The organism is Vibrio pectenicida (genome assembly GCA_024347015.1).
In the GTDB taxonomy this organism is placed as follows: Bacteria; Pseudomonadota; Gammaproteobacteria; order Enterobacterales; family Vibrionaceae; genus Vibrio; species Vibrio pectenicida.
This window is the reverse complement of record AP024889.1, coordinates 1-115,343: the sequence shown is the minus strand read 5'-3', so window position 1 is coordinate 115,343 and position 115,343 is coordinate 1. Positions and strand designations below refer to the sequence as shown.

The window sequence follows — 115,343 nt, the reverse complement described above, 5'->3', positions numbered from 1 at the left end:
GTATAGTCAAGCGCATGTAGGCCACGTAAAAATTGTGTATCCCCAACTAAAGCATCAACCTTCTTACCGTTTTTCTCTGCTATGGTTTTGACGACAGGATACGCTTCTGGGTGAACCGAAGAGGCATCAAGTGGATTCTTACCACCCATGATGCGTAAGAAACCAGCACATTGCTCAAACGCTTTCGGCCCTAGGCGAGCAACTTTCTTCAACGCTGTACGAGCTTCAAACCGGCCATTATCATCACGATAATTCACAATATTCTGTGCGATAGTGCTAGATAGCCCAGCAACTCGTGTCAATAAAGCCGGGGATGCCGTATTTACATCCACACCGACTGCATTCACACAATCCTCTACGACAGCATCTAAGCGTTTCGCTAGCAATGATTGGCTTACGTCATGCTGGTATTGACCAACACCAATAGATTGTGGATCAATTTTAACCAACTCCGCAAGAGGATCTTGCAGGCGGCGAGCAATTGATACAGCGCCTCGCAATGACACATCTAGATTAGGAAACTCTTTCGCTGCAAGCTCAGAGGCAGAGTAAACCGAAGCCCCAGCTTCACTGACTATTATCTTTTGCACTTTAAGGTTGTAGCGTTTAACTAACTCTGCAACGAAACTATCTGTTTCACGCGAGGCAGTGCCGTTGCCAATCGCGATTAAATCAACCTTATATTTTTCGACTAAACTCGCCACTATTTGGGCCGATTTATCGTACTGATTTTGAGGCTGATGTGGGTAGATAGTATCTGTCGCCAATACTTTACCGGTCGAATCTACCACAGCAATTTTAGACCCAGTCCTAAGCCCAGGGTCCAACCCTAACGTCGCACGAGGACCTGCGGGTGCAGCCATCAAAAGATCTTTGAGGTTGGTGGCAAAAACTTCTATAGCCTCAAACTCTGCGCGCTCTTTCATTGTACCCATTAGCTCGGTTTCCATATGCATTGACACCTTTACGCGCCAAGCCCAGCTAATCACCTGTTTACGCCACCCATCACTAGCTGCCTGACTGAGTGAGATTCCATAATGGTCTGAAATAATATTTTCACAATAAGACTGACGAGCGTTTTGTTCCTGCTGCGGATCCGCATTCATGTTTAAAGTTAGGAAACCTTCGTTTCGACCACGCAGCATAGCCAGCGCACGGTGAGAAGGTACTTTGTTAATTGCTTCGGAGTGGGAGAAATAGTCTTTAAACTTTTCTCCCTCTTGTTCTTTACCTTCAACCACTCGAGCTTCAAGTTCAGCGTGGCGAGCTAGATATGCACGTACCTTCTTAAGCAAATCAGCATCTTCTGCAATTCGTTCCATTATAATCGCACGCGCACCATCAAGCGCGGCTTTAATATCTGCAACACCTTTCCCCAAGTCGACATAGCCAGAAGCTTGCTGCTCAGGGTCATAGTCTGGTTCGCTCCATAACTTTTCTGCCAAAGGCTCAAGTCCAGCCTCAATCGCAATCTGCCCTTTGGTTCGGCGCTTAGGTTTATAAGGCAAATACAAGTCTTCCAAACGTGTTTTGCTATCTGCTTGGCAAATATCTGTTTCCAGCTCACCGGTTAGCTTGCCTTGCTCTTGAATCGATTTGAGAATAGTCTGACGACGATCATCCAACTCTCGTAGATAGACTAGTCGGCTATCAAGGTTACGTAATTGGGTATCATCTAGCCCCCCTGTCACCTCTTTCCGATATCGTGCAATAAACGGCACAGTATTTCCATCATCGATCAGATTAACAGTCGCAGTAACTTGCTCTAGGCGGACATTAAGTTCCTGAGCAATCATTTGGCAGATAGCTTGGCTCATCCGGTGATTCTCTTCATTCTTAGTGAGGTCATTTGTGTATAGAACATTGGGGTCCTTGATAGAATTTGCAATGTTTTTAATTAAGCTTGATAAAATTTACCAATTGCTGATAGACATCCATCAGATTTATGTCAAAACTGGACTTAATTAAAACTTATACCCTGAATATCAGATTCACTTCTGTACTTTCACTCACACGGGACACTATGATGAAGAAAGCCTCTTCTGCCCTAGCCCTAATAGGGACTCTACTCACAATGCCACTTGCTTGGCAGCAATCTATAGCTGCAACCACACAAGACCCTATTTACCAACTCGATGGAAAACCTGTTCTGGGTAGAATAGAAAATGTCTACTACAGCGATATACCAGAACTCGCTCAAGTACCTTTTGCTGGCAAGATTGATACTGGAGCTGATAGTACCTCTATTCACGCCGAAAATATTCGTGTCTACAGTACACACCCCGACTACAAAAACCTAAAGGGAGATAAATTACTATGGGCTGTTATAAAGGATATTGGGGGGATAGACATTGTATGGACAGAAGATGATTTTAAACCCTACAAAGTGAAAGTCAGCTTCACTCTTCGCCATCCATACTCCGGTGAAGAGATATCGATAACCAAAGACTTGAGACGAGTCAGCGCTATCCGAAGTCGAACTAGTCAGAAGCCCATTCTACGCCCTGCGATAAGACTCTCTTTAACGATTGCCGGCAAAAAAGTAGAAACTTTGGTTAATTTAACCGATCGCTCTCACTTCTCAGCTCCCATATTGATTGGTAAAACCTATCTTAATCACAATGCCTGGGTTTTAGCGGGGTACGATTACCTTCAAGAGCAACCTAACGCAAGAATGATTGGCAAAAAAGACTTAGTCAGCATCTCTGATACACCTTATAAAACTAGTATATCAACCACAGCTCGCTATACCAGTGCCCACGCGCTAAACATTCAAATAGACAAAAAGAATAAACAGGTCTCTTTTTCTCTAGAAGGTGAAAATAAAAAGCGTCAAGCCATGACTCTCCCCCTAGTTCGTATGCTCAAAACTAGCAGTGCTGAACGTCCTCTGGTTTACCTCCCTGTTAAGATAGATAAAACTCACACTCAGTACTGGCTAGTTTATTTGCGCGATCGAAGTAAGTTCAGTTCTCAAATAAGAATTGGTAAAGAATTAGCCAGTCAATACTTTGTGATTGATACTGACAATGAAAACTTGCTCGATGATGGACAATTATTCAGCTCAGCACTAAAAGCAGGTCCTCTTGTTATTTCACCGCAAGAATCCATAATATTAGATAACATTACCCTCCCAGCACATCCGACTTTTGCCGTTAAAACGCCACTACTTCGCGTCGATAGTTTCGAACTCACTAAAAAAGACCAACAAGAAGTCGTCACTTTCTATCTGCCTAAAGCCACAGGTAAAGCGGAAAAGTTAACCAAAACTGTTATTAAAAAACTCAAAGTAGGTGATTCTGTTCGCCCCGTTGTGGAAGGCGACTTTTTAGTTGGCAATCAAGAACAATCAATACGTTTTGCTCTCGATATACTCGACAAAGAAAAGCATCAGCAACCTTTTTTTGTCTTGGGCCATAATATAGCCAAAGGCGGTGTGCTGCTCAATACACGTTCAGACCACCTGTTAGATAACGAACCGTTATTTAAAGCAGGTCATATTGAAGTCGCGCAAGTCGAAGGCATGTCTTTTCCTGTCAAACTCGATACTGGCGCCGATGTGAGCTCAATCAATGCTAAAAACATCAAGCAATTTAAAAAAAATGGTCAGGAAATGGTTAGCTTCATCTATGAAAACGATGCAGAAATGAGCCAAAAGTTCACCAAACCAGTAGTTGATGTTATGCGTATCAAGGCAAAAAAGGGAGAGAAAGCTAACGTTCGTCCTGTGATTGAAATGCGGGTTAAGCTTGGCGAGCTAGAGAAGAAAATTCGAGTAAACCTCCAGGACCGTAGTCGCTTTCACTACAGTATGATCTTAGGTAAAAATTTCCTAAAACATGGCATTATGGTCTCCAGTGAAGCCAACTATATCATTACTGACAAACCCGATTACGAGAAATAACGTGTCTTTTGCAGTCGTGCATAAGCACGGCTGCTAGTTCATTGCTCATTAGTATCATCCATTTGATAAACAATGTCGTTTACAAACCACTCTCTCTCGCCCTCAGGTGTTCTTACCATCACTTCATCGTCCACTTCTTTCTTAAGTAAAGCCCTAGCCATAGGTGAATCAATCGAAATATAACCTTTGGCATCACCATAAATTTCATCAGGACCAACAATTCGAAATTTTTTCACCTCTCCAACTTGGTTCTCCACTTCAACCCAAGCGCCAAAAAAAATCTTACCTTCTTGCTGAGATGAGCAATCTATCACTTTAACTTGTTCTAAACGCTTGCGAAGATAACGCACTCTACGGTCAATCTCACGCAAACGCTTTTTGTTATAGTGATATTAGTGCTACTCAATTACTCATACTATTAAAGCACATTGATTAGCGAATAGGTCAGTTTGTTAGTGAATATCTACTTTATATCTGCTTACTGGAAAAAGTTATGTCTATGTACTAAATACTAATTAGTACATTTAATGACTATAGGTAAATGGGAGAGTTTCACATGTCCAAAGACAAAAACATTGGCGAAGGTTGGAATGAATTCTATAAGAGCTATCGAGAAGCAAGTCAGGAAGCGAGACGCTTAGAAATTCTTTCAGAAGATGAATATCAAAGTCTTGAAAAAAGAAGGCCTCATTTGCCTATGTGTATGACCAGTTATTATTCAGATAATTGGCCAGGGGGGCATCAATTTCTATCAAATAATAAGACACAAAAATGAGCTATGTCTTAAAGAGATTCGTTCAATATAAACCACACTCAACCGGTATAACCTTCACATTTCCGGCTCTGTTTAGTGATTCAGGTCTTTTGATCTCTCATTTACGCTTCCTGTACTCAAAGAGAAGTAAATCACCCTCTTGGCTGGAAAGAAACACATTTGCTGTTGAGTTACTTCTACAATTTATAGATCGTCAGCAGTTCAATTTTTCTTCAGCAACAGAAATGCTAAGAGCATTTGTTGAAGCTTTACAATTTGGAACCATACACGATGGAAGAGATGATTCCGAACTGTTTTGGTCTCCCAGAAGAAATGAAGATGTGAATGTTCTATTGCACCATATAACGAGTTATTGCGATTACATCGATATAATTCATGGTGTTGATTTACCTCAACTCAATCCAATGAGAAAAGCCACTTATGCGGAAGAACGCCTGCGTTGGTGTGCTTACTATCGGCGAAGTAGTAACTGCTTTCTAAATCACTTAGATAATTCATCCAACAATGATTTCTCGATATCCAGACAAGTTTACGGCCCACAACGACACTTTGTTGATGTTGAAGAGGTATATCGTTTCCCTGAGGAAGATATTGAACGATTAATTAATGATGGTTTTACTTCTAGATCGGGAAAGGTTGACTATGGCAGTCAACTAATTGTTATGTTGATGCATTATGGAGGTCTGCGCTTATCGGAATGTTTTCAGATATATACTGAAGATATATCTATTGATACTAAAACCTTTGAAGCTTTAATCTCTGTATTCCATCCAAGTGATGGGAAGGCTCCTATCGCCGGATTCACAACTAGACGTGAGTTTCTTGCTACTAAACATAGGTTAAAACCTCGTAATGAATACCCCAGAAATCACCGCTTATATTCAGGGTGGAAAAACCCGGCATTAACAAATCAGAATTTATCTTTCAACGTAATGTTTTGTCCCGAAGACAAAGCAATTGAGTTTACTAGTATTTTACAAAAATATCTCAGTAGTGAATCTAGGCGAAAATCATCCTCCCCCTTTCTTTTTGTTAACTTATCTGGAAACCCAGAAAGCAAGAAAAGCTTAATTCAAAAACACAAACGAGCAGTGAATCGCATAGGACTACAATCATCAAAATTCTTAGGGACGACACCACATGGGCATCGACATTCGTACGGTTACCGATTAGGTCAAAAAGGGTTCTCTCAGCTAGAGATTCAGAAAGCAATGCATCATAAAAGTCCAGATAGTTGCCTTGTTTATCTTCGACCGACTAATGATGAAGTTCGGCAAGTTATGAGGGAGAAACTGTAGTGAAAGAGCGAAAATTTTACCCAAATTTAATTGGAGCCCATGAAGCTGCCAGATGTCTGCATATTAGATCAATCAAAGACTATCAGAGACGTTATAAGCTTGACCCTCTTTTACCTTGCCACCCAAATGAAGTATACGCTGCAGAGTGGACTAACTGGTTTGATTTTTTGGGTAAAGCCAAGCCAGAGTTTTATCCAAGTTTAGCTGAAGCTAGTATGGCAGCACAGAAGCAAGGTATTGTATCTAAATGGAGATATCAACGTCTTCAGGGTTATAAGCTTGATCCTCGTCTTCCATTTGCCCCCGATAAAGTTTATAAGGCCGAGTGGTCCAGCTGGATGGATTTTTTAGGGCAAACAAATTCAGAATATTACCCAGATTTAGCAACAGCAAGCGAGGCAGCAAAGCGCCTTGGCATAGCGTCTGGTAAAGAATATCTAAAACGTTATAAGTCTGACCCGTTTTTACCATGTCAACCTCATGAATTTTATGCTTCAGAATGGAAGAACTGGTTCGATTTTCTGGGCAAGGTCAAACCAGAGCATTATCCTAACTTAGCCTCGGCCAAGGAAGCAGCACTACGTCAGGGAATCACATCTAGTGCTAGCTATCAAAAACATTATAAGTTAGACCCTCTTTTACCATGTCAACCTAACCTCGCCTATGCGGAGGAGTGGCGCGGCTGGGCTAATTTTTTGGGTAAACCTAAATCTCAGCATTATTCAAGTTTAGCTGCGGCCAGAAATGCAGCCCAAAATATGGGTATAGTTTCTCAACCAGACTATAAGAAGCGTTACAAACTTGATCCTCTTTTACCAGCACGACCTAATGAATTTTACATATCTGAGTGGACCAATTGGTTTGATTTTCTTGGCAAGATCAAACCCAACTATTACTCAAGCTTAATGGATGCAAGTAAGGCAGCACAGCTTCTTGGGATTAAATCAGGTAAAGATTACCTAAAATACTATAAACTAGATCCTCGCCTACCATCCACTCCATATAAAACTTATTCGACAGAATGGAAGAACTGGCCAGATTTTTTAGGCAAAACGAAACCTAAGTATTATCCAAACCTAGCTCAGGCTAGAAAAGCAACTAATCAATTAGAGATCCAGTCTAGTCATGATTATCAGAAACTTTACAAACTTGATCCCCTTTTGCCACCTCACCCTCATAACGAATATGCGACAGAATGGATCAATTGGTTTGACTTTTTAGGTAAGAATAAACCCGAGTATTATCCAAGTTTAGAGGAGGCCAGAGCGGCATTACAGCGACTGGATATCGTTTCTCAACGAGATTACCAGAAACGTTATAAACTTGACCCTCTTTTACCATCTGCTCCCCACCAGGTCTATGCAGAAGAATGGTCAGGATTTTCAGATTTTTTAGGTATAAGTGAATCAAGCTATTATCTGAATTTAGCGGAAGCGAGAAAGGCGACACAGAGTTTAAATATTGTGTCTCAATTGGACTATCAACAGCGTTATAAGCTTGACCCGCTATTACCATTTGCACCCAACAAGATTTATGCGGAAGAATGGATTAGCTGGATCAATTTTTTATTACCTACAAACATATCAACCTTAGAAGCATTTAGAGTTGCTTGTACTGTACTAGGAATAAAAAACTCACAACAGTACAGAAATGCTAGAAAAAAACATAAACAAATCCCAGCAAAGCCGGAAAAAAACATTCCAGAGTGGACCAATTGGTATGATGCTCTGGATATACCGAGGCCATACCAATATGAAGAGCTAGCTTCATTGGTTAGAAAAAATAGCATTACCAGTTTAAAGCAATATAGAAAATTTCGTATTGCATCGAATGATCCTCGGATTCCGGTGAAACCTGAAGAGCACTATCAAGGCAAAGGCTGGACAAATACATTTGATCTTTGGGGAATTCCTCGTCCCTATCAAGTTAAATACTTTAAAGAAGAATGGCACCTTTGGGCTGAGCATATAGATGAATTTTTGAAATCGGCTAAAGGTGGTGATACCAAAGCAAAAGATTTGTGCGAGTTTATTCGTGAATATGTCGAACCTCAGAATTTTGAAAAAAGTCCTTTAGAGTTTCTCACGAGACGTTCTACTAATATTCAACCGATGCTTGATTTATTTTCCGACGTTTCTGTAAACAGGAAGAAAAAATGGCTGTATTCGATAAATGAGTTTTTGAACTGGATTCTCAAAAAATATTTGCTTATAGAAGATACAGACACAGGGGAAATAACACCAATTAAAGGAGCAAATAATCCATTTTCGCACGTTAACTTTGATGGAGAAATATCCCCCCAGGTTGCTAACGAAACCAATAAGCTAGCATTACCTTATCAATTTGTTAAATCGGGACGAGAATGGATATTCCCTGCTAATTCGATTGATAAAAATATTAATTACAAGGATTTAGCTCATTTACATTGCTTTCCCTCTGATTGGATTCAAATTGATGATGTGTCGTTACTTGATGAAAATGATCCAGACTGCGTATTTAAAGTAGAAGATGGCAAAACACTGCTCTGGCTTCCAATGTATTGGACATTTACTTATTCTCTCATGCAGTTACCTGCTCGAGGTCGGCAAATTATCTATAGTGACTCTGGTGAGGCTGATCTTGAGATTGCTGATTTTAAGAAAAAAAAGGTTATTTGGAAGAGAAATAAAGAAAAGCTAGCAGGTTTAACCACTAAGCAAGGCATGGTAAGTAAAGCAAAAAATGATGACTTTGGTGTACATTATACTTCCAATAAAACCAAATTCGATGGTTCTGGTTATACTATTCCGTTTATGCCGATCGATCTCGCTTATTGGCTAATTAAACTAAGAAAATGGCAAAGCAAGTACAACCCTATCAACGAACCAACAAAATGGCTTGATTGTAAACGAACTAACCTAAACGAAGTACAACGAAAACAAAAAGGAATAAATTGCTTTTTATTTCGAGATTACCACGATAAAGAGCCTGGTACATTTGGTGGAAGACTTGCAACTAGGCTTGCTGCAGCACTATTTTTTTCCGCAAAAGACGATATAACTCTCGCAACATATAAAGGTCTTAAATATTCCGAAGTGATAGAAGAGCTAAATGATAACAATGATATCCCTCTTTCACATTTTAAATCTGAATATACTCCTCATTCGATGCGTGTGAGCTTAATCAATGCCTATGCTTATGAATTCGGCCTCCCATTGGAAGTCATAATGAAGCTTGTTGGTCATTCAAGCATAATTATGACCATATACTACACCAAAAGTGATAAAACAGGCGCGAGTATTCGTGAACGAATGACACTGGGGGATAAAGAAGCAGCTAAGCATGCAGTAAAAACGCTAAAAACCTTTGTTGAGCAACAACGAATCGAAGAATGTAAATCCCAATTGGTTGGTTCTTCAGTAGATTTTTTAAACTCTCTAGACAATTCTCGTCCCGCATCAAGCTATCTATTTAAGGACTTTGGGATTTGCCCCGTAGGATGCGCTTTTTGTAGCGAAGGGGGGAGCCCTGTGGCAACAAAAGCCAATATATTCCATCCCGTGCCAGCTGGTTACTTGGGTGAACAAAACTGTCCTCAGTGTCGATTTTTTGTTACTGGTCCTGCTTTTATGATGGGACTCGCCGCTTTGCTCAATGAGATTAGCCTGAGTGTGCACACTCAATCCTTCCGCTCTGCGCAATTAGAACAGAATCTCGATTCAGTGGTTGAAAAAATAGAAGTAATAAGTCATGAAATTTATAAATTAAAAGTAAACGATACGACTAAGAGCTTTTTGGAATCAGAACGAAAAAAGCTGGTTGATGAACGTTTCCACCTAAATACTGAAATAGAAACTCGAGCAAAGAAATTAGACCTTTATATGTCAGATATGAATGCTATTCATCGCCATTTATACAACTGCCAACAAATACTAAATGAACCTGAAAGTAACGGTGAAAAAAAACTTCAACTTGTTGTTCCACACCAAGCTCAACTTGGATTTGAATTGGATGACGTAAGCAATTTTCACCAACTTTCCGAAGTGTGTGAAAATGCTGAATTGTACCACTGTTGTAGTGATGAAATTGCTGTCACAAGACGCTCTCAAGCGCTAGACAAGATGATGCTAACCAATGGTATGCAACCTCAATTTTTCCTACTGAATGAACAAGAACAATTAGCTGTAGGTAACCAACTAACCCAGCTTATGCTTACAAGATTAAAAGGCTGGGAGAATGTCGATAAACTCATAGATGGTAGAGTGACCTTAAAAGATCTATCAATCAATGAGCTTTTGGGCGAGAAGAGCATACTGGATTTGTTTAAGCAATCTAAACCAATAAAAAGGATCGTTTAGTATGAGTATGACAACAGCCCTCAGCCCAGAAAAGGTTTTAAAACAACTAAAAAACAATGCTTCCTCACGAACTCAAAGCTCTCTCGATGCAGTTTTTACTATCTGTAAAGAACAACAGGAACGTGGATTAAATGACTTTAGTTATTCAACCATTGCTCGTTTAGGCAAAGGACGGGGGGTCCCAGCGGCTCAAAGTATAAGAAACAAAACTGGAGAATCCTATCGTACCTTGATAGCAAGTTTTATATCAGCAGCTCCTGTGCCATCGACCACACAAGCAAAGGCTCCTTTAAAAGGAAAAAACTATTCATGGATTGATGAGCTTGAGGATCCTGTTGTCAGACTGCAAGCAAATATCCTGTATTCACAGAAGAAAGAAGCAGAAAAATTACTACAAGAAGTCGTACCAATTAATCAGGTCATAGAAGTATTTGATGGAGTAGGTTCAAGTCCATCATCTTGTAAGCTTACAGAGCTAGAGAGAAGTGCATTAGAGTATATTTTGTCACCAGAGTTTTTACGCCGCAACCAATTGGAGCTTGGGGAAAATGGCAGTATAGTCTCGTCCGATAAGAAGAAATCTTTTTTACCTGTCGCAACAATCGATGCCATAAAAAAGGCTCTACAGTACATTTAATTAATCTGGATTATTGAAGTGAAAACCAAATTGATAACCCGAGAGGGCTACAACAAACTGAAAGCTGAACATGATCACTTATGGAACGAAAAACGTCCTGAAATTACTAAAATTGTAACTTGGGCAGCAAGCTTAGGAGACCGCTCCGAAAATGCTGACTACACCTTCAATAAGCGTTTACTTCGCCAGATAGATAGGCGAGTCCGGTTTCTCAGAAAATTCTTACCTGAGGTAACAGTGGTTGATTACTCCCCACAACAAGAAGGTAAAGTTTTTTTTGGAGCCTGGGTTGAGATTGAAAATGACTCCGGTGATGTGAGGAGTTTTCGCATCGTAGGTCCAGAAGAAATCTACGGGGGTACCAAAAATTATATATCTATCGATTCTCCAATGGCACGAGCGCTACTAAAGAAAGAGGTGAATGATGAGTTTACTGTTCATACACCTGAAGGGGATAAAGAATGGTTTATCAATTCAATTGAATATGAGAAATAACTATAAGGAACCTTAAATAGATAAGGCTATTTTGTTAAATCCTATTTTGGTTCAACGACTTGGGACAGTATTGGATTGTTTTTATGGCAGCAAATCACGCACATCGCAACCAAGAATGCTTGCCAACTGGTACGCTTTTTCTAGAGTGATGTTGACCTCCCCTCTTTCTATGCGACCGACATAGCTTCGGTCGATGTCTGCTGAAATAGCCAATTTATCCTGAGATATACCTTTGAGCTTACGCTCTCTACGTAAGTTATCCCCAAACCGTTTCGCTAAGTCTTTCATTTTTAATGGTACTCAAAATGAAAGAATATCCTTCATTGCGGATTTTATAGCCACGGACTATAATCCGCATTTTTAATTCGTAGTTGAGCTCTTATGACGAAGAAAACAGCGATTAATGAATACATTTTTACCCTATTCATCGAGAAAGGACTTGATGGATTAACTGTTCCTGCCTTGAGGGACGAACTACTAACGATTACAGGAGAATTTAAGGACATAACGGAAGCGCGTAAATTTCTTTATCGTCAGTTATTGCCTTTAGAAAAGAAAGGACTACTTTGGACTAAGGGCCAAGGGCGGACAAGAACATACCACAAATCAGATCAGTTCAAAGAAACTGTATTTAAACCGAAAAAGCGTAAGCAACAGAAGCTAAAAACAGTCGTAAAAAATTCGGATGAAGTACTTACTCTTGATGAGCTGACTTTGGAACGACGAAAGTATGAAGCTGAACTTGCGATAGCTTTAGCTGAGATAGAAGAATTTCAACTATTGTCTGAAAGGTTACCTTCGCAGAAATCATCATTGTTAAAACTATCCGAAGAGACTAGAGAACGTTCTGTTAGATATCTAGCCAAAATAAATGTCCTTAATCACGTCCTAAACTTTAGTAATTGTGGGGAAGTAAAATGTTAAGGCTATGGCAAGAGGAGTGTGTTGGATCGGCTTTAGAAAAGTATCTTGCTGGACATTCGCATTTTCAGGTTCAGGCTACTCCAGGGGCTGGAAAAACGGTGGCCGCTGCCGAAATCGCCAAAAGGCTGTATGACTTAGACAAAATTGACCTGGTCCTCTGTTTTTCGCCATCATTAACGATTTCTGATGGTATCAAAAATACCTTTTCATGGCGCTTGGGATGCTCTTTTACCGGTGGACTTGGCTCAATAGGCGCATCGTTTACATACCAGAGTATGAAATACCTTAGAGACAGCTTTTGGGAAACAATTAAAAAGCACCGCGTATTGGTTGTATTTGATGAGATTCACCATTGTTCAGGTGATGAAATTGAAAATGCCAATGTATGGGGTGAGCAAATTTTGAGACAAATTCAAGGAATTGCTGCGTTTACATTATCCCTATCTGGCACTCCTTGGCGCTCAGATTTATTGCCAATTACGTTAGCACAGTATTCTGACACAGAAGGACGTATCCACTGCGATTATCAATACGGTTTAAAGCAAGCGATTATCGACAAGGTCTGTCGTTCACCTAAAATTGTACTAATTGATAATGATCGCTTATCTATCTCAGAAAGTGGACAATCGAAGTCATTTTCGTCAATTCCTGATCTTTTAAAACAATCCGCAACTCCGTATCAAAGCATTTTACAAAATATTGATGCAATGACCTATGTACTTGGTCTTGGTTGCAAAAAGCTAGCAGAAATTCGTATGGATAACCCTAATGCCGGTGGTTTGGTTGTTGCTTCATCGGTAGGACATGCAATCGAAATTCAGAAAATTTTGGCTGAGACATATGAGCAAAGCACAGAGGTAGTCACTTACTGTCATGAAAGTCCATTAGAGAAAATCAACGGGTATCGGAACAGTACAACTCAATGGATTATCAGCGTTGGAATGATTAGTGAGGGTACCGATATTCCACGTCTACAAGTTTGCTGCCATTTAAGTTTTGTGAAAACCGAACTTTATTTCAGACAAGTTTTAGGGCGGATTTTACGGACGAATGCATCCCCGAACCAACAAGCATGGTTATACACTTTTGCTGAAGAAAGTCTGGTGAGCTTTGCAGAGCAGATCGAGCAAGATATTCCGGACTCATGTCTGTTTATCAAACCAGATAGTTTGCTGCATAGGCCTCCAGTATCTATTCCATCAGAGCAAACCTATTTCTCCGAACAACAGAAGAGAAAAACTAATATTGGAAACAATCAACTTAGTTGGAATAAAGAGTATGCGGGAAAGCAGTCAGCCATATCTGCGTGCTCAACCTCTCCTAGGCAGTTGGACTTGGGAAATTTCAAAGAGCGTGTCATCGCTGCATTTTTATAACTAATTCAAATTACTCTTATTCTACAACCAGCATTAAGGAGTTGATATGTTCTATATAGGTGTTAGTCATTACTATGCGACAGGTGAAGGCCTCACAATGTATGTTGCTAGCGGTAGCGAAGAATCAATACGAGCAGCCATTCCAGAGTATTTTCATCTTGGGCTCATTATTTTAACCCCTTCCGAGTGGCTAAAGGCCGCTGCAGGGGACTGTGAGGATGAATATCATCAATCGGAAGCGGAAGATCTGAAAACCTATTTACCACTCTTATGGAAGCAAATTGAGGAAAGAGCGTTAGAGAGAGGATGTCATCTGGACTTTTTCATGAAGCACCATTTTAACTATGCCTAATACGGACTAGGTGGTTTCAGTGAAGATTTTATATTTTGATACACTTAGTTTGCTGGCTCTTCTCCTGCTAGGTTGTATGCGATGAGCAAGAAAAAGTTGACCAAAACAAAGCCAGATTGGATATCTTTCGCCGACGAAGTTGAACGGGTTACCGATGATTTCATGTCTGACCGAAATGAGGCTGGTTCAAATTTGGTGAATCGACATACCTTTGTTTCAGACCTCATGTCAGCTCTAGATAGTCTTCCTGACGGGGATATTGAGCTTTGCGATTTAGCAAATGAAATTGGTCGAGTCATTGCTAATTTGAACTCACCAAATAAGGCACTCTTACGTGAAGTAATTTATGGTGTTGACATGATTAGAAAAGAAAGGGGAACTTCGAATGAGTAAGCTTGATGAATGGGTCGACAACAATATGACATTAACCAGTATCATCATAATGGTTATGGGCCTAACACTCGGATACATCCTTTTCTAGTATCAATTACTAAGGTTTCGAGGAAAAACTCAGTCGTTGCAAATTCTGCAATAACTCCGATCTTCTAATTGTGCAACAGCCTGTTACACAAATCAGTCAGAATCAAAGATGCCCAATTGCTTGTTACGAACTGAACTGTATATGAACATGGTAAGAGGGCGTTCAAAAATCTGTGTCAGCTAATTTTGGCTAGATATCTAAGACGTCATCCAAGCGCCCATCAAAATGAATCGCTAACTGAGACAATGTCATATTCCAGTTTTGGATTGGCATTGTCCACTTCTTAGAAGCGTTCAATATCCCAGCGTACAGCAGTTTTAGCAAGCTATTTTCGTTCGGGAACCCACCCTTAGTTTTAGTCAGCTTACGGAACTGGCGATGTACTGCCTCGATAGCATTCGTGGTGTATATGGCCTTTCGAACGTACTCCGGGTACTTAAAGTAAACCGACAAATTGGCCCACTTGTTACGCCAAGAACGAAGCACGATTGGATAGTGTTGCCCCCACTTGGACTCTAAGCGATCCAACTCCACCTCAGCCGCTTCTTTACTGACAGCTCGATAGACGGGTTTTAGGTCAGCCATGAACTCTTTTTGGTGCTTGGACGCCACGTACTTTAAGGAGTTGCGGATTTGATGAATCACACACTGCTGAACCTCAGTATCAGGGTAAATGCTCGCAATGGCTTCAGGAAAACCGGTTAGACCATCGACACAGGCAATCAAGATATCTTCAACACCACGGTTATGGAGATCCGTTAACACAGACAGCCAGTAGTTCGCTCCCTCTGACTCGGATAAGTACAACCCAAGGAGTTCTTTCTTACCCTCAACCGTGAGGCCTAGGATAGTGTAGATAGCTTTGCTGACGTAGCGGCCATCTTCTCGAACTTTATAGTGGATAGCATCCAGCCAGACAAAGGGATAAAGCGCATCCAGCGGTCGTTGCTGCCACTCCTTAAGCTCAGGTATCAAACGATCGGTAACGCTCGTGATGGTCGCTTCAGAGACATCAATACCGTACATGTCTTCGACATGACCACGAATGTCACGATAGCTCATACCGAGCGAGAACATGGATAAGATCTTACGGTCGATCTCGTCAGTCAGTTTAGTCTGGTTCTTCTTGACTAGCTTCGGCTCAAACGAGCCTTGGCGATCGCGTGGTGTATCGAGTTCAAATTCACCGACAGAAGATTTCACCGTCTTCTTACTAGAGCCATTTTTACGGTTCGGTTGTTCATCCGTTTCAAGATGTTGCTCTAGCTCTGCCTTTAAAGCAGCTTCTGTGATTTGTTTGATGAGAGGTGTTAAAAAGCCATCTTTCCCCGTCAGATCTTGTCCTGATTGGAGAGCTTTAATGGCTTGTTCTAAATCGAAGTCTTTGGTCATATGTCATTCCTGTTTTGTATATTCTACTGAAATGACACAGATTTCTAAACACTACCGATTTTAATCATACACTCACGCTATAATCTAGGCTAGAAATGTAATACTTCATTAATTTCAAGTCCAGCTTTCCATTTTTAGTGGGGAGAACGATTTTAGTTTCTTTCATTCTATCCATATGCCACTTTCTACCATAACTAAACTTGAATTTATTTAGTCTTATTATAGGTATGATAAACAGTGCTATATATTGATTGAAGTCTTCAAAATATTTTTTTCTTGGATATAGGACATTTACGTCATCTGACGCCCAAAAATCTTTAGGTTGATAGAATGCTTCGCCTACCGAACCATTGTAATTAATTGTAATAACATTGCCTTTATGTATGGCTTCTTGTCCTACACTGTTTGTTAGACCATTATTACTATCTGTTGAGCCAATAAAGGGAGTCTTACCACTCAGCATTTTTGCTTTAGTTAAACGTTTCCCCTTTTTTATCTCGAACAGTTCTTCTAGTGTAAACTCTTTCCAAGAGCTTACAGAGTCCAGAACTTTCTTTTCAGTCTTAACTAAGGCAGCATCCGCATTCGCATATTCAGATAAATTAGTGTCATTCACCCAAGAAGGAAAGTCGTCGAAGTGAGGAACTTCTAAATCCTTTAGAGTCCTGTTTGCTTCACGTCCAAAAGCACTATACCTAAATCTATTTTTCGTAATACACACACAATAAAACAGTTTTTGTTCTCGGCTAAGATCAAACTTGGGAGTCAAGACAGCCACGTTTTGTCCTGTATAAAAAGGACGCTCCTGAAGAAACGCTGACAAGACATAAGTTCCACCAAGAGTGACAGTAATAGAGCCTGGTTTTAGTGCAGCTACGCCCTCAACTGGATCAACATAGCCAACGATACCATTATTTTTCGAACTTCTTGATACGAATGCAATTGTAGAGTCTTCGCTACTACTCATCTTATTCATATCAAATTTGGTACCGTAGGTTACATTAAATATGTCTTTTAGTTTAGTTTTCATCTTTGATATTATTCATTAATTTGAAAAGTGCATAGTTCTTAACAACTTCTTCGAAATCTTGTTTAGTTAATGTCGAGTAGTCTGTTTCAAGATATGCTTCTGCTACCCATTCGTCATTTGCGTCTACATAAGCAGTGACTGACTTACCTTTATGAACTTCATTATTTCGATATGCTTCTAACCATTCGTCTTTGATATCTTGCCATTGGTGATTGTAATCAATTCGTCCCATATGTTTAGTTTTCACATATCCGTCATCACGCCAATAACCGAACCATGTTTTTTTATTCGTTTCACTGTGCGGCTTATGTGCTTCAAAAACAACGATACATGTTATCGTCCCTACTGGGTAAAAAAGTTCACTAGGCATAGACATAACAGCTTTTAACGTATGTTTTTCTAATATCTCTTGTTTAGCTTTGTTTGGACTTATCACACAGCTTACTGGAATTATTGCTACACCAAGACCACCCTTTTCGAGAAGGTCTAGCATTTCTTTCACAAAGTAGAGTTCGTGTAGCTCTGCATCACTTTTTGACTGAGCATAAGGAGGGTTCAACAAACCAATGTTCGGTCTTTTTACACCTAATGCGGAATCAGGATTTATAATTGCTTTCTTTAACGTTGGTTCGAAACAACTACTTTGGTGTAAGTTTGCTTTGCCGTCACCTCGTAAAATCATATTGCTTGCAGCTAATGCAAACATTTTAGGGCTGTTCTCGATACCGATCAGACGGTTCTTTTTAATGTCTAAACGTTCTTCTTCCGTCATCGCTGTTTTCAGCATTCGGTGCATTGCTGAAATCAAGAAGCCACCAGTGCCAGCACAGATATCTATAACCGTGTCTTTTTTAGTAATGTTGGCGATATCACAAAATAGTTCTGTTACGTGTCTTGGAGTCAAGACAATGCCAAGAGCTTTCTTATCTCCAGCTGTGTATTTTAAGAACTCACCGTAAAAATGACCAACAACATCAAAGTTGTGATAAACGCTTATAAATGGCCAGACATTATCGTTGATTTCTTTGATCACTTCGTAAAGAACGCCTTTTGGATACTTTTTAGCGATTTTTGCATCAGGCTTGCCTAAATTCGGCTGTCCAGCAACAGCCGCATAAGGTTGAAGCATTGTGTCTTTTTTAGCCTTAGGAATGTCAGCTTTATCAAGTTCGTCTTTGATAGCTTCTAGCCATTTTCTAGGCATATCCTCTGGACTGTAATATTGGAATGAGTTTAAAAATGGTTGGTTCATTAGTGCAATCAACGTTCCACTAACTAGCAAAGGCTTATCTTCTTCTGATATTTTCGCTGCTGTCCAGATTAACTCGTGGAGATCCCTTGCAAAAGCTAATAGATCACTGTGACGTTTTCTTTCAACTAATGGGTCAAAAGAAGCCAAACGATAATAATCTTCGAATGAAAGAATATCTTTAACTTCGATACTATCTTCATTAGTCAGGATTTTATGATCTTTACTTCCACAAGGTATCAAGTAATTAGATACTTTTGTATAGTCCTCTGACGTGCCGCTAACAGCCAAGGCTAGAACAGTGAAGTCTTTTGATAGATACCTTGCGTAGTGCAATACACCGTCAACGGCATAGTCTTTTGGCTTGTCTAAATCTGGGCTTTCGTGATACTTCGTGTCAGCTTTACACTCAACCACTATTAAGAAGTTAGGATCTGACTCCCAAGTGATAATAAACTCTGGATAGCCGCCTTTACCTGTTTTTGCTTTACTTGCGGATTTTAAGAGGGTTTGAACTCGCTTGATTTGCGATTTTTGTTCTTCAATGACTACGCCATTGTCGGCTTCATAGTAGCCGTTTTCTCTCAACTTCTCTCTTACATAGTTTTCGGTAATTCTTTCATTTGCCACAAGTAATCCAACCACGTTTAACTTTAAAATTTGGTCAGGATTATACCTAATCGAGTCGAATACTCTATGCATTATCTTATTAATGATGTTGGTTTAGTGATGAACCAATGTCATAACCTGCTGCAAATAATAAGTGTTGTAGGATAAGAGATACATACACAACGGAGATTAGTGGTTTTCCATACCTCTAGTTATTCATGATTTGCTAATATTCGCTTTTCCGAAACTCATTTTTGTCCAAAACCTTGTTGGGCGGGCTCTAGTACCTATTGTGATCACCAAGCGATTCTGCCGTGCCTAAATATTGCTGCAAGAGGGTCTAGCAACATTGTGATGGAAGTCGTTCCGTACAACCTCTTTGACACAGAAGTGTGTTTAGCCGTAGTAAAATACTATTAATAAAAAGTCAGATGAACATGTGCTTGGGAATACCAAAACGCCTAGATAGTGCTTGTATATGACTTGTGGTCAATTTTCGTTCACCTTTTAAAATTAACGATACTAATGATTTACCACCAACCTCCGGCAAATCGCCAAGCTTTAGACCATATTGGTCAATGATTACTGACAACATCGCTTGGCCTTTATCTAGCGAGTCTATGTGCTCATTGAATTTTTGAAATAACTCTGAATTGTCTTCGTAGCGCTCAATAACGGGAAACAATAAATCAATCAGAGGTTTGTTGGCATCGTAATCCGTTACCAAATTACCCATTAGCTTAATCAACTCCTGATATTGTTGGTTAGATTGAATCCCAGCCAACCACGGCATTTGTGCGTTAATCTCAAACGATAATTCTTTAAGTGATTTAATATCCACAATCCATTAACCCAAAAACGAGCACATAAAGAACATCCTATATAGATTTGTGGTTATTTACAATTTGTAAACATAATCGGATAGAACTCTTTCCTCCTAAAGAAGTCAAGATACTGCAATATTGTACAATGTGACTTCACACTAGGCAGGTATCAATATCGCGCCAATTTTTAAAACCTTAGCCATCAATTTGTCCCTCTAAATCAATCTAGTAAGGCTTGGCGCATGCTATCAAGATGTTTGCGATACCCAGAAATAAGAGGTTTCATTGTCATCTTGTATCGGCCCAGGCATTGTCTCTCCTTCTTTGAGAGAGGTAACGTCGGAAGTCAGGTTAGATTGCCATAATCCAGTGACTGGGCAAGGTGTTTCAGGAAAAGCAATGTGAATGGGCGGTAGTTTATCTTTCGATAGACTTTTATCAAAGCCCTGTTTGCGTGCCTCTTCTACCCAATCTTTAGGGTAATAAGGTAAGTGGTTATAACTGCTATCATCCAAGTTAAACAACAAAGTCACCATGGCGGCTTCCAGTGACCAGTAACCAAAGAAATTAGCGACAGGTCTTTTGTGTCTACCGTACCAATAGCAATCTTTCATGCCTTTATACCAACCACGAAGATAAGCTTTTACACTCTCTTCGCGCTCTTTTTTGTTTGGTTCGAGCGGCCCTGTTTTTATCGCATTGTACAAATGCTGATAGCTTTTAGGGAAAACCAATGCCTCTTCACTGCTGTCAGGAATATCGTGAACATTAAACAAGCGGAACAACTGCGCCATACAGGCTTCACCACTGACTTCTGGAGACGTACCATACATGCGCGTGATGGTTGATAGATACTCTGTTTTTCCCGTTAGCGCGACAAAACTTAGACACCATAGCAAGAACTGGAAAGAATCGGGTTCCCAGAAAAAATAGGTTTTATGTGGGAAATCAGCTTTATGCCTGTCTAGATCTTTTAAAGCTAACTCCGCAATCTCGAGAACTTTGTCCATCGATTGATCACCCGAATATGAAAGTAAAGTGAATTGAAAACGTTCAATCACAAATCTCCAACTAATTCTGGAACGGTGTAGGGTAGTTTTCGTTTTATCTTGAACCTCTTCATATGGCGGTTCTTCTATATAAAACTCTTCCTGCTCTATAAACTCATCGAACTCAAGTAACGGTTCACGTCTAAGCTGATTAAATTTTATTTCTCTTGGATTCATAGTTCTACCTTACCAATAGCCTTTGCGTTTTCATCTAAAGTTGTAATATTGACAACTTTACCTGATTTATCAACAATCATTAGCCAACGTTCATATCCCTCACTGGATAGTGCCCTTATTTGCTTTAAAGCTAATTCCTCATCAAAGCGAGGCCCAAGCCAATCATCACTCATCTGCTTAGCGGGAGGAAAACTAATACCATTTGCTTTGCTTCCCTTGGTCTTGCTCAACATAGTGTCTTTTGCAAGACCATCACCATCAATGTACTTTCCTGCTTCTGTTCGATATTTGGTTTCGGTGACAACATAAGGCGGTGGCGGATTGGAATTTTTGTAAATTCCATCAATACCACGTCCACGAGGTTTGTCGGTCATTTTCCGAACTTGTCTATCTTCGGGCAATAAGTTAATAAAGCCGCGCTCTTTCATATAGTGATCACTAATGATTTCACCGTAAATGCCTTTTTGTGAGGTTTTCATCGTGCGTATTATATGTGGGTCTATCTCAGCAACACTATCATCAAGTCTATGGATGGACTTAGTATCCGCCAAGGCTTTGTGAGGCTGTTCCAGCGCCTTAATTTGTTTTTTTAACGCCAGTTCAAGATCTTCTAATTTATAGATCGCTTCCTTGAGTGCGTTAGGCACCATGATATCTGCTTGCACGCGAACATATTGCATGCTTTTAAGCGCAGCTTCCATCCATTCAATGACGTCGTTGGGGGCGATAACCTTTAGTTTTGTCATCAACCCTTTAAATGTCCCTATAACTTCATCGAATAGAGTCATCAGCATTGGGGCTGATAAGCTACTTTTTATGTTGCCGATGCTATCAACGACATCTTTTAACACGGATGAAACACTTAGATTACCCAACAGCTTTTGCACCTTGGGATCGAGTAAAAACGTATTAATGGGTTTTAAAGCCTTACCTAACGCTTTTGTCATATCCCCTGCCGATTTACGGGCGAAAAGAAATATGATTTTAACCACTCCTTTTACCGCAGAGCCGAGTGTCGGTATACATCCTATCAGTGTGAGAACCAGAGCAATCCAAGCCCAGCTATCTTCTGGGTCATCGTGTATTTTGTTACAGTTCGCAACCAAGTCTCGACAGTCTAACACTTGGTCAACAATGGGGATAAGTCCCAGCAAGGCATTGGCTGCAATTTGCCCCGCAGACATGTCTTCATTGAAGTCACCTTGCAATGCTTCCCAAATCCATTCAAGACTTGCTGAGGCGGCATCAGAAATTTGTTGAGCTTTTTCTTTAATGAAGTACTCAGCATTGCCTACTGCTTGTTCCAAGTTGTCGTAGAGCGCTTGGAAAATATCATTACCTAACATTGAGTCGCTTCCTTACAGCTTATCGATATTATTTAGAAGATTGGAAATCGGCTCTCTCGCAAGATCTTGATAGGTGTCTTCTGGTTCATAATAAATTTCAACATAGCCGTCGGCAGGCTTGTCTAACCGCGCATATCCATCAGAGTCGAGAGTGCCAGTCACCTTTGAGCCATCTGAAAAGACAGCACGGTAGGGCACGTTAGGGATTGGACTAAGTTCGCTATTTTGATAGAAAAACTCTAAGAACCGCTCCTCATTAGGTTTTTGCTTTCCGATAAAAGAAGGCCTAGCCGTATTTTGAGAGCCTGCTGCGCTAGGGTTGACTTTCACCTTAGCGCCTTTGACCGCGATATCAGCAATACCTGATACTGCTATATCTGTCCCGTATAAATGAATTCTTCCATCGTTTTTCAATAATAAGCCTGACGCCCCCACTTGCAGCCGAATTTCGTCGGAGCTTATCACCGCAGTTTGTCCATCAGATTTGACAGAAGTATTGCTTCCTACTCTGACAGTTAAGTGTTGGCCTATGGTTTGGTTATCATTTTCAGACACATCCACCGACCGAGACTGCCATATCTCTTGAGACTGCTCGCCACCGACCGACAATTCGTCATTTTTTCCTATCAGGGTCTTTTGGTTATATTGAATTTTCTTGTGTTGGTCGCTGGCGACTGTCTTAGTCATATTCTCGTTGTACGACACAGAAACGTCACTAATGACCTCTTCAGTGAAGGTTTGCTTAGTGATAGAGGTTTTATGACCGTGGATGTCTTCTTTGCGATCACCAAAGATCTCGTTTTCTTGGTTGCGGCCCACTTTCAACTCTTCATCGTTACCTATATCTCGGTAGCGATTGTTGAGAACCTTGGTTTTCATGTCCTTCTGCGCACGGAAATACACCTCTTCTTGGTCATTTTCATCTTCAAAGTGCATTTCGTTGTAACCGTCTGCCTTATGACTTTGGGTGCGAAAAACAGTGCGGGTTTTATGCTCTGGCAGCTCGTAAGGTGGGGTGTGCAAACCATTATATACCGCGCCTGTGACAAGTGGCCTATCAGGATCACCTTCTAAAAAGGTCACCACCACTTCATGACCGATACGTGGCAGATACACTGCGCCCCAATTCGGCGCGGCCATAGATTGGCTGACTCGCAGCCAGCATGAGCTGTGCTCATCATTTTGCCCGTAACGGTCCCAGTGAAAATGAACCTTAATTCGCCCAAACTCGTCGGTGTAGATTTCTTCTCCCGCAGGCCCAACCACCACAGCCGTTTGCGGCCCATCTACTACAGGAGCAGCCATTTTCGGCGCTCGATAGGTCACATCTCGCGGCAGGCAGACAAACTGATTTTGGTAGGTTGTGGGGGCATCAGCCCCTTCTTCTTCGTGCACGCGAGGGTTGTCACCAGAATGCATCACAGAGAACATGAGATAATCACGATTAACCGAGGAGCGCGGATGCTCGCTTATCTCAAAACTCACCCCAGATGCTAAGCGCATAATGTTGCTTGAGGCATGAACCTGATCACTATCAACCCTGTATTCTGACATCCATTCCTTGCTGCGCTGGCCGCCAAAATCTGGAGAAGTGTAACGTCCAGGGTAATCAAAGCGTTTTAAATCTGAATTCACACCATCTTGGGCGGCGGTGTTTTGCGGAATTTTTGGGGTGAGGTAATTGTAATCGCTATAGCTGACATCACTGGTAAGGGCGCGATGAATTTGTTCAAGGTCGAAAATATGCTCTTTATCGGCCACCCCGCCTCCGTGAGATTGAAACAGCATAGGCCCAAGATAAGAAGCGTTGAGCGGCGTGCTGACAAGCTCAGAAATCGCATCATTACTATCAACAATCACCATAGTATGTGCGGTATCACTGTGCTCAAAGTAAAACCACATGCCATGCTCGGCCAAAAGGCGCTGGACAAAATGGTGGTCACTTTCACGGTATTGCAACAGGTACTCTTTTTCTTGGTATTGCCCTACCAGCTCAAAGCGGTAATCGCTCATTCCCGCATCATCAAAAACATGGCGAATAATATCTGGCGCAGTTTTATTTTGAAAAATCCGACAATCTTGGCGCTGGGTTAAAAACCAAAGTTGAGGCACTAAGGTGATAAGATAGCGAGAATAGCGGCGTCCAGAGCCTAAATAGCTCAGCTCTGAAACACTGCCGTTAAACTGGCGAGCCGCCGCTAAGCCTTGACCATAGATATTCAGCACGCCTGTTTTTCGGCTCAGCGCTTCAAAGGTAATGCTATGGTTTTCTGACAAAACGGTCAGAGTCATTTCAAACGGGGTAGACAGGGCTTCCGTTACCCGAAAACTTTCGACTTTGAATGCCCCTAAAAACCCAGAGACTTCAAAGCCAAACTCAATATCATTCGCCATACAGCTTCACTCTTGTGACCCAACCACTGCGGGTAATCAATCTACATGCATATTAAATAGCTGAACTGTAACAAGTTATATGGAAATCATCACTGCGCTAAACCACTCGGTGAATGATAAAAGAGGCTGATAAAGTGACTGATTCAATAGTGTATTTGCTTAGAAGATTATTTAAGGAGACCGCAAGGATAGTGAAAGTGACGGTTTCTACCTTCAGCAAATAATTGTGGTTTTGTGATGGGGTTTGCAGTGTGGGTTGGGTTCGTTTTGTATCTTGGTCGTGGTTTCGCCCCTTTTCGATTTAGAGTTAATGGCTATCACAGTCCTGAAGATGTACATTTGACTAAATTTTTGTAATAAATCAATATGCTCCTGATTGAGTATTGTAAGATTGTTTTGGGCTTACTGGTTGCTCAGCAACCGTTGATATTACACATTATTTATAACAGTGCGCATCAATTGCCCTCGTACAAACCTAAGTATTGTTGAGAATCGTACCTCGTAGAGATGAAAAACTCACACATTATAGATTTAGCCATTAACTACATCTTATTGATTTATAAATGTGTAACAAGTGGAGTTGCTCAACAAGTATCCTCTCGATTCGATAGTAACTGATATGCGGAGTAATCTTATCAAATAATGGCTTAGAGTGACTGGACTTTGTCAATTAACTATAAACAACTCAAATTAGTACGAGAAGCCCTTTTGGGGATATTCATTGCTGTATTCTCTATAGTTTCAAACGCTAGCGAATCAACGACAGAGATAGATTCTCATCAAAATAGTTCAGTATCTATCGCAGTAAGTGAATTAGCCGAGATCAAAGCAACTTTAAGTAAACAGGAAAAAACAATTAAGCTGCTAATCGAGAAGCAGCAAAGCAATGAAGAAAAATATGCCCAGAAAGTTAGTGTAGAGTTACTAGAAAAGTCATTGGGATCAGTCATCTTAGAGAAAGCGCAACCCAAGCAAGAAACTCGATTAGAACTCCGATTGGAGTCTATTGAGTCATCTCTGAATTCGATGTCAGACAAAGACGACTACTTTACTTACGCCGATATGGCTGCTGTTGCTATTACGTGCGTAGCAGTATTACTAACAATTGTTGGTTTGGTGATTGCAGGTCTTGCTTTCTGGGGGTATGGAGAGATTAGAGAGCTGACAAAAACTAGCGCATCTAAAGAAGCCAAATCTGTGGCAAAACAAACAATGGAAGAGATGATTAATAGCGTAGCAAAGAGTGAACTTGAAAAGCTGATAAAAGACGGGGAGTTGCAAAATACCTTGCAGGATGCTGTGGATATGATTCTGCGAAATGACCCAAACAACAGCGAGAAAAAGCGTACAGAAGAACTACTTAGTGAGTTAGATTTTGACGAGTCAGAGTTTGATGGTACTGAAAGTGATGAAAACTTCGATGGTGACAAAAGATAGAAGGTAAAACACATGACAAAGTCATTAGAGTGGAAGAAAATTACAGAAAACCAAAGAAAAGTAATTTTGGACTCCCATGGTAGTTACCCCATTGCAGTTGGTAAGTTAGCGAAAAGCTTTGGCATTGTATTAAAGAAAGCAACACTAGAAGGAAACCTAGCTGGCGAAATTAAAGAAGTAGATGGAATTGTAACGGTCCGTGTAAACAGCCATGATGTAAAGGCAAGACAACGTTATACAATAGCCCATGAAATAGCTCACTTCCTTCTCCATCGTCAGTATCTAAGTGATGGCATTCAAGATACACCCTTATACCGCTCACATTTATCAAACCGGATTGAACGCGAAGCAGATGCACTAGCTGCTGATATTCTAATGCCCATGGAAATTGTACAGCCTCTCATGGACGAGAATTCCAAAGAGTATAAAGGTGAACGACTTTATGAAGTTGTTGCTGACAGTTTGGAAGTATCGAAGACTGCATTAAAGATCAGGCTAGGTGTTGAGTAAGAATCTAATGATAGACAAAGCGTATAATTACCTTCCTATACTAGCTATTAGCACAGCAGAAATGAGCGCACTTGAGAAGTTATCAGATAAAGATAAGAATCTCTTGTTGCCGATATTTCCACTAAAGGGCTGGGTAGGTTCTAAAACTCTTGATAAAACAATTTCTAGAATTGGAGTGTCTATAGGGTCACGCCCATGGATTGCTGATATTGACAGCGATTTTGTCTTTAATAATAAAAAATACTTAGCTGATCCTGATGGTCAAAGAGCAGTATTCAAAGAAGTGCATGAACTACTTGATCCAACAAATGGTTATGAAAAATGGGTTCATTACATTAAAGAGTTAGATGATGTTGTCATCCCCACTTTGCAGACCCATGATGTTGAACAAATAGGCAAACAAATTAAATCACTATCGGATTTAGCTCGTGGGTTGGTTGTACGTCTAAAAATTAAAAAAGATCCCACAGATAGAATTAACACCATTCTCAGATCCCTTATCGAACATACAGATAAGGATTTACTAATTTTGCTGGATTTTGAAGATATCATGCGCAGTGATGTTCTTCAGAGCGAACAATATGGAATGTTGGTTTCGAGACTCAGCAAGTTGCTTCCACATGCGGTATTCGCAACCTCTGCATCCTCGTTTCCCTCAAGCTTTAGTGGCTCATATAGAGGTGAGTTACCGATCTATGAAAGGCAGTTACACACGGCAGTTTGTAAATTGTGTGAAGGAGTTAGGGTTATTTACTCTGACCGAGGGAGTGCTAGAGCAAACAAGACAAATGGCGGTGGAGGTATTCCGCCTGCAAGAATAGATTACCCTCTTAGAAACGATTGGCGATATGTACGGAAAGAGTTTCAAGACTCCAGTAATGTAACAGAACTAGAAAAACACACCCTTTACAAAGACGCTGCTACAGAAATTGTAGAAAGTGATTACTGGAATCCGAGTCTACGATTGTGGGGAGTACAAATGATTGAAAAAACTGTAGAGTTTCGCAATGAGTACTGTATAACTTCTGCAAATAGAGCTACTGCAGTTAGGATTAATATTCACCTGTACCAACAACTGCATTACTTGTCTGACTTTGACGCACTTGATACTGAGGAAGATTGGGAAGACTAGTTTTAACTATGGAATTAGGCAGGACTAGCTTAGAGGCAATTCAAATAGATTCTTGTTTAAGTCTTCAAGAATGTCAGATAAATCTCGACTAGAGGGCTCTTTTGGGTTGAGAGATAAGGTTGATAAATCACTATTTTTAACTTTTCTGTGTTTCACATTGTTGAAAAACAGACTTACCCCATCAGAGTAACGACGGAAAAGTGCTTTAAATGCAGCGTCTCTCAATTTAGTTGTAGGTAGATCAGAAACAACCTTTGACAGTTCGTGCCTGCTTTTTGTCTCATAGTTCAAACCAAAGCCATTAGAAACTTTAATTAAATCAGCAACTCTCATAAGGTCTATAAAGATCGATTTATCTTTTATTTTTACCTTTTTACCTCGGCGTACAACCTTCAACCTTCTCCCATTGAACTCCCATAGAGCAACAGACTCAGGTAGAAGCTCCAAGGCGTGAGCCAAGTGTTTTGTAGCTACGACCACAATGACTTTATCGAACACTTTTAGATATTCTTTTACTTGACCATCAAGGCGATTCAATGTGTCAAATTCACTCTTAATTTCAATACCATAAATCTCATTATTCTTAATGAAAGCTAAATCAACACGTCTTGAAAAAGTGCCGTATGTAAACTCGTTAATGACCAAGCTGTCTGATTTAACCATTTGTTTTTCAAGTAAATAGTTTAAAACAAATGATTTAATATCAATCTCTAGTCCCATTGCACCTTCAGCAGCTTTATTGGTTAACTCATGCATAAATGATATCACAAAGCTACTTTTTGTCTGTAGCCTTGCGCTCAAGTATTTATTATGCTCCTCAAGGTGTGCCATATGCCAGCTTATACGATTTATGCGAAATAACTAAAATCACTAACGCGTTTCTGTCCACGTTTGAGTTGGTCACGATGGCTCAAAAAGTGTGAAGCGTTGTTCTGTGATCACCAAGCGACTCTGTCGTATCTTGGCAGTTGCTAATTGTGTTTTTGTTGAAGTATGAATAGTACATACCAATAGTACTCATACTATTTATAAGTAACATTTTATCAGTACCTTAGTGATATTTAGTATAATTTTTATACTTCTATCTCAGAATCCGCATTTTCTGAGCGATCGCCTAAGCTTGCCGCCCAAGTTACTTTCTTAGTCACCTCAGGACGCTCCTCTCTCCATAAATAGTCGAGTTCTTTTTTTAATCGTTGGAAGCCTTCACGCGTGATCAAGTTTGTTTTCATAAGTTAGGTACTACTAAATTGAGCATGGCGTATACATTAGCTAAAAAGGGATAAAAAGGTAATAATCGTTAACAATTCTTTTGACTACTTTTTACAGAAGAGTGTTACATTTTATTCAGGATAGAGCCTAATAGCATCTTATCCTGAGCACTGGTTACAAATAGGTGGAATTATTTTATGCAAGAAAAGCACAAAATTTTAGTCGTTGATGACGATGCACGCTTGCGAGCACTACTAGAGCGTTACTTGTCTGAGCAAGGGTTCCAAGTTCGTAGTGTCGCCAATAGTGAACAGATGGACCGGCTATTAACCCGTGAAAATTTTCATTTAATGGTACTGGATTTAATGTTACCTGGGGAAGACGGGTTATCAATATGTCGCCGGCTTCGTAACGCTAACAATATCCTTCCCATTTTAATGTTAACTGCCAAAGGTGATGAAGTAGACCGTATTGTCGGCTTAGAGGTCGGCGCAGATGACTATTTACCAAAGCCATTTAACCCACGCGAATTACTCGCTCGCATTAAAGCAGTATTACGCCGTCAGACGATTGAACTTCCCGGCGCCCCTAGTGCTGAAGAATCCATCGTGGAGTTTGGGGAGTTTAGCCTCAACCTGGGTACACGTGAAATGTTCAGAGGTGATGAAACCATGCCCCTGACTTCCGGCGAATTCGCAGTACTCAAGGCACTGGTGACAAACGCCAGAGAGCCTATGTCCCGTGACAAGCTGATGAATATGGCAAGAGGTCGTGAATACTCTGCGATGGAGCGCTCAATTGATGTGCAAATATCACGCCTACGTCGTATGCTTGAAATCGATCCGAGCAAGCCGCGCTATATACAAACTGTCTGGGGATTAGGCTATGTTTTTGTTCCCGATGGTAAAGAGGCATAATGGTTAATCCGGTAAGAATGCGAGCCTAAATCTCACATTCCTTTGATTGATTGCGACTAAGGCTACTGGCATGCGTATTACGAGTTCATTTACCCAATCGATATTTATTTTTTTTACCTTACTTATCGCCAGCCAGATTTACTCCTATTACGCTGTATTCAATTACGCTTTAATGCCTAGCCTACAACAGTTTAATAAGATACTCAGTCATGAAATAAGTCTTATGCTGAATGACTCAGAAAATGCAGAGCACGAACTTCAAATGGATGCCCCATTGCGCAGAAGGGTGCTTGAACAGCTCGGTGTCACTATTCACAGTGAAGATAGTCCAATCGCAAGCGAATACTATCAAGGTATGAATATTGACCTGATGAGCGAAGAAATGAGCAAAGAGTTAGGCTCTCAAACTGATGTACGTATGACGCTCGGCCCCGATAGCTACGTACTGTGGTTAAAAATTGATTCCTTACCTGGTTCTTTACTGCGTATTCCACTATCTGAGTTACAAGAAAAAGACTTTGCGCCACTATTTCGTAATAGCTTAATCATGGTGGTGCTAATTGTAGCCGGTGGCTGGGTGGTTGTCCGCTTACAGAACAGACCACTAATAACCTTGGAAAAGGCCGCTAAAGGCGTGGGGCAAGGAAATATACCACCGCCTTTACCTATAAAAGGAGCTTCAGAAATTCGCGCGGTTACCATAGCATTCAATCGAATGGCTAAAGGGATTCAAGCTCTTGAAGAAGATCGCACACTTCTAATGGCGGGCATCAGTCACGACTTGAGAACCCCGTTAACACGCATCCGCCTTGCGACCGAAATGATGTCCCCACAAGACAATTATCTTGCAGAGAGTATCATTAGCGACACAGAAGAATGCAACCAAATAATCAGCCAATTTATGGACTACCTAAAACCCGCCGACAGGGGTACCTTCGTCTCGGTAAACCTCAATGAAATAGCCAATGAAGTCGCATCGGCTGAAGGTGGGTATGAAGTGAAAATTGAAACCGACTACCATGAACCTCTCAAGCAAACTCGTGGCAATCCCATAGCTATAAAGCGAGCACTTACTAACTTGGTGATTAATGCAATCCGTTATGGTGACGACTGGATTAAAATCAGCACAGGCGTCACTGCCGACCGCAAACTAGTGTGGATTTGTGTTGAGGATAATGGCCCAGGTATTGAAGATGACCAGATAGGAAAACTGTTCGAGCCTTTCACTCGAGGCGACACTGCACGTGGTAGTGAAGGTACGGGGCTAGGTCTGGCAATAGTTAAACGTATTGCCAATCAACATCAAGGATGCGTAACTATCAATAACCGTAGTGTTGGTGGGCTTAGAGCTCAAATCAGCTTTCCGACCACTAAAGCTGATTTGAACATTTCTACATACTAGTATGGATATTTACCACAGAGGTCATTCAGCATTTGTGGTAAATAATCAAGCAAAACTATGAGTGTCTTTAATTCAAGCGACCTTGATAAGTAAACTGGTAACGACCTTGTCCATCAGGTTCAGGTAGCCATCTTAGTTGTTCAGAAAAAGCTTGAGGAAAATTACTCCCTGGCTTAAACCATGCCGATGCTTGGTATGTACGATTAGGACTCAACACGACATCAGCCGCACTACTTACATGCTGACTTCTCTGTTCCGCGTTTAGCGTGATTTCACTATTTTGACATGCAAAATTGGCAACCACTGGACCTAAAGCCAATTCATCTAGAGGCGTTATGATTTTATCCGTATTCCAAACTAATGACCCCGTGCCTGATTGACAATAAGGTGCATCATAGATCATAGACTTAATACTCAGCTCCACCTGACCAGTGAATTCGACCGGAATTGGTAATGGTGGAGCAGCCTCCAGAACCTTTGCAACAGGAAGGGAAACAATTAAATTATATGCATACGGACCTAAAGTGCTCATACCAACAGTACCTCTACCGGTAATCTGCATATCGCTACCGCGGCCAAAGCGTACCTGAGCCTCAACTTTTCCGGTCAAAAATTTGAGTGGTGCTAACTGCCAATTGATCGCACCAAAGTTATTCTCTTGCCACTTAACACCAGCGGCGCGACCGTCCCACAAGCTGCCAGATACCCCACTTAACCCAAGTTGTGAAGGTAAGGGTAAATAATTCAGTACAACCTGAGCTGGCACGTGTACTACAGCACTAATCAAAAACACCATAAATAGAGCTAAACTCAGCGGAATCACTTTTTTCACTTCACTCTATCCTTTTACAAACTGGAGGCGCTTGATTTCAACAGTTCCTTCTTGATCGCCTTTATCTATATCCATAAATGTCGCTGACACACCATGCTGCTCTTTTAGAAAAGTCATCCAATCAACTAGGCTATTAAACGGCATTGGCTGTACCCATACCTGTAATTCTTCACCACGAGGCTGAACCCTCACAAGCTCAGCACCGAAACGTGATGCCGTAGACGAGATTGATTGATTTAAAGGCAAGCTTGAAGAAGACACCCCACCTTGCACACGCAATTGGCTAATACTATCCGCCTTATTTTTCACCCAACTCAGCAGTTGCTTTTCGCTTTGAATCCGCTGCGTTGCCATCTCTGCCCTTTGGCTAACTGGTTGTACAACACCCCAGTAAATAATGCCTAAGCACAAAAATGCACCGCAGGCCATCAGCATACGCTGCTCTCGCTGACTGGAGCTTACCCACCAGCGCTGCATTGGTATTAACAACTGCGATATTAATAATTGTTTCATCCTCCCCCCTTTACCGACTCTTAAGCACAAAAGTGCCGTTAACTAAAGAACCAGATTTACTCAGCTGCCCCTGCTCAACTGTAAATTGATCTGACATTAGTTCTCTTGCTTTTTCAAAGGTTTGGAAGTCATTACTTTGAGCCTGTAATCGCACCTCATCACGGGAGCCATCATATTTAAAGCTAGTTAACTTAAGTCCAGGCACTTGCTTCATTGCTTGAGGCATTTTTATCATCCAGTTCAATACAGAATCACCGCTGCCACCAACTAGTAGCTTCTCTTCACGCTCCAGTTCTCGCTTGAGGTAGGTAATGGTAGGTATTTTATTTTTGCTGGTTATCTGGCGAAAAATACGCTCACTCTCTTCTCGGTATGCGTTAGCTTGCTGTTCGGCATTCTTTATCTCTAACCAGTTGTTCAAGCTCAACATGACCACTAATACGCTAGCCGCAATCCCAGTTTTACGCCATATATTAAGATGGCGACCGAATGAAGATTTAGGCTTGAACTCCCCAGAAAGCAAATTCATTTTACTTTGCACTGCACCTTCAGCAAGTAACTGCATCACTAACTGAGGCGATTCATTTTGCCAACTCTGCCCTTCAGATAAATCAATAGCTGGTAATGGAGAAAAAGCCTTGAGTGGCAGATAGCCATCATCTTGCTTAACCCAGCTCGATTGCGCCAAAATAGTAAGCCAAGTTTGATCAACACTCACAGCTTGATACTGGCCTTTTTTTACCAACCACTGGCCATCTAACTCAACCGCCATTAGAGTCATTTCTTCAGCAACAGGCAAAGCAAGTGCATCAGGTAAGACTTTGCGAACTATAAATCCTAATTCTCGGAAATCAACAAGGATTGCCTCTAGCCAACTATAATCTATGCCACAAACATGAGCTTGCCCATTTTGTTTGGCAAGTACAGTAAAATGCAATTCATCCACATCTTGAGCAATATCATCTTCTAACATAAATGGCAGCATTGGCTCTAGCTGACGACTAGCCCCAGCAGGAATGTCCAATGTAGTTAATACCAAATTCTCAGCTGAAACTAACAAAATAAGCTGACGCTCTTCAGCATAATGGGTAAGGTCGGATAAGTCCTGATGGTCTTGCAGATCACCACTTGCTATCACTTCTTTTTGGCTCTCTGACCAAACCAGCCATTGAATTACTGCTGTTTTATTTTTGCTCAGCCGAACGATTAGAAACTCGTTCACCGATACCTCCAAAGCGACGGCGTACTACCGTTGCAGTTTTTTTATCATCACTAAATAACAGGCTACGCAGCCGTATCCTAGAATTGTCCACTAATACCTCAGCATCTAGCTCAAAATATTTGCTATCAACACTCAGATATCCCTTTACTGATTTTTTTATATCATCACTCAGTTGACTAATTACCGCCTGACCAAGAAAGTCATCTATTGACGACCAACCATCTGGCCCTCGACCCTCAAGCACTTCTTTTGCTTGTGATGCGTTCAAGTTTGGGTAAAACATGGCAACTAGCAAGGCTGCATGTTCTGCAGGTATAGTATTTACATTCAGACGCAAATCCGCTGTCGGCAGCGCGCAAATCATAGAGCTGACTTTTTTCATCGCATCACCACTAACTTCTTTAACCGCTCGCAGTTCACTGCTATCTGCTAATAAGGTGTTGGCACTAAGATACGCTGGGGATAAACTCTCATAATAACTATCTTCTGCCCCAGATGGTGAATTAACCGAGTCATTACTATCGGTATATTCCCATAGCGAGTGGGCTATGGTTTCCGCCTGGTAGTTCTCAACCTGTAATTCTTCGAGTAGATTTTGAAACCTAGCAACCAAAAATGGCACCTGTGACGCACCTGCATTCTGCTCTGAGCCTGATAATGCGTTAATATTGAAACACGCCTGCGCATCAACCAGCTTACCGCTTACAGTGCCGTAGTCGAGCGGAAGACCATCGAATTCGCTAGCCCACTCTTGCGATAGGTTGATGCTATCTGGGTTATCTTTATAACTTTGCTCGATCCCATATTTAGCTAAAGCCTCAACGCCCAAGCTGTACCAATATGCTTGTTGGTAATTTATCTGACTCTGTGCACGTTTAAATTGAGTAAAAAGTCGGTCAGCCATACTCGCCGAAATGCTCACCATAACAGCCAACAAAAGTAAAATGACAATCAGGGCCACACCACGTTGGGAGCGCCTAACCATCATTGCTTTTTCTCCTCAGAAACACTGACGCTACCTCCAGCAGTTAAATAAATCCGCTCAATCTTACCGTAATCTTTCAATTTCAGCTCAACAGCAACCGCTTTAGGTAACGCTTCTTTCTTGGTCCACTCTTCCTTCCAATCTGAGCCATCTAAAAACTTAACTTCAAACGCTTCAACTTTATCTATTAGAGGCATAGTTATACCCTCTTGACCTGCCGGAGTATCTGCATAACGCCACCATACGCGCTCAAGAACATCATCTTTAATCCGATAGCCGACCTTACTAATTTCACCTCGGGGGAACTGTTGTTGTGGGTTATGCCACCCCAAACGAGTAAACATAATGCCCTTGCCATCAGAGTCTAAAAGATACTCTTGCCATTGCAGCAACATTCCATTTGATTCTGCCCCATTCGTGCGAGTTTGACGTACCGCCATTTGACGAAAATCACCATCCATATAAACCAGAGCACGCTGCAGCGTTTTTAATCTCTCACTACGCTCAAGTGATAGTGCATTACTGCGTTGAACCTGATTAAGCACTTGATAAGCACCGACACTCAAACTAGCAAAAATAGCAATAGCAACAAGAACTTCAATGAGCGTAAAGCCAGCTTGTATAAAAGGGGTTCTATTTCTGCACATAACTTCTTACCGTGACAACAGGGGAACCTTTCTCAGTTGTCGAAACCTTAACATCAAACGCTTGCAAAATATCACCTTCAGTTTTGACGGGCTCTATCAACCAAAACCATTCTCGACCTGCCAACTCCTCTTTGCCTTTCTTTTTGCTCGGTTTACTCTCCGACAGCAATACTTGCGCCATTTGGTTATCGGCAACTAATGCTGCAAAAGTTTTCTCTTCAAGATAACTCAGAGTATTAATATGCTGGCTCACAGAACGAATGGTTGCGATGGCAGCTGTGGCAAAAATGGCCAATGCAACCAACACCTCTAGCAACGTCATTCCACGCTTAGCTTTCATCCAGGCTTTCTCCCGGAACCAAGAGCACTATCTGACCATTTTCTTTGGCAACTACTTTCCATGCATCTTGTTCTACATCACCTCGCCGTGGATAAATCGAAATGGTAAACGGTGTTACCTCTCCGCTAGAAACAATGAATATCTGTGGCGGTGGAAGTTTTTTCTTTTCAAAAAGGTCTTCAAACATATCATCATCAAACAAACTACCCGGCTTGAACAAACGGTCATCATCACCCCAAACGCCTCCTCCCAAAGTTAAGGCGATCGTAGACGAATCTTTGAGTTTTGTTTGGTAGGGAATTTGCTCTATATTGAGTTTCTTCCAACCTCCACTCTCTAGCGTCATCAGATAGTAAGTCGACTTTTTTTCATCTACTCGCAAGCCAAAATCTCGACCACTCAACATAGCTTCTTCATTGAGCAAAAGAAGACGTTGATAAAGTGAGTTTGCTTGCTTTTCAGATGCATCCTTGGCACTGGTTGGCAAAGTTGATATCACAGCAACAGACGCCAATGATACCAATACCAATACCAGAAGGATCTCGAGCAATGTAAAGCCTGCTCGAAAGCGGGTTTCGTAATTTCGACACATAGGAAAAAGAGGGCGGCTTATGCCGCCTCTGCCTTATTGAAAATCTTGAATATTCCAGTTGCCGATATCTGTATTGATACCTTCACCACCTTCCTGACCATCCGCTCCAAGCGTAAAGATATCAACATTACCGTGATCACCCGGGCTTAAATACTGGTAATCATTACCCCAAGGGTCAGTCGGTAAACGCCTAATATAACCACCTTCACGATAATTACGTGGCTCAGGACTAGATGGCTTCTTAACCAGAGCTTCTAAGCCCTGATCTGTAGTCGGGTAGACACTGTTATCCAGTTTGTACATATCGAGCGAATTCTCTAGCGCAACAATATCGGTAATGGCTTTCTGTTGATCCGCTTTTTCCTTATTACCAAGTAAGTTAGGCACAACAAAACTGGCTAAAATACCCAAGATAACAATTACGACCATTACCTCTAACAGTGTAAAGCCAGACTGTTTGCTCATATTTCCTTTCATTATATTCTCCAAATAAAAACTCGTATCAAGATGGGAAAGCCACCTTACTATGACTAACCACTCATTAAGTTGTTCATTTCCAAAATTGGCATCATGGTCGCCATCACAATAAACAGCACTAAACCCGCCATCAAAGCAATCAAAACAGGGGTGAATATACCCAAAGCGATATTTACTGTTGATTCAAAGTTCGCATCCTGGGTATCAGCTGCACGAGTCAGCATACCCTCCAATTCTCCACTTTGCTCACCGCTGGCAATCATATGCAGCATCATAGGAGGGAATAATTTGGTCTGCTCAAGGGATTTACGCAGGCTGGCACCTTCACGAACATTGTCTGTTGCACTCAATACCTGCTGCTTAACATAGTGGTTAGACATCACATCAACAGCAACTTTCATGCCCTCCAGAATAGGAATCGCACTGGATGTACAAATTGACAAAGTACGCGCAAAACGTGCAGTATTTAATCCACGTGAAATTTTGCCGATTAATGGCATATGCACAACTTTACGATCCCAACTTAATCGCACATTAGGCTTACTTAGAGCAAACTTAAACAAATACACCAATGCTATGATGGCAAAAAGAACCTGAATTCCCCAATGTTGAATAAAGTCACTGGATGCCAAAAGAATCTGAGTCGATTGAGGCAACTCCTGCCCCATCTGTACGAACTGACCAATAATTTTAGGTACAACCGCTGCCAACAAGAATGCCACGATACAAACAGCAAAAACCACCAAAACCACTGGATAAATCATTGCCTGTTGTAATTTAGAACGCATTTTCTGACGGTTTTCTGCATAATCAGCCAATCGTTCCAAAACGGCATCAAGATGACCCGACTTTTCACCAGCTGAAACCATAGAACGAAACAAATCATCAAAAATATGTGGGAAGTCGGCCAGGCTATCCGAGAGTGTGTAACCCTCAGTAACCTTTGAGCGAACTGCCAACAACATATTTCGTATGCGTGGCTTTTCCGATTGCTCGGACACCGCCTTAAGACACTCTTCCAAAGGCATACCAGATTGAACTAATGTCGCCAATTGACGAGTGATCAAGGCCAAATCAGGAGTGCTGATACCACGCTTAAAAGTCAACCCTGTTTGGTCAGCTTGCTTCTTGGCTTTCTGCCGAGTTTCATTGACTTCAACAGGCATCAAGCCCTGCTCTTTGAGCCGAGCACGAACCTGGCGAGCATTATCACCCTCAATGACACCTTTTTGAGTTTTACCTTTTTTATTAAGTGCCTTATATTCAAACGCCGCCATTAGCCTTCCTTAGTCACTCTCATTACTTCTTCAAGAGAAGTCTTTCCCAGACGGACCTTACTCAAACCGTCCTGACGAATGCTTGGCGTGTATTGGCGAATGACTTTCTCAATTACTTGCTCACCGGCTTCACTATGGATGTTTTCTTGTACCTGTTCATCCACAATCAATAGCTCATGAATACCTGTACGGCCTCGATAGCCTTTATTGTTACAATGTTCACAGCCCTTGGGCTTAAACAACGTCAACTCATCTTGTTCATCAACCTCGAACAGTTTTTTGGTTTCCCTATCAGCTTGATAAGGTTCCTTACACTCATAGCATAAGGTTCGTACCAGACGTTGAGCTAGTACACCCAACAAGGAAGAAGAGATCAAGAAAGGCTCAATACCCATATCTCGCAAACGTGTAATTGCGCCCACAGCAGTATTAGTATGCAGGGTTGACATAACCAAATGCCCTGTTAAAGACGCCTGAACAGCAATCTGAGCCGTTTCTAAATCTCGAATTTCACCAACCATGACAACATCAGGGTCTTGACGCAATATGGCTCTCAGGCCACGAGCAAAGGTCATATCTACCTTAGGGTTCACCTGAGTCTGACCGATACCATCAATATCAAATTCAATCGGGTCTTCAACAGTAAGAATGTTGCGTTCATTACTATTAATCTCCTGAAGCCCAGCATACAAGGTAGTCGACTTACCTGAACCTGTCGGGCCTGTCACCAAAATGATGCCGTGAGGACGTTCTATCATGGTGCGGAAATTAGCGTGATTAGCAGGTGTCATACCTAAGCTATGTAAGTCGAGACGAGTGGCATTTTTATCCAACAGACGCATCACAACACGCTCACCATGCGAAGAAGGCATAGTCGACACTCGAACGTCAACAGCTCTACCGCCGATACGCAATGAAATACGTCCATCCTGAGGCACACGTTTTTCAGCAATATCCAACTTAGCCATAACCTTAACCCGAGAGACTAACAAAGGAGCAAGTTTACGACTGGGCGATAATACATCCCGTAAAACGCCATCAACACGAAAACGAATAGATAGCGCTTTTTCAAATGTCTCGATGTGAATATCGGAAGCTCCTTCTTTAATCGCTTCGCCAAGCATGGCATTTATAAGCTTGATAATGGGCGCGTCGTCGTCAGATTCAAGCAAGTCTTCATCCTGCGGTAAATCTTCTGCCAAAGAAAAGAAGTCATCACTATCAGCGCCAAGGTCTTCCATCAACTGGCGTGCTTCTGATGAATCGCGCTGATATGCTTCTGTAAGCTTGGCGTCAAAAGCATCTTTCGATATCTCTTGAATATCAAAATGCTCGCCAACCACTCGCTTAACTTCGAGCAAAGCTTCAAAAGCTAAAGGTGAAACATAATACAATATAACCCCTTGCTCACATGGTTCCAATACCATCTTAAATCGATTGGCAAAGCTAAAGGGTAACCGGAGGAATGTGATTATTTCATCCATCACTTAGTTTCCATCTGATCCAAGAAAGCCTGAATTTCAGCAGGATGACGGATATCCTCTCCAAATTTAGGCAATACTGGCGTTGGAACGTCTTCCATTAATTTGATGCCACTCTCCGCCTTATACAACTGCTCAGCACGGATAAAGTTATACTTACGCTGAGTAATTCCATCAGCGGTCAAACCGTCCCGTAAGATAGTCGGCTTGATAAATATCATCAGATTTGATTTAGTCTTTTGTGAACTGGTTGATTTAAACAGTCGGCCCAGATAAGGAATATCACCCAACAGCGGTACTTTAGACTCAGTTTCTTGGGTGCGTTCATCAATAAGACCACCCAAAACAATCATTTGTCCATCTTCAACCATAACCGTGGTATTGAGCTGACGTTTAGCGAAACTCACATCCACCGCCGCATTAGCAGTGGCAGGTAGAACGTTGGAGACTTCCTGAGCAATAGTTAGTTGTACCGAAGTTCCTTCATTAATTTGTGGCGTTACTGTAAGTTGAATACCCACATCTTTACGCTCAACAGTTTGGAATGGGTTGTCGTTATTGGACCCCGTCTGAGAGCCTGTCAATACTGGGACTTCTTCACCAACAATAAATTTCGCTTCTTCATTATCGACAACTGTGATACTCGGAGAGGAAAGAATGTTTGAGTTTGTATTGCTAGATACTGCGCTAATCAAAGCTGTCCAGTCACCCATTACCACACTTAAAGCAGCACCATTGACCCCATTTAATGCAGAAGCAAGGGTGTCATAACTACCTGACTCTGTTGTAGTAACTGGCCTATCATTTTGACCCGTTGTTGGGTTATATACGTACTCCGTTTTCTGTTGATCTTTTGCTTCTTCAAGGCCCACCATAACTTGGCCAATCGATGTGCCCGTATTACCGTATTGAATCACAGCGCCCGTTTCTAGTGAACCCCATTGCACGCCTAAGTTAATACCATCACCTTCAGACAATTCGACAATCAAAGCTTCAATTAACACCTGCGCACGGCGAATATCAATCTGAGAAATAACATCCAGTAAGGAATTCATAATATCTGGCGGCGCTGTCAGCACAAGTGCATTGGTACCTTCATGAGCAGATATCATGACTTCGGTGCGCTTAGAGCTTTTCGCTGCTTTAGAACCCGATGATTTTTCTTCCTCAAGGTTTTCAGACACACCCTTTAACACATCGACTAAGTCTTCCGCTTTTGCATATTTTAGATAAACAACACGGTTATTACCTTTCGATGCCATTTCAACATCAAGCTGCTTGATCAGTCTGCGCAAACGTTGGCGAACCTGTGGATCCCCAGAGATAAGTATCGAGTTAGTTCGGTCATCGGCTACCAATTTAGGCTGAAGAAAAGCAGGGGTACTTTTGTTATCCGTTGTTTTATTTAAAGCTTCAACAATACGCACCATTTCTGCTGCTGAAGCATTATCAAGTTCAACAACTTCAATTTCCTTATCCCCAGCCTGATCAACTCGCTTGATAATATCAGCCAACCGATTAACCACCGCCGCACGTCCGGTAATAAGAATAATATTGGCAGGGTCGTAATGAACTACATTACCAGCACCCGCATTATCATTGAGCTGACGCAACAAAGGGGATAACTCTCGAACCGACACATTTCGCACTGCCACAACCCGAGTAACCACTGCATCACCGCCAATAGCACCATCACCAACAACAGGAATGGCCGAAGTTTTGGCATCTTTAGACTTAATAACCTTTATCACGCCATTGTCCATCTCAACTACGGCGTATCCGTAGACCTCAAGGACATTGAGAAAGAAACTGTAATACTGCTTTTCGGTCAACATGTCATAGCTTCGGACATCAATTTTCCCTCGTACAGAGGGATCGACTATAATGGTTTTTTCTAGATTTCGGCCAACAATATTAATGAATTCCTGAATGTCTGTGCCCTTAAAGCTCGCACTATATTCATTCGCCACTACCATTGCTGGAGACATCAATAAGCTTCCTGCCAAAAGCCAAGTGCTTTTTTTAAGCCAATGGTTCACCTTTTACTCCTCGGAATGATTCATGCGTCCGCATCATTATTATAATTCAATATAAATTTCAAAAGATTGGCTATCTCTTTCTACCGTTAGGTTAAGCTCGGTAAGCTGAGATATGCTTTTAAAAATCTCCCCCATTGCCGCTGGGTCACTGAGATTTTGGCCATTCAGTTGTGTTGCCACATCCCCTGGTTTTAAACCCACAGATTCAAACAGCTCTTTATCTTTACCTGGGGATAAACGATAACCTATCACTTTACCATCTCTTTTCATCTGAGACATGCGGACATACTGGAAAATCTGTTTGGGGTCTTTGCGAATAACTGAGCGAATTTCCTCTAGTTTGTCTTGCGACACCTCTGCCTTTATTGCCTTGGTTTTCGGTTGGGGTTGAAGGTCTTTAGTATATTTTAGCCCTTCGAGCATCACTGTCTCGTTACGACCAGAGTTATCAACAATAATACGGTCATAGAGTACCTGAACAACCTTGGCCCGTGTTCCTTCAAGCGTTTCACCAATACCATAAGTGGCTTGTTGACCACGATTAGACAGCACGGCTAAATTTTTTCCCTCTTCACTGCTAGTAACCACACCAACAAGGACAACACTCAAACGACTTTTGGGTGCATCTGTGACAACTTTTTTCTTCACTATAGGAGCTTCTGCCTGATAACGACCAAACAAATTACTATTTTGTAAGTCTGCAATGTTCAACCCACTCTCTTTGGCAACACCGCCAGAAATCACATTAGCCTGCCAAGGTGTGACAGATTGAGACTCAAAAGGTTTCCAAACAAGAATACCTGCAACCCAGGCACTTAGGGCCAACAATATGACAGTTGCCACTATACTCAAGTGATCCTGATTTTTCAGAAAACTGTCCAGTTGAATTACACCACGAATATTCACTCACAATCCTTTTTTATAACCAGCTGACCAAGCCATGCCAAGTATAATTTACCCAAGTAGATCATTGTTAAATTTATGTTTTTCTTTGAACTGAGCATTCTACCAAAATATTCAACAGTCAACATAACAAACGAACTGATTAACATACAAAGCCATTGATTTTTTCCATATACCTTGAAAAATGAGCGCTTCATCACCATTGTTACTCCAATATTTTGGCACAAGATTGATCATCTGTCGGGGGTTAGTATCCATCATGAGCACCGAAAACGAAGCAGTGCGACTTGATAAATGGCTCTGGGCTGCACGTTTTTACAAAACACGCTCTATAGCTAGAAACATGGTCGATGGGGGCAAGGTTCATTATAATGGGCAGCGCAGCAAACCAAGTAAAGCTGTAGAGATTGGGGCAATCATTACTCTTCGTCAAGGGCATGAAGAGAAAACAATAGTGATAGAGAAGATTTCAGCTCAAAGACGTGGAGCGCCAGAAGCTGTCACACTTTACAGCGAAACCAAAGGCAGTGTCACTAAACGGGAAGAGAATGCCAATCGACGTAAACTTCACGCGCATAACCCAAGCCCAGAGCGTCGCCCTGACAAAAAGCAACGGCGCGATATTATTAAATTCAAACACCAATAAATATCAGCATATAGCATCTGATATGCCCCATACGTACGAGGATATACTTAATGGCACATAATGTTTTAAACCGCTATCTTTTTGAAGACCTATCTGTACGTGGCGAATTGGTACAATTGGCCGATGCATATCAACAGATTATTTCCAGCAAAGAATACCCTTCACCACTAAAAAATCTATTAGGTGAACTGCTGGTGTCAACTACTTTATTGACCGCAACTCTAAAGTTTGAAGGCTCTATTACCATGCAGTTACAGGGCGATGGTCCAGTATCTTTAGCCGTAATTAACGGTGACAACGATCAAAAAGTCCGCGGGATAGCACGCTGGGAAGGCAGCATTGAAGACAATGCTACTATTCATGACATGATGGGTAAAGGTTATTTAGTGATTACTATTGAACCGAAAAAAGGTGAACGTTATCAGGGTATCGTCGCTCTTGAAGGTAACAACCTAGCTGAAATTTTAGAGGGCTACTTTGCTAATTCAGAACAGCTCAAAACTCGCCTCTGGATCCGAACTGGGGAACATGATGGTAAGCCACAAGCAGCTGGCATGTTGATCCAAGTCATGCCTGATGGTACCGGAGGTGAGGAAGACTTCGAGCACCTAGAGCAATTGACAGACACGGTAAAAAATGATGAGTTGTTTACCTTACCAGCAAACGATTTACTCTATCGCCTATATAACCAGGAAAAAGTTCGTTTATATCAACCGCAACCTGTCGCTTTCCATTGTGGCTGCTCTAGAAAGAGAAGTGGTGCCGCTATCGCTACTCTAGAGCGTGCAGAAGTAGACAGCATTCTAGCTGAGATAGGCTCTGTTTCCTTACATTGTGATTATTGCGGGACAACCTATTCTTTTGACCAAACCCAAGTGGCAGAGTTGTTCATTCAGACCAACTCAGGCGATAATACACTTCATTAATTTATAGCATGCAAAAAGCCCGTAATTTTCTAATCAAAAAGCCAGCTACCAACTGACTTTTTGTGATTTTAAACACGATAAAGCTGAGTTGTAACGTAATAAAATAACCACTTAATTTTTTTAAATTAATAATTAATTTATCTCTAGCGCAATCCTTTGCGTGCACGATACACTATCTCTGCTATTGTGTGATGAGTCGCTGAAAACCAGATTGTGAACATGGATTCTTTTTGAACTATATCCCTGTTTTGCACAGCACCCGTTGTTAGCATGGTGAGCAGATAACCACTAAAACATTATTAGAACATCCCTACGATATATTCCTACAAGGAGCACCTATGACCGTTATGGAGCATGCACAGGCTGCAACAATTGATCTTACCAAACACGGGCTTCACAACGTAAAAGAAGTTGTTCGCAACCCAAGTTACGAAATGCTGTTCGAAGAAGAAACTCGCGTTGACCTAGAAGGCTATGAGAAGGGCGTGATAACAGAACTAGGTGCCGTGGCTGTGGACACTGGTATTTTTACTGGGCGCTCACCGAAAGATAAGTACATAGTAAAAGACGCAACAACAGAGGAACACATGTGGTGGACTTCTGACTCAGTAAAAAATGATAATAAGCCTATCACTCAACAAATCTGGGATGATCTTAAAGAGCAAGTTACCACCCAACTATCAGAAAAGCGTGTATTTGTCATTGATGGCTATTGCGGTGCAAATCCAGATACCCGCCTTAGTATACGAGTGATCACAGAAGTTGCTTGGCAAGCTCATTTCGTGAAAAACATGTTCATTCGTCCTAATGATGAAGAACTACTGACTTTTGAGCCTGATTTCGTCGTAATGAATGGCGCAAAATGCACCAATCAAAAATGGCAAGAACATGGCCTAAATTCAGAAAACTTTACCGTATTTAATCTAACCGAACGAATGCAACTCATTGGTGGTACTTGGTACGGCGGTGAAATGAAGAAAGGCATGTTCGCTATGATGAACTATTTCCTACCCTTGCAAGATATCGCCTCGATGCATTGCTCCGCTAACATGGGTAAAGATGGTGACGTGGCGATTTTCTTTGGTTTATCCGGTACAGGTAAGACAACGCTATCGACAGATCCTAAGCGTGCACTAATCGGTGATGACGAACACGGCTGGGATGACGACGGCGTATTTAACTTTGAAGGTGGTTGCTACGCTAAAACCATCAAACTATCCAAAGAAGCAGAACCCGATATTTTTAACGCCATCAGACGCGATGCACTGCTAGAAAATGTTACTATTCTTAGCGATGGTGCTATCGACTTTGATGATGGGTCTAAAACCGAGAACACTCGTGTTTCTTACCCAATAGAACATATAGAAAATATTGTTAAGCCAGTATCGAAAGGTGGTCATGCTAACAAAGTGATCTTCCTGTCAGCCGATGCATTTGGGGTATTGCCACCAGTGTCTAAGCTAACGCCGGAGCAAACAAAGTATCATTTCCTCTCAGGCTTTACAGCAAAACTAGCTGGCACCGAACGTGGTATTACCGAACCAACACCAACATTTTCAGCGTGCTTTGGTGCTGCCTTCTTGACATTGCACCCAACCAAATATGCTGAGGTATTGGTTAAGCGTATGGAAGCGGCTGGTGCGGAAGCGTACTTGGTCAATACAGGCTGGAACGGCAGCGGTAAGCGGATATCAATTCAAGATACTCGTGGCATCATAGATGCTATCTTGGATGGCTCGATTGAGAAAGCAGAAACCAAGCACATTCCTATCTTTAATCTAGAAGTACCAACAGCATTGCATGATGTGGACTCTAAAATCTTAGATCCTCGTGATACATACGCAGACCCTCTACAATGGGAAGGTAAAGCTAAAGATCTAGCTCAACGTTTCATTAATAACTTTACCAAGTATACCGATAATGCTGAGGGCAAGTCATTGGTCGCTGCCGGACCACAATTAGATTAATTCAACCATCTGTTTTACAAGCTTTAGTTAAATCCCAGCTAAAGCTGAATGGTAATAAAACAATTACACAAATAGATTTAATGTCCTAAGCCCCTATTAAAAGGGGCTTTTTGTTGCCTGACGAAGAAAAATGCTCCAAGCTAGCTAAATCTGCTCAAGAGGAAGGTTGGAATGTTTAAAAAAGCACTACTGATTACGACTGTAACAACATTGAGCATGATCGGCTTGTTAATGCTCTCAATATTTTTTCTACTTCAATCTAGTTACTCTGGAAAAGTCGTTAATGCAATGCTCAGCCAACTGACCCCCTACACTGTGAGTGCACAACAAGCTTCATACTCTCCACCATACCAACTAACGCTCATGGATGTTAAGATTGGTAGTAGTTCTCAACCTATCCATATACCCAAGCTTTCGCTTTGGTTATCTCCTTCATTATGGAAAAACCAAAAACTATCTATAGATTCTATTCTTATTGAAGAAGCAAACTTGGATTTTTCAGCACTGGGCTCACCGATACTAAAATCTTTTAACATACAGCACCTTGCCTTACAGAATGTTGATATTAAGGCACCAAACTGGTCGGCAAGAGATGTTAATATTCAAATAAAGCAACCTGTATGGCTTTCACCACAACAAGGTCTGCCTTATGGTGAAGTTCAGTTATCCGCTCAGCAATTGTATGTAGGTGGGGAAGCCTTAGATAAATTGCTGATTGATGCGCAGTATCAAGGCAAAAGCAGTACAATTTATGGCGCTTCATTTAAATGGAATGGTGCAGAAATTTCCGGCCAAGCAGAACAATTCGAACCAGGTTGGTCACTTATTAATGTCACCATTAATAAACTCAAACTTCCACACTCGTCCTCAATTAGCACATTGTTATCTAAATTTGAGATACTCGCCCTGCCTATTTATCACATTAATAGTTTGGATATTCTTAATAGCGATTTGCATTACGCTGGTTGGCAATTTAACCAAGTTGATGCCTCACTAGAAAACTTTTTACTCGATAGAACAATCTGGCAACAAAAACAGACCAAGCTGTCATTTGATGCCGAAAGTATCGACTTTAGTCAGCTACGCTTGGTTGGCCCAACAGCAAAACTTACTCTGGGTGATAACGGTATTTCTCTAGATGAATTCGATGCAGACTTCAAGCAAGGTCGCTTGCAGATGAATGGTATATGGAGTAAAAAAAATATGCAGATAAACTGGTTAAAAGCATCAGGCATTAAATGGTTGGATGAAGTAAATCAGTTATTTACTTCATTATCCAACGCTTCAAGAACTCTAGATTCACTGACCATTAAACAGCTTAAGATAAAAAACACTCAGATTATTCAAGTCGAACAGCGTCCATACTGGCAGTTATCTGGTGTGAACATAGAAGGAAAAAACCTGAATTTGATTCAAGATGGAGAGGTCAACCTTTACAACGGCAGCTTAGAAGTAAGCGCAAACAATGCCAGTATTGATAATTTCTTAACATCACAAGCAATCATCAATGTAACAGCTAAAAGTGGTGATATCAGCTTAGAGCGTGCTTTCCTACCCTTAGCCAAGGGATACATAGAAGCTAATGGTAGATGGCAGCGACAAGCGATTAGCGATCCTTGGTACTTATCATTACATTTAGATGGGCTTCCCATCGATCAGCCTTTACTGCAAGCTCAACTGCCCTTTCAAGTAACAGGAATGGCAGAGGCCGATCTTGTATTGAGTGGCCTCTCCGGTGACTATCCAATTTTGGCACATAGCCTCACAGGATTCATCGACTTGCAGTTACACAATGCAGCACTACAAGTCGATGAAGCTGACAGCACTATAGGCTACCAACAAGAGTGGCCCCTCGATACTGTAAAAATACGCATAGATAGAGGCCGAATAAATATCAACTCACGAGGAAGTAAAGCAGAATTAGCAGGCAATATCGATCTCACTAAATATCAGTTTGGCACCTTGATTTTCACCAGCGAAAATGGCTGCAAAAGGCTTTGGTCCGATATTCTTAGCCAAACCAATGCTATTCAGCAAACCTGCCCGTTTCCAAAGAGCGACTCATCACCTAGCACTCAGACTCAAGATTCATCACTTGATAAAGGTAAACCAAGGACAGATTTATAATCTGGCAGTAACATGTAAGTACCCACAAACTCAACAGCCGTTATATCACCGCTATAAATAGTCACATAGACAATGATGCGCGCCTTACGACCAGAGGCGAGGCGATCTAAATCACCACTAATACCATCTAAAGAGGTGGACGCTACTGGGTTCTGGGTTACTGGGTGCCGATAACGAATCTGACTATCTGCTAAAACAATATCACCACTTAGACCACGCTCTTTCATTAGAAGCCACGTCATTCCCCAGCCTGTAAGTGTCGCCAATGTAAAGGCGGAACCAGCAAACAATGTGTTATGGGGATTTAAGTTAGGATTGAGCTGTGAACCACATTCAAACTGATAACCTGTGTACTGATTTATCTTGATGCCCATTTTATCGCTAATGGGGATCTGATGCTCCCAACGCTCTTGCAATTCAGTACACCAATCTGGACGACGTAATACGTTAGCCATAGGATCCAATTGCTTAACCATTTGTTGATGGCGAATCGGCCCTCGTTCGTCAGTAAGTTCACCACGCCGTTCAAAACCATTCTTTTCATAAAAAGAAATGGCATCTTCACGTGCATTACACACTAGCCGCTTTGCGCCATCTTGGCGAGCTAGCGATTCTAACGCCACCATCACTAAAGAACCGACACCTTTGCTACGGCGAGTATTCTTTACAGCCATATAGCGAATCTGCCCTTCACTATCTGGTGTAATATACAAACGCCCTACAGCCATAGGCCTTCCTCTACCATCTACAATCATACGGTGATGGCTCATTGGATCGTATTCATCTCGCTCAGAACCAATTGGCATGCGCCATGGTTCACGTAACATCTGCCAGCGAAAATGATAGTATTTGTTAAGTTGGTTGTCCGTTTTAGGCGTGATCAGCTTAAACATAAAAATCCCTGTTAACGGCTGCGCTAAGGCACCAGCCTTTTAGTCTAACTTTATACCTGTAACCAAAATGTCACTGGACCATCATTGACCAATGAAATTTTCATATCTGCGCCAAACTGGCCACACTCTGTTGGTATAAGCTCGGTACACTGGTTAGCAAAGTAATCATATAGATGCTCTGCATCAGCAGGGTTAGCACCCCGAGAAAAACCAGCTCTCGTCCCTTTATTAGTATCAGCAGGCAAGGTGAACTGAGATACCACCAGCACTTGACCATCAACTTGTTTAACATTGAGGTTCATTTTACCTTCTTCATCACCAAACACACGATAAGATGTTACCCGCTCCACTAGACGTTTAGCTTTCGCTTCATCATCACCTTTCTCAACACCTAATAAAACCAGTAGCCCGTGCCCTATCTCACCAATCACTTCTCCATCGACGCGTACTGCGGCCTCACTTACTCTTTGGATCAGTGCTATCACTATGCTCTCCTTCTTGCTGCTGTTGATTGTCTACCGCCAAGTTTACCACTTCTTGGGGATCACTCCACAGCTCACGTTCTCCCAAGGCAGCAGTGATCTCTGCACCAATCAATACTATTAACCAGCATAAGTACACCCAGACAAATAAAATTGGGATCGCAGCTAGTGCACCATAAATAAGTTGATATGATGGAAATTGAGTTATGTATGCCGCAAAACCCTTTTTACTTGCTTCAAACAATAACGCTGCAATGATAGCGCCAACAAGCGCATGAGAAATATAGACTTTTTTATTGGGAACTAGAATATAAAGTCCCATAAAAGCAAAAAATGATAGTAGGAACGGCAACCAACGTAGTATTAGTTCATAAAGACCTGAAATGGCTTCACTATCAAGTATTTTCAATGAGGTAAAATATGAGGTAGCAGCGATACTCGTACCGACTAAAATCGGACCGAGTGTGAGAACCATCCAATACATAGAGAAAGAAAAGACCGCACGACGTTTATGTTCAACTCGCCAAATATAGTTTAGGTTTTTATCTATATTTGAAATTAGCATCAAAGCGGCAACAAACAGAAACAAACCTCCCACTGCCGTCATCTTGCCTGTATTAGCAACAAATTCGAGCAGTGCCTGCTTTACTGCATCTCCAGCTGCTGGGACGAAGTGAGTAATCACAAAGTCTTGAATCACATCGCCAGCATTGGCAAAAATGGCAAACGAAGATAATACTGATAGCAGTACTGTCAGCATAGGAACAATGGAAAGTAAGGTTATATAAGCCAGATAGCCAGCATTAATATTGACTCTATCATGGTTCATGCGCGTAAGTAGATATCGCCCAAAGCATAGACCTTGCTTACTCAGTTGCTCAATGTTAAACATGGTTTCCCCCAACCAAAACTAAATTACCAAGGCTTGTAAACCCAACCAAGTTTAAACCCGCTTGCTAGGTCAACAGGCCATGGTATTTACCTAAGACTTAGGATCGATTGCCTCTTGTAACCCATCGCCCAAGAAATTAATCGTGATAACCGTCATTAGAACCATAATGCCGGGATACACTGCAGCCATCGGGTAGAGCCACATCGCTTCGCGAGCGTTTTGTAACATATTACCCCAAGACGGCGTCGGTGGGTTAATGCCAAAACCTAAAAAGCTCAGCGCACTTTCAGTCAAGATAGCCCCACCTACACCTAAAGTTGTCGCGGTTATGACCGGGGAAATCACATTGGGGATAATATGTCTTAACATCACAAACCAGTGACTTGCTCCATAGCCAATCGCCGCCTGCACATATTCCCTATGTTTTACAGATAGAGTATTCGAACGAACCAAACGAGCAGCAAAGGGCCATCCTAAAATAGAGAGTACAATCACTAATCGATAGATACTAAAGCTATCACTTCGCACCAATTCTTCAGATAAACCCAGTTTCGTCATATCCACACTTTGAATCAGTATAAGCAACATAATACTAGGCAAGCTAATAATGAAGTCAGCACTGCGCATAATAAAAGCATCGACTCTACCGCCATAATAGCCCGCAACCACACCAAGTACTGTGCCTATGATAGATGTAGTTAAGGCAGCCATAAAGGCAAAAGTCAGTGAAACTTGACCACCTAAAAGCAAGCGGGTAAAAATATCACGCCCAAGCTCATCGGTACCAAGTAGATTAAGATCGCTTGGTGGTGAGAAACGAGAGAACAAGTCATCAGCATAGGGGTCAACACCTAGCCAAAATGCAATTGGATTAGCGCCAAAGCAAACTAACGCCAGCAAACATAAAAACACGAGCGATAGCATAGCCAATTTATGTCGAGACAAACGTTGCGCGACCTGAAACCAAGGGTTTTGACTGCGTTTTACTATATAACTCATTGAATGCTCCCCTTGGTTAAATCAATTCTAGGGTCAACTTTGGAGTAAAGAATGTCAGCAATGAAATTCATCATTAATATTGCCGTCGTCGCAACCATAAAACAGAGCATAGCCACGTTGTAGTCATTGCCATTAATAGAATCAACGGTTAACTTTCCTATGCCTGGCCAACTAAAAATCGTTTCAGTTAACACTGCCCCACTCATCAGCCCTGCCACATCCATCGCCAGTACGGTAATCATGGGAAGCATGCCGTTTTTTATACAGTGCTTAAGTAATACTCGTCTCGATGACAACCCCTTTGCCTTAGCGGTGCGCACAAAATCTTGCCTAAATACCTCTAGCATACTTGAGCGCATAAAACGTGAAATGGACGCAATACTAAGCAGGGTTAAGCTCAATATTGGCAAAATCATATACTCTAGTTTAGCTAAACCTTCAACGCCTTCAGCCTCTCCTGTCCCTCCAGCTGGGAAGATTGGCAATACCACCGCAAAAATCATGATCAGCATTAGCGCAAGCCATGCCGCTGGCGTTGATAGAAATAGATAAGTCAAACCACTGATAATATAATCTGTTGCTTTATTTTGCTTCACTGCACATAGCACCCCGACAGGCAGAGCAATTAGAATCGATAACAGTGTTCCACTACCAACCAAGATCAAGGTGTTTTTCATCGCATCCCATAAAACATCGACTGCTGGCTGAGCAAACATGCGAGAGTAGCCAAGATCGCCATGTATGGCATCTTTAAGCCAGATAAAATATCTCACATAAACAGGCTTATCGAGCCCCTGCTCTGCTTTAAGCCGAGCGATATCTTCAGAAGTCATACTTGGATTACTTTGCACCAATAAATCGATAGGGTCACCGGGCATAAGTCCCATTAAATTGTATGCAGCAAATGAGGCTAAAAAGAGTACCAGCATCATTTGCAAAAAACGGGAGATTATAAAGCGCTTCATCTGAATCCCCCTAAGTACTGAATGTTGATTACTCTCATGCTGACTTTCTCTCTAACTGATTACGACGCCTCGCTTTACCAATATCAGGTACAGCATTAAGCAGCTCTTGACTGTAAGGGTGCTTTGGGTGGGCAAAGAAGCTGGTTTTGTCAGCCTGCTCGACTACCTCACCATTTTTCATCACCATCACTTCATCCGCTAAGTGGTATACCACCGCCATATCATGGCTAATAAAGAAAAAGGCAATGCCATGCTGCTCTTGCAAATCTTTAAATAAATTAAGAATTTGAGACTGGACGGATACATCCAATGCAGAGAGAGGTTCGTCAGCAATAATAAGCTCTGGTTTAAGCATCAGCGCGCGAGCAATAGCAATACGCTGCCGCTGACCGCCTGAAAATTCATGGGGATAACGCGTCAGTACATCTTCATGCATTCCCACCCATTCCAGCACTTCCAGTGCGCGCTCTCGTTGAGAGTCACGGTTACCTATTTTGTTAACTTTCATTGGTTCAATCAGAGAGTCCAAAATAGGCATTCTTGGGTTCAGTGCAGAATAAGGATCTTGAAAAACCAGACCAATACGTTGGCGTATTTGTCTTTGCTGCTTTGAGCTAAGGCGGGAAACCTCACGCCCTGATATGTAAATATCCCCTGCAGCAGGCCTATCTAGCATGCTGACCATTCGACCTAGGGTCGACTTACCCGAGCCAGACTCACCCACCACAGCTAAGGTTTTACCTGCCTCTAAACGAAGAGATACATTTTTTGTCACATGCAGATATTGAGGCTTACGTCCAAATAAAGAGCCCGCTTCAAGCACATAGTATTTGTGTAGATTATTTACTTTTAATAGTGACATCAAAATCCCCCTGCAGTTTGGCCGTTGCGCTGCTGCGCGAGCTGGGCGTAATGATCGAAAAGCTCAGGGCAGCGATCACGGAAGGTATAGTCCTCACCTCTCTTATCGAGAGGCGGCACACTACCAGGAATAGCAGGCAAACGTTTGATATCAGCGCCGACCCGAGGGATTGTATCCAGCAGCGCCTGAGTATAAGGGTGTTGTGGGTTATCAAAAATATCGTTTACATCTGCAATCTCAACCACTTGCCCTGCGTACATCACCATAACGCGATCAGAGATTTGCGATACCACACCCAGTGAATGACTGATAAATTGAATCGCGGTACCTGTGGTTTCCCTTAGCTCTTCAAGTAAATCAAGAACCTGAGCTTGTACTGTTACATCCAGTGCTGTGGTAGGCTCATCAGCAATCAACACTTTGGGCTTACAGGCCAGCGCTATAGCAATCATTACCCGTTGACGCATACCGCCAGATAATTCATGCGGAAAAGCCTTAGCCCTTTTCTCAGGATAAGGAATATGCACTTGCTTAAGCATCTCTATTGCGCGATTCATGGCTTCTGCTTTGGAAACATTTTCGTGGACCACAAACATTTCCGCGACCTGCTCACCAACAGTTACCACAGGGTTAAGTGCTGTCATCGGCTCCTGGAAAATCATACCAACGCCTTCACCACGAATATGCTGATAACGTTTTTCACTCATGCCAACCAAGTTCTCGCCCGCAAATAAGATCTCACCCGATAATGCCAGTTGCTTATCCAAAAGACCCATTATCGCAAGAGAAGTCAGCGACTTACCGCAGCCTGACTCCCCAACCACACCTAAAATTTCACCAGCGCGAATCTGATAGCTGACATCTTTCACCGCAAGATGTGGCCCCAAGGCCACACTCATATTGCGAACTTCTAATACTACATCACTCATAGACATACCTACCGCTTAGTTTGCTCGCGCCCAGTTTTCCGCCCAAAAACTCGAATAATACTGATGTCCTGTAGGCTCAACGCCAGTTAACCACTTAGGATAAATGTAACTCTCTGAGCGATAGAAAAGAGGCAGCGCAGGCAGCTCGGTGGCATAAAGATTCTGCAAGCTTTTCCATAGGGCCTTGCGCTTTTCTGCATTGACTTCTGACTCAATTTTATCAATTAAATCATCCATTTTAGCACTTGAGTATCCCGCATAATTTTGTCCCGCCCATCCATTTTCTTGGGTAGGAATATAATCTGAGTGCAATGTGGTATTAGGTAAAGATTCTGGTGAACTTGACCAAGCAAACATGGCAAGGCCTTTATGTTTACGCTCATTGAGAGTAGTGCCAAAATATACCCGAGCCGGCTGATTATTAATCACCACTTTAATGCCAACTTTTTTCCATTGCCCCTGAGCAAACTGCTGCACTAACTCACGGGTTTTATTGCCAGCTGTGGTCATAAATTCCAACTCCAGCGACTGACCATCTTTCACTTGCACGCCATCGACCAGTTTATAGCCTGCTTGTTTGAGTAGTTGCTTAGCTTTTTCTGGATCATAGCTATAGGAAAGTGCATTAGGGCTAAAGGTTGCATCCAATGGACTGACGCTTGAACTTGCAACCGGCTGCTTGCCCTCAAACAACTTTTTCGTTAGCAGCTCGCGATCAAGACCATACAATAAGGCTTGACGCACCCGTACATCACTCAGGTGGGAGTTATTTAGCTGTAAGTCCAAGTGCTCATACAAGGCTGCAGGGCGAATGTCGACGTTAAATTTATTGCCGTAGCGTTTGTCTAGCTGCAATGCTTGATCCAGCGTCAAACCAAGCTCACCTGGAATATAGTCAATGTCACCAGAAAGCAGATTAGCCTGTAGCGCCTGCGTATCTGTGATTGTTTTTAATGTGATTTTATCAAAGTGAGGCGCTTTACCTTTCCAGTATGGATTACTGGCAAGCTTTACAAACTGACCTTGTTTGGCTTGCTCAATAATATAAGGTCCGTTGTACAAGCCAGGATTAGTTTGCTCAGTCACATATTTGGTCTTAAGGTGATACTCTTTAGGATTGGCTTTAAAAATAGGCTCTTCAAGGTGGCGCGGCAAAACCTTGGGTCTGAGGGTAGAATTGTATTCATAAGTAATTCTGTCGATATACATATCAACGGTATAATCATCAATAATATCCAGCTTTTCAATTTGTTTTATGGTTGATAACTCTGGATTACCTTGTACATCCGACGATGTCGCTACCTGATACCAAAATACGATATCTTGGCTGGTCACTGGTGTTCCGTCTCCCCAGAATAAATCCTTTTTCAGCCGCATAGTCATTTTTATCCCTTGCTGGCTCTCTCCTTGTTTCGCATTTGGACGCTCAATAATGGTAGCTAGCCCATTTTCAAAAGTAGGCACTTGCTCACACAAAAAGCAAGTCAATTGCCAATCTTGATCAAAGCCTATCGAGTCACGCTGAGTAAAACCTCGGATATACATTTTTGCTACTGCACTATCTAGCGCAGGGTGAAGAGTTGCTGGGTACTGAGATATACCGATAGTTAGTGAATCTTCAGCTGAAATAGCTGAGGCGGCAAATAGGGATGCGCTGCAAAATGTAGCGAGTAGAGTCTTATTAAAATTCATTTGATCTCCATATCTTTAAATAAATAGCAGCTCAGAATCTTAGTTATCAAAGAGTTCATGATCTAAAACTGCGACTAATAAATTAAGATACGCAGTGCCGCAAGCAAATAAGGGATCGAGATATTATCTAAACGAAAACTTTACCAAAATAAATCCATTATTTTCTTGTTCTACGCACGATACGTTCCATGTATACGAGAAAACAATATGCATTAATTGTTTGTTCAACTCAAGCATATGATATTTATTGGAAAAATATTTGAGTGGGCGTGAATTGTGGAATCAGGATAGAAAAAAGCCCCGCAGAGAGGCTCTACGGGGCTTTAAAGTATTGCTTGGAGAAACTTACTTAGCGTTTCGTGCTTCGCGCTTACGATCGCTTTCTGTTAGGAATTTCTTACGAATACGGATGCTTTCTGGTGTTACTTCTACTAGCTCATCATCATCGATAAACTCAAGTGCTTGCTCTAGAGTCATAATGATTGGCGGCGTCAGAACCTGCGCATCATCAGTACCTGAAGCGCGTACGTTAGTTAACTGCTTACCTTTAAGTGCGTTAACCGTCAAGTCGTTATCACGGCTATGGATACCGATCACCATACCTTCGTATACTTCCACACCATGACCGATAAACATACGACCACGCTCTTGTAGATTAAATAACGCATTGGTTAATGCCTTACCAGCCGCATTGGCAACCAATACACCGTTGATACGCTGACCAATATTACCGCCTTTATGTGGGCCATAATGATCAAACGTGTGGTATAGCAGACCAGAGCCTGAAGTTAATGTCATAAACTCAGTTTGGAAACCAATCAAGCCACGAGATGGCATCACAAAGTCCATACGTATACGGCCTTTTCCATCCGGTGACATATCTTTTAGCTCACCTTTACGCAAACCAATGTTTTCCATTATGCCGCCTTGGTGCTCTTCCATTACATCAATAGTCACTATCTCAAACGGTTCCATAAGCTGACCATCTTGTTCTTTGATGATAACTTCAGGACGAGATACCGCTAGCTCAAAACCTTCACGACGCATATTTTCAATCAAGATGGACAGGTGAAGTTCACCACGACCTGACACGCGGAACTTATCTGGATCGTCTGTTTGCTCTACTCGCAATGCAACATTATGTACCAATTCTTTTTCAAGACGCTCTAGAATGTTACGTGAAGTAACAAACTTACCTTCTTTACCCGCAAACGGAGAAGTGTTTACTTGGAAAGTCATAGTAACGGTAGGCTCATCAACCGATAGTGGCGGCAGAGCTTCTACAGCGTTTTGCGCACAAATCGTATCTGAGATTTTAAGTTCACCCAGACCAGTAATAGCAATAATATCACCCGCATTTGCTTGTTCCACTTCATGACGCTCAAGGCCTAAGTAACCCATAACAGTACCCACTTTACCATTACGAGTTTTACCATCAGCGCTGATTACTGTTACTTGTTGGTTAGCCTTTACACTACCACGAGTAACACGAGCAACACCGATAACACCAACATAAGAGCTGTAGTCTAACTGAGAAACTTGCATCTGTAACGGACCGTCTAGGTCAACTTGAGGTGGCGCTACTTGCTCAACGATAGTTTGGAATAGTGGCTCCATATTCTCGCCAATTTCGTCTTCTTCTTGAGAAGCCCAGCCGTTAAGAGCAGAAGCATACACAACTTTAAAGTCTAATTGCTCATCCGTCGCACCTAAGTTATCGAATAAGTCGAATACTTGGTCCATGACCCAATCAGGCCTTGCTCCTGGACGGTCAATTTTGTTAATAACCACGATCGGTTTAAGACCGTGCGCAAACGCTTTTTGAGTGACAAAGCGAGTTTGTGGCATAGGGCCATCAACAGCATCAACAATAAGCAGAACCGAGTCTACCATCGACATAATACGCTCTACTTCACCACCAAAGTCTGCGTGTCCTGGAGTATCGACGATATTAATGCGGTAATCATTCCAGTTGATTGCTGTATTTTTCGCAAGAATGGTAATACCACGTTCTTTCTCGATATCGTTCGAGTCCATGACTCGCTCTTCAGCCTCACCGCGAGACTCTAATGTCCCTGATTGTTGCAGTAGTTTATCAACCAGTGTCGTTTTACCGTGGTCAACGTGCGCGATGATCGCAATATTTCTTAAATTATCAATCTGTGGAGTAGCCATGGATTTTGATTCACTTATAAAAAAAGCAACCCTCTTAAATTGGACATTTAATGAGCAGTGCCTATTTGATTAAAAAAACGACCGTAATGTACCAGATTCTAGCGAAAAACCCAGAAATATGTGATCTGATACATTAGTTTTATTCGTAACCAGTGCCAAAGAAACACAATATCACTCTACCTATACACCATTACTCACTGACACCAGTAGTAATTATCGAAAGAATGAAATAGTCTTTGGTTTCAAAATGGTGTAGAAATATCTTCTAGCCCCATTATGGTGCAATAGATAACCATGGTGGTGCAGAGCTTCGCCCCATTATGGTTGCAATCTAGATAAAACACTGAATTTAAACACTTAAATTGTTGGCACGGTATTAGCTTATACTAGATTGGGCATCGATTAATACAGTTGAAACAAAATTAATCAATGCTAGATTTTTGCATTCAATCAAGCCAACACTGCTTTAATAACACTGGAGGTTATCCAAGATGTCAGTTGAAAACGTTCTGTCGCTGATCCAAGAAAACGAAGTTAAGTTTGTAGATCTGCGTTTTACAGATACTAAAGGGAAAGAGCAGCATATCTCTGTCCCCACTCACCAAGTCGATGCAGAATTCTTCGAAGAAGGCAAAATGTTCGATGGATCCTCGGTCGCTGGTTGGAAGGGTATCAATGAATCAGACATGGTTATGATGCCAGATGCTTCATCAGCAGTATTGGACCCGTTTACTGAAGATGCGACTCTAAACATTCGCTGTGACATTCTTGAACCTGCGACGATGCAAGGTTATGACAGAGATCCTCGCTCAATCGCCAAACGCGCCGAAGACTACATGCGCTCAACAGGTGTTGCAGATACTGTGCTTATTGGCCCTGAACCTGAATTTTTCCTCTTTGATGACGTGAAGTTCGCAACAAATATGTCAGGTTCTTTCTTCAAGATTGATGATATAGAAGCTGCGTGGAATACAGGTTCTGATTACGAAGAAGGCAACAAAGGTCACCGCCCTGGCGTCAAGGGTGGCTATTTCCCTGTTGCTCCTGTTGACTCATCTCAAGATATCCGCTCCGCGATGTGTCTTATCATGGAAGAAATGGGATTAGTTGTAGAGGCCCACCACCATGAAGTTGCCACTGCAGGACAAAACGAAATCGCCACTCGCTTTAATACTCTTACCTCCAAAGCAGATGAAATCCAAGTGTATAAGTATGTGGTACACAACGTTGCCCATGCTTTTGGTAAAACAGCGACCTTTATGCCTAAACCACTAGTTGGCGATAATGGTAGCGGTATGCACGTCCACCAATCCCTCGCGAAGGATGGAGTGAATCTATTTGCGGGCGATAAATATGGCGGTCTTTCTGAGACAGCGCTTTACTATATTGGTGGTATCATTAAACACGCTCGTGCAATCAACGCATTTGCTAACGCATCAACCAATTCTTACAAACGCCTTGTTCCGGGCTTCGAGGCCCCTGTAATGCTGGCATATTCGGCTCGAAATCGCAGCGCTTCTATTCGTATTCCTGTGGTTCCAAGTCCAAAAGCAAGACGTATTGAAGTTCGCTTTGGTGACCCATCAGCTAATCCATACTTATGCTTTGCTGCAATGCTTATGGCTGGCCTTGATGGCATTAAAAATAAAATTCACCCTGGTGAAGCAATGGATAAAGATCTCTACGATTTGCCTGCAGAGGAAGCGGCCGAGATACCAACTGTTGCATATTCACTCAAAGATGCCCTAAATTCACTCGACCAAGATCGTGAATTCTTAACTACTGGTGGCGTATTCTCTGATGACTTTATTGATTCTTACATAGATCTCAAGTCCCAAGATGTCGCTCAAATAAACATGACCACTCATCCACTTGAGTTTGAACTTTATTACTCAGTGTGAAAATTGATTGATGGTAGTATAAGATAGGCTCACTTTTCGGTGAGCCTTTTTTCTACCAAGCGGCACCAGATACTTATCAAGTCACCAACTAATAGCATTTTTTCTTCTTGTATCTGAGTCTATAGGCCATACTAAAAGCACCTTCGCACCACATTGGTGCAATTAAATTGCTATCATGGATGAGGACAGGTTGTGGACAGCGAGCTCAATAGCATCATACTCAGTCATCAAACAACAGCAGTGATTATTGTTAACGAATCACTGCAGATCCACTACGCAAACTCTTCGGCAGAACAACTCTTTGCTCAAAATACCAAACGAATTACTGAGCAGAGGCTACCAAGCCTAATTCAAAATCCATCGATTGATTTAGCTTGGCTATCTCGGCCACTTCAAACTGGTCAAAGTATGACAGACAGCAATTTCACTTTGGTCATGGATGGTAAGCCTCTCATTCTAGAAGTAACAGTCAGTCCGATCTCATGGCAAAAGCAGCTACTGTTATTAGTTGAATTAAGAAAAGTAGAGCAACAACGTCGTTTGTCACAAGAACTCAATCAGCACGCCCAACAGCAAGCTGCAAGGTTATTAGTTAGAGGACTAGCACACGAGATAAAAAATCCTCTTGGTGGCCTTAGGGGGGCTGCGCAGCTTTTAGAGCGTATGTTGCCAGACCATTCAATGGTTGAGTACACTCAGATCATTATTGAGCAAGCAGATAGATTGCGAGTGCTGGTCGATAGACTACTCGGCCCACAAAAACCAGGACAAAAACAAAAACAAAATTTGCATCTTATTCTTGAAAAAGTTCGCCAACTTGTAGACCTAGAAATTGGTGCATATGTGAAGATTGAGCGAGACTACGACCCTAGCTTACCGGAGTTTTCTCTTGATGCTGATCAGATAGAACAAGCCTTATTAAACATTGTCAGTAACGCTGGACAAATTCTACAGCGCCAACCACATGGTCATATTGTCATACGCACCAGAGCGGTGCATCAAGTTAATATCCATGGTCAAAACTTTAAATTAGCAGTACAAATAGACATTATTGATAATGGTCCTGGTGTTCCAAATGAGCTACAAGATACCCTTTTCTACCCTATGGTCAGCGGAAGGGAAGGAGGTACGGGACTTGGATTATCTATCGCTCAAAACCTAATCGACCAGCACCAAGGAAAAATTGATTTAGAAAGCTGGCCTGGTCGAACAAAATTTAGTGTTTATCTACCTATTTCAATTGCTTGAGTGGCCTTTTAAAAGGGAAAATGTTTTATGAGTAAAGGGTATGTGTGGGTCGTCGATGATGACAGCTCCATCCGTTGGGTGTTAGAAAAAACCCTTTCATCCGCCAACATCAAATGCGAAACATTTTCTGAAGCTGAAAGTGTACTTATCGCATTAGAACGTGAAATACCGGATGTATTAGTATCTGATATCCGTATGCCAGGCCTAAGCGGCATAGATCTGTTACAACAAGTTCATCAAAACTCACCTGAACTGCCAATAATAATAATGACAGCCCATTCTGATCTAGATGCTGCAGTCAATGCTTATCAACAAGGTGCATTTGATTATCTGCCCAAGCCATTTGACGTAGACGAAACCCTTAGCCTAGTTGAAAGAGCCATCGCTCATCATCAAGAACAACAACACGATCAAAACCTAGGTGAACTAAATAACAGCAATGCTCCAGAAATTATTGGTAAAGCACCAGCAATGCAAGAAGTCTTTCGCGCCATTGGCCGGCTTTCACGCTCATCGATTTCTGTTCTAATTAACGGCGAATCTGGTACAGGCAAAGAATTAGTCGCTAAGGCACTTCATCGACATAGTCCTAGAGCTGCCAAACCTTTTATTGCACTTAACATGGCTGCCATCCCAAAAGATTTGATTGAATCCGAGCTCTTTGGTCATGAAAAAGGGGCCTTCACTGGTGCAAATGGCATACGTAAAGGACGCTTTGAGCAAGCAAATAGCGGTACTTTATTTCTTGATGAAATTGGCGACATGCCACTTGATATTCAAACTCGTTTACTTCGTGTGCTCGCTGACGGTCAGTTCTACCGAGTCGGCGGACACTCACCTATCAAAGTCGATGTTCGTATCATAGCAGCCACGCATCAGCATCTAGAAAACCTTGTCCATCACGGCGATTTTCGTGAAGACTTATTCCATCGACTTAATGTTATACGTATACACATACCTGCATTGCGCCAACGAAAACAAGATATTGAGAAGCTAACCCTCCACTTTTTATCCCTAGCCGCACAAGAGCTTGAAGTCGATATAAAAACTCTACACCCATCGACCGTGCAAACTCTTACCGATCTCAATTGGCCCGGCAATGTAAGGCAACTCGAAAATACTTGCCGGTGGCTAACAGTCATGGCAAGTGGAAATGAAATTTTACCACCTGACCTTCCGCCAGAACTCTCTACAAGTAAAACAAACGCTAGTGGGGAGATTGATACCAGCTGGCAAAATCAACTTTCTAATTGGGCTAAACAATCGTTAACAGAAGGAGAGACAGAAATACTTAGCCATGCCCAACCAGAATTTGAACGTATTCTTCTAGAAGCCGCTTTGGAACATACTAAGGGTCACAAACAAGACGCAGCTAAAGTACTAGGTTGGGGGAGAAATACATTAACCCGAAAACTAAAAGAACTTTATTAATAAAAAAAACCCATGAGAATGACCCATGGGGTAAAACTAATTGGCTTGGGTAATAAAACTCTAAAAAAGCAAAGGCCTTTGCTATATCAAATGATAAAAAGGCATGGTATTGCTCAATAATTGTATAAAGATGAAAATGAATCCTTAGTCACTGATCTAAAACGCGTAAGGGATAAGCATTATTCATCAATATGTTATCATCCAATACTCACAACCGTGTCGGCCAAAATGACCACTGGAAGTATATAAATGACTCTATTTCGTGACGCAGCGCACTATAGTAAAAACTCTTCAGTCCAACAGAGCGAATCAAATTATCTGATTAATAAAATTCAGCTTGAATTTATGGGCAAAAAACTTCTCGATGTGGGCAGTGGTGATGGAAAAATTTCCAATTTAATGAGTAATATGGGAGCCAAGGTTAGTGGGATTGATGCTTCCAGCGATATGGTAAAATTTGCCATCAATAAGTACCCAAATTGCCAGTTTTATAAGGAAAATGCTGAGGAGCTGTTCAAGCATCAGAATGACTATCAAATAATAACCAGCTTCAATTGCTTACACTGGGTATCAGAAATTGGAAAAACTCTGCATGGCATAAGAGCAAGACTTGTAAATGATGGAATATTTCTTGGCTTGATCTACCCAAGATGTACCGATTTATGGGATGCTGCCGACTGGTGTGAATCCCTCCCCTTATATATGGAGCTTTCTAAATCTTTCACTAACCCTTACCATTTTCATACCAAAGAAGGTATGCGGTCACTTCTTTCAAAGTCTGGATTTCACAAGATCACTCTATGGGAAGAAGAGAGACAAACAAGATTTAAAACTCAACAAGAATTCATAAACTACATAATAGGCTGGCTGCCACACTATGGTCATTATGGACAGAGCTTTATTAAACCTTGGTTTAATAAATATATAGAATTGTCACAGCAACAGTCGAGTAAAGAAGTCATCATGTCGTACCAAACAATCTTTTTTACCGCCTCTTGAATCTTAATACTCTTCTTAATAGCAACTAACTTAAACGGCTATAGAGTTGAAGTAAAATGCCTGATTGCGGCCTTTAAAATAAACTAGGATTGAAACATACGTATCGAATAATAAACATCAACATACCTTTTCCAAGCCTATTGTGATTAGAATTTCTAAAGTGTTTGAAGAGAGAGCCCAATCAAATACATCTTTGCTCGATGTAAGACCAATCAAAGGTAGAGTTCTCTCCACATGTGTTCTGAAAGTACTGTATTTTATATTAAGCTTTGATGAAATAACTCTGCTGTCACACCTCAAACACAGTAACGATAAGCAATCAATCTGCCTTTTAGTAAGGTTAAGACGAAGTAGTCTATTTACTGCTAGATACATATCATCTCCAAGCGCTTTTTTGGCAACGTAGGGAGCTGGTGAAATCTGCTCAACGACAGTTGATACTTGTACGTCAGCACTATATGCATGGATTTTTTGGTCAAACATAACTAGAGTTGTTGCCCCAGAATACTTGACTGGCTTACCTGTCGCAGCCACTCCTAAAAATTCTCCTAGGTGATCACCTTTAACTTCCCAGTTAATATTGACTCTGTCTTTATAGATTTGCAGTGTCTTCTCCCGATACTGTAAATTAGGAAAGCCTCTAAACCATAATGAAAAAGCATCAGATAAACTTTCACCACCAACACTTTGTTTTACTGGTGATTTAACTAACACTTGAGGTGTCAGAAAATCATTCAAGTTTTGGTGTCCACGCTCTAACCAGACATGAGACATAAAGCTTCGGGCTAGCTTACTCTTAGGATCCCTGTGATACATATTTCATCCAACTAAAATTAGAATCGATTGAGGTCCCCATACTTAAGGTAAAAATAACCTAAATATGAACCTAATACCAAAAGCCTATTGTTTCATATGAAATTAAGAATGGTAACCTTTTGTGAATGCTTTTTTAGATAAAAAAAGGCCCAAGCATATGCTTGGGCCTTAATAGTGGCGGAGAGATAGGGATTTGAACCCTAGATACGCTATTAACGTATGCCGGTTTTCAAGACCGGTGCTTTCAACCACTCAGCCATCTCTCCGTAAATTGTCACTAAAACTTAGTCTTACTTTGATGCTATGCCTTAGCTTGCGTTACGAATAGTAAATTCATAGCGCTTAATAAAAGCCTGGCGATGTCCTACTCTCACATGGGGAGACCCCACACTACCATCGGCGCTATTGTGTTTCACTTCTGAGTTCGGCATGGGTTCAGGTGGGTCCACAACGCTATGGTCGCCAAGCAAATTAGGTGACCCGCTGCGCACTCGCAACCGGTCAAAATCTGGAAAGCTGCTTACTCTTTAAAGAGCGTTCTCTACACATTCAATGTTCTACTTTGAGTCCACAACAAAACCCTTTGGGTGTTGTATGGTTAAGCCTCACGGGCAATTAGTACAGGTTAGCTCAACGCCTCACAACGCTTACACACCCTGCCTATCAACGTTCTAGTCTTGAACAACCCTTTAGGACCCTCAAGGGGTCAGGGAAGACTCATCTTAGGGCTCGCTTCCCGCTTAGATGCTTTCAGCGGTTATCGATTCCGAACTTAGCTACCGGGCAATGCCATTGGCATGACAACCCGAACACCAGAGGTTCGTCCACTCCGGTCCTCTCGTACTAGGAGCAGCCCCCTTCAATCTTCCAACGCCCACGGCAGATAGGGACCGAACTGTCTCACGACGTTCTAAACCCAGCTCGCGTACCACTTTAAATGGCGAACAGCCATACCCTTGGGACCGACTTCAGCCCCAGGATGTGATGAGCCGACATCGAGGTGCCAAACACCGCCGTCGATATGAACTCTTGGGCGGTATCAGCCTGTTATCCCCGGAGTACCTTTTATCCGTTGAGCGATGGCCCTTCCATACAGAACCACCGGATCACTATGACCTGCTTTCGCACCTGCTCGAATTGTCATTCTCGCAGTCAAGCGGGCTTATGCCATTGCACTAACCACACGATGTCCAACCGTGTTTAGCCCACCTTCGTGCTCCTCCGTTACTCTTTGGGAGGAGACCGCCCCAGTCAAACTACCCACCAGGCACTGTCCTTGACCCAGATAATGGGTCTAAGTTAGAACATCAAACATACAAGGGTGGTATTTCAAGGATGGCTCCATGCACACTGGCGTGCACATATCAAAGCCTCCCACCTATCCTACACATGTAGGCTCAATGTTCAGTGCCAAGCTGTAGTAAAGGTTCACGGGGTCTTTCCGTCTAGCCGCGGGTACACTGCATCTTCACAGCGATTTCAATTTCACTGAGTCTCGGGTGGAGACAGCGTGGCCATCATTACGCCATTCGTGCAGGTCGGAACTTACCCGACAAGGAATTTCGCTACCTTAGGACCGTTATAGTTACGGCCGCCGTTTACCGGGGCTTCGATCAAGAGCTTCGACCTAAGTCTAACCCCATCAATTAACCTTCCGGCACCGGGCAGGCGTCACACCGTATACGTCATCTTACGATTTTGCACAGTGCTGTGTTTTTAATAAACAGTTGCAGCCACCTGGTATCTGCGACTCCCGTTAGCTCCATCCGCAAGGGACTTCACCGACAAGAGCGTACCTTCTCCCGAAGTTACGGTACCATTTTGCCTAGTTCCTTCACCCGAGTTCTCTCAAGCGCCTTGGTATTCTCTACCCGACCACCTGTGTCGGTTTGGGGTACGATTTCTTACAATCTGAAGCTTAGAGGCTTTTCCTGGAAGCATGGCATCAATGACTTCACACCCGTAGGTGCTCGACGTCGTGTCTCAGCTTTGGAGAGAGCCGGATTTACCTAACTCTCAAGCCTACGCACTTGAACCTGGACAACCGTCGCCAGGCTCACCTAGCCTTCTCCGTCCCCCCATCGCAATTGTAAGAAGTACGGGAATATTAACCCGTTTCCCATCGACTACGCCTTTCGGCCTCGCCTTAGGGGTCGACTTACCCTGCCCCGATTAACGTTGGACAGGAACCCTTGGTCTTCCGGCGAGGGGGTTTTTCACCCCCTTTATCGTTACTCATGTCAGCATTCGCACTTCTGATACCTCCAGCATGCCTTACAGCACACCTTCAACGGCTTACAGAACGCTCCCCTACCCAATACAGTAAACTGTATTGCCGCAGCTTCGGTGTATAGCTTAGCCCCGTTACATCTTCCGCGCAGGCCGACTCGACTAGTGAGCTATTACGCTTTCTTTAAATGATGGCTGCTTCTAAGCCAACATCCTAGCTGTCTAAGCCTTCCCACATCGTTTCCCACTTAGCTATACTTTGGGACCTTAGCTGGCGGTCTGGGTTGTTTCCCTCTCCACGACGGACGTTAGCACCCGCCGTGTGTCTCCCGGATAGTACTTACTGGTATTCGGAGTTTGCAAAGGGTTGGTAAGTCGGGATGACCCCCTAGCCTTAACAGTGCTCTACCCCCAGTAGTATTCGTCCGAGGCTCTACCTAAATAGATTTCGGGGAGAACCAGCTATCTCCAGGTTTGATTGGCCTTTCACCCCTAGCCACAAGTCATCCGCTAATTTTTCAACATTAGTCGGTTCGGTCCTCCAGTTGATGTTACTCAACCTTCAACCTGCCCATGGCTAGATCACCTGGTTTCGGGTCTATATCCAGCAACTCGACGCCCAGTTAAGACTCGATTTCTCTACGGCTCCCCTAGATGGTTAACCTTGCTACTGAATATAAGTCGCTGACCCATTATACAAAAGGTACGCAGTCACACCACGAAGGTGCTCCTACTGCTTGTACGTACACGGTTTCAGGTTCTATTTCACTCCCCTCACAGGGGTTCTTTTCGCCTTTCCCTCACGGTACTGGTTCACTATCGGTCAGTCAGTAGTATTTAGCCTTGGAGGATGGTCCCCCCATATTCAGACAGGATATCACGTGTCCCGTCCTACTCGATTTCACTGAACACACGTCGTCGACTACGGGACTATCACCCTTTATTGTCGGCCTTTCCAGGCTGTTCGTCTAACGCGTGTAAAGCTTAAGGGCTAATCCAATTTCGCTCGCCGCTACTTTCGGAATCTCGGTTGATTTCTTTTCCTCGGGGTACTTAGATGTTTCAGTTCCCCCGGTTTGCCTCATTAACCTATGTATTCAGTTAATGATACGTGCTTATGCACGTGGGTTTCCCCATTCAGACATCCCAGACTCAAACGGTTGTTACTACCTAATCTGGGCTTATCGCAAGTTACTACGTCTTTCATCGCCTCTGACTGCCAAGGCATCCACCGTGTACGCTTAGTCACTTAACCATACAACCCCAAAGAGTCTTGCTCAGTTGGTGTTGTTAATTAAACAACCAAAGTTGCTGTCTCATTATTTGAATGAGCGAGACAGCGTTCGATTTTGCCGGACTCAAATATAAACGCCACAACGAATTGTGGTGTTTCCAAGAACACTTGAATGTGTGTTGGTACCCAATCATTCTTTCGTTAAAAAGAATCATTAGGATTTGAGAACTTTTATTTGAACAACAACCAATCACGGTTATTGTTCGTCAGCTTTCCAAATTGTTAAAGAGCGATGTATCTTCCTAGTGGAAACTACATTGTCTAAATACTATCGACGTCAATAATTACAACCACATACGTTTAACGGTGGCGGTAATAGAAATTGAAACGCAAAAATACTTAGAGAATGGTGGGCGATACCGGGCTCGAACCAGTGACCCCCTGCTTGTAAGGCAGGTGCTCTCCCAACTGAGCTAATCGCCCATCGTATCAAGAATGGTGGAGCTAAGCAGGATCGAACTGCTGACCTCCTGCGTGCAAGGCAGGCGCTCTCCCAGCTGAGCTATAGCCCCATATCTTGAGAAAATGGTGGGTCGTGCAGGATTCGAACCTGCGACCAATTGATTAAAAGTCAACTGCTCTACCAACTGAGCTAACGACCCAATGGTATCCCGTAGGGGAGTCGAACCCCTGTTACCGCCGTGAAAGGGCGGTGTCCTAGGCCTCTAGACGAACGGGACACTAAGTTGAAGATATTGGGATATCTTCTTTCTCTTAAACTACATAAACCATCAATCTGTGTGGGCACTCATCAAAAATAATCATCGTATAAGGAGGTGATCCAGCGCCAGGTTCCCCTAGCGCTACCTTGTTACGACTTCACCCCAGTCATGAACCACAAAGTGGTAAGCGTTCTCCCGAAGGTTAAACTACCTACTTCTTTTGCAGCCCACTCCCATGGTGTGACGGGCGGTGTGTACAAGGCCCGGGAACGTATTCACCGTGGCATTCTGATCCACGATTACTAGCGATTCCGACTTCATGGAGTCGAGTTGCAGACTCCAATCCGGACTACGACGCACTTTTTGGGATTCGCTCACTTTTGCAAGTTGGCCGCCCTCTGTATGCGCCATTGTAGCACGTGTGTAGCCCTACTCGTAAGGGCCATGATGACTTGACGTCGTCCCCACCTTCCTCCGGTTTATCACCGGCAGTCTCCCTGGAGTTCCCGACATTACTCGCTGGCAAACAAGGATAAGGGTTGCGCTCGTTGCGGGACTTAACCCAACATTTCACAACACGAGCTGACGACAGCCATGCAGCACCTGTCTCAGAGCTCCCGAAGGCACACCTGCGTCTCCGCTGGCTTCTCTGGATGTCAAGAGTAGGTAAGGTTCTTCGCGTTGCATCGAATTAAACCACATGCTCCACCGCTTGTGCGGGCCCCCGTCAATTCATTTGAGTTTTAATCTTGCGACCGTACTCCCCAGGCGGTCTACTTAACGCGTTAGCTCCGAAAGCCACGGCTCAAGGCCACAACCTCCAAGTAGACATCGTTTACGGCGTGGACTACCAGGGTATCTAATCCTGTTTGCTCCCCACGCTTTCGCATCTGAGTGTCAGTATCTGTCCAGGGGGCCGCCTTCGCCACTGGTATTCCTTCAGATCTCTACGCATTTCACCGCTACACCTGAAATTCTACCCCCCTCTACAGTACTCTAGATGACCAGTTTCAAATGCTATTCCGAGGTTGAGCCCCGGGCTTTCACATCTGACTTAATCATCCACCTGCATGCGCTTTACGCCCAGTAATTCCGATTAACGCTCGCACCCTCCGTATTACCGCGGCTGCTGGCACGGAGTTAGCCGGTGCTTCTTCTGCAGCTAACGTCAAATGAATGTGCTATTAACACATCCACCTTCCTCACTGCTGAAAGTACTTTACAACCCGAAGGCCTTCTTCATACACGCGGCATGGCTGCATCAGGCTTGCGCCCATTGTGCAATATTCCCCACTGCTGCCTCCCGTAGGAGTCTGGACCGTGTCTCAGTTCCAGTGTGGCTGATCATCCTCTCAGACCAGCTAGGGATCGTCGCCTTGGTGAGCCATTACCTCACCAACTAGCTAATCCCACCTGGGCATATCTTGACGCGAGAGGCCCGAAGGTCCCCCTCTTTGGCTCCCGTTCATTACAAACAAAAGCATTATGCGGTATTAGCCATCGTTTCCAATGGTTATCCCCCACATCAAGGCAATTTCCCAGGCATTACTCACCCGTCCGCCGCTCGACGCCGAAGTAGCAAGCTACTTCTCGTTTCCGCTCGACTTGCATGTGTTAGGCCTGCCGCCAGCGTTCAATCTGAGCCATGATCAAACTCTTCAATTTAAAGTTTTGATTTCCTAACTAAATAGGATTGGGCTCAATGAATACTGACTTCAAAACTAATATTTACCGCTTATTCGAAAACAAACAGAAACATGTAATTTTAAAGCTATTATCGTTCTCTTCTTAAATAAATAGGAATAGAACGATAATGAATTGACTGTGCCAAATAATGCCTTTCTACAAGAGAAAGTCGTTATTTGTATTGGTCACTCAGTTCATTGATACCTAAAGTGATTCAATAGAATCATTTTTGGATTATCATCAACGAGTGCCCACACAGATTGATAGGTTTAGTTTGTTAAAGAGCATTGTTATGAGACCAGCTCAAAACGGACGGTCATTCTAGCGATATAAAGTCGAGTGTCAAACACTTTTTAAACTTATTTTGTTAGCATTTCTGCTTAATCTAGTAGACCTGTCTGACTCGATAATTGCTACGACTTCAATTTGTCCGCATTAGCGTGTCAGCGAGGGGGCATTATAGAGATCGACTTCACATTGGCAAGCTCTTTTTCCAGTTTTTTTTTATTTTTTCATCGTTTGAGGATTTTATGTTCAAAAGTCGTCATTTTTGCTACTTTAAACTCCCTTATATACTACCAATCTCATTAGATAAGGATTAAAAATGAGTCCCTTACGCAGCTATAAAGATATCAGCCCACAATTAGGACAAAGAGTCTACGTAGATAACAGCTCTGTTCTGGTTGGCGATATTCGCATCGGCAATGATTCTAGTATCTGGCCTTTTGTTGCCGCTAGAGGAGACGTCAACCACATCCATATCGGTGAGCGAACTAATATACAAGACGGAAGCGTGCTGCACGTAACGCATAAAAACCAGGAAAACCCTGATGGCTTTCCATTACTCATAGGTAATGATGTCACCATAGGACATAAAGTAATGCTGCATGGTTGTATAATCCAAGACAGAGTATTAGTCGGCATGGGAGCCACTGTCTTAGACGGCGCTTTGATAGAAACCGACGTAATGATAGGAGCAGGAAGCTTAGTTCCCCCAGGGAAAGTACTTGAAAGCGGGTTTCTGTATGTTGGAAGTCCAGTCAAACAAGCACGCCTACTGAATGATAAAGAACGTGCTTTTCTACAAAAATCTGCGAATAACTATGTACAAAATAAAGAAGACTATCTTCATAAGGTAGAAGGTATCAGCTCGCCACTTCAACCATCCCCTGATCATTAAAAGCCTCATCCTCTATTAACTGCTCAGTTAGCTCTTCAATATCAAAGCGCAACATAGAGAAAGCCTCTAGAATTTGTTGTTCACCATTAAGAGAGCACCCAGCAATGCTCTCTAGTACCTTTTTGCTGATCTGGCACTGAATAAGAGCTCCCGAGCGCTGCGCTGAAAATAACACAGCCTGTTTATCTTCGTCCCATGAATGAATATCAGAAAACAAAATCGATTGATTCATGAAACATCCTCAAGGTGACTTTTGAGCGTATCAAGCACCGTTTGTACTTCTGGTCTAATCCCACGCCAAAGAAAGAAACTTTCCGCAGCTTGGCCAACTAGCATCCCTAAACCATCAAAAACAGAGGTGGTACCATTGTCCAGTGCCCATTGGTTGAAAGACGTATTACCTCGACCATACATCATATCGTAAGCCACGCTGTATGTAGAAAAAATATCAGCCGAGATAGTCGGTATATCACCAGTTAAACTGGCAGAGGTTGAATTGATAATTACATCATAAGCATCCGATACCGCACTCATTTCCTGTGCAACAACCCCACCATAAGGCTGAAATATTTCTGCTAATTTTTGAGCTTTGCTATATGTGCGGTTAGTTATAACAATTTCAGCAGGATTATGCTCAAGAAGTGGCTTAATAACGCCTCTAGTAGCACCTCCGGCACCAATAAGCAAAACTCGCGAATCTTCTAACGTTACATCACACCGCAGTAAATCTTGAACAAGCCCTTCTCCATCGGTATTGTCGCCCAATATTTGCCCACAGGAGAGTTTTTTGAGTGTATTTACTGCACCAGCAAGCTGAGCTCGCTCCGTTAATTGAGTCGCCAAACGAAACGCTTGCTCCTTAAAAGGTACAGTGACATTACATCCATTTCCTCCTTTTGAAAAAAAGGCTTTTACTGCCGCCTCAAAGCCATCAATAGGTGCCTGCTCTGCTGTATATGTCATTGGTTGTTTGGTTTGCTGCGCAAACAAGGTGTGAATAAATGGTGATTTACTCTGATTGATTGGGTTGCCAAAAACGGCATAGCACGCGCTCTGCTCAGTCATGTCCTTACCTATTAAACACAAAAGGGTCATTGTTGAACAACGACCCTACCACTAACAATATTCAGAAGAAAGCCCTACCAATCTCTTGGCTTGAGGTAATGCTGATAGAGATCGGCTTCATGGCTGCCCTCTTTAACCTGATAGCCGTATTCCCAACGAGCCAGCGGCGGCATGGACATCAAAATAGACTCAGTACGACCACCACTTTGTAAACCAAATAAGGTTCCTCGATCAAAAACCAAATTAAACTCTACATAGCGACCACGGCGATATAACTGGAACTGACGCTCTCGCTCACCAAAATCAGTATCTTTACGCCGCTCAACTATTGGCAGGTATGCTTGAGTAAAACCTTCACCGACAGCCTTTATATAAGACAAGCATTTATCAAACTCCCAATGATTAAGATCATCAAAAAACAATCCTCCGACTCCGCGAGTTTCATTACGGTGCGGAAGATAGAAATACTTGTCACACCAAGCTTTGTGCTCGGGGTATACCTCATTGCCAAAGGGTGCACAGACTTCCTTAGCTGTATTGTGCCAATACTGTGCATCCTCTTCAAAAGGATAAAAAGGCGTTAAATCAAACCCTCCGCCAAACCACCATATAGGTTCTTCACCCTCTTTTTCAGCCACGAAAAATCGCACATTGGCATGTGATGTAGGCACATAAGGGTTATTCGGATGCATAACCAAAGAGACACCCATCGCCTCAAAACGGCGACCGGCCAGCTCTGGGCGATGGGCAGTTGCAGATGCGGGCATTTCTTTACCTTCAACATGAGAAAAATTCACCCCACCTTGCTCAAAAACTGCCCCTTCTGTCATTACACGTGTTCGACCACCGCCACCCAGTTTCTCTCCAGGCTCTCGGCTCCAAGCATCCTCTTTAAACTTGGCTCGTCCGTCCTTTAGCTCTAACTGCTGACAAATTGAGTCTTGTAGCTCAATTAAAAAATGTTTTACTGCTTGCTTATCGATGGCTGACATATCTTTCACTTCCTTCTCAGGATTACCCTTGCCTCAATACTTTAGATGTTTTGGCGTCACGAATCTCACTCGGTCTATCTCTTCCACCTGTTTCACCAACTAAGATCACGGCTAAATGCTCTCCAAGTTGACGCTCGACCTCTTGGCTTGTCAAGCAAGCAGGTTTGCCAGTCAAATTTGCACTCGTCGAGGTTAGCGGCTTCCCAAAATCATTACACATTTTTTGGACCAAAGGATGATCGGTAACACGTACAGCAATCGAATCAAACTGACCGCAGACCAAACTAGATACTTTATCACTACACGGCATTATCCATGTTACCGCTCCTGGCCAAGTTCGATGCACTTTCCTAAGCTGATCTTGAGTAAGCTGCGACTCATCGATATAAGGTAGTAACTGTTGATAGCTAGCAGCAATCAGAATCAAGCCTTTCTCAACTGGTCTTTGCTTTAGCTCAAGTAGTTTCTTAATGGCTTCTGGATTATCAGGATCACAACCAACACCAAATACACCTTCGGTTGGGTAGGCGATAACCTCACCATTATTCAGAGCCAATAATACCTGCTCAAAATTATCCACTAATTCTTTCCTGTCTGATTTTGCATTTGAAGAGTTAAAGTTTACAAACATTCACTAGCTAAGACTAAAGCTATTTGATAACAAATTACACCAATTGACATTAAAAACAGGCGCAAACGTTTGCTTGAGTTGAGAATCCTCGTATAATGCTGGCAAGTTTATCTACTCACCAATAAGAGTTGAATTAAGGAGTTGAAGATGAAAGTCGGTATCATCATGGGTTCTAAGTCTGACTGGCCAACCATGAAACTGGCCGCAGAAATGCTGGATCAGTTTGGCATAGAATATGAAACAAAAGTAGTATCGGCTCATCGCACACCACAGCTTCTCGCGGATTATGCTAACAGTGCTAAACAACGAGGCTTGAAAGTCATCATCGCAGGAGCTGGCGGCGCCGCCCACTTACCTGGTATGGCCGCCGCATTCACAAGCCTTCCTGTCTTAGGAGTACCTGTTCAATCACGAACTTTGAAAGGTATGGACTCTTTATTGTCGATTGTACAAATGCCTAAAGGTATTGCAGTGGGTACTCTCGCCATTGGCGAGGCTGGTGCAGCTAATGCTGGTATTCTTGCCGCACAAATCATCGGTACTCACGATGAAACAGTAATGGCAAAAGTTGAAGCATTTCGCGACCAGCAGACTGAGACCGTCTTAGCAAACCCCAACCCAGAAGAGGATTAACCCATGCAGGTGTTAGTGCTTGGTGCAGGTCAATTAGCACGCATGATGTCTTTGGCTGGCGCGCCACTTAATATAAGTGTTATTGCTTATGATGTTGGTAATGAAACGATTGTTCATCCACTGACACAAGCTCAAATTGGTAAAGGGCTAACTAATGCCATAGAGCAAGCGGACGTTATTACTGCTGAATTTGAACACATTCCCCATTCAATCTTAGATGAATGCCAAGCAAGCGGAAAACTTTTTCCATCAGCAGAAGCAATAAAATGTGGCGGCGATAGGCGCATAGAAAAAACACTTTTGGATAGGGCCCAAGTCCGCAGCGCTAAATACCATATCATCAAAACACAACAAGATTTTACAGCGGCAATTCATAAGGTTGGGCTTCCTATGGTGCTAAAAAGTGCACAGGGTGGCTATGACGGAAAAGGTCAGTGGCGACTGAAAAATAATGATCAGATTGAGTCTATCTGGAATGAGATGAAAGCCTGTCTTGAATCAGATGACAACCAAGCAATTGTCGCTGAAGAATTTGTACCCTTTCAACGTGAAGTATCATTAATTGGTGCTCGCGGAAAAGATGGCTCAATTAAGGTCTACCCAATAGCAGAGAATATTCACACTGACGGCGTACTCAGCATTTCAACTGCCATTGCCGATAATAATTTGCAGCAACAAGCAGAAAATATGTTTATCTCTATAGCTAACGAGCTCAACTATTTTGGTGTATTGGCACTAGAGTTCTTCGATCTAGACGGCACTTTATTAGTCAATGAAATTGCACCGCGTGTACACAATTCAGGGCACTGGACACAGCAAGGCGCTGAAACATGTCAGTTTGAAAACCACCTTCGTGCAGTTTGCGGAATGCCTCTTGGTAGTACCAAACTCATAAGAGAAACCTCCATGATTAATATACTTGGTGAAGATAGCTTACCATCAGGAGTACTTGAACTAGATGGTTGCTACATTCACTGGTATAACAAAGAAAAACGCTCTGGACGTAAGATGGGGCATATTAACGTATGTGGTGATTACACTGGCGAGCTGCAACGTAAGCTATCTAACTTAGCAAAGATCCTAGACTCTGATACCTTCCCTGCTGTTCAAGAGTGGATTAAAATTAGAGAGTTAGGTTAATCATTTAAAAGCGGCGCTACATATAGCGCCGTTTCTATCTTTCGCTTTGAGTTTGAATATAGCCACACTTACGGTTAGCGCATTGAAGTTTATGTCCAGAAGCGTGCTTTTTTTCAATCAAAATAGGAAATTCGCACTTTTCACACATGCCATTGACTGGCGGCTGGTTAACGATGAATTTGCACTTAGGATAATGATCACATGCAAAAAAAATTTTACCAAACCGATTTTTCCTTTCAACTAACAAACCCTTACTGCACTCAGGGCAAGAAACCTTAGACTGGGCGGAAGACTCATGTGTTTCTTCGGGTGACTCAGCATAAGTGCACTGCGGGTAGCCACTGCAGCCAATAAACATACCATAGCGCCCCTGACGCAAGACTAACTCTTGGCCACATTCGGAGCACGGCACTCCTAATTCTTTAACAATATGACCATCGTTTTGATGTAAGGGCTGAATGTAATCACAACTAGGATACAGGCTACAGCCAAGAAAAGCGCCGTGTTTACCATGACGAAGTTGCAACTCTCCCAAGCGTTGCTCTGACTGACATAAAGGACACGCCTTACCTTCTAAAGCATGCTCATGAGCAGAAAACAGCTGATGATCGATTTTACCACTCATAGGTTTAATGAAGGATACCTTGCTCTTTGGTATACAAAAGCTCTTCCATCAAAGTGTACGCATTCTCATTTCCTGGCACATTAAACAACACCATGAGAACAATCCACTTTAAATCATCCAGCTCAAACTCATCAGTTTCTAATCCCATAATACGATCAACCACCATTTCACGGGTTTCCGTAGTCAACACATTAACTTGCTCAAGGAATGTCAAAAAACCTCGCGATTCTATATTAAGTCTCTGACATTCTTTTTTGGTATAAATACGTGTTGATGTTGAGGTACTACAAATTGAAATTGCCGCATGCGTTTCGCTCTGTTGTAATGCCGCCAATTCTTCGAGCCAAACAAGAGCTTTGTAAATGTCTTTCTGATGAAATCCAGCACGAAGTAACTCATCTTCTAGTTCATCTTGATTGACCTGTAACTCCGCATCGCTATGGATGTAAGTTTCAAACAGATACATTAAAATATCCATCATCATAGCTCGCCCCTCCCCTTTCGAATATAGCCACCGGAAACTGCAACAACGTGCCCTAAGAGTTCAAGCTCTAAAAGCTGCATCATGACATCTTGAACAGGTATATTGGTCCTGTTTGCAAGAATATCAACTGGTATAGCCTTATTACCTACGTTAGCTAACAGCTGAGAAAATGGCAATTCTTCTTTGCAATCAATTTGTTCAAATGCTTCCTCTGCCGCTTTGGAGGGATAAAAATCAGACCAACGTATCAAACATTCCATTTCATCCATAATGTCAGAAACCTGTTGAACTAAACATGCGCCTTGCTTTATCAATAAATTACACCCTCTCGCATGCGGGTGGTAGATTGAACCAGGTATTGCAAAGACCTCACGTCCTTGCTCTATTGCATAGCGAGCAGTTATCAGCGAACCACTTTTTTCAGCCGCTTCAACCACTAAAACGCCCAAAGACAAGCCACTAATTATTCGATTTCGGCGGGGAAAGTTTTCTGCCTTAGGCTTTACATTAGGATGAAATTCAGACACTAAAGCCCCCTGCTGCACTATTCTTTGCGCCAATTTTTTATGGCGAGCTGGATAGACACTACCCAAGCCGCAACCCAAAACAGCAACGGTTTCTCCTCCTGCTTGCAAAGCACCATCATGCGCATAACCATCCACTCCTAAGGCCATACCACTGGTGATCGTCAAAGCGTGCTTAGATAATTGATTGGAAAAGTCCCTTGCAAGATTAAGACCTTCAATACTCGCACTTCGGCTGCCGACAATAGCAATTTGTGGCTGCAATAAACTTTCCACCTTACCTTCCAAAAATATTACTGGCGGAGCAGAGTCCACCAGCTTGAGCTGCGCAGGATACTTAGCATCATTAAAAGTTAAAAGACTCCTAGTACGTTCTGCCTGCTGCCATTCAAAACACTCATCAACATCTTTAGAGGCTTTATTATTCAAATAATGAATTTGCCGAGAATTAAAGCCTAACGCAGCTAAAGCTTGTGGTGAAGATTGAGTGATGTTGGATGGTGAGTCCAAAGCAACAATCTGCTGGAAGGTCTTAGGGCCGATTCTTGGCGTAAAGTACAGACTCAACCAAGCTCTGAGTTCATCACATGTATTTGGGGAATGGTTCAGGGTATCACCTCTTAACTCTTTTGGCGTGACACAAGGATCAAGCTCAACTCAGCACACGCATCAGGTAGGAATAGCGAATTAACCGCTACTGAAACTAAGCAATCTTTTAATTCAGGAAAAACAGTAAAAAGCAATAACGATGCTGTCATTTAGGTGGTAAAATGTCTAGAATTGGCCCAATAAAGTTTATCCTGATTCAGCTCAGTTCAATATTTCGAGTGTATATGTCTGTATTACAAGTATTAACATTTCCAGATGATCGCCTTCGCACTGTAGCCAAGCCAGTAGAGCAGGTGACACCTGAAATCCAAAAGCTCGTCGATGACATGATTGAAACCATGTACGACGAAGAAGGTATTGGCCTTGCCGCCACCCAAGTTGATGTCCACCAACGCGTAGTCGTGATTGATATTTCAGAAACTCGTGACCAACCCATGGTCTTGATTAACCCTGAAATTCTTGAAAAACGAGGGCAGGACGGTATAGAAGAGGGCTGCTTATCGGTCCCGGGCGCGAGAGCACTCGTACCACGAGCTGCTGAAGTTACTGTCAAAGCCCTTGATCGAGATGGCAAAGAATACACATTTGAAGCAGATGAACTGCTCGCAATCTGTGTTCAACATGAACTTGATCACTTACAAGGCAAACTGTTTGTCGATTACCTATCGCCTTTAAAGCGCAAACGTATCCAAGACAAGCTAGCGAAAATCAAACGTTTCAACGAAAAAAGCGCCAGTAAAGCCTAATGACCAAGTAAAGGAACCGACTTTGAGCAAACCTTTAAAGATAGTTTTTGCAGGCACTCCCGACTTCGCCGCCCGTCATTTGGCGGCGTTGTTGTCTTCGCCGCATCAAGTTGTAGCGGTATACACTCAGCCTGATCGCCCCGCGGGGCGTGGCAAAAAGATTACCGCGAGCCCAGTCAAAACTTTAGCGCTAGAACATGATATCCCAGTATATCAGCCTCAGAACTTCAAGTCTGAGCAAGCCAAGCAAGATTTAGCCAATATAAACGCTGACCTTATGGTGGTTGTAGCTTATGGGCTACTACTGCCTCAAGCAGTACTCGACATTCCCACGCTGGGCTGTGTGAATGTGCATGGCTCTATCTTACCTAGATGGCGAGGAGCTGCACCTATCCAACGCTCTATTTGGGCAGGTGACAAACAAACGGGCGTGACCATTATGCAAATGGACATAGGCTTAGATACAGGAGATATGCTAAAGATTGCTACTCTTCCTATCGACCGAAAGGACACCAGCGCCTCAATGTACCAAAAACTAGCAGAGCTGGGACCAAAAGCTTTGACTGAGTGCCTTGCTGATATAGCCAATGGTTCAGCCACACCCGAAAAACAAAATAACTGTAAAGCAAACTATGCTGAAAAGTTAAGCAAGCAAGAAGCTCACATTCAGTGGAATGATAGTGCAGAACATATTGAGCGATGCGTACGAGCGTTCAATCCTTGGCCTATAAGTCACTTTGTAGCAGCCGATAAAAGCATTAAAGTATGGCAAAGCCGAGTGATTGAGCAACAAACAAATCAAGCACCAGGAATCATACTTCAAGCAGACAAGACTGGAATTTATGTATCAACTGGTAAAGACGTCCTTGTTCTGGAACAGATCCAAATACCTGGAAAAAAGGCCATGTCAATTCAAGATATTCTTAATTCGCGTGCCGATTGGTTTGAAGTCGGCACTCAGCTGACTTAACTTATACGTACTTTTTGAGGGTGGAGACACCCTCCCTTACTGTTAAGGTAATTTACATGAATGTTCGCGCTGCCGCGGCTAATGTCCTTTTCCAAGTCGTCGACAAAGGTCAGTCTCTTTCCAATGCACTCCCTTTAGCTCAACAGCAAATTAAGCCTCGCGATCAGGCTCTACTACAAGAGATATGTTACGGAACATTACGTTACCTTCCTCGCCTTGAATCGATAGCTAATGAGCTTATGGATAAACCGCTCAAGGGAAAACAACGCGTTTTCCATCACTTGATTTTAGTCGGTATTTATCAGTTGAGCTTTATGCGCATTCCTGCTCATGCTGCAGTAGGCGAAACTGTTGAAGGGACCAAGACGCTTAAAGGCCCTCGTCTTCGTGGGTTAATCAATGCTGTGTTACGTAACTATCAGCGTAAGCAAGAAGAACTAGATGCCTATGCCGTAAGTCACAATGCTGGCAAATATACTCACCCAAACTGGCTACTCTCACTACTTCAAAATGCCTACCCGCAGCAATGGCAAAGCATCGTTGAAGCTAATAACAGCAAAGCTCCCATGTGGCTGAGGGTCAATTATCAGCACCATAACCGTGATGAATACCAGAAAATACTCAAAGACAGCGATATAGATAGCCACCCTCATAGTGAGGCTAATGATGCACTAAGGCTAGCAACCCCATGTGATGTCTCTCAATTACCAGGTTTTGACAAGGGTTGGGTATCGGTACAAGATGCCGCAGCACAGCTCTCACTAAATTATCTAACCCCAAAAGATGGTGAGCTTGTTCTCGATTGCTGCGCAGCACCGGGAGGAAAAACCGCACATATCCTTGAGCGAACCCAAAGTGCTAAGGTCGTCGCAATCGACTGTGATGAACACCGCCTTAAGCGTGTTTATGACAATCTAAATCGTCTGCAATTAAAAGCCCAGGTGATCTGTGGGGATGCACGTCAACCGCAAGATTGGTGGCAAGGGGAACAATTTGACCGTATCTTGCTAGACGCTCCTTGTTCTGCCACTGGTGTTATTCGTCGCCACCCTGATATTAAATGGCTACGTCGCAGTGAAGACATTGCTGCATTAACCCAATTACAAAGCGAAATTCTTGATGTTATGTGGCAACAATTAAAACCAGGCGGTACGCTGGTTTATGCAACGTGCTCGATAGCTCCACAAGAAAATAGTGAACAGATAAAGGCGTTTCTATCTCGCACCCAAGAGGCTCAATTGGAAGGCTCACAAGCAGATAAACCTGGACGTCAAATTCTTCCCGGTGAGGAAGATATGGATGGTTTTTATTATGCCATCCTAAAGAAAGCTCATAATAATTAGAGGCTGACAGTCTTTTCAACTTTGGTTAAACAGGAAACGCTATGAAAATCATCATTCTTGGTGCAGGTCAAGTAGGCGGTACACTGGCTGAAAATCTGGTTGGTGAAAATAATGATATCACCATTGTCGACAGAAACAGTGACCGATTACGTGAACTTCAGGATAAGTATGATTTGCGAGTCGTCAATGGCTATGCCAGCCACCCAGACGTACTACGTGAAGCAGGTGCTCAAGATGCCGACATGTTGGTCGCTGTGACTAATATGGACGAAACCAATATGGCAGCCTGCCAGGTAGCCTTCTCTTTGTTTAATACTCCCAACCGTATTGCTCGTATTCGTTCCCCACAATATTTACTCGAAAAAGAAGCCCTATTTCAATCAGGTGCTGTTCCTGTCGACCACTTAATCGCCCCTGAAGAATTGGTTACTAGTTATATTGAACGCCTGATCCAATACCCTGGGGCTCTTCAAGTCGTCAGTTTTGCCGACCAAAAAGTTAGCTTGGTTGCGGTTAAAGCTTATTATGGAGGTCCTCTCGTAGGTAACGCATTATCTGCTCTACGTGAACATATGCCTCATATTGACACTCGAGTAGCGGCCATATTCCGTCAAGGGCGTCCTATTAGACCGCAAGGCACTACCATTATTGAGGCCGACGACGAAGTCTTTTTCGTCGCCGCAAGTAATCACATTCGCTCAGTAATGAGTGAGTTACAACGTCTTGAAAAGCCGTATCGACGAATTATGATTGTGGGAGGGGGGAACATAGGGGCAGGCCTCGCCAAACGTCTTGAGCAGTCTTATAGCGTCAAACTTATCGAACGCAGTTACCCACGAGCAGAGAAACTGTCAGAAGAGTTGGAAAATACTATAGTTTTTTGCGGTGATGCCGCGGATCAAGAGTTACTACTAGAAGAAAATATCGACCAAGTCGATGTGTTCATTGCACTCACTAACGAAGATGAAACCAACATTATGTCTGCCATGTTAGCCAAACGAATGGGTGCTAAAAAAGTCATGGTACTTATTCAGCGCGGAGCATATGTTGATTTGGTACAAGGTGGGGTTATTGATGTCGCGATATCACCACAACAAGCCACCATTTCAGCCCTACTTACCCATGTTCGTCGAGCCGATATTGTTAATGTATCTTCCCTGCGTCGTGGTGCTGCCGAAGCAATCGAAGCAATCGCTCATGGGGATGAAACAACCTCTAAAGTTGTCGGTCGAGCCATTGGTGACATAAAACTTCCTCCAGCAACAACTATCGGAGCCATTGTACGAGGTGATGAAGTATTGATTGCTCATGACCGTACCATCATCGAACAAGATGATCATGTGGTCATGTTTTTGGTTAACAAGAAATATGTTGCCGATGTAGAGGCTCTATTCCAACCGAGTCCTTTTTTCCTTTAGGTTTGACATTATGGTCAACTTTCGTCCCATATTATTCGTCATCGGGTTGGTTTTATCCAAACTAGCTTTGTTTATGTATGTCCCAACACTGGTATCATTCTTTACAGGCACCTCAGGGTTTATCGAATTTGGTCAGGCAGTCATCATTACCCACATTGCCGCTTTTACCTGCTTAACCATTGGTCGAACAAGAAGCTTCAAGCTCAGTGCTCGAGATATGTTCCTGATCACCAGTCTAGTTTGGACTGTGGCCAGCGCCTTCGCAGCCCTACCTTTTGTTTTTATAAACCATATTAGCTTTACCGATGCTTACTTTGAGACCATGTCAGGTATCACCACAACCGGTTCAACGGTTCTCAGTGGACTCGATGACATGGCACCAAGTATTTTGCTGTGGCGCTCCATATTGCAGTGGCTTGGAGGTATTGGCTTCATTGTTATGGCGGTTGCTGTACTCCCCATGCTTAACGTCGGTGGTATGAAACTATTCCATACCGAGTCTTCTGATTGGTCAGATAAAAGCAGCCCTCGCGCAAAAACCGTTGCTAAAAACATCATGCTGGTTTATTTGAGCTTAACTGGTCTATGTATGGTGGGTTATCTTCTTACTGGTATGAACTTGTTTGAAGCCATTAATCACTCTTTCACCACTCTTTCAACTGGTGGTTATTCAACCTCTGATGGTTCAATGAACCACTTCTCAAGTGGCTCACACTGGATAGCCACCTTATTTATGTTTCTTGGTGGCTTACCTTTCCTCCTGTTTATTGCAGCGCTTCGTAAACGAAGAATAGATCAACTCTTTAATGATGCTCAGGTCAAAGGCTTCACATATCTCTTTCTCAGTGCCAGTTTAATCATTTCAGGCTGGCTAGTCATTCGTGATGGCTACAACATTTTAGACGCATTACGTGTCTCGATGTTTAATATTGTTTCCATCTTAACTACCACAGGTTTTGGCTTGGAAGACTTTACCGCTTGGGGGGCTTTACCAACGACTTTGTTTGCGTTTTTGATGATGGCAGGAGCTTGTTCTGGTTCCACCTCTGGGGGAATTAAAATTTTTCGCTTTCAAATAGCGATAACTCTACTCAATAAACAAATGATGAAGCTCATTCACCCTTCAGGTGTATTTGTTCAACGTTATAATCAAAGGCCCGTTAATGATGACATTGTTCGCTCAGTTGTCGCATTTGTACTGATGTTTTTCGTCACCATCATTTTCATAGCTGGTTGCCTAAGCGCCTTGGGCCTAGATCCTATCACTAGCATTTCTGGTTCAATTACCGCCGTGGCTAATGTCGGCCCAGGCATGGGGGATATTATCGGTCCAACGGGTAACTTTGCTCCTCTTCCAGACATGGCAAAATGGCTACTAAGTTTTGGCATGCTGATGGGACGACTTGAAATACTCACTTTGTTGGTATTATTTTTTCCAGCATTTTGGAAACGCTAAGGATACAGAATGTATAGATTTTTAGGGCTATTTGCCTTACTCGCCGCATCGACTACTATAGCAAGCCAAACGGTCACTTTAGATGATGGCCGCCAAGTCATATTGAATGATAATTTTACTTGGCAGTATATGACTGACACATCCTCTGCACAAACAGAAGTTACGACCACAGAAAGAGCTCAGCTAGCATCTATACCACTTATAAGCAAAACCGTGGGTAGTATGGTGACGCTAGATAGCATGCGTCCAACTATGCAATTATCTAATTCTGGAGTTGATGTTCTACTTGGAGTGCCGAGCTACGATAATGAAAAGCTAATAATTCCGACTTCGATAACAAATCAAAACCTAAACTCAGTCATACTCGTGGAAGCTGAAATTGAAGTATCAACAGCCAGCAAAGAAGTCTTATCTAAGAAACATATAAAAATATGGCAGTCGATCAAACGCATGCCTGATACTTACCTTCGCCCTCAGCAAATGGAGCAAGGTAAAAATATAGAATTAGAAGTTATTGAACAAGAACAGTATTTTGTTACAGCGAGAATTACCAGCCTGATCACTCGCTAAACGGGAGCTACGTACAGGTAAATCGCAAAAAAATGACAAGCGCAACCAGCCAAAACAAAACCATGCCAAATCGCATGATTAAATGGAATCCGCTTCGCAACATAAAAAATCACACCAAGTGAATAAATTATTCCACCCGCTGCTAAAAGGACTAAACCACCAATTTCTAGGTTAAGTGCTAATTGATAAATTACTACCAAAGAAAGCCAGCCCATCATTAAATAGGTTATCAGTGATAACTTTTCAAAGCGATAAACAAATGCCAATTTCATAATCACCCCCATAAGGGCCAATACCCAAATAACAATCATTAATCCAATTGCGAGAGGAGTCCTCAAGCTCACCAAAAGAAAGGGCGTATAACTACCAGCAATCAAGAGATAAATTGCACAGTGGTCAAATGTTTTTAGTGCTTTTTTGGCTTTCTGAGAGGGAATAGCATGGTAGAGCGTGGAAGCAAGAAACAACACTATTATACTAGCACCATAAATGCTCATACTAGTAATAGTGAGAATATCGGCATTATGATCGACAGCCTTTATCAATAGTAAAATCAAGCCAACAATTCCCAGCAGCATTCCAAAGCCATGGGTCAGTGTATTTGCCAACTCTTCTTTAACGCTATATAAGGAACTAGGTTGGGTTGTCATAATCAATCATTTTTTGGAATAATTACTCAAAAGTATGACACATTGAGCTTATAAGCATAAGCTAAATATGATCTTATCAGGTCACAGTAAGCTTTACTCACACTTAACTAAGACCATCTCCTCTCACATAATTGACGTAAAATCAAACAAACATAATCGATCACATATCGACCAATTACAAAGATAGTGCTAGTCTAATCATTGATATAGATAATTTATATCATACTCCCTGATTAGTTACTTGGAATGGCACAGGCCAGAAGAGTGCCTTACGGAAGTTAAGTGTAACTCATAGCTAATTAGGCCATAAAGTTTGGCAATGGATATGTCTGACAGTTAGGTTAATCAATGCGACCGACAGTAGTCAGGTGTTCGCACACCAACCGTGCGATGCGTCGCCGTAGTGGCTTTGTTAAAACACCAGCGACACACAATCTCGCGCCCGGAATGACTTTAGTAGAGAAGACGGCATTAATGACGTCAACTCCAGCCAAAGTTACCAAGGCGGCATAGGTAAAAAGCGCAGTATAGACTGCGCTTTTTCTTTGTTGCATGTTTCACTTGCTATCGATTTAATTCTTGGCACTTTAGAACCTCATTTGATACATTTAACTCCATACCATCACTAAAAGTATGGAATTAACAATGAAATGCCATCGCATTGAAGAGTTACTAGAGTTATTAGAGCCAGAGTGGAACAGGGAGCAGCAGCTGAACTTACTCCCTTTTATTATTCAACTAGCACAAGAAGCAGGGTATCAAGGTCCAATAGAAGAACTTACTGATGATGTGCTTATTTATCACCTTAAAATGCGTAACAGTCCTACAAATGAGATGATTCCGGGCTTAAGAAAAGACCAAGAATCAGACTTTAAGTCAGCATTATTAAAGGCTCGTGGCGTTATAGATTAACACCTTCCCACCAAGCTTATCTGAAAATATTTTTTATATATAAATCATAAGGGTGTGGAAACTGTTAAGTCTTTTTTTATAAGAATGTACCGCTCTTTGTTGCTAAAGGTTGATAGCGCTAAAGAAATAAAAGTATTGCCGCGTATATAATCATCGTCAAATAAGACAATACTTAAAAAGGATTGTCGATAGAGCGAGAACAAAAAAGAAGTCTCGCCTTTAGCCCAAGAAGGAAGCGTTATGAGTCAGGACAAAATTAAAGTGAAAGACGTGACTCCCAAAACCTTTAACCCTAAAACTCATAAAACCAAAGGGGACAGGTTTAACCCAAGCAATCGTATTTACGTGCGTGAGAGTAAGGGACAATTTCAGCAACTACGTCGCTACGGAGGCTGGTTTTTGCTAGTTCTCTTTACCATGTTACCGTGGATTCCCTATGGAGAACGACAAGCCATATTACTGGATATTAGCAACCAACAGTTTAACTTCTTTGGTACAACTCTCTTTCCACAAGACTTAACCTTACTAGCGCTATTGTTCGTTATTTCTGCCTTTGGGCTATTTTTTATCACTACATTTTTGGGCCGTGTCTGGTGTGGCTATCTTTGCCCTCAAACTGTATGGACTTTTATGTACATATGGTTCGAAGAGAAATTTGAAGGTAGTGCAAATAAACGCCGAAAACAAGACTCTAGTAAGCTAACAGGCAATCTCATAATGCGCAAAACCGCGAAACATCTAGCGTGGCTAGTAATCGCATTAGCTACGGGGTTTACCTTTGTCGGTTATTTTGTACCAATACGCGATCTAGTTGTGAATTTCTTTACTTGGGATTCAAGTTTCTGGCCCGTATTTTGGATTTTATTCTTTGCTGGCTGCACTTATGGCAATGCAGGCTGGATGCGTTCAATTATGTGCATTCATATATGCCCGTATGCTCGCTTCCAATCAGCAATGTTTGACAAAGATACATTTATAGTTGGGTACGATGTTAAGCGTGGGGAATCGCGCGGAGCACGCTCACGTAAAGCCGATCCCAAAGAGCTTGGGTTGGGTGATTGTGTTGACTGTAATTTATGCGTTCAGGTGTGCCCTACCGGAATCGATATCCGTGACGGCTTACAGTACGAGTGTATAAATTGTGGCGCTTGTATTGATGCTTGTGATCACACTATGGATCGAATGGGCTATGAGAAAGGCTTGATCAGTTACACCACAGAACATCGATTGTCAGGAAAACACACCAAAGTAATGAGACCAAAGTTGCTCGGCTACGGTGTTATTCTTTTGGTAATGATAGGTTTGTTTTTTGTGCAAATTGCTGCTGTAGATCCAGCAGGCCTTAGCGTACTTCGAGATCGTAACCAATTATTTAGGGTGAATGGGCTTGGCGAAATCGAAAATACATACACTCTGAAAATAATAAACAAAACACAGCAAGAACAACACTATAAACTCGACGTAGTCGGCTTGCCTAGTTCCTCTTGGTATGGAAAACAAACCATTAATGTATTACCCGGTGAGGTCTTAAGCCTACCGATGAGTTTGGGGGTGCAACCAGACAATCTTAATTCTGCTATCGTAACCATAGAATTTACCCTCTCAGACAACCATGATTTTACTATATCGGTAGAAAGTCGATTCATTAAAAAGCTTTAGTACTTATCTGAGGCTAATTTAAAAGGGCTCCACGCAAGAGCCTTTTTTATAGCAAGAAGTAATCGCTGATATTCGCCCTACGCACATCAATGTCTTAGTTTGATCGCTATCTTTATCGATCAAAGTATGTATCTGAAATTTACACCGTGATGTATATTATCCCCCAATGACGTCATATAGCTTTTATTACAAGCCATTGTACTTGCCGTAACCTATTAGCAACGGATCCTTTAATCTATGACACAACAAGCTTTTAATTTTAACGCTTTAACTCCAGACTTCATGTGGTACGCCATAGAAAGTATTGGAATCCGTGCAGAGTCAGGTTTCTTACCGCTCAATAGTTATGAAAACCGCGTATATCAGTTTACCGATGAACAACACCACCGATATGTAGTTAAGTTTTATCGACCAGAACGCTGGAGTTTATTGCAAATCCAAGAAGAACATGATTTTACATTGGAGTTAGTCGAAGCTGATATCCCCGTAGCCCCACCAATAAAAATCCAAGGACAAACTTTACATAAATATCAAGGTTACCTCTTTGCTCTTTTTACAAGCGTCGGAGGGAGGCAATTTGAGGTCGACAACCTAAAACAACTCGAAGGAGTAGGACGATTTCTTGGTCGAATCCATCAAGTTGGTTCTAAAGCACCATTTCAACACAGACCCACCATTAGTCTAGATGAATACTTATACCAACCACGTAAAGTGCTTGAACAAGCGCAATTTATTCCCACTCACTTGGAAGCTGCATTTTTCAATGATTTAGATTTGTTAATTAAATCTATTAAGCAACACTGGCAAGAGTCTTACCCAGTCATTCGCCTCCATGGTGACTGCCACCCTGGCAATATTTTGTGGCGTAATGGCCCTATGTTTGTTGATCTCGATGATTCTCGTAACGGCCCTGCCATTCAAGATTTATGGATGATGCTAAGTGGTGAGCGTTCTGAAAAACTCACGCAGCTGGACATTATCTTGGAAGCATATCAAGAATTTAACGACTTTGACGCTAACGAATTGAAACTAATTGAACCTTTACGTGGTCTACGCATGGTGCATTATATGGCATGGCTAACCAAAAGATGGCAAGACCCTGCCTTTCCTATCGCCTTCCCTTGGTTCAATGATGCAAAATACTGGGAAAGCCAAGTACTTGCTTTCAAAGAACAAATATCGGCACTAAGTGAGCCACCGCTGTCACTTATGCCACAGTGGTAAGAAGCTAAAATAACCAACATGGAGTCAACAATGAAAAAGCTGTTTGCACTTGTCGCAACCGTTATGCTGAGCCTTTCAGTAAATGCTGCCCAATTCAAAGAAGGAGAACACTACAAAATCCTTGAACTTGAGGCTTCCAAAAAGCCTACTGTCACTGAATTCTTTTCCTTCTTTTGTCCACATTGCAACACCTTTGAGCCCATTATTCAGCAGCTAAAAGCCCAGCTCCCTGAGGATGCAAAATTTCAAAAAGTTCACGTGTCTTTTATGGGTGGCAGTATGGGTGAACCTATGAGTAAGGCCTACGCAACGATGGTCGCGCTAAAAGCTGAAAGTAAGATGATGCCGGTAATGTTCAATCGCATCCACAAGATGCGTAAACCACCACAAAGCGAACAAGAGCTGCGCCAAATTTTTCTAGATGAAGGTATTGATGCCAAAAAATTCGACGCTGCATTCAACGGTTTTGCGGTCGATTCCATGGTGCGTCGTTTTGATAAACAATTCAAACAAAGTGGCCTGTCAGGGGTACCCGCAGTGATTGTTAACGACAAATATCTTGTTGAAGCACAAGGCATTAAAACCATAGATGAGTATTTCGAGTTAGTTAACTTCCTACTTACTAAGAAGTAATCACCCTGAATTAAAGCAGCAAAGGAAACTATCCCTTTGTTGCTCTCATATTTTGCTACTTACCTTGATGGATTTTCTTAAGCCTCTCATCCTTCTCTTGCCAGACCCCACCAAGCCAACGCTGAAATTGACGCTTATATGGCTTGTCGTTAAAATAGTCACCTCGCAAAGCTCCATCTACTGGCAATATTTGGCTACGCACAACCACTTTTGTCATGCGCCCTGATAACAAATCCCGAAATGGACTCTTACTGTTACGCGGATAAGCCAAAGTTACATCTATAATATTATCAAACTGCTCCCCCATTGCAGCTAATGTATAAGCAATACCCCCACTTTTAGGTTGCAGCAAATAGTGATAACCCGCTTGACCTATTTTTTGCTTCTGCATGGTAAAACGTGTTCCTTCAACATAATTCACTACTGTTGTCGGTGTATGCTTAAATCTAGCGCAGGAACGGCGAGTAGTCTCCAAATCTTGGCCACGCTTTTCCGGGTGACGAATCAGATATTCTCTAGAATAGCGGCGCATAAAAGGCATATCCAAGGCCCAACAAGCCATGCCGATAAATGGTACATATAACAACTGTTGCTTAAGAAAGAATTTTGGCATAGGGATACGATCTTTAAACACACAACATAAAACCACAATATCGGTCCAGCTTAAGTGATTGCTAATTAATAAATACCAACCATCTTTACGCAAACCATCGTCCACCTCTACATCCCATTCGATACAATTGGAAACGGTTAAAATACAAGAGTTAATTGTTGCCCATAACCACATCACTCGATTAGCCATCGCGGTCGCTTTTGCTTTCAGCCGACTGGTTGGTAAAATGATTTTAATCAATGCAATAACGCATATTGCAATAGAACAAAACGCAGAGTTCAGTATGACTAAGGTGGTATTCAATACAAGAAGTAGGTATGCAAACATAGCGCTAAATAATTATGAGATCTCGAATAGAGTTTAAATACTTCATCTGCTGAAGAAGAAGACAGTGTGTGATTATACAAGGCCAAAGTCATATTGAAATCGATATGACAGAGTTTTGTACTCTCTCTGACTCAGGTCAGACAAGTTCTGCGAAAATACTTCCAAATATTAACCAACGACCAATAAATAAATGACAAGGAAATCACCCAATGAAAACCAAACTCTCACTGTTAGCTCTTGCGCTTATCACGTCTTCCGTCCAAGCGCAGCTTGAAGAGCACTCTGGATTTAGTGGAGAGTTCGCACTCAGTGCAGGCTTTGCATCAACAACTTCTAATCTCAATACCAATGGTGATAAGATCATTACCGATGTCAACCAAAAGGCTACCGAAGATAGTGGCGGACTAGCACTACCACTTGGCTCGTTGGCCTATACCTTTGGTTCAAGCTCAAACAAACAGTTCTATGTTGGTACATCTCGTGAAGATATCGCTGTTGGCAATCTAATTCTTGAGATTGGCTATAAACAAGAGTTAGATTCAGGAACTATAGTTGATGCCTCATTTCTGCCAACTCTTATGCCTGGCGAAGCTTGGGCTGATCCTTTTTTAACTAACCAAGAGCGCCAAACTACAGACGAAAAAGGTAAGGCGTTTCGTCTTAAATTCAATAAAATAATGGGTTCTAGATTTAGCTTAGATACTGCTTATGGTAATCGAGAAATAGAGAGCGAGCAATCTGGAACTTCATCAGGCCTAACACCTGAAGAAATAAACACCTTGCAGCGTGACTCTAAATCTATCTATATCAAAGGTGATTATAGGCAGCCATTAAGTAAAACATCCTTCATACAGCCCTCTCTCACCTATATCAAAACCGATGCTGATGGCGATGCTAACTCTTTAACTTCTGTTAGTGGTGAATTAACCTACCTTAGAATATTTGATAGACACCAGCTAGCACTAACTGCCGGCTATACCAACCGCTCTTTCGATGGTACCAACCCTATCTATGGTAAAGTTCGTGACGAAGACGAGTTGAACTTGTTCGCCGCATACGAATATAAGAACTTTATGGGTTGGAAAAACTGGTCTCTCATTTCTCTTTCAGGTTATACAGAGTCAGATTCAAACATTGATTTCTACGATACAAAGCAGTACTTGTTCACTGTGGGTATGAACTACAAGTTCTAAACAAGCTGGCCCACAATATGTGGGCCATTATACCGCCTGAGCATTCAATTGTTTAAGCAAGCGATCCATTGCTCTATAACCAAGTGCTTCAGCAATGTGGTGCCGAGCAATACGCTCTTTCCCATCAAGATCGGCTATTGTTCGTGCTACTTTTATAATGCGATGATAGGCGCGTATCGATAACCCAAGTTGATGCAATGCAGTTTCTAAGAATTGCGCGTCTTGTTTTTCAAGTGGGCAATACTGCTCCATCTCTCGACTTCCTAGTAATGCGTTAACTTTGCCCGATCTCTCAAGCATATAGTTCCTTGCACTTGCGACTCTTATTCTAACTGTTTGTGTTGGTTCTCCACGCTCTCCCCCTTCCGATAGAGTTCCTTTAGGTAACCCGGGGATTTCTATCGACATGTCAAAGCGGTCTAATAAAGGACCAGAAAGTCGACTGAGGTAGCGCAAAATAATTTGCGGATTAGCTCTAGAATGATTACCTTCATAATACCCTGTTGGGCTAGGATTTAAGGCTCCAACTAACTGAAATCTAGCTGGAAATCGAGTTTTACCTTGAGCTCTCGAAATAATAATTTCTCCCGACTCCAAAGGCTCCCGCAATGAGTCCAATACTTTTCTTTCAAATTCTGGCATTTCATCTAAAAATAACAAACCATTGTGCGCCAAAGAAATTTCACCCGGCCTAGGAATCGTTCCTCCACCAACTAAAGCAGCCATGGAGCTTGAATGATGAGGCGCACGAAATGGACGCTTCTTCCAATTAAGCGCATGGATATCTTGCTGAGTCAGAGAAGCAACCGATGCGGTTTCCATTGCTTCTTCCTCTGTCATCTCTGGTAACAAGTCACATAGGCGTGAAGCCAGCATAGTTTTTCCAGTACCCGGTGGTCCTAAAAAGAGCAAGTTATGATTACCAGCGGCAGCAATCTCAAGTGCTCGCTTGCCCTGCTGTTGACCGATAATATCTTGCAGGTCACGGTCATGATCAATAGATTGAATGCAATCACTCGTCTGATATAAGGTCAGTTTTTGTTGGCCACAGATATCAGAACAAACTTCAAGTAAGCTATCAGCAGACTGGTGTACATCACGCCCCACTAATGCTGCTTGATCACCATTAAAATGAGGTACAACTAAGCTTCTTTGTACCCTATTAGCTGCTAACGCTGCGGGTAAAACACCCTTCACTTTACGAAGTTTTCCCGATAGTGCCAATTCACCTATAAACTCTCTGTTAGGTAAATCATTTGCAGGAATTTGATCAGAAGCTACCAAAATGCCAAGAGCGATTGGCAAATCAAAACGCCCTCCTTCTTTTGGCAAATCAGCGGGGGCTAAATTAACCGTGATTCGCTTTGCTGGAAATTCAAATCGGGAGTTAATTATCGCACTTCTCACCCTATCTCGTGATTCCTTTACCGTAGTTTCAGGTAAACCCACCAAGGTAAAGCCAGGCATGCCATTACTAATATGAACTTCCACCGTGACTAACGGGGCTTCTACACCGACCGATGCTCGGCTATAAATAATCGCAAGTCCCATACTCTATCTCACTCCCACAGTATTAATTTATCTATCTGATAATTCGTTTATTTTTTAGCAGACTTGTTATATAGCGCGCTGAGATAATGAAATAATATGAAAAAAGAATGAAATTTTGCTTGTCATGTAACAGAATTCTGTGTTAACACTAAGGGTGTAAACATTTAGTATCAAATTACATAAATAAAGTATTACAAAAACAGATGAATATTAACGCTCACATTAAAGTACTAATTAACCTGATTATCGTGGTCATTATTGATTCCGCGCGGGGGCTGGTGGGCAAAAAATAAACACCGATTTTTAAAAAAACCCCGCACTGAAAAGTCCGGGGTTTTTTTTTCAACTTAAATGCTGCTATCAGCAAGATATTAATCACAATTTAAATAAGTCAGAAATATTAGCTCGACCAATAACGAGCAGGAAGAATGAGGAACGCACATGAGGTGCAACACAACAAAAAACAACACGAAGCAAGATGGGGGCGCTCAATGACTGGTGCTGAATTAGTTGTATCGGCTCTTAAACAACAAGATATAAAAACAATATTTGGCTACCCAGGCGGGGCTATTATGCCAATTTATGATGCACTCTATGATGGTGGTGTTGAACATATACTTTGTCGTCATGAACAAGGTGCTGCAATGGCTGCAATTGGTATGGCGCGAGCCACCCAAGATGTTGCCGTGTGTATGGCCACTTCTGGGCCAGGCGCAACCAACCTAGTTACTGGCTTAGCTGATGCTTTAATGGACTCCATCCCTTTGGTTGCTATTACAGGTCAGGTAGCAAGTTCTCATATAGGTACAGATGCTTTTCAAGAGATGGATGTCATCGGTATGTCACTCTCTTGTACTAAACATAGCTATCTTGTCACAGATATAGAGGATCTCGCCCCAACACTCGCTGAAGCCTTTGAAGTTGCGAAAGCTGGCAGACCTGGCCCTGTGATTGTCGATATAGCAAAAGATGTGCAACTTGCACAAGCACCGGTTAGTATATTGCCTTCCCTCACTCCTCCGAACTCCCCTGAACCAAAAAAAGAAGCTATCATTACTGCCCAAGAGTTATTATCACAAAGCACACGACCAGTTCTCTACGTCGGTGGCGGTGTTCAACTTGGTAAAGCAACCAACGTCGTTCGTGAATTTTTGCACTTAAATCCGATGCCCTCAGTAAGCACATTAAAAGGGCTGGGGACCATAGAACGTCATGATCCTCATTATTTAGGCATGTTAGGGATGCACGGTACTAAAGCAGCTAATTTAGTGGTGCAGGAATGCGACTTATTAATTGCTGTCGGTGCTAGATTCGATGATCGAGTCACAGGTAAGCTTGAAACCTTTGCCCCTCAGGCTCGGGTAATACATATTGATATTGATGCGTCAGAGATCAATAAACTACGTCATGCTCATGCGCCTCTGCGTGGCGAAGTCAGGGAAACCCTTCCACAACTTGAGCTAACGCAAAACATAACTCCATGGGTCAAGCACAGTGAAAGTCTGCGCAGCGGTTTCAAGTGGCGATATGATCATCCAGGTGAACTCATATTCGCACCTAGCTTACTTAAGCAGTTATCAGACATGATGCCAGATAGCTCAATAGTTTCTACCGATGTAGGTCAACATCAAATGTGGGCGGCTCAACACATCCAACCTCGTGAACCACAAAACTTTATCACTTCTGCTGGCTTAGGCACCATGGGTTTTGGTCTACCTGCCGCAATGGGAGCAGCTGTCGCTCGGCCCGATGATCAGTCTATCCTTATTACAGGTGATGGATCTTTCATGATGAACATTCAAGAACTGGGCACACTCAAGCGTCGTCAAATACCTGTGAAAATTGTTCTATTGAATAATCAACGCCTTGGTATGGTTCGTCAGTGGCAATCGCTGTTTTTTGATGGCCGCCACAGTGAAACTATTTTGGATGACAATCCAGATTTCATCACTTTAGCAAAAGCGTTTGATATCCCTGGAAAAACGATTTCAACCAAATCAGAAGTTGAACCTGCAATTAAAGAAATGCTGGCAAGTGAGACATCATACTTACTCCATGTCATGATCGACGAAGAAGAAAACGTATGGCCACTAGTACCACCTGGTGCTTCAAATAATGATATGCTGGAGAACACGTAAAATGGAAAGATACTTAATCGATATAAAAGCAGACGATAAACCCGTTTTACTTGAACGCGTCCTCAGAGTTGTTCGTCACCGTGGCTTCATAGTAAAGCAAGTTGCAGGGACACAGAATCACGAAAGTAAGGTTGCCAGTGTTGAAATCATAGTTGATAGCGATAGGCCAATCTCTTTCTTGACTAATCAAATTGAAAAACTCTGGGATGTGCGTACTGTTGAGGTGACTCAAATTGCGAGCAATCAACTACCAAACAACAATCTTCAGCAAAAAGTTTGCGCATAAAGGAAGGCAAAGATGGCTACAAAAACAGCGGATTATATCTGGTTTAACGGTGAATTAGTTCCTTGGGGAGAGGCAAATGTTCACGTCTTAACTCATGCAATGCACTATGGCACTTCAGTATTTGAAGGGGTACGCTGTTACAACACTCCCAAAGGACCAATTATCTTCCGCCACCGCGAACATGCAAAAAGGCTTAAAGATTCTGCCAAAATTTACCGCTTCCCTATTCCATATACTGTAGATGAAATCATGGAAGCAACCCGTGAAACACTGCGTGAAAACAAACTTGATAGTGCTTATATTCGCCCGTTAGGTTTTGTTGGCAACGTGGGTCTTGGTGTTTGTCCACCTCAAGGTACTGCAATGGACTTAATCATTGCAGCTTTCCCTTGGGGCTCTTATTTAGGTGAAGAAGCGTTGGAAAACGGCGTTGATGCCATGATATCGAGTTGGAACCGAGCCGCACCTAATACCATTCCTACTGCAGCAAAAGCAGGCGGTAACTACCTATCTTCTTTGCTCGTTGGTGGAGAGGCTCGTCGTAACGGCTATGATGAAGGAATTGCTCTGAGCGTCGATGGCTATTTATCGGAAGGAGCTGGCGAGAACATTTTCATCGTCAAGAATGGTGTTATCACCACCCCCCCAGCAACCAGCGCTATCCTACCGGGCATCACTCGTGATTCAATCATGACACTCGCGCGAGATAGAGGCTACCAAGTCCAAGAAACTAACATTGCTCGCGAAGCACTTTATCTCGCAGACGAAGTATTTATGACGGGTACCGCAGCAGAGGTCGTTCCTGTTGCGACTATCGATAAAATGGAAATCGGCAGCGGTAAGCGCGGCCCAATAACAAAAGAGCTCCAAGAAGCTTACTTTGGACTTTTCAACGGCACCACAGAAGATAAGTGGGACTGGTTAGATTACGTCCACCCATAAGACACGGCAAATTAAGGAAGTAGTAGAATGCCTAAATACAGATCAGCAACCACCACTCACGGTCGCAACATGGCGGGTGCTCGTGCTCTATGGCGTGCAACTGGCGTAAAAGATGAAGACTTTGGTAAACCAATTATCGCAGTAGTGAACTCTTTCACCCAGTTTGTACCAGGTCACGTTCACCTTAAAGATATGGGCCAACTGGTCGCTGGTGAAATAGAGAAAGCTGGCGGTATCGCCAAAGAGTTTAATACTATTGCTGTGGATGATGGTATCGCCATGGGTCACGGTGGTATGTTGTATTCACTACCATCACGTGAACTGATTGCCGATTCAGTCGAATACATGGTTAATGCCCATTGTGCAGATGCCATGGTGTGTATATCAAACTGTGACAAAATTACTCCAGGAATGTTGATGGCCTCAATGCGGCTCAACATTCCTGTGATCTTTGTTTCAGGTGGCCCAATGGAAGCAGGTAAAACCAAGCTTTCAGATCAATTGATAAAACTCGATTTAGTCGACGCCATGATTCAAGGTGCAGATCCGAAAGTCTCTGACGAGCAAAGTGAACAGGTAGAACGCTCAGCCTGCCCAACATGTGGTTCATGCTCTGGTATGTTCACCGCCAACTCTATGAACTGTCTGACTGAAGCGCTTGGTTTGTCTCAACCAGGTAACGGCTCCATGCTCGCCACTCACGCTGATCGTGAAGCTTTATTTATTAATGCAGGCAAACGTATCGTTGAGCTTACGCGTCGCTACTACGAGCAAGACGATGAGTCAGCACTACCGCGCAACATTGCCAGTTTTGATGCGTTTGAAAATGCCATGGCGTTAGATATTGCTATGGGGGGCTCAACCAACACCATACTTCATTTAGTTGCCGCTGCGCAGGAAGGCGAAATCGACTTCGATATGGATGATATTGATCGCCTATCTCGACAAGTTCCGCATTTATGTAAAGTCGCGCCATCTACTCCTAAATATCACATGGAGGATGTCCACCGTGCTGGGGGGGTGATGGCCATTCTCGGTGAATTAGACCGAGCAGGCCTCTTACATAATGATACTCGCACTGTGCTTGGCCTTTCAATGAAAGAACAACTGGCCAGATATGACATAATACAAACTGAGGACGCTGACGTTCTGAAGTTTTTCCGAGCAGGTCCTGCGGGTATTCGTACCACCAAAGCTTTCTCTCAGGATTGTCGCTGGGATCGCCTCGATGATGACAGAGTTGCAGGTTGCATTAGAACAAAAGACAACGCCTTTAGCCAAGAGGGAGGGCTTGCGGTTCTATCGGGTAATATTGCTCTAGATGGCTGTATAGTTAAAACAGCTGGCGTCGATGAAAGCAATCTTAAATTCACTGGTCCAGCGATTGTGTTTGAGAGCCAAGAAGATGCCGTGGAAGGTATATTAGGCGGAAAAGTCAAAGCTGGCAACGTAGTCATAATTCGTTATGAAGGCCCCAAAGGCGGCCCAGGGATGCAAGAAATGCTGTATCCAACCACCTACCTCAAATCGATGGGCTTAGGCAAAGAGTGTGCTCTACTTACAGATGGCCGATTCTCTGGGGGCACATCGGGACTGTCTATTGGTCATGCCTCACCAGAAGCAGCCAATGGTGGTGCAATTGGTCTAGTCAAGCAAGGAGACATCATTGCGATTGACATTCCAAACCGCTCAATCTCTTTGCAAGTGTCAGATCAAGAGCTTATTGCTCGCCGCGCTAAACAAGACGAGCTGGGCTGGAAACCAGTTGATCGCCAACGCGAAGTTTCGTTTGCCCTCAAAGCATACGCTAGCATGGCGACTAGTGCTGACAAAGGTGCAGTACGAGACAAGTCTAAGCTTGAGGACTAGCTTATGACTGCTTGTGTATTTTCAGGGAAAAACCACCAGACTGGCGCAGATTACCTGCGCCAGATTTTAAGAGCACCAGTGTATGAAGTTGCCACCCTCACACCATTGCAAGTGATGCCACGTTTGAGTGAACGCATTGGCAATAATGTGCAAATTAAGCGTGAAGACCGCCAACCAGTCCACTCTTTTAAATTACGTGGCGCCTATAATATGGTTGCCAGTTTATCTGAAGAACAAAAAGCGGCTGGTGTGATCGCAGCCTCTGCGGGAAATCACGCTCAGGGATTGGCCTTATCAGGGACCAAGCTCGGTATAAAGACCACCATTGTGATGCCAAAAACAACACCAGATATCAAAGTTGATGCTGTAGGCAGCTTCGGTGGCCATGTGCTACTGCACGGTAACAACTTCGATGAGGCAAAAACTGAAGCAGAGCGTTTATCCCAGCAAAATGGTTATACCTTCGTTCCTCCTTTCGATCACCCTTTGGTGATAGCAGGTCAGGGAACGATTGGCATGGAGATGCTCCAGCAGAATGGTCATCTGGATCATATCTTTGTTCCTGTCGGTGGCGGTGGTTTAGCAGCAGGAGTGGCGGTATTGGTAAAACAGCTAATGCCTGAAATTAAAGTCATTGCAGTAGAGCCTGAAGATTCAGCGTGTCTTAAGGCTGCTCTAGATGCAGGTAAACCTGTAGTTCTGGATCAAGTCAGTATGTTTGCCGATGGGGTAGCTGTAAAACGCATCGGTGACGAGACATTCAGGCTCTGCCAGCAATATCTCGATGGACACATAAGTGTCTCCAGTGATGAGATTTGTGCTGCTGTCAAAGACATATTCGAAGATACTCGCGCCATAGCTGAACCTTCAGGCGCACTGGCGCTTGCAGGCTTAAAGAAGTATGCCGAGCAAAACCAACTGAAAGATAGCAACCTTGGTACAGTGTTGTCTGGAGCGAACACTAACTTCCATGGTCTGCGTTATGTTTCAGAACGTTGCGAACTAGGCGAAAAGCGCGAAGGTTTATTGGCAGTGACTATCCCAGAGCGCCAGGGTGCCTTCTTTGAGTTTTGCAACCTTATCGGTGGACGGGCAGTGACTGAGTTTAACTACCGCTATAACGACGACGCACTAGCAAATATATTCGTTGGCATACGCCTACAGGGTGGTCAAGAAGAACTGGTACATATCATTCACGATTTACGCGAAGGGGGTTACCCTGTTGTCGATCTATCAGATGATGAAATGGCTAAGTTGCACATTCGATATATGATTGGAGGCAAACCATCAAGGCAGATCAAAGAGCGCCTGTACAGCTTCGAGTTTCCTGAATACCCAGGCGCACTTGTTAAGTTCCTTAGCACCCTTGGTACTCACTGGAACATCAGCTTATTTAATTATCGTAACCATGGTGCTGACTATGGCCGAGTACTGTGCGGTTTTGAACTTGATGAGTCAGATCTATCACGCTTTTCCACTCACTTGAGAGAGCTTGGCTATCAGTGCAAGGATGAAACCGATAACCCATCCTATAAATTTTTTCTTTCAGCATAAAAAATAGAGTTAGGGCTGAAAGCCATCTGCCCTAACTCTATGAATTATCAACAAAGTATCTCACAATATAATTTACCGTGCCTCCTTTATAAGCACACTCTAAAACGGTAACACGACTGAAAACCCCTAAACCCGCTTTTGCTGCCAGATTACTGGCAAACCCTTTTTTATAAGGAACTCAAAATACTCGATATATTAACAATATACGCCCAGAGAAGCGTCATACCTTAACCTACCTCAATAACACGCTCAGAATACTAAAGTTTCATTTCAGTCATACTCGATTTAGATCTAAACTCACAGTCCGGTATAAGCCCTTTCCTAATTGTGGAGACCATTTATGTTTAGTGCACTCATTTTAAGACAAGAACAAAACCAAACTCTCGCTGGTATTGAGCAAACTGATGAAAGCCAATTGCCAGAAGGTGATATATTAATTGATGTCGATTACTCCTCTCTCAATTATAAAGATGGCTTAGCAATCACTGGAAAAGGTAAAATCATCCGTAATTTCCCTATGGTGCCTGGTATCGATCTCGCCGGCACTGTCTCTCACTCGGATGATGAACGCTACCAAGTCGGAGATAATGTAGTATTGACTGGTTGGGGGGTGGGTGAACATCACTGGGGTGGCATGGCACAGCGCGCTCGTCTTAATGCAGACTGGCTAGTCCCTTTACCCAGCGGACTAAGTAGTAAACAAGCCATGATGATTGGTACCGCTGGCTTAACAGCGATGCTGTGTGTTCAGGCTTTAATCGATGCAGGCATTGAGCCAGAGTCAGGACAAATTCTCATCACTGGAGCAAGTGGAGGTGTAGGGTCTGTGGCTATTACTCTATTGGCTCAACTTGGCTATCAAGTCACTGCTGTCACAGGCCGAATTGAACAAAATAGTCCTCTACTCGAAAAGCTCGGAGCTAAGCGCGTCATCGATCGCATTGAATTTGAGCAACCAGCACGTCCACTTGAAAAACAGCTATGGGCGGGTGCTATAGATACTGTTGGCAGCAAAGTTTTAGCCAAGGTCTTATCGCAGATGGATTATAACAGCGCTGTAGCGATATGTGGTCTTGCCGGTGGGTTCGACTTACCCACTTCAGTTATGCCCTTTATTCTGCGTAATGTACGCCTACAGGGCGTAGATTCGGTTATGTGTCCTACAGAAAAACGCATAGAAGCTTGGAACAAATTAATGACATTATTACCGCAAACCTACTTCGACCAAGCATGTACCGAGATAACACTGGATGAGGCGCTAAAATACGCACAGGACATCACCAACGGACAAATCACCGGCCGAGTGGTGATTAAACTATAATGCGACAAAAAGCCATGGGTCAGCTTTGATTAAGTTGACTCTACTTACGCCACTCAATCTAAGTTTAATACTTAACCCACCAAATGTGGAACGATAGGCTTTTAATTGATTTTATATAAATAACTGAATATTAGATAAAAAAATCCCGCCTTTCAGCGGGGAAGCCCAAGAAAAACTGGGGATAGTGTCGGAATGTAACTGGTGCTTTTAGCCAATACTTTTATTTTAATGTTCTTCTGAAGATTCTGACCAACCACGCGTCTCAAACCAAATACCTACAACAGTGGCTACCATGCCCGCTATAGGCATTAAGAAACCTTTATTTGAAGGGCTAAGCACAAGAGCACAGAAACACATAAAGCAAAGCACGGAGTATAAAGTCAAACGATCGAGTCCAGTCATGAGCAATCTCCACACTTATGTTATCAGATTGTTAACTAAGTTAAATCAATTCTCTTCGTTTGCCAAGAGGTTATTGAATATTTTTTCTTCGCCAGTATCATCTACCTCCTTAAAAGGCAACATGAGATATGACCATGACATTCAATGCAGAGCAGGCAGATAAAATACTGGTGGCTGAGGGAATGCGCTGTCCAGAGCCAGTAATGATGGTCAGGAAGACGATTAGAAACATGCAAGACGGTGAAATATTGCTTGTTACAGCTGACGACCCTTCCACCACCAGAGATATACCAAGCTTTTGCCGCTTTATGGATCATCAATTAATCGACGCTCAAACTGAGCAATTACCCTATCAATACTTAATCAGAAAAGGTATTAGGTAAAAGGATCGAATGAGAAAAAAATAGCCCTACTCGACTGTTAGTTAACCATCTCTTTCCTGCTCATACAGCTTCGATTGCAACTGATCCAATTGCTCTTTCATCAGGCGCACCTCTTCGTGCAGGGGCGCTATGTGCGCAACCCTAATCCAAGCCTCCACGGTTAGAGCAGTCAAAACAAAGGAGCCTGCAACTATTGGTAGCCACATATCTGTCAGGGCCATAGCCAGTAGGCACAACACTAAACCCAAACTAAACAGATAACTCTGACTTCTTGGAGACATTCCCATATAACGTGTAAGCACAATTTTCTCCTCCCGTTCAGGGCTGCGAAGATTCACACAACTAACATAGCACTACAATTATCAAACCGATATGTAATGGGACATTCCCTATAATAAATAGCTAGCAGGTATCTTGTCGTTATATATTACGACACACTAAAAAACACACCACCAGCAGCCAAGCCAACAAATAGCATGGCAGTAATTTTACGAATAATATTGAGTGGCAGCCTTCCAGCAGATAAGCGGCCGATAAAAACAACCGGTATATTAGCCAGCAACATACCTAGTGTAGTACCGATAATCACAAGAACTATTGCTTGCGCATATTGGGCACCAAGAACAGAGGTTGCTATTTGAGTTTTATCGCCGATTTCAGCAATAAAGAATGCAATAAAACTGGTCAGAAAAGCGCCACGATTTACCATGGTGTTATCCCCGTCTAGCTTGTCTGGAACTAAAACCCAGCATGCCATCGCAAGAAAGCTGATAACTAAGACCCACTTTAAAATCTGAGGAGGAATTTGATCGGCAAGCACCACTCCCAACCAAGCAGCAAGGGCATGGTTGACTAATGTTGCTAAAGAAATAGCAATAATGATAGGGATGGGCTTTTGGTAACGACTGGCAAGTAACAATGATAATAACTGAGTTTTATCACCTATCTCGGCTAAGGCGACGGTAGTAATTGAAATAGCTAAAACGCTCACGACATGCTCAATGAGGCAGGGATTATAATTTTAACCCAAGATAAACGCCGTGCCCCACCCCGGTTCACGTTGTTTATCTAAGGTCTTGCTAAACCCATCAAGCGATGAGCCTCGAACGCCATGGTGATTTTGCACCAATTATGTTGACGAACAAACCAGGCAGAAATCCTGCTGGTAAACTACTCCCCAAAGATGGCCAAATCTTAAAGAGCACAGCCACAAAGTACAAGTCAGATTTCCATCAAAAAACATCTTTTATTGAAAATAAAAACAATAAGCGCCGTAAACTCTATTAAAACGAAATTTTGACTACCAATTAAGCAATATTACCCCTACTCCCATAGACCAGATGTAGGTATACTTGATTGTCATTTTTTCAACCCTAGTTACTTTGAATCGCAGTTGTTGCGCAAAAAAGCAACAAACCAGACGAAAACACAAGTAATCACAGAATTTCGCGAACCTGACTTATGCAAAAATACGATACCAAAACCTTCCAGGGAATGATCCTCGCGCTACAGGATTATTGGGCTCAAAATGGTTGCACTATTGTTCAACCGCTTGATATGGAAGTTGGTGCTGGCACATCGCATCCAATGACCTGTTTACGAGCACTTGGCCCAGAGCCAATGTCCACCGCTTATGTACAACCTTCACGTCGCCCAACCGATGGCCGTTATGGTGAAAACCCAAACCGCCTACAGCACTACTATCAATTCCAAGTAGCGCTTAAGCCATCACCGGATAACATTCAGGAGTTGTATTTAGGCTCGCTTGAAGCGCTTAGTGTCGACCCTTTGGTTCACGATATTCGCTTCGTAGAAGATAACTGGGAGAATCCAACACTTGGAGCCTGGGGTTTAGGCTGGGAAGTTTGGTTGAATGGTATGGAGATTTCTCAGTTTACTTACTTCCAACAAGTTGGAGGTATTGAATGTAAACCTGTAACTGGTGAAATCACTTATGGTATTGAGCGCTTAGCTATGTACATTCAAGAAGTAGACTCTGTCTATGATTTAGTATGGAACAAAGCGCCAGATGGAAGTAGTGTTACTTATGGTGATATTTTCCATCAAAATGAAGTAGAACAATCGACTTACAACTTCGAACATGCTGACGTTGACTTCTTATTTGGCTTCTTTGAGCAGTGCGAAAAAGAATGTCGCGAACTACTAGAACTCGAAACACCATTATCACTGCCCGCTTATGAGCGCATACTAAAGGCAGGTCATGCATTCAATCTACTTGATGCTCGCAAAGCAATCTCTGTAACAGAACGTCAACGCTACATTCTACGCATTCGTAACCTCTCGAAATCAGTTGCAGAAGCATACTATGCATCTCGTGAAGCACTTGGCTTCCCAATGTGTAAAAAAGAACAGGTGTAAGGGATAAAGTCACATGGCAAAAGAATTTCTAATCGAGCTAGGTACAGAAGAGCTTCCACCGACACAACTTCGAACTCTAGCTGAAGCATTCGCAGCAAATTTTGAATCTGAGCTAAAAGGCGCTGAACTTGCTCATCAAGGGGTAAAATGGTTCGCCACTCCTAGACGCCTCGCACTAAAAGTAGCTGAACTAGCAGAGAGCCAAGCAGATAAAATTGTTGAAAAACGTGGCCCTGCAATTACTGCAGCATTCGATACAGAGGGCAACCCCACTAAAGCAGCTCAAGGCTGGGCTCGTGGCTGTGGTATTGAGGTTGAACAAGCAGAACGGATGGTAACAGATAAGGGTGAGTGGCTGTTATTTAAGCAAGAAGTCAAAGGTAAGCTAGCCTCTGAAATCTTAGTTGAACTTGTATCCAAATCACTTGCCAATCTACCGATTGCGAAACCAATGCGCTGGGGTAACAAAACAACACAATTTATCCGCCCAGTTAAAACCCTAACTATGCTCATGGGTTCAGAACTTATTGAAGGCGAAATACTTGGTGTAACTTCCACTCGCACCATTCGCGGTCACCGCTTTATGGGTGAGCAAGCGTTCACTATCGAATCAGCTCAACAATATCCTGTTATCTTACTAGAACGTGGTAAGGTCATGGCAGATTATGAAGCGCGTAAGGCCATTATAATTGAACAGGCTCAAAAAGCAGCAGCAGCAGTTGGTGGTACCGCTGACCTAGAAGATGAACTAGTGGAAGAAGTGACATCTCTAGTGGAGTGGCCGGTAGTTCTCACAGCCAAGTTTGAAGAAGAGTACTTAAAGGTCCCTTCCGAAGCCTTGGTGTATACCATGAAAGGTGATCAGAAATATTTCCCTGTTTACGATAAAAATAAGAAACTTCTACCTAACTTTATCTTCGTATCAAATATTGAATCGAAAGAACCTAAATATGTTATTGAAGGGAATGAGAAAGTCGTTCGACCACGTCTTGCAGATGCGGAATTTTTCTTCAACACTGACCGTAAACGTCCTCTTATCGATCGTCTACCAGAACTAGAACAAGCCATCTTCCAAAAGCAGCTGGGTACCATAAAAGACAAAACAGATCGTATCACTGAACTTGCTGGATACATTGCCGAACAAATTGATGCAGATGTTGAAAAGGCAAAACGTGCTGGCCTACTTGCCAAGTGTGATCTTATGACCTCAATGGTATTTGAGTTTACCGATACTCAAGGTGTGATGGGTATGCACTACGCACGCCATGACGGTGAAACAGAAGAAGTCGCAGTAGCGCTTAATGAACAATATATGCCTCGATTTGCTGGTGATGCCCTACCATCTGACGGTATATCTACTGCTGTAGCCATCGCAGATAAGCTAGATACCATAGTAGGTATTTTTGGCATTGGCCAAGCTCCAAAAGGCAGTGACCCATTTGCTCTGCGTCGAGCTTCTCTGGGTGTATTACGCATTATTGTTGAATATGGGTATAAGCTTGATCTAGTAGACCTTATTGCCAAAGCAAAATCACTGTTTGGTGAAAGACTAACAAACGACAAAGTTGATCATGATGTGATTGAATTTATGCTCGGTCGTTTTCGCTCTTGGTATCAAGATGAAGGTTTTAGTGTCGATATAATTCAAGCTGTGCTCGCACGTCGTCCAACCAAACCAGCAGACTTTGATCAACGCGTAAAAGCAGTATCACACTTCCGTGAATTAGAAGCTGCAGAATCTCTCGCGGCAGCCAATAAGCGAGTTGGCAATATTCTAGCAAAATTCGAAGGGGATTTAGCAGCTGAGATCGACCTCGCGCTTCTAGAACAAGAAGCTGAAAAGACGCTTGCGGCAAGCGTCGAAATCATGGCAGAAGCTCTTGAGCCAGCATTTGCAACAGGTAACTATCAAGAAGCACTAAGCAAGCTCGCCGATTTACGTGAGCCTGTGGATGCATTTTTCGATAACGTAATGGTCATGGCTGATGATGAAGCCTTAAAGAAGAACCGACTCACTCTATTAAACAAGCTCAGAAATCTCTTCCTGCAAATCGCAGATATTTCTCTTCTTCAGAAGTAAAGCTGGCTGCGATAGTAATGTAATAAAGCCCAACTTATTAAAGTTGGGCTTTATTTTTAAATAGCCGAATTTTGTCCTTTGCCTCAATATCACATTAGGGTATGTTCAAAGATTGCTCGTGTATTCACAGTCTATTAGTCTGTGAAGTACTAGGTCTTGTTGTATCCACAAGCTTCTAGCAATCCATAGATAAAAATAATCACAACATATTAGGTATAACGACAAATGCAATTCTCTAAGTTTGGTGAAAAATTCAATCAGTATTCCGGTATAACCCGCTTAATGGACGACTTAAATGACGGTCTGCGTACTCCTGGAGCCATGATGCTTGGAGGCGGAAACCCCGCTGCGATTCCAGCCATGCTCGAATATTTTCACCAAGCCTGTAAAGAAATGCTCACCAACGGAAAGCTGGTTGCCGCTCTCGCAAACTATGATGGCCCACAGGGTAAAGATGATTTTATTACTGCCTTGGCTGGTGTACTCAAACAAACCTATGGCTGGGATATCACAGCCAAAAATATTAGCCTCACGAATGGTAGTCAAAGCGGCTTCTTCTATCTGTTTAATTTACTTGCAGGTCAGCAAACTGATGGCTCACATAAAAAAATCCTTTTACCCTTAGCCCCAGAATATATTGGCTATGGTGATGCTGGAGTAGACGAAAATATCTTTATTTCGTACCGACCTGAAATCGACATACTCAATAATGGTCTATTTAAATACCATGTAAATTTTGAACAACTCAAAGTAGACGAGTCTGTAGCTGCCATTTGTGCATCACGCCCAACCAATCCAACAGGCAATGTGCTAACCGATGAAGAAATCCAAAAGCTAGACAAACTCGCTCGCGCAAATAACATTCCGCTATTAATAGATAACGCCTATGGATTACCCTTCCCCAACATTATTTTTGAGGATGTAAAACCATTTTGGAACGAAAACACTATCTTGTGTATGAGCTTGTCAAAACTTGGCCTTCCGGGTGTACGTTGCGGTATTGTTATTGCGAGCGAAGAGATCACCCAAGCCCTAACCAATATGAATGGTATCATCAGTCTAGCACCTGGAAGCCTGGGGCCAGCCCTTGGTCATCATATGATCAAAAATAATGATCTGCTCACTCTTAGCACTGAGGTTATCAAACCCTTTTATCAGCAAAAATCACAGCGTGCTGTTGAGCTTCTACAAACAGAAATAACAGATCCTCGTTTTCGAATCCACAAACCTGAAGGTGCTATCTTTCTTTGGCTTTGGTTTGATGAGCTCCCCATTACCACCATGGAATTATATAAACGCTTAAAGTCACGTGGCGTACTCATTGTCCCAGGAGAGTATTTTTTTATTGGTCAAGAAGATGACTGGGAACATGCTCATCAGTGCCTACGCATGAATTATGTCCAAGATGATAAGATGATGCAAAAGGGTATCAAGATTATCGCGGAAGAAGTAAGTAAAGCTTACCAAGAAAGTTAACGCCCTCCATTTAACACGATTAAAAAGAGCGCCTAAGGCGCTCTTTCACTCTTTATCAAAAACACTGACTACTTGGGATTAACTCTCAAGGAGCGTATTACCATTAATAGCTATGGTGCGCGGTTGCATCGCTTCTGGAATTTCACGTTCTAAATCTATATGCAAAAGACCATTTTCCATACTTGCGCCAACGACTTTCACATAATCCGCCAGCTGGAATTTACGCTCGAAATCACGCTCAGCAATACCTTGATAAACATAGTTCTTACTTTCTTCCTCTTTACGCTCACCTTTAACAATAAGTGTATTTTCTTTTTGAGTCAGCTCTAACTGCTGCTCGGAAAAACCGGCAACCGCCATAGTAATACGGTAGTGGTTTTCATCTTTTTGCTCGATATTGTAAGGGGGGTAACCACCAGATGTGTTCTTTGCTGATGTTGCTTCCATCATATTAAATAGACGATCGAAGCCAATGGCGTTGCGGTATAAAGGAGTGAAATCTACAGTTCTCATAATGCTATCCTCATTGTAAGCAATAGTCTTAGTCGTGAGTGAACCAGAATCTAGGCTTAGTTAGATACCTGTCGACTAAGGGAGTTTATCGCTATTCCACTGATATCTTTTGATATTCGGGGACATAAAAATAAACCAAAGTTAAGTTAAGTGCGTTGCTGACTATCCTCGTAATTTGAGCAATATTCAGCCTGCGCTGCAGAGGTAACGTGTCTTCTCTCTTGAGCAAGACGTTCGCCCTCTTCAATAACTGATATATGGATAGGAAAAGAACTTTTCAAGGGTTGTTTGTTAATTTTTAAGCACAGGATTCTTTGATTTAAAAACAAAAACACCGCCGGAAGGCGGTGTTTTCATGAACACATAGCAGGGCTACACATCCAAATTGGCTACCTTTAATGCATTCTCTTCGATAAAGTTTCGACGTGGTTCAACTTGATCACCCATTAAAGTGGTGAACAACTGATCTGCCCCAACAGCATCTTCAATCGTAACCTGCATCATACGACGGGTCTCTGGATCCATCGTCGTTTCCCAAAGCTGATCTGGGTTCATCTCACCCAGACCTTTGTAACGCTGAAGACTCAGGCCTCGGCGCGATTCTTTGATTAACCAATTCAAAGCATCAACAAAGCTTGATACAAGCTGATTTCGCTCGCCACGTTGAATATATGCACCATCTTCAATCAGACCATCAAGCGCCTCAGACAAACTTGCTAATTTACCGTACTCTTTTGAGTTTATAAGATCGACACTTAAAGCAAACTCATGAGTAACACCATGTGTGCGAACCAAGATTTTCGGCAGATTTAGACCAAGCTCAGCATGCTGTTCAACTTCAAAACTATACTGACTTGCACCCACTTCTTTAGCATTCAATTGCTCTACCAGCTGCTTAGTCCAAGCTTCAACAAAAGCTGCATCATGGCATTTTTCTGCTGTAATACGTGGCGTATAGATTAACTCATGTATCAGTGCGCGTGGATAGCGACGACTCATACGATCCACCAGCTTTATTCCAGCATTATATTGGTGAACCAGTTTCTCAAGCGCCTCTCCAGAAAATGCTGGTGCTTGTGCGTTAACATGCAAGGCAGCATTATCCAGCGCAAGCGTAACCTGATATTGATCCATTGCATCTTCATCTTTTATGTATTGCTCTTGTTTACCTTTCTTCACTTTGTAAAGTGGAGGCTGTGCAATGTAGATATAGCCACGCTCAATAAGCTCTGGCATTTGACGATAGAAAAAGGTTAACAATAGGGTACGAATATGTGAACCATCAACATCCGCATCTGTCATGATGATAATGTTGTGGTAACGCAGTTTATCTGGGTTGTATTCATCCCTACCAATACCACAACCAAGGGCTGTGATTAAGGTTGCAACTTCTTGAGAAGACAACATCTTATCGAAACGCGCTTTTTCTACGTTAAGAATTTTACCTTTTAGCGGAAGGATAGCTTGGTTTTTACGGTTACGCCCTTGTTTTGCTGATCCACCAGCGGAATCACCCTCCACTATATAAAGTTCAGATAGTGCGGGGTCTTTTTCTTGGCAATCAGCCAGTTTACCTGGCAAACCTGCCAAATCAAGAGCGCCTTTTCGACGTGTCATTTCTCGCGCTTTACGCGCAGCTTCACGAGCACGGGCTGCATCTATAATCTTAGAGCAAACAATCTTAGCTTCGTTAGGGTGTTCAACTAAAAATTCCGATAGTTTCTCACCCATTACCGACTCCACCGCCGACTTCACTTCAGAAGAAACAAGCTTATCCTTAGTCTGGCTTGAGAACTTAGGATCTGGCACCTTAACCGAGACAACAGCAGTCAAGCCTTCACGTGCATCATCACCAGAAGTAGATGTTTTTTCTTTCTTAGAAAAACCTTCTTTATCCATAAAAGAATTAATTGTACGCGTCAGGGCTGCTCTAAAGCCAGCAAGGTGAGCCCCCCCGTCGCGTTGAGGAATGTTGTTAGTAAAGCAGTAGATATTCTCTTGGAAACCATCATTCCACTGCATTGCAACCTCAACCGCAATACCATCTTCTCGCTCAGTATTAAAATGAAATACCTTTTCAATAATCGGAGTTTTATTGGTGTTAAGATGCTCCACAAATGCTTGAATACCACCCTGATACATAAAGTGGTCACTCTTATCTTCTTCACGATCATCAATGAGCTTAATCGATACACCTGAGTTGAGGAATGATAGTTCACGCAAACGCTTGGCAAGAATGTCGTAATGAAATTCTGTATTAGTGAAAGTGCCTTCACTCGGCCAAAAACGGATTTCTGTCCCTGTTTTATCTGTATCACCAGTTACAGAAAGTGGTGCTTGTGGCTCACCATGATGATAGGTTTGAGTGTGAATTTTACCGCCACGGCATATCTTTAATGATACTTGTCTAGATAATGCATTTACTACTGAAATACCCACACCATGTAAACCGCCCGATACCTTATATGAGTTATCATCAAATTTACCACCGGCATGAAGAACCGTCATAATAACTTCAGCAGCTGAAACGTTTTCTTCTGCGTGCATTTCAGTTGGAATACCACGCCCATCATCACTAACCGATACTGAACTATCCTCATGAATCGTCACGATGATATCTTTACAGTGACCCGCTAACGCTTCATCAATAGAGTTATCAACCACCTCAAAAACCATGTGGTGTAGGCCGGTACCATCGTCGGTATCGCCGATGTACATTCCCGGACGTTTACGTACTGCATCCAGGCCCTTTAGTACTTTAATACTCGATGAATCGTAATTTTCAGACATGAGTTATCTTCCACTATATATTTTGCTCTATTGTGCCATGTTCCAAGCGGAACATCCTGCCATTTTCGTCCAACATATCGTCGATCTGACTTTGGGTAATAGAGCTAACAAAAACCTGTGCCCGCGTCTCTTTTAAGCAGTCAGCAAGACGCTTGAGACGTTGACTATCTAATTCAGAGGCAAAGTCATCAATTAAGTAGATACATTGCTTGTTGGTCACCTCTGTTAGGTGCTGCCCCTGCGCCACTCGTAGCGCACACACCATAAGCTTGAGCTGACCTCGTGATAAAACATCCTCGACAGGAGTCCCATTAACTTTAATTCTTAAATCGGCTTTATTGGGACCACTAAAAGTATACCCTAGCGCCTGATCTCGTTCGAAGTTTTCCTTTAGGATGCGATCATAAGGTGTGTTTTTTCCCCAACCTCGTGAATACTTCAATTGGATTTCAAACTCAGGTAAAAATACCTGACATATTTGTGTTACTTTCTCACTCACCTGCTTAACATAATCGGCACGCCAGCGGCTAATGTTCTCAGCTAGGCCAGCCATTTCTTGATCCCAATACGAAAGCTCACGGTAGCAAGATGCTGTTTTTAAAAGCGCATTCCTTTGTTTGTTAAGACGTTTAAATCGCCCCCACGCATCATAAAATGCTGGTTCAATATGAAAAATGCCCCAATCGATAAAAGCTCTGCGATGTTTCGGCCCATCAGTCAGCAAGTCAAAGCCTTCTGGATGGATCAACTGTAATGGCAATACCTGTGCTAACTGAGCCAGTTTTTGACTAGGTTGACCACCTATTTTAACCTCTGTTGAGCCGTCACGCTGCTTATTAATGCCAATTGGTAGCTCAAATTGATCCGAGTTCAAAAAACGGCCATGGACAAACAGCTGATCGCAATCATTTTGAATCACTCGCCCCGTAAGGCTGCTTTTAAAGGAGCGGCCATGACCAAGCAAATATATTGCTTCCAGAACACTCGTTTTACCACTGCCATTTGGACCTATAAGAAAGTTAAAACCTGCTGATAGTTCAATATCACAAGCTTCAATATTACGAAACTGCTGAATAATAAGGCGTGAAAGTGGCATGTTAGAGTCGAATTGGCATAACTACATACATGGCGCTGTCATCATCAACATTTTCTACCATAGTACTAGCAACCGCATCAGACATAGAAATACGAACTTTTTCACAGCGTAATGTATTCAGAATATCCAGCACATAGCTTACGTTGAATCCAATTTCGATATCTTCGCCTTCGAAGCTAACATCCAGCATTTCTTCTGCTTCTTCTTGCTCAGGATTATTAGCCGTAATACGTAGCTCATTACCAGCTAAGTTTACTCGCACTCCGCGAAACTTCTCATTCGATAAAATCGCAGCGCGAGAGAATGCTTGACGCAATTCATCACACCCAGCTTCAAGTGTTTTACTTGTCGATTGAGGCATAACTCGACGATAATCAGGAAAGCGGCCATCCACGAGCTTAGATGTAAAAACAAAATTGTCGACTTCAGCGCGAACATTTGAGCTGCCAATTTGCAGTGTCACAAGCTGCTCTGGCACATCGAGCAATTTCATTAACTCAAGAACACCTTTACGTGGCACAATAATTTGTTGCTGGGCAAATTCTGTCTCTAACTGGGCTTGCGATACTGCCATACGATGGCCATCGGTAGCCACACTGCGCAATATCGAACCATCGATTTCAAACAGCATTCCATTTAAGTAGTAGCGCACATCTTGGTTAGCCATTGAAAACTGGGTTTTTTCTATCAACCCTCTCAGTACCCCTTGGCTAAGAGACAGCTCCACATCACTTTGCCAATCTTCAATATTTGGAAAGTCATTAGCAGGCAGAGTCGACAAGGAAAAACGACTTCGGCCAGAGCGAAGTTGAGCTCGATCGCCTTCAAGAATAAATGTAATAACTGAGCTATCCGGCAGTCCACGACAAATATCGAGGAACTTACGAGAAGGTACAGTGACACTACCGGCCTCAAAATCTCCTTCCAAGGTCACACGACTGATGAGCTCGACTTCCAAGTCTGTAGCTGTCATAGAAAGCATGTTGCTTTCAACTTTAAGCAACAAATTACCAAGAATAGGGAGAGTTGGACGACCACCCAAAGCGCCAGACACTTGCTGAAGCGGCTTGAGTAAGTGGTTACGTTCAATGGAAAATTTCATAGTGCGCTCTTTCAGAATTCGTTTAGCTTAATATGGAATAATTTTATTTCGTGCTTAGAATACTGTGATTTAAGAAGAAAGGGTACGAATCAGATTAGAATAATCTTCTTTGATGTCGTGACTTTCTTCGCGCAGTTGTTCTATTTTCCGACAAGCGTGCAGTACTGTTGTATGGTCACGACCTCCAAATGCATCACCTATTTCAGGTAAGCTGTGGTTAGTCAGCTCTTTTGCTAATGCCATTGCTAACTGACGAGGACGAGCAACAGAACGTGAACGGCGTTTAGACAACAAATCGGCCACTTTAATTTTATAGTATTCAGCAACTGTTTTTTGAATGTTATCTATGGTGACTAATTTTTCTTGTAAAGCAAGGAGGTCACGCAAAGCCTCACGGACAAAATCAATAGTGATCGGGCGCCCGGTAAAGTTTGCATTTGCAATAACACGATTGAGTGCCCCTTCCAATTCTCGCACATTAGATCTCAACCTTTTAGCAATGAAGAATGCAACCTCGTCGGCAAGATGGATTTGATGAACTTCAGCTTTTTTCATCAAGATCGCGACACGAGTTTCAAGCTCAGGAGGCTCGATCGCAACCGTCAAACCCCAGCCAAAGCGTGACTTAAGACGATCTTCCACACCATTAATCTCTTTAGGGTAACGGTCTGACGTCAAGATGATCTGCTGGTTTCCCTCCAATAAAGCATTAAATGTATGGAAAAATTCTTCCTGGGAACGCTCTTTGTTGGCAAAAAATTGGATGTCATCTATAAGCAAAGCATCAACACTGCGGTAGTAACGCTTAAACTCTTCAATAGCATTGTTTTGCAATGCTTTAACCATATCCTGAACAAAGCGCTCAGAGTGCATGTATACGACTTTTGCATTAGGTTTATTATCTACAATTGCATTACCAACCGCATGCAGTAAGTGTGTTTTACCTAAGCCTGTCCCACCATAAAGAAATAGAGGGTTGTATGCAGCTCCAGGGTTATCAGCAACTTGCCGCGCAGCAGCCAAACCCAGTTGGTTAGACTTACCTTCAACAAAGTTATTGAATTTATGCTTGATGTTCACGTTAGAGCGATGATTGATTTCAGCAAGTTTCTGCTCATCATCATCCCATGTTTTATGCACGGGTTTACGCGCCTGAAGCTGAGCAGGCGCAGATGACTCCGCAGCAACATCTGCCGGGGTTCGTTTCGGCGCAGGCTTAGGGACCGAAATTGGTTTACTCCCGACTTCAAATCGCAAACTAGGAATATCGTTTCCACAATATTCCTGCAATAGCCGATTGATGCTATTAAGGTATCGATCGCGAACCCAATCCATTACAAAACGGTTAGGCGCAAATAAAGTGAGCGTACTGTCATTGAGCTCCGCTTGTAACGGACGTACCCACATACTGAATTCTGTAGCTGGTAGCTCTTCTTGAAGCTGCTGCATACATTGCAACCAAAGCGAAGATGACAC

General features: G+C 42.6%; 97 protein-coding genes, 5 tRNA genes, 3 rRNA genes and 3 pseudogenes (1 of these 108 running past the window's edge). 48 read left to right on the top strand and 60 right to left on the bottom strand.

Features of this window, described 5'->3' with window-relative positions; all coding sequences use genetic code 11:
- Positions 1-1,817, bottom strand: the 5' portion of a protein-coding gene (locus OCV27_RS00540; RefSeq protein WP_125319492.1) for a Tex family protein. Its footprint begins 496 nt before the window's first position; 1,817 of the gene's 2,313 nt are visible here — the first part of the coding sequence; its start codon is at positions 1,815-1,817; its stop codon lies off the left edge, out of view.
- Positions 1,818-2,023: 206 nt separating this feature from the next.
- On the opposite strand from OCV27_RS00540, the gene OCV27_RS00535 reads away from it, so the two are divergent.
- A complete protein-coding gene (locus tag OCV27_RS00535; RefSeq protein ID WP_245986614.1) occupies positions 2,024-3,904 on the top strand; it encodes a putative ATP-dependent zinc protease in 1,881 nt (626 codons plus the stop codon).
- Between the two features lie 38 nt (positions 3,905-3,942).
- Here the strand turns inward: OCV27_RS00535 and OCV27_RS00530 are convergent.
- Positions 3,943-4,296, bottom strand: a pseudogene (locus tag OCV27_RS00530) (GreA/GreB family elongation factor); the annotation flags it as partial.
- Positions 4,297-4,460: 164 nt separating this feature from the next.
- On the opposite strand from OCV27_RS00530, the gene OCV27_RS00525 reads away from it, so the two are divergent.
- From OCV27_RS00525 to greB, 5 genes are read left to right on the top strand one after another with little or no spacing between them, the layout of a single operon-like run.
- The gene (locus tag OCV27_RS00525) at positions 4,461-4,679 is read left to right on the top strand and encodes a hypothetical protein (protein WP_185759722.1); all 219 of its coding nucleotides are present in this window, start codon (positions 4,461-4,463) and stop codon (positions 4,677-4,679) included.
- Entirely contained in the window at positions 4,676-5,977 is a 1,302-nt protein-coding gene (gene gmtY, locus OCV27_RS00520; protein ID WP_125319495.1) for a gamma-mobile-trio recombinase GmtY, read from the top strand. The genes OCV27_RS00525 and gmtY overlap by 4 nt, the downstream gene beginning before the upstream one ends.
- Complete coding sequence (gmtZ, locus tag OCV27_RS00515) at positions 5,977-10,314, top strand: gamma-mobile-trio integrase GmtZ (protein WP_125319496.1); 4,338 nt, start codon at positions 5,977-5,979, stop codon at positions 10,312-10,314. Before gmtY ends, gmtZ begins: the two co-directional genes overlap by 1 nt.
- Before the next feature lies 1 nt (position 10,315).
- A complete protein-coding gene (gene gmtX / locus OCV27_RS00510) occupies positions 10,316-10,951 on the top strand; it encodes a gamma-mobile-trio protein GmtX (RefSeq protein WP_185759723.1) in 636 nt (211 codons plus the stop codon).
- 18 nt (positions 10,952-10,969) lie between these two features.
- Entirely contained in the window at positions 10,970-11,446 is a 477-nt protein-coding gene (gene greB, locus OCV27_RS00505; RefSeq protein ID WP_022609498.1) for a transcription elongation factor GreB, read from the top strand.
- 81 nt (positions 11,447-11,527) lie between these two features.
- On the opposite strand, the gene OCV27_RS00500 is transcribed toward greB, so the two are convergent.
- Complete coding sequence (locus tag OCV27_RS00500; protein ID WP_011149149.1) at positions 11,528-11,734, bottom strand: helix-turn-helix domain-containing protein; 207 nt, start codon at positions 11,732-11,734, stop codon at positions 11,528-11,530.
- A 93-nt stretch (positions 11,735-11,827) separates the two neighbouring features.
- Between OCV27_RS00500 and OCV27_RS00495 the strand changes: the two genes are divergently transcribed.
- The 4 genes from OCV27_RS00495 (at position 11,828) to OCV27_RS00480 (ending at position 14,491) form a co-directional block, all read left to right on the top strand.
- On the top strand, positions 11,828-12,370 hold the full coding sequence (locus tag OCV27_RS00495) for a phage tail tape measure protein (protein WP_125319497.1): 543 nt from the start codon (positions 11,828-11,830) through the stop codon (positions 12,368-12,370).
- Positions 12,364-13,746 (top strand): DEAD/DEAH box helicase, encoded by a 1,383-nt coding sequence (locus OCV27_RS00490; protein ID WP_125319498.1) that lies wholly within the window; start codon positions 12,364-12,366, stop codon positions 13,744-13,746. Before OCV27_RS00495 ends, OCV27_RS00490 begins: the two co-directional genes overlap by 7 nt.
- A gap of 46 nt (positions 13,747-13,792) precedes the next feature.
- The gene (locus OCV27_RS00485; protein WP_125319499.1) at positions 13,793-14,098 is read left to right on the top strand and encodes a hypothetical protein; all 306 of its coding nucleotides are present in this window, start codon (positions 13,793-13,795) and stop codon (positions 14,096-14,098) included.
- An 81-nt stretch (positions 14,099-14,179) separates the two neighbouring features.
- Positions 14,180-14,491 (top strand): AbrB/MazE/SpoVT family DNA-binding domain-containing protein, encoded by a 312-nt coding sequence (locus OCV27_RS00480; RefSeq protein WP_245986616.1) that lies wholly within the window; start codon positions 14,180-14,182, stop codon positions 14,489-14,491.
- 277 nt (positions 14,492-14,768) lie between these two features.
- On the opposite strand, the gene OCV27_RS00475 is transcribed toward OCV27_RS00480, so the two are convergent.
- From OCV27_RS00475 to OCV27_RS00445, 7 genes and pseudogenes are all read right to left on the bottom strand, one after another.
- Positions 14,769-15,971, bottom strand: coding sequence for an IS256 family transposase (locus tag OCV27_RS00475; protein WP_125319500.1), 1,203 nt, complete (start codon positions 15,969-15,971; stop codon positions 14,769-14,771).
- Between the two features lie 64 nt (positions 15,972-16,035).
- On the bottom strand, positions 16,036-17,001 hold the full coding sequence (locus OCV27_RS00470) for a restriction endonuclease subunit S (RefSeq protein WP_125319501.1): 966 nt from the start codon (positions 16,999-17,001) through the stop codon (positions 16,036-16,038).
- Positions 16,991-18,880: an HsdM family class I SAM-dependent methyltransferase gene (locus OCV27_RS00465; RefSeq protein ID WP_245986619.1), complete on the bottom strand. Its 1,890-nt coding sequence runs from the start codon at positions 18,878-18,880 to the stop codon at positions 16,991-16,993. The genes OCV27_RS00470 and OCV27_RS00465 overlap by 11 nt, the downstream gene beginning before the upstream one ends.
- 406 nt (positions 18,881-19,286) lie before the next feature.
- On the bottom strand, positions 19,287-19,700 hold the full coding sequence (locus OCV27_RS00460; protein WP_245986621.1) for a helix-turn-helix domain-containing protein: 414 nt from the start codon (positions 19,698-19,700) through the stop codon (positions 19,287-19,289).
- Between the two features lie 231 nt (positions 19,701-19,931).
- On the bottom strand, positions 19,932-20,909 hold the full coding sequence (locus OCV27_RS00455; protein WP_125319504.1) for a PoNe immunity protein domain-containing protein: 978 nt from the start codon (positions 20,907-20,909) through the stop codon (positions 19,932-19,934).
- Positions 20,906-22,255, bottom strand: coding sequence for a hypothetical protein (locus tag OCV27_RS00450; RefSeq protein WP_125319505.1), 1,350 nt, complete (start codon positions 22,253-22,255; stop codon positions 20,906-20,908). The genes OCV27_RS00455 and OCV27_RS00450 overlap by 4 nt, the downstream gene beginning before the upstream one ends.
- A gap of 318 nt (positions 22,256-22,573) precedes the next feature.
- Positions 22,574-24,649: pseudogene (locus tag OCV27_RS00445) on the bottom strand (type VI secretion system Vgr family protein); the annotation flags it as partial.
- A 663-nt stretch (positions 24,650-25,312) separates the two neighbouring features.
- Here OCV27_RS00445 and OCV27_RS00440 point away from each other — a divergent pair.
- Genes OCV27_RS00440 through OCV27_RS00430 form a run of 3 tightly spaced genes read left to right on the top strand, consistent with a single transcriptional unit; the run spans position 25,313 to position 27,728 of the window.
- Positions 25,313-26,086, top strand: coding sequence for a hypothetical protein (locus OCV27_RS00440; protein ID WP_125319507.1), 774 nt, complete (start codon positions 25,313-25,315; stop codon positions 26,084-26,086).
- 12 nt (positions 26,087-26,098) lie between these two features.
- A complete protein-coding gene (locus tag OCV27_RS00435; protein ID WP_125319508.1) occupies positions 26,099-26,596 on the top strand; it encodes an ImmA/IrrE family metallo-endopeptidase in 498 nt (165 codons plus the stop codon).
- A complete protein-coding gene (locus OCV27_RS00430) occupies positions 26,589-27,728 on the top strand; it encodes a beta family protein (RefSeq protein ID WP_245986623.1) in 1,140 nt (379 codons plus the stop codon). Before OCV27_RS00435 ends, OCV27_RS00430 begins: the two co-directional genes overlap by 8 nt.
- Positions 27,729-27,752: 24 nt before the next feature.
- Here the strand turns inward: OCV27_RS00430 and OCV27_RS00425 are convergent, their stop codons facing one another.
- Positions 27,753-28,559, bottom strand: a complete 807-nt coding sequence (locus OCV27_RS00425; RefSeq protein WP_337969187.1) for a sce7726 family protein — start codon at positions 28,557-28,559, stop codon at positions 27,753-27,755.
- Between the two features lie 260 nt (positions 28,560-28,819).
- Positions 28,820-28,960: pseudogene (locus OCV27_RS00420) on the bottom strand (transcription elongation factor GreB); the annotation flags it as partial.
- 177 nt (positions 28,961-29,137) lie between these two features.
- On the opposite strand from OCV27_RS00420, the gene ompR reads away from it, so the two are divergent.
- Positions 29,138-29,857, top strand: coding sequence for an osmolarity response regulator transcription factor OmpR (gene ompR, locus OCV27_RS00415; protein ID WP_125319509.1), 720 nt, complete (start codon positions 29,138-29,140; stop codon positions 29,855-29,857).
- 70 nt (positions 29,858-29,927) lie between these two features.
- The gene (envZ, locus tag OCV27_RS00410) at positions 29,928-31,259 is read left to right on the top strand and encodes a two-component system sensor histidine kinase EnvZ (protein WP_125319510.1); all 1,332 of its coding nucleotides are present in this window, start codon (positions 29,928-29,930) and stop codon (positions 31,257-31,259) included.
- A gap of 67 nt (positions 31,260-31,326) precedes the next feature.
- Here the strand turns inward: envZ and OCV27_RS00405 are convergent, their stop codons facing one another.
- Genes OCV27_RS00405 through gspC form a run of 12 tightly spaced genes read right to left on the bottom strand, consistent with a single transcriptional unit; the run spans position 31,327 to position 42,570 of the window.
- A complete protein-coding gene (locus OCV27_RS00405) occupies positions 31,327-32,091 on the bottom strand; it encodes a type II secretion system protein N (RefSeq protein WP_125319511.1) in 765 nt (254 codons plus the stop codon).
- A gap of 6 nt (positions 32,092-32,097) precedes the next feature.
- Complete coding sequence (locus OCV27_RS00400) at positions 32,098-32,589, bottom strand: type II secretion system protein M (protein ID WP_125319544.1); 492 nt, start codon at positions 32,587-32,589, stop codon at positions 32,098-32,100.
- Between the two features lie 25 nt (positions 32,590-32,614).
- A complete protein-coding gene (gene gspL, locus OCV27_RS00395; RefSeq protein WP_125319512.1) occupies positions 32,615-33,826 on the bottom strand; it encodes a type II secretion system protein GspL in 1,212 nt (403 codons plus the stop codon).
- Positions 33,789-34,814 carry a type II secretion system minor pseudopilin GspK gene (gene gspK / locus OCV27_RS00390; protein WP_125319513.1) on the bottom strand — a complete coding sequence of 342 codons (1,026 nt, stop codon included), beginning with the start codon at positions 34,812-34,814 and terminating at the stop codon, positions 33,789-33,791. The genes gspL and gspK overlap by 38 nt, the downstream gene beginning before the upstream one ends.
- Positions 34,811-35,458 carry a type II secretion system minor pseudopilin GspJ gene (gspJ, locus tag OCV27_RS00385; RefSeq protein WP_125319514.1) on the bottom strand — a complete coding sequence of 216 codons (648 nt, stop codon included), beginning with the start codon at positions 35,456-35,458 and terminating at the stop codon, positions 34,811-34,813. Before gspJ ends, gspK begins: the two co-directional genes overlap by 4 nt.
- Complete coding sequence (gene gspI, locus OCV27_RS00380; RefSeq protein WP_125319515.1) at positions 35,445-35,798, bottom strand: type II secretion system minor pseudopilin GspI; 354 nt, start codon at positions 35,796-35,798, stop codon at positions 35,445-35,447. Before gspI ends, gspJ begins: the two co-directional genes overlap by 14 nt.
- A complete protein-coding gene (locus OCV27_RS00375; RefSeq protein ID WP_125319516.1) occupies positions 35,788-36,390 on the bottom strand; it encodes a prepilin-type N-terminal cleavage/methylation domain-containing protein in 603 nt (200 codons plus the stop codon). The genes gspI and OCV27_RS00375 overlap by 11 nt, the downstream gene beginning before the upstream one ends.
- A 33-nt stretch (positions 36,391-36,423) precedes the next feature.
- Entirely contained in the window at positions 36,424-36,867 is a 444-nt protein-coding gene (gspG, locus tag OCV27_RS00370; RefSeq protein ID WP_125319517.1) for a type II secretion system major pseudopilin GspG, read from the bottom strand.
- Positions 36,868-36,920: 53 nt separating this feature from the next.
- Positions 36,921-38,144 (bottom strand): type II secretion system inner membrane protein GspF, encoded by a 1,224-nt coding sequence (gspF, locus tag OCV27_RS00365; RefSeq protein WP_125319518.1) that lies wholly within the window; start codon positions 38,142-38,144, stop codon positions 36,921-36,923.
- A complete protein-coding gene (gspE, locus tag OCV27_RS00360; protein ID WP_125319519.1) occupies positions 38,144-39,628 on the bottom strand; it encodes a type II secretion system ATPase GspE in 1,485 nt (494 codons plus the stop codon). Before gspE ends, gspF begins: the two co-directional genes overlap by 1 nt.
- Positions 39,628-41,664, bottom strand: a complete 2,037-nt coding sequence (gene gspD / locus OCV27_RS00355; protein ID WP_125319520.1) for a type II secretion system secretin GspD — start codon at positions 41,662-41,664, stop codon at positions 39,628-39,630. The genes gspE and gspD overlap by 1 nt, the downstream gene beginning before the upstream one ends.
- A 39-nt stretch (positions 41,665-41,703) precedes the next feature.
- Complete coding sequence (gene gspC / locus OCV27_RS00350) at positions 41,704-42,570, bottom strand: type II secretion system protein GspC (protein WP_125319521.1); 867 nt, start codon at positions 42,568-42,570, stop codon at positions 41,704-41,706.
- A gap of 256 nt (positions 42,571-42,826) precedes the next feature.
- Between gspC and hslR the strand changes: the two genes are divergently transcribed.
- The 4 genes from hslR (at position 42,827) to OCV27_RS00330 (ending at position 48,233) form a co-directional block, all read left to right on the top strand.
- Entirely contained in the window at positions 42,827-43,213 is a 387-nt protein-coding gene (gene hslR, locus OCV27_RS00345; RefSeq protein WP_125319522.1) for a ribosome-associated heat shock protein Hsp15, read from the top strand.
- Positions 43,214-43,263: 50 nt separating this feature from the next.
- Positions 43,264-44,139: an Hsp33 family molecular chaperone HslO gene (hslO, locus tag OCV27_RS00340; protein ID WP_125319523.1), complete on the top strand. Its 876-nt coding sequence runs from the start codon at positions 43,264-43,266 to the stop codon at positions 44,137-44,139.
- A gap of 338 nt (positions 44,140-44,477) precedes the next feature.
- Complete coding sequence (pckA, locus tag OCV27_RS00335; protein WP_125319524.1) at positions 44,478-46,106, top strand: phosphoenolpyruvate carboxykinase (ATP); 1,629 nt, start codon at positions 44,478-44,480, stop codon at positions 46,104-46,106.
- A gap of 171 nt (positions 46,107-46,277) precedes the next feature.
- The gene (locus OCV27_RS00330; RefSeq protein ID WP_125319525.1) at positions 46,278-48,233 is read left to right on the top strand and encodes an AsmA family protein; all 1,956 of its coding nucleotides are present in this window, start codon (positions 46,278-46,280) and stop codon (positions 48,231-48,233) included.
- Here OCV27_RS00330 and OCV27_RS00325 read toward each other — a convergent pair.
- From OCV27_RS00325 to typA, 9 genes are all read right to left on the bottom strand, one after another.
- Complete coding sequence (locus OCV27_RS00325; RefSeq protein ID WP_125319526.1) at positions 48,188-49,126, bottom strand: bifunctional GNAT family N-acetyltransferase/hotdog fold thioesterase; 939 nt, start codon at positions 49,124-49,126, stop codon at positions 48,188-48,190. The genes OCV27_RS00330 and OCV27_RS00325 overlap by 46 nt on opposite strands.
- A gap of 50 nt (positions 49,127-49,176) precedes the next feature.
- Positions 49,177-49,611, bottom strand: coding sequence for a D-aminoacyl-tRNA deacylase (gene dtd, locus OCV27_RS00320; RefSeq protein ID WP_125319527.1), 435 nt, complete (start codon positions 49,609-49,611; stop codon positions 49,177-49,179).
- Positions 49,583-50,500: a virulence factor BrkB family protein gene (locus OCV27_RS00315; protein ID WP_125319528.1), complete on the bottom strand. Its 918-nt coding sequence runs from the start codon at positions 50,498-50,500 to the stop codon at positions 49,583-49,585. Before OCV27_RS00315 ends, dtd begins: the two co-directional genes overlap by 29 nt.
- Before the next feature lie 90 nt (positions 50,501-50,590).
- On the bottom strand, positions 50,591-51,499 hold the full coding sequence (locus tag OCV27_RS00310; RefSeq protein WP_125319529.1) for an ABC transporter permease: 909 nt from the start codon (positions 51,497-51,499) through the stop codon (positions 50,591-50,593).
- Positions 51,496-52,464 (bottom strand): ABC transporter permease, encoded by a 969-nt coding sequence (locus OCV27_RS00305; RefSeq protein ID WP_125319530.1) that lies wholly within the window; start codon positions 52,462-52,464, stop codon positions 51,496-51,498. The genes OCV27_RS00310 and OCV27_RS00305 overlap by 4 nt, the downstream gene beginning before the upstream one ends.
- 34 nt (positions 52,465-52,498) lie before the next feature.
- Positions 52,499-53,326: an ATP-binding cassette domain-containing protein gene (locus OCV27_RS00300; RefSeq protein ID WP_125319531.1), complete on the bottom strand. Its 828-nt coding sequence runs from the start codon at positions 53,324-53,326 to the stop codon at positions 52,499-52,501.
- Positions 53,326-54,255: an ABC transporter ATP-binding protein gene (locus OCV27_RS00295; protein ID WP_125319532.1), complete on the bottom strand. Its 930-nt coding sequence runs from the start codon at positions 54,253-54,255 to the stop codon at positions 53,326-53,328. Before OCV27_RS00295 ends, OCV27_RS00300 begins: the two co-directional genes overlap by 1 nt.
- A 15-nt stretch (positions 54,256-54,270) precedes the next feature.
- Positions 54,271-55,947, bottom strand: coding sequence for a peptide ABC transporter substrate-binding protein (locus OCV27_RS00290; protein WP_125319533.1), 1,677 nt, complete (start codon positions 55,945-55,947; stop codon positions 54,271-54,273).
- Between the two features lie 345 nt (positions 55,948-56,292).
- Complete coding sequence (gene typA, locus OCV27_RS00285; RefSeq protein ID WP_125319534.1) at positions 56,293-58,122, bottom strand: translational GTPase TypA; 1,830 nt, start codon at positions 58,120-58,122, stop codon at positions 56,293-56,295.
- Positions 58,123-58,613: 491 nt separating this feature from the next.
- Here typA and glnA point away from each other — a divergent pair, with 491 nt between their 5' ends.
- The 4 genes from glnA to OCV27_RS00265 all read left to right on the top strand — a co-directional run bounded on the left by glnA (position 58,614) and on the right by OCV27_RS00265 (position 63,701).
- Entirely contained in the window at positions 58,614-60,023 is a 1,410-nt protein-coding gene (gene glnA, locus OCV27_RS00280) for a glutamate--ammonia ligase (RefSeq protein ID WP_125319535.1), read from the top strand.
- A 192-nt stretch (positions 60,024-60,215) separates the two neighbouring features.
- The gene (glnL, locus tag OCV27_RS00275) at positions 60,216-61,271 is read left to right on the top strand and encodes a nitrogen regulation protein NR(II) (RefSeq protein WP_125319536.1); all 1,056 of its coding nucleotides are present in this window, start codon (positions 60,216-60,218) and stop codon (positions 61,269-61,271) included.
- 27 nt (positions 61,272-61,298) lie between these two features.
- Positions 61,299-62,702, top strand: a complete 1,404-nt coding sequence (gene glnG / locus OCV27_RS00270) for a nitrogen regulation protein NR(I) (RefSeq protein WP_125319537.1) — start codon at positions 61,299-61,301, stop codon at positions 62,700-62,702.
- Between the two features lie 249 nt (positions 62,703-62,951).
- Positions 62,952-63,701: a class I SAM-dependent methyltransferase gene (locus tag OCV27_RS00265; RefSeq protein WP_125319538.1), complete on the top strand. Its 750-nt coding sequence runs from the start codon at positions 62,952-62,954 to the stop codon at positions 63,699-63,701.
- Between the two features lie 117 nt (positions 63,702-63,818).
- Here the strand turns inward: OCV27_RS00265 and OCV27_RS00260 are convergent, their stop codons facing one another.
- The 9 genes from OCV27_RS00260 to OCV27_RS00220 form a co-directional block, all read right to left on the bottom strand.
- Complete coding sequence (locus tag OCV27_RS00260; protein ID WP_125319539.1) at positions 63,819-64,517, bottom strand: ester cyclase; 699 nt, start codon at positions 64,515-64,517, stop codon at positions 63,819-63,821.
- A gap of 175 nt (positions 64,518-64,692) precedes the next feature.
- Positions 64,693-64,783: transfer RNA gene (locus OCV27_RS00255), tRNA-Ser, on the bottom strand.
- Positions 64,784-64,868: 85 nt separating this feature from the next.
- Positions 64,869-64,984, bottom strand: a 5S ribosomal RNA gene (gene rrf / locus OCV27_RS00250).
- Between the two features lie 127 nt (positions 64,985-65,111).
- A 23S ribosomal RNA gene (locus OCV27_RS00245) occupies positions 65,112-68,001 on the bottom strand.
- Between the two features lie 386 nt (positions 68,002-68,387).
- Positions 68,388-68,463 (bottom strand) — tRNA-Val (locus OCV27_RS00240).
- A 13-nt stretch (positions 68,464-68,476) separates the two neighbouring features.
- Positions 68,477-68,552 (bottom strand) — tRNA-Ala (locus OCV27_RS00235).
- A gap of 14 nt (positions 68,553-68,566) precedes the next feature.
- Positions 68,567-68,642: transfer RNA gene (locus OCV27_RS00230), tRNA-Lys, on the bottom strand.
- A gap of 2 nt (positions 68,643-68,644) precedes the next feature.
- Positions 68,645-68,720: transfer RNA gene (locus OCV27_RS00225), tRNA-Glu, on the bottom strand.
- A gap of 89 nt (positions 68,721-68,809) precedes the next feature.
- Positions 68,810-70,367 (bottom strand): 16S ribosomal RNA (locus OCV27_RS00220).
- The 16S, 23S and 5S rRNA genes sit together here with 5 tRNA genes alongside, the layout of an rRNA operon.
- 625 nt (positions 70,368-70,992) lie before the next feature.
- On the opposite strand from OCV27_RS00220, the gene OCV27_RS00215 reads away from it, so the two are divergent.
- On the top strand, positions 70,993-71,568 hold the full coding sequence (locus OCV27_RS00215; RefSeq protein ID WP_125319609.1) for a gamma carbonic anhydrase family protein: 576 nt from the start codon (positions 70,993-70,995) through the stop codon (positions 71,566-71,568).
- Here OCV27_RS00215 and OCV27_RS00210 read toward each other — a convergent pair.
- From OCV27_RS00210 to tsaC, 4 genes are all read right to left on the bottom strand, one after another.
- Entirely contained in the window at positions 71,534-71,800 is a 267-nt protein-coding gene (locus OCV27_RS00210; RefSeq protein WP_125319608.1) for a DUF1488 family protein, read from the bottom strand. The two genes, OCV27_RS00215 and OCV27_RS00210, sit on opposite strands and share 35 nt — an antisense overlap.
- Positions 71,797-72,633: a shikimate dehydrogenase gene (gene aroE, locus OCV27_RS00205; protein WP_125319607.1), complete on the bottom strand. Its 837-nt coding sequence runs from the start codon at positions 72,631-72,633 to the stop codon at positions 71,797-71,799. Before aroE ends, OCV27_RS00210 begins: the two co-directional genes overlap by 4 nt.
- Positions 72,634-72,707: 74 nt before the next feature.
- The gene (hemF, locus tag OCV27_RS00200; RefSeq protein ID WP_125319606.1) at positions 72,708-73,625 is read right to left on the bottom strand and encodes an oxygen-dependent coproporphyrinogen oxidase; all 918 of its coding nucleotides are present in this window, start codon (positions 73,623-73,625) and stop codon (positions 72,708-72,710) included.
- Between the two features lie 22 nt (positions 73,626-73,647).
- Positions 73,648-74,205, bottom strand: coding sequence for an L-threonylcarbamoyladenylate synthase type 1 TsaC (tsaC, locus tag OCV27_RS00195; RefSeq protein WP_125319605.1), 558 nt, complete (start codon positions 74,203-74,205; stop codon positions 73,648-73,650).
- 198 nt (positions 74,206-74,403) lie between these two features.
- On the opposite strand from tsaC, the gene purE reads away from it, so the two are divergent.
- Both purE and OCV27_RS00185 read left to right on the top strand, forming a co-directional pair.
- Positions 74,404-74,889, top strand: coding sequence for a 5-(carboxyamino)imidazole ribonucleotide mutase (purE, locus tag OCV27_RS00190; protein WP_125319604.1), 486 nt, complete (start codon positions 74,404-74,406; stop codon positions 74,887-74,889).
- A 3-nt stretch (positions 74,890-74,892) separates the two neighbouring features.
- The gene (locus tag OCV27_RS00185; RefSeq protein ID WP_125319603.1) at positions 74,893-76,029 is read left to right on the top strand and encodes a 5-(carboxyamino)imidazole ribonucleotide synthase; all 1,137 of its coding nucleotides are present in this window, start codon (positions 74,893-74,895) and stop codon (positions 76,027-76,029) included.
- 34 nt (positions 76,030-76,063) lie between these two features.
- Here OCV27_RS00185 and OCV27_RS00180 read toward each other — a convergent pair whose 3' ends face one another.
- From OCV27_RS00180 to dprA, 3 genes are read right to left on the bottom strand one after another with little or no spacing between them, the layout of a single operon-like run.
- Positions 76,064-76,654, bottom strand: a complete 591-nt coding sequence (locus tag OCV27_RS00180) for a DNA topoisomerase family protein (protein WP_125319602.1) — start codon at positions 76,652-76,654, stop codon at positions 76,064-76,066.
- Positions 76,655-76,658: 4 nt separating this feature from the next.
- Positions 76,659-77,138 (bottom strand): DUF494 family protein, encoded by a 480-nt coding sequence (locus OCV27_RS00175; RefSeq protein ID WP_125319601.1) that lies wholly within the window; start codon positions 77,136-77,138, stop codon positions 76,659-76,661.
- On the bottom strand, positions 77,135-78,229 hold the full coding sequence (dprA, locus tag OCV27_RS00170) for a DNA-processing protein DprA (RefSeq protein WP_245986630.1): 1,095 nt from the start codon (positions 78,227-78,229) through the stop codon (positions 77,135-77,137). Before dprA ends, OCV27_RS00175 begins: the two co-directional genes overlap by 4 nt.
- Positions 78,230-78,495: 266 nt before the next feature.
- Here dprA and def point away from each other — a divergent pair, with 266 nt between their 5' ends.
- The 6 genes from def to OCV27_RS00140 are packed head-to-tail and all read left to right on the top strand — an operon-like array spanning position 78,496 to position 84,774.
- The gene (gene def / locus OCV27_RS00165; protein ID WP_125319613.1) at positions 78,496-79,017 is read left to right on the top strand and encodes a peptide deformylase; all 522 of its coding nucleotides are present in this window, start codon (positions 78,496-78,498) and stop codon (positions 79,015-79,017) included.
- A gap of 22 nt (positions 79,018-79,039) precedes the next feature.
- Positions 79,040-79,987 (top strand): methionyl-tRNA formyltransferase, encoded by a 948-nt coding sequence (gene fmt, locus OCV27_RS00160; protein ID WP_125319599.1) that lies wholly within the window; start codon positions 79,040-79,042, stop codon positions 79,985-79,987.
- Positions 79,988-80,043: 56 nt separating this feature from the next.
- Complete coding sequence (rsmB, locus tag OCV27_RS00155) at positions 80,044-81,330, top strand: 16S rRNA (cytosine(967)-C(5))-methyltransferase RsmB (protein ID WP_125319598.1); 1,287 nt, start codon at positions 80,044-80,046, stop codon at positions 81,328-81,330.
- Between the two features lie 41 nt (positions 81,331-81,371).
- On the top strand, positions 81,372-82,748 hold the full coding sequence (trkA, locus tag OCV27_RS00150) for a Trk system potassium transporter TrkA (RefSeq protein WP_125319597.1): 1,377 nt from the start codon (positions 81,372-81,374) through the stop codon (positions 82,746-82,748).
- Between the two features lie 10 nt (positions 82,749-82,758).
- On the top strand, positions 82,759-84,204 hold the full coding sequence (locus tag OCV27_RS00145; protein WP_125319596.1) for a TrkH family potassium uptake protein: 1,446 nt from the start codon (positions 82,759-82,761) through the stop codon (positions 84,202-84,204).
- Positions 84,205-84,213: 9 nt separating this feature from the next.
- Positions 84,214-84,774 (top strand): DUF3157 family protein, encoded by a 561-nt coding sequence (locus tag OCV27_RS00140; RefSeq protein WP_125319595.1) that lies wholly within the window; start codon positions 84,214-84,216, stop codon positions 84,772-84,774.
- On the opposite strand, the gene trhA is transcribed toward OCV27_RS00140, so the two are convergent.
- Entirely contained in the window at positions 84,771-85,424 is a 654-nt protein-coding gene (trhA, locus tag OCV27_RS00135; protein ID WP_125319594.1) for a PAQR family membrane homeostasis protein TrhA, read from the bottom strand. The genes OCV27_RS00140 and trhA overlap by 4 nt on opposite strands.
- A 348-nt stretch (positions 85,425-85,772) precedes the next feature.
- Here trhA and OCV27_RS00130 point away from each other — a divergent pair, with 348 nt between their 5' ends.
- From OCV27_RS00130 to OCV27_RS00110, 5 genes are all read left to right on the top strand, one after another.
- Positions 85,773-85,937: a hypothetical protein gene (locus tag OCV27_RS00130; RefSeq protein ID WP_171360819.1), complete on the top strand. Its 165-nt coding sequence runs from the start codon at positions 85,773-85,775 to the stop codon at positions 85,935-85,937.
- Between the two features lie 132 nt (positions 85,938-86,069).
- The gene (locus OCV27_RS00125; protein ID WP_125319593.1) at positions 86,070-86,336 is read left to right on the top strand and encodes a YihD family protein; all 267 of its coding nucleotides are present in this window, start codon (positions 86,070-86,072) and stop codon (positions 86,334-86,336) included.
- 240 nt (positions 86,337-86,576) lie between these two features.
- On the top strand, positions 86,577-87,995 hold the full coding sequence (gene ccoG / locus OCV27_RS00120; RefSeq protein ID WP_125319592.1) for a cytochrome c oxidase accessory protein CcoG: 1,419 nt from the start codon (positions 86,577-86,579) through the stop codon (positions 87,993-87,995).
- Positions 87,996-88,232: 237 nt separating this feature from the next.
- Entirely contained in the window at positions 88,233-89,219 is a 987-nt protein-coding gene (locus tag OCV27_RS00115) for a serine/threonine protein kinase (protein WP_125319591.1), read from the top strand.
- Positions 89,220-89,249: 30 nt separating this feature from the next.
- A complete protein-coding gene (locus tag OCV27_RS00110) occupies positions 89,250-89,852 on the top strand; it encodes a thiol:disulfide interchange protein DsbA/DsbL (protein WP_125319590.1) in 603 nt (200 codons plus the stop codon).
- 55 nt (positions 89,853-89,907) lie between these two features.
- Here OCV27_RS00110 and OCV27_RS00105 read toward each other — a convergent pair whose 3' ends face one another.
- Positions 89,908-90,792 carry an acyltransferase gene (locus tag OCV27_RS00105; RefSeq protein ID WP_125319589.1) on the bottom strand — a complete coding sequence of 295 codons (885 nt, stop codon included), beginning with the start codon at positions 90,790-90,792 and terminating at the stop codon, positions 89,908-89,910.
- A gap of 209 nt (positions 90,793-91,001) precedes the next feature.
- Here OCV27_RS00105 and OCV27_RS00100 point away from each other — a divergent pair, with 209 nt between their 5' ends.
- Positions 91,002-91,985 (top strand): DUF2860 domain-containing protein, encoded by a 984-nt coding sequence (locus OCV27_RS00100; protein ID WP_125319588.1) that lies wholly within the window; start codon positions 91,002-91,004, stop codon positions 91,983-91,985.
- A gap of 27 nt (positions 91,986-92,012) precedes the next feature.
- Here OCV27_RS00100 and OCV27_RS00095 read toward each other — a convergent pair whose 3' ends face one another.
- Complete coding sequence (locus OCV27_RS00095) at positions 92,013-93,536, bottom strand: YifB family Mg chelatase-like AAA ATPase (RefSeq protein ID WP_125319587.1); 1,524 nt, start codon at positions 93,534-93,536, stop codon at positions 92,013-92,015.
- A gap of 491 nt (positions 93,537-94,027) precedes the next feature.
- Between OCV27_RS00095 and ilvG the strand changes: the two genes are divergently transcribed.
- The 6 genes from ilvG to acuI all read left to right on the top strand — a co-directional run bounded on the left by ilvG (position 94,028) and on the right by acuI (position 101,646).
- Complete coding sequence (gene ilvG / locus OCV27_RS00090) at positions 94,028-95,674, top strand: acetolactate synthase 2 catalytic subunit (protein WP_125319612.1); 1,647 nt, start codon at positions 94,028-94,030, stop codon at positions 95,672-95,674.
- Position 95,675: 1 nt separating this feature from the next.
- Positions 95,676-95,960: an acetolactate synthase 2 small subunit gene (ilvM, locus tag OCV27_RS00085; RefSeq protein WP_125319586.1), complete on the top strand. Its 285-nt coding sequence runs from the start codon at positions 95,676-95,678 to the stop codon at positions 95,958-95,960.
- Positions 95,961-95,972: 12 nt separating this feature from the next.
- Positions 95,973-96,902: a branched-chain amino acid transaminase gene (locus OCV27_RS00080; RefSeq protein WP_125319585.1), complete on the top strand. Its 930-nt coding sequence runs from the start codon at positions 95,973-95,975 to the stop codon at positions 96,900-96,902.
- A 27-nt stretch (positions 96,903-96,929) separates the two neighbouring features.
- Positions 96,930-98,771: a dihydroxy-acid dehydratase gene (gene ilvD / locus OCV27_RS00075; protein WP_125319584.1), complete on the top strand. Its 1,842-nt coding sequence runs from the start codon at positions 96,930-96,932 to the stop codon at positions 98,769-98,771.
- 3 nt (positions 98,772-98,774) lie between these two features.
- Positions 98,775-100,325, top strand: coding sequence for a threonine ammonia-lyase, biosynthetic (gene ilvA, locus OCV27_RS00070; protein ID WP_125319583.1), 1,551 nt, complete (start codon positions 98,775-98,777; stop codon positions 100,323-100,325).
- Positions 100,326-100,665: 340 nt separating this feature from the next.
- Positions 100,666-101,646, top strand: coding sequence for an acrylyl-CoA reductase (NADPH) (acuI, locus tag OCV27_RS00065; protein WP_125319582.1), 981 nt, complete (start codon positions 100,666-100,668; stop codon positions 101,644-101,646).
- Between the two features lie 225 nt (positions 101,647-101,871).
- On the opposite strand, the gene OCV27_RS00060 is transcribed toward acuI, so the two are convergent.
- On the bottom strand, positions 101,872-102,048 hold the full coding sequence (locus OCV27_RS00060) for a hypothetical protein (protein WP_171360808.1): 177 nt from the start codon (positions 102,046-102,048) through the stop codon (positions 101,872-101,874).
- A gap of 134 nt (positions 102,049-102,182) precedes the next feature.
- On the opposite strand from OCV27_RS00060, the gene tusA reads away from it, so the two are divergent.
- Complete coding sequence (gene tusA / locus OCV27_RS00055) at positions 102,183-102,431, top strand: sulfurtransferase TusA (RefSeq protein ID WP_125319611.1); 249 nt, start codon at positions 102,183-102,185, stop codon at positions 102,429-102,431.
- Positions 102,432-102,472: 41 nt separating this feature from the next.
- On the opposite strand, the gene OCV27_RS00050 is transcribed toward tusA, so the two are convergent.
- Both OCV27_RS00050 and OCV27_RS00045 read right to left on the bottom strand, forming a co-directional pair.
- On the bottom strand, positions 102,473-102,733 hold the full coding sequence (locus OCV27_RS00050) for a hypothetical protein (protein ID WP_125319581.1): 261 nt from the start codon (positions 102,731-102,733) through the stop codon (positions 102,473-102,475).
- A 125-nt stretch (positions 102,734-102,858) separates the two neighbouring features.
- A complete protein-coding gene (locus OCV27_RS00045; protein ID WP_125319580.1) occupies positions 102,859-103,422 on the bottom strand; it encodes a TMEM165/GDT1 family protein in 564 nt (187 codons plus the stop codon).
- A 470-nt stretch (positions 103,423-103,892) separates the two neighbouring features.
- On the opposite strand from OCV27_RS00045, the gene glyQ reads away from it, so the two are divergent.
- The 3 genes from glyQ (at position 103,893) to OCV27_RS00030 (ending at position 108,366) form a co-directional block, all read left to right on the top strand.
- On the top strand, positions 103,893-104,810 hold the full coding sequence (gene glyQ, locus OCV27_RS00040; protein WP_125319579.1) for a glycine--tRNA ligase subunit alpha: 918 nt from the start codon (positions 103,893-103,895) through the stop codon (positions 104,808-104,810).
- A 13-nt stretch (positions 104,811-104,823) separates the two neighbouring features.
- Entirely contained in the window at positions 104,824-106,890 is a 2,067-nt protein-coding gene (glyS, locus tag OCV27_RS00035) for a glycine--tRNA ligase subunit beta (protein WP_125319578.1), read from the top strand.
- 225 nt (positions 106,891-107,115) lie between these two features.
- On the top strand, positions 107,116-108,366 hold the full coding sequence (locus tag OCV27_RS00030) for a valine--pyruvate transaminase (protein ID WP_125319577.1): 1,251 nt from the start codon (positions 107,116-107,118) through the stop codon (positions 108,364-108,366).
- A gap of 78 nt (positions 108,367-108,444) precedes the next feature.
- Here OCV27_RS00030 and OCV27_RS00025 read toward each other — a convergent pair whose 3' ends face one another.
- From OCV27_RS00025 to dnaA, 5 genes are all read right to left on the bottom strand, one after another.
- Positions 108,445-108,879 (bottom strand): Hsp20 family protein, encoded by a 435-nt coding sequence (locus tag OCV27_RS00025; protein ID WP_125319576.1) that lies wholly within the window; start codon positions 108,877-108,879, stop codon positions 108,445-108,447.
- Between the two features lie 372 nt (positions 108,880-109,251).
- Positions 109,252-111,669, bottom strand: coding sequence for a DNA topoisomerase (ATP-hydrolyzing) subunit B (gyrB, locus tag OCV27_RS00020; protein WP_125319575.1), 2,418 nt, complete (start codon positions 111,667-111,669; stop codon positions 109,252-109,254).
- A 13-nt stretch (positions 111,670-111,682) separates the two neighbouring features.
- Complete coding sequence (recF, locus tag OCV27_RS00015) at positions 111,683-112,765, bottom strand: DNA replication/repair protein RecF (RefSeq protein ID WP_125319574.1); 1,083 nt, start codon at positions 112,763-112,765, stop codon at positions 111,683-111,685.
- A 1-nt stretch (position 112,766) separates the two neighbouring features.
- Positions 112,767-113,867 (bottom strand): DNA polymerase III subunit beta, encoded by a 1,101-nt coding sequence (dnaN, locus tag OCV27_RS00010; protein WP_125319573.1) that lies wholly within the window; start codon positions 113,865-113,867, stop codon positions 112,767-112,769.
- A gap of 69 nt (positions 113,868-113,936) precedes the next feature.
- Positions 113,937-115,343, bottom strand: a complete 1,407-nt coding sequence (dnaA, locus tag OCV27_RS00005; protein ID WP_125319572.1) for a chromosomal replication initiator protein DnaA — start codon at positions 115,341-115,343, stop codon at positions 113,937-113,939.

Excerpts from the sequence above, each read along its gene's own strand:
- OCV27_RS00535 (WP_245986614.1), top strand. The coding sequence starts at position 2,024 with ATGATGAAGAAAGCCTCTTCTGCCCTAGCCCTAATAGGGACTCTACTC.
- OCV27_RS00525 (WP_185759722.1), top strand. The coding sequence starts at position 4,461 with ATGTCCAAAGACAAAAACATTGGCGAAGGTTGGAATGAATTCTATAAG.
- gmtY (WP_125319495.1), top strand. The coding sequence starts at position 4,676 with ATGAGCTATGTCTTAAAGAGATTCGTTCAATATAAACCACACTCAACC.
- gmtX (WP_185759723.1), top strand. The coding sequence starts at position 10,316 with ATGAGTATGACAACAGCCCTCAGCCCAGAAAAGGTTTTAAAACAACTA.
- OCV27_RS00500 (WP_011149149.1), bottom strand. The coding sequence starts at position 11,734 with ATGAAAGACTTAGCGAAACGGTTTGGGGATAACTTACGTAGAGAGCGT.
- OCV27_RS00495 (WP_125319497.1), top strand. The coding sequence starts at position 11,828 with ATGACGAAGAAAACAGCGATTAATGAATACATTTTTACCCTATTCATC.
- OCV27_RS00490 (WP_125319498.1), top strand. The coding sequence starts at position 12,364 with ATGTTAAGGCTATGGCAAGAGGAGTGTGTTGGATCGGCTTTAGAAAAG.
- OCV27_RS00485 (WP_125319499.1), top strand. The coding sequence starts at position 13,793 with ATGTTCTATATAGGTGTTAGTCATTACTATGCGACAGGTGAAGGCCTC.
- OCV27_RS00480 (WP_245986616.1), top strand. The coding sequence starts at position 14,180 with ATGAGCAAGAAAAAGTTGACCAAAACAAAGCCAGATTGGATATCTTTC.
- OCV27_RS00475 (WP_125319500.1), bottom strand. The coding sequence starts at position 15,971 with ATGACCAAAGACTTCGATTTAGAACAAGCCATTAAAGCTCTCCAATCA.
- OCV27_RS00470 (WP_125319501.1), bottom strand. The coding sequence starts at position 17,001 with ATGAAAACTAAACTAAAAGACATATTTAATGTAACCTACGGTACCAAA.
- OCV27_RS00455 (WP_125319504.1), bottom strand. The coding sequence starts at position 20,909 with ATGAATCCAAGAGAAATAAAATTTAATCAGCTTAGACGTGAACCGTTA.
- OCV27_RS00450 (WP_125319505.1), bottom strand. The coding sequence starts at position 22,255 with ATGTTAGGTAATGATATTTTCCAAGCGCTCTACGACAACTTGGAACAA.
- OCV27_RS00435 (WP_125319508.1), top strand. The coding sequence starts at position 26,099 with ATGACAAAGTCATTAGAGTGGAAGAAAATTACAGAAAACCAAAGAAAA.
- OCV27_RS00425 (WP_337969187.1), bottom strand. The coding sequence starts at position 28,559 with ATGGCACACCTTGAGGAGCATAATAAATACTTGAGCGCAAGGCTACAG.
- ompR (WP_125319509.1), top strand. The coding sequence starts at position 29,138 with ATGCAAGAAAAGCACAAAATTTTAGTCGTTGATGACGATGCACGCTTG.
- envZ (WP_125319510.1), top strand. The coding sequence starts at position 29,928 with ATGCGTATTACGAGTTCATTTACCCAATCGATATTTATTTTTTTTACC.
- gspK (WP_125319513.1), bottom strand. The coding sequence starts at position 34,814 with ATGATGGTTAGGCGCTCCCAACGTGGTGTGGCCCTGATTGTCATTTTA.
- gspJ (WP_125319514.1), bottom strand. The coding sequence starts at position 35,458 with ATGTGCAGAAATAGAACCCCTTTTATACAAGCTGGCTTTACGCTCATT.
- gspI (WP_125319515.1), bottom strand. The coding sequence starts at position 35,798 with ATGAAAGCTAAGCGTGGAATGACGTTGCTAGAGGTGTTGGTTGCATTG.
- OCV27_RS00375 (WP_125319516.1), bottom strand. The coding sequence starts at position 36,390 with ATGTGTCGAAATTACGAAACCCGCTTTCGAGCAGGCTTTACATTGCTC.
- gspG (WP_125319517.1), bottom strand. The coding sequence starts at position 36,867 with ATGAAAGGAAATATGAGCAAACAGTCTGGCTTTACACTGTTAGAGGTA.
- gspF (WP_125319518.1), bottom strand. The coding sequence starts at position 38,144 with ATGGCGGCGTTTGAATATAAGGCACTTAATAAAAAAGGTAAAACTCAA.
- gspE (WP_125319519.1), bottom strand. The coding sequence starts at position 39,628 with ATGGATGAAATAATCACATTCCTCCGGTTACCCTTTAGCTTTGCCAAT.
- hslR (WP_125319522.1), top strand. The coding sequence starts at position 42,827 with ATGAGCACCGAAAACGAAGCAGTGCGACTTGATAAATGGCTCTGGGCT.
- hslO (WP_125319523.1), top strand. The coding sequence starts at position 43,264 with ATGGCACATAATGTTTTAAACCGCTATCTTTTTGAAGACCTATCTGTA.
- pckA (WP_125319524.1), top strand. The coding sequence starts at position 44,478 with ATGACCGTTATGGAGCATGCACAGGCTGCAACAATTGATCTTACCAAA.
- OCV27_RS00330 (WP_125319525.1), top strand. The coding sequence starts at position 46,278 with ATGTTTAAAAAAGCACTACTGATTACGACTGTAACAACATTGAGCATG.
- OCV27_RS00325 (WP_125319526.1), bottom strand. The coding sequence starts at position 49,126 with ATGTTTAAGCTGATCACGCCTAAAACGGACAACCAACTTAACAAATAC.
- OCV27_RS00315 (WP_125319528.1), bottom strand. The coding sequence starts at position 50,500 with ATGTTTAACATTGAGCAACTGAGTAAGCAAGGTCTATGCTTTGGGCGA.
- OCV27_RS00310 (WP_125319529.1), bottom strand. The coding sequence starts at position 51,499 with ATGAGTTATATAGTAAAACGCAGTCAAAACCCTTGGTTTCAGGTCGCG.
- OCV27_RS00305 (WP_125319530.1), bottom strand. The coding sequence starts at position 52,464 with ATGAAGCGCTTTATAATCTCCCGTTTTTTGCAAATGATGCTGGTACTC.
- OCV27_RS00300 (WP_125319531.1), bottom strand. The coding sequence starts at position 53,326 with ATGTCACTATTAAAAGTAAATAATCTACACAAATACTATGTGCTTGAA.
- OCV27_RS00295 (WP_125319532.1), bottom strand. The coding sequence starts at position 54,255 with ATGAGTGATGTAGTATTAGAAGTTCGCAATATGAGTGTGGCCTTGGGG.
- OCV27_RS00290 (WP_125319533.1), bottom strand. The coding sequence starts at position 55,947 with ATGAATTTTAATAAGACTCTACTCGCTACATTTTGCAGCGCATCCCTA.
- typA (WP_125319534.1), bottom strand. The coding sequence starts at position 58,122 with ATGGCTACTCCACAGATTGATAATTTAAGAAATATTGCGATCATCGCG.
- glnA (WP_125319535.1), top strand. The coding sequence starts at position 58,614 with ATGTCAGTTGAAAACGTTCTGTCGCTGATCCAAGAAAACGAAGTTAAG.
- glnG (WP_125319537.1), top strand. The coding sequence starts at position 61,299 with ATGAGTAAAGGGTATGTGTGGGTCGTCGATGATGACAGCTCCATCCGT.
- OCV27_RS00265 (WP_125319538.1), top strand. The coding sequence starts at position 62,952 with ATGACTCTATTTCGTGACGCAGCGCACTATAGTAAAAACTCTTCAGTC.
- OCV27_RS00260 (WP_125319539.1), bottom strand. The coding sequence starts at position 64,517 with ATGTATCACAGGGATCCTAAGAGTAAGCTAGCCCGAAGCTTTATGTCT.
- OCV27_RS00215 (WP_125319609.1), top strand. The coding sequence starts at position 70,993 with ATGAGTCCCTTACGCAGCTATAAAGATATCAGCCCACAATTAGGACAA.
- OCV27_RS00210 (WP_125319608.1), bottom strand. The coding sequence starts at position 71,800 with ATGAATCAATCGATTTTGTTTTCTGATATTCATTCATGGGACGAAGAT.
- aroE (WP_125319607.1), bottom strand. The coding sequence starts at position 72,633 with ATGACTGAGCAGAGCGCGTGCTATGCCGTTTTTGGCAACCCAATCAAT.
- hemF (WP_125319606.1), bottom strand. The coding sequence starts at position 73,625 with ATGTCAGCCATCGATAAGCAAGCAGTAAAACATTTTTTAATTGAGCTA.
- purE (WP_125319604.1), top strand. The coding sequence starts at position 74,404 with ATGAAAGTCGGTATCATCATGGGTTCTAAGTCTGACTGGCCAACCATG.
- OCV27_RS00185 (WP_125319603.1), top strand. The coding sequence starts at position 74,893 with ATGCAGGTGTTAGTGCTTGGTGCAGGTCAATTAGCACGCATGATGTCT.
- OCV27_RS00180 (WP_125319602.1), bottom strand. The coding sequence starts at position 76,654 with ATGAGTGGTAAAATCGATCATCAGCTGTTTTCTGCTCATGAGCATGCT.
- OCV27_RS00175 (WP_125319601.1), bottom strand. The coding sequence starts at position 77,138 with ATGATGATGGATATTTTAATGTATCTGTTTGAAACTTACATCCATAGC.
- def (WP_125319613.1), top strand. The coding sequence starts at position 78,496 with ATGTCTGTATTACAAGTATTAACATTTCCAGATGATCGCCTTCGCACT.
- rsmB (WP_125319598.1), top strand. The coding sequence starts at position 80,044 with ATGAATGTTCGCGCTGCCGCGGCTAATGTCCTTTTCCAAGTCGTCGAC.
- trkA (WP_125319597.1), top strand. The coding sequence starts at position 81,372 with ATGAAAATCATCATTCTTGGTGCAGGTCAAGTAGGCGGTACACTGGCT.
- OCV27_RS00145 (WP_125319596.1), top strand. The coding sequence starts at position 82,759 with ATGGTCAACTTTCGTCCCATATTATTCGTCATCGGGTTGGTTTTATCC.
- OCV27_RS00140 (WP_125319595.1), top strand. The coding sequence starts at position 84,214 with ATGTATAGATTTTTAGGGCTATTTGCCTTACTCGCCGCATCGACTACT.
- trhA (WP_125319594.1), bottom strand. The coding sequence starts at position 85,424 with ATGACAACCCAACCTAGTTCCTTATATAGCGTTAAAGAAGAGTTGGCA.
- OCV27_RS00130 (WP_171360819.1), top strand. The coding sequence starts at position 85,773 with ATGCGACCGACAGTAGTCAGGTGTTCGCACACCAACCGTGCGATGCGT.
- OCV27_RS00125 (WP_125319593.1), top strand. The coding sequence starts at position 86,070 with ATGAAATGCCATCGCATTGAAGAGTTACTAGAGTTATTAGAGCCAGAG.
- ccoG (WP_125319592.1), top strand. The coding sequence starts at position 86,577 with ATGAGTCAGGACAAAATTAAAGTGAAAGACGTGACTCCCAAAACCTTT.
- OCV27_RS00115 (WP_125319591.1), top strand. The coding sequence starts at position 88,233 with ATGACACAACAAGCTTTTAATTTTAACGCTTTAACTCCAGACTTCATG.
- OCV27_RS00110 (WP_125319590.1), top strand. The coding sequence starts at position 89,250 with ATGAAAAAGCTGTTTGCACTTGTCGCAACCGTTATGCTGAGCCTTTCA.
- OCV27_RS00105 (WP_125319589.1), bottom strand. The coding sequence starts at position 90,792 with ATGTTTGCATACCTACTTCTTGTATTGAATACCACCTTAGTCATACTG.
- OCV27_RS00100 (WP_125319588.1), top strand. The coding sequence starts at position 91,002 with ATGAAAACCAAACTCTCACTGTTAGCTCTTGCGCTTATCACGTCTTCC.
- OCV27_RS00095 (WP_125319587.1), bottom strand. The coding sequence starts at position 93,536 with ATGGGACTTGCGATTATTTATAGCCGAGCATCGGTCGGTGTAGAAGCC.
- ilvG (WP_125319612.1), top strand. The coding sequence starts at position 94,028 with ATGACTGGTGCTGAATTAGTTGTATCGGCTCTTAAACAACAAGATATA.
- ilvM (WP_125319586.1), top strand. The coding sequence starts at position 95,676 with ATGGAAAGATACTTAATCGATATAAAAGCAGACGATAAACCCGTTTTA.
- OCV27_RS00080 (WP_125319585.1), top strand. The coding sequence starts at position 95,973 with ATGGCTACAAAAACAGCGGATTATATCTGGTTTAACGGTGAATTAGTT.
- ilvD (WP_125319584.1), top strand. The coding sequence starts at position 96,930 with ATGCCTAAATACAGATCAGCAACCACCACTCACGGTCGCAACATGGCG.
- ilvA (WP_125319583.1), top strand. The coding sequence starts at position 98,775 with ATGACTGCTTGTGTATTTTCAGGGAAAAACCACCAGACTGGCGCAGAT.
- acuI (WP_125319582.1), top strand. The coding sequence starts at position 100,666 with ATGTTTAGTGCACTCATTTTAAGACAAGAACAAAACCAAACTCTCGCT.
- OCV27_RS00060 (WP_171360808.1), bottom strand. The coding sequence starts at position 102,048 with ATGACTGGACTCGATCGTTTGACTTTATACTCCGTGCTTTGCTTTATG.
- tusA (WP_125319611.1), top strand. The coding sequence starts at position 102,183 with ATGACATTCAATGCAGAGCAGGCAGATAAAATACTGGTGGCTGAGGGA.
- glyQ (WP_125319579.1), top strand. The coding sequence starts at position 103,893 with ATGCAAAAATACGATACCAAAACCTTCCAGGGAATGATCCTCGCGCTA.
- glyS (WP_125319578.1), top strand. The coding sequence starts at position 104,824 with ATGGCAAAAGAATTTCTAATCGAGCTAGGTACAGAAGAGCTTCCACCG.
- OCV27_RS00030 (WP_125319577.1), top strand. The coding sequence starts at position 107,116 with ATGCAATTCTCTAAGTTTGGTGAAAAATTCAATCAGTATTCCGGTATA.
- OCV27_RS00025 (WP_125319576.1), bottom strand. The coding sequence starts at position 108,879 with ATGAGAACTGTAGATTTCACTCCTTTATACCGCAACGCCATTGGCTTC.
- gyrB (WP_125319575.1), bottom strand. The coding sequence starts at position 111,669 with ATGTCTGAAAATTACGATTCATCGAGTATTAAAGTACTAAAGGGCCTG.
- recF (WP_125319574.1), bottom strand. The coding sequence starts at position 112,765 with ATGCCACTTTCACGCCTTATTATTCAGCAGTTTCGTAATATTGAAGCT.
- dnaN (WP_125319573.1), bottom strand. The coding sequence starts at position 113,867 with ATGAAATTTTCCATTGAACGTAACCACTTACTCAAGCCGCTTCAGCAA.